Origin of the sequence: Streptomyces ambofaciens ATCC 23877 (assembly GCF_001267885.1) — a bacterium.
In the GTDB taxonomy this organism is placed as follows: domain Bacteria; phylum Actinomycetota; class Actinomycetes; order Streptomycetales; family Streptomycetaceae; genus Streptomyces; species Streptomyces ambofaciens.
Genome location: NZ_CP012382.1, coordinates 2,152,845 through 2,268,187 on the forward strand (window position 1 = coordinate 2,152,845; position 115,343 = coordinate 2,268,187).

The following is a 115,343-nucleotide window of genomic DNA, read 5'->3' on the forward strand; positions in this document are numbered from 1 at the left end:
CAGCGCGACGCGTGCGCTCCGCGGGACAGCTCGGCCCACACCTCGCTCACGCGGGCTCTCAGCTCGTCCAGCGGTACGTCGTTGTCGATGACCACGTCCGCGATCTCCCGGCGCTGCTCGCGCGTCGCCTGGGCGGCCATGCGCGCACGTGCGTCCTGCTCGGTCATGCCCCGCAGCCGGACCAGGCGGTCGAGCTGGGTGGCCGGGTCGGCGTCGACGACGACCACGACGTCGTACAGCGGTGCCAGGCCGTTCTCCGTGAGCAGGGGGACGTCGTGGACGACGACGGCGTCTTCGGCAGCCGCCTCTTCCAGGGCGCGTGAGCGTTCACCGACCAGGGGGTGCACGATCGAGTTCAGCGCGGCCAGCTTCTCCGGGTCGGCGAAGACGATCGAGCCGAGCTTCGGCCGGTCCAGGCTGCCGTCCTCGGTGAGCACGCCCTCGCCGAACGCCTCCACGACCGCGGCCAGCCCCGGGGTCCCCGGCGCCACGACCTCGCGCGCGATCCGGTCCGCGTCGATCAGTACGGCGCCGTGTTCGACGAGCAGCCGTGACACCTCGCTCTTGCCGGCGCCGATCCCGCCGGTCAGGCCCACCTTCAGCATGAGCGGAAGCTTAGGGCCTGCCGTCGGCCGCCGTTCCGACAGGGCGGCCGGTGCGGTACCGGCCCGGCGTCAGCCGTCGCCCTGGCCGGCCCGGCGTCAGCCGTCGCCCTCCCGCTCCGCCAGGAAGCGTTCGAACTCGCGGCCGATCTCGTCCGCCGACGGGATGTCGACGGGCTCGGCGAGCATGTTGCCCCGGGTCTCGGCGCCCGCGACGGCGTCGTACTGGTGCTCCAGGCCCTGGACGAGCGCGGTGAGTTCCTCGTCGCCCTCCTGGACCTGACGGTCGATCTCCGTCTGCGTGCGGTGCGCCTCCGTCCGCAGGGAGTGCGCGATGCCCGGCAGGACCAGTCCCGTCGCCGCCGTGATGGCCTCCAGGACGGTCAGGGCGGCGTCCGGATAGGGCGAGCGGGCGATGTAGTGCGGGACGTGCGCGGCGACTCCCAGGACCTCGTGGCCCGCCTGCATCAGCCGGTACTCCACGAGCGCCTCGGCGCTGCCCGGGACCTGGGCCTCCTCGAACGGGCTGGGGTGGCCCGGCACGAGGTCGGTGCGGTTGCCGTGCGGGGTGATGCCGACGGGGCGGGTGTGCGGCACGCCCATCGGGATGCCGTGGAAGTTGACCGAGAGGCGGACGCCGAGACGCTCGACGATCTGCCCGACGGCGGCGGCGAAGCGCTCCCATTCGACGTCCGGCTCGGGGCCCGACAGCAGCAGGAAGGGCGCACCGGTCGCGTCCTGCACGACCCGCACCTCGATGGCGGGCTCCTCGTAGTCCGTCCAGGTGTCCCGCTTGAAGGTCAGCAGCGGGCGACGCGCCCGGTAGTCCACGAGCCGGTCGTGGTCGAAGCGGGCGACGAGCTGGTGGGGCAGCGAGTCGAGCACCTGGTCGACGATCTGGTCGCCGGTCTCGCCCGCGTCGATGTATCCGTCGAAGTGGTAGAGCATGACCAGTCCGGCCGACTCCTGGGCGAGTGCCATGTCGACGACGGCCAAGCCCTTCGGCTCCCATGCGTACAAACCCTGCGGATCAAGCACAGTGTCCGCTCCCCTCCTCGTGTCCGTACGTCACAACGTCCGCACGTGGGCGGACATTCCCGGTAGGCGCGGTGCCGTGATCTTGGCGACGGCAGGGGGCGTTCGGGTACGGCGGCAGGGGCGTCGCCACACGGGCGCCTCCACGCGGGTGTCGCGGCACGGGTGTCGCGGCACGGCCGAGGGGCCGCACCTCGAAAGGTGCGACCCCTCGGTCGACTACTGGGCCTCAGTGGCCCGCGATCAGCTCTGGCCGCCGGCCAGCTTCTCGCGCAGCGCGGCCAGCGCCTCGTCCGACGCCAGGGCGCCGGAGTTGTCGCCGCCCTCGGAGGAGTACGAGCCGCCGCCGCCACCACCGCTGGAGGCGGCCGGAGCCGCACCCGCGGTGTCGACACCCTCGGCAGCGGCCTTCTCGTCCGCCTCGCGGGACTTGATGACCTGCGCCTGGTGCTGCTCGAAGCGCTGCTGCGCCTCGGCGTACTGGGTCTCCCACGCCTCGCGCTGGGTCTCGTAGCCCTCGAGCCAGTCGTTGGTCTCGGGGTCGAAGCCCTCGGGGTAGATGTAGTTGCCCTGGTCGTCGTAGGACGCGGCCATGCCGTACAGGGTCGGGTCGAACTCGACCGCCGACGGGTCGGCACCGAAGGACTCGTTGGCCTGCTTCAGCGAGAGGCTGATGCGACGGCGCTCGAGGTCGATGTCGATGACCTTGACGAAGATCTCGTCGTTGACCTGGACGACCTGCTCCGGGATCTCCACGTGGCGCTCGGCCAGCTCGGAGATGTGGACCAGACCCTCGATGCCCTCGTCCACGCGGACGAACGCACCGAACGGCACCAGCTTCGTGACCTTGCCGGGCACGACCTGGCCGATCTGGTGGGTGCGGGCGAACTGCTGCCACGGGTCTTCCTGGGTCGCCTTCAGCGACAGGGAGACGCGCTCGCGGTCCATGTCCACGTCGAGAACCTCGACGGTGACCTCCTGGCCGACCTCGACAACCTCGGACGGGTGGTCGATGTGCTTCCAGGACAGCTCGGAGACGTGGACCAGACCGTCGACGCCACCCAGGTCCACGAAGGCACCGAAGTTGACGATCGAGGAGACGACGCCGGAACGGACCTGACCCTTCTGGAGGGTGGTGAGGAACGTCTGGCGGACCTCGGACTGGGTCTGCTCCAGCCAGGCACGGCGGGACAGGACCACGTTGTTGCGGTTCTTGTCCAGCTCGATGATCTTGGCCTCGAGCTCCTTGCCCACGTAGGGCTGGAGGTCGCGCACGCGGCGCATCTCGACCAAGGAGGCCGGGAGGAAGCCACGGAGGCCGATGTCGAGGATGAGACCACCCTTGACGACCTCGATGACGGTACCGGTGACGATCCCGTCCTCTTCCTTGATCTTCTCGATGGTGCCCCAGGCCCGCTCGTACTGGGCGCGCTTCTTCGAGAGGATCAGGCGGCCTTCCTTGTCCTCCTTCTGGAGAACAAGGGCCTCGATCTCGTCACCCACGGCGACGACCTCGTTGGGGTCGACGTCGTGCTTGATCGAGAGCTCGCGGCTCGGGATCACACCTTCGGTCTTGTAACCGATGTCGAGCAGGACCTCGTCCCGGTCGACCTTCACGATGACGCCGTCGACGATGTCGCCGTCGTTGAAGTACTTGATCGTCTCGTCGATCGCGGCGAGGAAGGCTTCCTCGTTACCGATGTCGTTGACCGCTACCTGCGGGGTGGTTGCGGTGGTCTCGGTGCTGCTCGTCATGTGGGAAAGGGCTCCGGTACGGACATTGAAGTCGTAGGTACTGCTTACGCCGGGAGCCCGTTTCGCTCTGCAGAAGCCGGACAGCCAAGGAAGCGTCACCGAAACCAGGGGTGACACCTCGAGAACCGAGGGGACATACAACAGATGCGAGCGCGACCTGCTACGTCTGAGGTGCGCAGGCCCGCAGCGCAACTTGTAGCATACGGGGGCAGCCGGGCAGGGTCAATGCGCGAAGCCGCACACCCGGGGCGGATCACCGCATACCCGGCACAAAAGCTGCCCCCGGAGGCCACCTGGGCCCCTTGACGTCCCTTGCGTGACAAGCGGGGCGGGCGGCACGGAAGAGCCCGCAGACTAGTACGAGGGAGCCGGTCATCCAAGAGCCCGTAACGTCCGAGGCCGAAACGGCGGAGCCCGAGGCCACCCGGCGTGCCGCCGGTGTCACGGAGAGCGCCCGCGCCAACCGTGGGTGGTGGGACCGTAATGCGGACGAGTACCAGATCGATCACGGCACCTTCCTCGGCGACGACCGCTTCGTGTGGTGTCCCGAGGGACTGGACGAGGTGGAGGCCGAGCTCCTCGGTCCGGCTGAGGAGCTGAAGGGCAAGGACGTCCTGGAGATCGGCGCCGGCGCCGCCCAGTGCTCACGCTGGCTGACCGCGCAGGGTGCCCGGCCCGTGGCCCTGGACCTCTCCCACCGCCAGCTCCAGCACGCGCTGCGCATCGGCTCGTCCTTCCCCCTGGTCTGTGCCGACGCGGCCGTGCTGCCCTTCGCGGACGGCTCGTTCGACCTCGCGTGCTCGGCGTACGGGGCGCTGCCCTTCGTCGCCGATCCGCGGCTGGTGCTCCGGGAGGTGCACCGGGTGCTGCGCCCCGGGGGTCGCTTCGTCTTCTCGGTCACGCACCCGCTGCGCTGGGCGTTCCCGGACGAACCCGGTCCCGAGGGGCTGTCGGTGTCCGCCTCCTACTTCGACCGCACGCCGTACGTCGAGCAGGACGACGAGGGCCGCGCGGTGTACGTCGAGCACCACAGGACGCTCGGTGACCGCGTCCGGGACGTCGTGACGTCGGGATTCCGGCTGGTGGACCTGGTCGAGCCGGAGTGGCCGGAGTGGAACACCTCCGAGTGGGGCGGCTGGTCGCCGCTGCGCGGGCATCTGATCCCCGGGACGGCCGTCTTCGTGTGCGAGCGCGACTGAGTCCACGTCGGCTGCACGCGCGGGCGCGCGCTGCGTGCGCCTGAGCACCACTCTCCCCACGCGCGCGGGGAGTGGTCTCGCCGCCGTACGACACTGGGGGCGTGATCCGTTACGACGCCCTGGACGCTCTGCCCGTGCGCGAGGCCCTGCCCGCGCTGCACGACGCCCTGGAGGGGCACGGCACCGCGGTGCTGGTCGCGCCGCCCGGTACCGGCAAGACCACGTCGGTGCCGCTCGCGCTGGCCGGCCTGCTGGGCGAGGGTCTCGCGCGGCGCGTGGTCGTGGCCGAGCCGCGGCGGATCGCGGCGCGGGCGGCGGCCCGGCGGATGGCGTGGCTGCTGGGCGAGAAGCCGGGCGCGAGCGTCGGGTACAGCGTGCGCGGTGAGCGGGTCGTCGGGCGGCACACACGCGTGGAGGTCGTGACGACCGGTGTCCTGTTGCAGCGGCTGCAACGCGACCAGGAGCTGGCGGGCGTCGACGTCGTGATGCTCGACGAGTGCCACGAGCGGCATCTGGACGCGGACACGACGGCCGCGTTCCTGTGGGACGTGCGGCAGACGCTGCGCCCCGAGCTGCGTCTGGTGGCCGCTTCGGCGACGACCGACGCGGCGGGCTGGGCCCGGCTGCTGGGCGGCGCGCCTGTTGTCGAGGCGGAGGGCGTGTCCCATCCCGTGGAGGTGGTGTGGGCACCGCCGACGCGTCCGGTACGGCCGCCGCACGGGATGCGGGTGGACCCGGCGCTGCTCGCTCACGTGGCGTCGGTGACGCGGCGGGCCCTGGCCGAGCGGGACGGGGACGTGCTGTGCTTCCTGCCCGGCGTCGGGGAGATCTCCCGTGTGGCCGGGCAGCTGGGGGGTCTCGGTGACGTCGAGGTGCTCCAGGTGCACGGGCGGGCGCCGGCGACGGTGCAGGACGCGGTCCTGGTGCCCGGGACACGGCGTCGCGTGGTGCTGGCGACCTCGGTGGCCGAGTCGTCGCTGACGGTCCCGGGTGTGCGGGTGGTCGTGGACGCGGGGCTGGCGCGGGAGCCGCGGGTGGATCACGGGCGCGGGCTGAGTGCCCTGACGACGGTGCGCGCCTCCCGCGCGGCGGCGCGGCAGCGGGCCGGCCGGGCCGGGCGTGAGGCGCCGGGTGCGGTGTACCGCTGCTGGGCGGAGGCGGAGGACGCCCGTCTGCCGCGGTTCCCGGCGCCGGAGATCAAGGTGGCCGACCTGACGGCGTTCGCGCTCCAGGCGGCCTGCTGGGGCGACCCGGACGCCTCCGGGCTGGCGCTGCTCGATCCGCCGCCGGCCGGGGCGATGGCTGCGGCGCGGGAGGTGCTCGCGGCGGTCGGCGCGGTGGACTCGGCGGGGCGGGCCACCGAGCGCGGTGCACGGCTGGTCCGGCTGGGGCTGCATCCCCGGCTGGGGCGGGCGCTGCTCGACGCGGAGGGCCTGGGGGCGGTCGGCGACGGGACGTCCGACGCCGCGGCCGAGGTCGTCGCGCTGCTCAGCGAGGAGCCACCGCGGGAGTACGGGGACGACCTCGCGGCCGCCCTGCGGGCCGCGCGGCGCGGGAACGACGCCTACGGGGCACGGTGGCAGGCCGAGGTGCGACGGCTGCGGGCCGCCGTGCGGGGACCGGGGAAGGGCGCCGCCGCGCAGGGGCCCGGGAGAGACGCCGCCGCGCGGGGGCCCGGAAGGGTGGTCGCCGTGGAGGAGGCCGGGAGAGACACAGCCCCGGAGAGGCCCGGCAGGGGCGCCGGCGTGGAGGGAGCCGGGCGGCGGGGCTCTGGTGGCGCCGGCGACGGGTCGGTCGGGGTGGTGGCCGCGTTGGCCTTTCCCGAGCGGGTGGCGAGGAAGGACGGCGCCTCGTACCTGATGGTCTCCGGGACCCGGGCCGAGCTGCCGGAGACGTCGGCGTTGCGCGGGGCACCGTGGATCGCCGTCGCCGTGGCCGATCGGCCCGTGGGAAGGGGGCACGCGCGCGTGCTGCTCGGGGCGGCCGTCGACGAGGCGGCGGCCCGGCTCGCGGCGGGCGCGCTGCTGGAGGAACGGGACGAGGTGCACTGGGGTGACGGCGACGTCGTCGCCCGGCGTGTCGAACAGCTGGGAGCCGTGGAACTCACCGTGCGGCCCCTCACCGACGCCGACCCCGGTCTCGTACGGGACGCGCTGCTGGAGGGGCTGCGGCAGGAGGGGCTCGGGTTGCTGCGCTGGTCGGCCGAGGCGGACGTTCTGCGCAAGCGGCTCGCCTTTCTGCGGCGGCGGCTCGGCGCACCCTGGCCGGACGTCTCCGACGAGGCGCTGCACGCGCGCGTGGACGAGTGGCTGGAGCCCGAGCTGGGCCGGGCCCGACGGCGGGCCGACCTGGCCCGCATCGACGCGGGGCAGGCGCTGGCACGGTTGCTGCCCTGGGCCTCCGGGGAGGCGGCACGGCTGGACGAACTGGCCCCCGAGCGGATCCTCGTCCCCAGTGGGTCCCGGGTCCGGATCGACTACACGGATCCCGGGCAGCCGGTCCTGGCGGTGAAGTTGCAGGAGATGTTCGGACTCCAGCGCTCCCCGGAGGTCGCCGGGGTGCCGCTGCTCGTGCACCTCCTCTCCCCCGCCGGCCGCCCGGCCGCGGTCACCGCCGACCTGGCCTCGTTCTGGAAGGACGGATACAAGGGCGTACGGGCGGAGCTGCGCGGCCGTTACCCGAAGCATCCGTGGCCCGAGGACCCCGCCACGGCCGAGCCGACGCGGCACACGAAGGCCCGGCTCGGAAAGTGAGGTCCGGCTCGCGAAGTGACGGGGAGCGAAGGGCGAGGGGCGTCCCACCGCCGTGACGGTGGGGCGCCCCTCGGTCGTTCCGGCAGCAGCCGTGTCTACGCGGCCGGCTCGGTCGACGGCTCGGTGGACGGGCTGGGCGAGGCGTCGGGCGAGTCGGTGGACGGGTCCGGCGACGGCTCCGGCTGGGCCTCGGCCACCTTCAGCTGGACGTTGAGCGTGGCGCCGCCCGCGGTGGTGAGGCGGAGCACGAACGTGCCGGTGGTGTCGTCCGCGTACAGCTTCGGCAGCGTCAGCAGGCCCTTGGCGTCGGTCTTCAGGCCGGTCAGGGTGCGGACGGTCTTGCCGTCGGCGTCCTTGAAGTACGGGCCCTTGTCGCTCTCGACCGGGTCGAGCACCGACTTGATGAGGGTGGCGGTGACGGCGACCTTGTCCGCGGCGGCGCCCTTGTGCGTGGCCTTCACCTCGACCCGGTCCGCGAACTCGCCGCCCGGCGTGCACGTCAGGGCGGTGGCGCCGGTGCGGGCGATCGCGTCGGCGACGCGCTCGGTGACGGTGGCCCGGTAGTCGAGGCCGGCGACGGTCCGGCCGATGACGGTGGCACGGACGGTGAACCCGCCGGTCTTCTCCCCCGCCACCAGCGCGGGCGCGACGGCCACGCCGGAGGCGTTGGTGGTGACGGCGGCGACCTTGTCGCCGCCGGTGAAGGCGGCGTCGGTGTCGCCGATGACGGTGAAGCGGATACGCACCTTGCCGACGGACTGGCCGGCCTTGGTCTCGGCACGGGTGCTGATCTTCTGGGTGAAGGTGTCGCCCGCGATCGCGGTCAGCCCCGTGGTACCGGCGTTCTCCAGGTGGTGCACCGTGTCCGTGGGGGTCTCGGTCGTGGGCGGAGTCGCCGGATCGGTCGGGGGCTTCGGGCTCGGAGAGCCCGTGCCGGGGTCGGAGGGCTTGGGGGGTGCGGGGGGCGTCGGCTTCCCCGGGCCGGGCGTCGATGTGCCGGGAGCCGTGGGGCCGGTGGTCGCGCCCGTGGCACCCGTGGCGCCCGTCGCGCCCGTCGCGCCGGGAGACGGGCTGGGGCCGGTCAGACCGGTGCCGTCGTCGCTGCGGCCCACGGGCAGGGTGCCGGTGCCGTCGGGGATCTCGTGGGTGCCCTTGCGGTAGTGCTCCAGCCAGGACAGGACCGTGTGGAGGTAGTCCTGCGAGTTGTTGTAGCTGAGGATCGCCCGGTTGAGGTCGGCCTGGACGGACAGGTCCCAGCCGTTGCGGCACAGATAGTGGCCGGCGGAGAGCGCGGCGTCGTAGATGTTGTTGGGGTCGTCCTTGCCGTCGGCGTTGCCGTCGCGGCCCGCCCACGCCCACGTGGAGGGGATGAACTGCATGGGGCCGACGGCGTTGTCGTACCTGCTGTTCCCGTCGTAGACGCCGTTGTCGGTGTCCTTGATGAGCGCGAAGCCGTTGCCGTCGAGCTGCGGGCCGATGATCCGGCCGAGGGTGTTGCCCTGCGCGTCGACCCTGCCGCCGCGTGCCTGCCCCGACTCCACCTTGCCGATGGCGGCCAGCAGTTGCCACGGCAGGTTGCAGCCCGGTTTGGTCCGGCGCAGCTCCGACTCGGCCTTCTTGTAGGCGTCGAGCACGGTGGCGGGAATGCCCGCTTCGGCCGGGCCCCGGGAGGCGGGGGTGCCGATGGTCGGCGCGGGGCTCGGGCTGTTGAGCGGCGGAAGGTCCGTGTAGTACGGCGAGTTGCCGGTGGCGCTCTCCTCGGAGGGCGCGTCGGACGTCGGCATGTTGTCGGCCGTGGTCTGTCTGCCGTGGGCGTCGGCCGTCACGTCGGGGGCCTGGGACGCGGACAGGGCCGCGACCACGACCGCCGCCACGGTGGTGGTGACCGCCGCCTTGCGGAGCCTCCTGTCGAAATGCGCCGCCATAGAGTGAACCCCTCCCGTGGACGCCCTCGCGTCCCTCTCCGTCGGTCTTCGGCTGTCGCGCCGGCCCGTCCTGCCCACCCTGCTGTGACGATCGGTACGCGCCGATGGTTGCACCGCAACCATCCCCGCGCGGTGTCCGTCTGTTCGACCAGTACGGTGCCGCAGGCGACCCTACGACAACTTGCTTTGCACGGGCACCCATTCGTGCCCGATATTCACCAGTTGGCCATATGAGGAGTTCTGTTGCCGTTCACCCTCAGTCATGCGGCCGCCGTGCTGCCCGCGATGAGGAGCGACGGGACCGGCCGGGGGCCGCTGGTGCCCGCCGTACTCGTGGCAGGGTCATTTTCACCCGACATCACCTATTACGCGGCCAGTTTCCTGTCCGGGGCGATGGAGTTCGGGGACGTCACGCACTCCTTCCCGGGCGTCCTCGTCGTCGACGTGGTCATCGCCTGGGTGCTGGTGGGGGTGTGGCTGCTGCTCCGCGAACCGCTGGTGGCCTTGTTGCCGCGGGCCCGGCAGGGCCGTGCCGCCGCCCTGCTGCGCTGCGGGACGCCACGCGCGCGCGTGGACACCTCGCTCGTCGTGCGGTGGTACGTGTCGGCCGTGCTGGGGGCGCTGACGCACGTGGTGTGGGACGCGTTCACGCACCTCGACCGCTGGGGGATGCGGGTGTTCCCGGTCCTCGGGCGGGAGATCGCGGGCTCGCCGCTCTACTGGTACCTCCAGTACGGCGGTTCCGCCGTGGCCGCGGTCGTCCTCGCCGTGTTCCTGGCGCGGGCGCTGCGCCGGGCGCCCCGGGCCGAGCCGCTGGGCGTTCCGGTCCTCTCCGTACGGGACCGGTGGTGGGCCGGAGCGGTGCTCGGCGGTTGCGCCGTGGTCGGGGCGGTGCAGCGGGCGGCACGCTGGTGGGCCTACTGGGGAGACGTGGCGAAACCCTGGGAGCTGATCCCGACGCTGTGCTTCGGCGCGGGTGCGGGGCTCGCCCCCGGGCTGTTGCTGTACGCCGTGGGGGTCAGGGCGTGGCGTCCGGCCCCGGTTCCCGGAAGCCCAGGAGGCGCCGGTACGGAGCCGGACCGCCGGGTCGCGCGCTGAGGGTGTCGGTGCTCGCGACGAACACGGTGAAGCTGTGTGCGGGCCGTGTCCGCGGCATCAGCGTGAGCGCGAGCGCCAGGTAGCCGCGGGCCAGGTCGACCCACAGGTGCCGGGCGAGGGCGCCGGGCGGGGGCGTGGGGGCCGCGGTCCGGTCGTCCCGGTCGACGCGGCGGGTGAGCCTGCGGCGGAGGTCCGTCGCGGTACGGCGCAGGGCCGTGGCGAGGGTGGTGGGGGTGCGGCCGGTGCTTGCGCCCGGCGCGAAGACCGGGACCGGCAGGAAGAGCACGCGGGCGGGTCGGTCGGTGCTTGCCCGTGCCGGTGTCGTCCGGTGGTGGAGCATGCGTATACCCATGCCCGCATCCTCACGGGAGACGGGGACGGAGGGCGCTTTCGCGAGGGCCACCTGAGTGACGGCCCCCGCGGAGCGGGAGGGGGCGCGTCGGCGGGGGTGTGCGCTCGGGACGGGCGGGTACGGACGTCCGACCAGGCCGGTCCCGGCCGGTGGACCGCACAGCAAGGACACGGGCCCCCGCCCCTGCGTCATGCGCCACGGGCCGGCCCAGCGCTCGACACCGCCTCGTACACCGGCCGGCGACGACCGGCGACGACGCCCGAACGTCGGCGATGCCTCGATGGCACGTCGGCACTCCCGGGCGCGAGGAGCCCGGAGTGCGAGCGAGGCAGATGCGGTCCCGGGCGGGGTGGGACGGGACCGGAGCTCCGGCCGAGCGCGAGCCGTCTTGAGCCCAGTGCGGGGCCGGGTCCGAGAGCGGATCGACCCCGGACGCGGGCGCGGCCGACCCGATCGCCCGGGCCGACCGACCCCACGCAGCACCGGCTGCCGCCACACACAGGCGAGCCCGCCCCCCGCCGACCGCCGACCGCCGACCGCCGACCGCCGACCGCCGACCGCCGACCGCCGACCGCCGGAGGCTAGTGCGCTGCCGACTCCCAATCCGGGCCCGAGCCCACCGAGACGCCCAGGGGGACCCTGAGCCGCACCGCGTTCGCCATCTCGCGGCGGACGAGCTCCTCCGCCGCCGCGCGCTCGCCGGGAGCGATCTCCAGGACGATTTCGTCGTGGACCTGGAGCAGCATGCGCGAGGCGAGACCGGCCTCGCGCAGCGCCTTGTCCACGTTGAGCATGGCGATCTTGACGATGTCGGCCGCCGTGCCCTGGATCGGGGCGTTCAGGGCCATGCGCTCGGCCGCCTCGCGGCGCTGACGGTTGTCGCTGTTGAGGTCGGGCAGGTAGCGGCGGCGGCCGAAGAGCGTCGCCGTGTACCCCGTCGCCCGCGCCTCGTCGACGACCCGGCGCAGATAGTCCCGTACGCCGCCGAACCGCTCGAAGTAGGCGTCCATCAGGCCGCGGGCCTCGGCCGCCTCGATGTTCAGCTGCTGGGAGAGGCCGAAGGCCGACAGACCGTACGCCAGGCCGTAGGACATGGCCTTGATCTTGCGGCGCATCTCCGCGTCCACCGCGGACTGCTCGACCGAGAAGACCTGCGCGGCGGCGGTGGTGTGCAGGTCCTCGCCGGAGGTGAACGCCTCGGTCAGGCCCTCGTCCTCGGAGAGGTGGGCCATCACGCGCAGTTCGATCTGGCTGTAGTCCGCCGTCATCAGGGACTCGAAGCCCTCACCGACGACGAACCCGCGCCGGATCGCGCGGCCCTCGTCGGTACGGACCGGGATGTTCTGCAGGTTCGGGTCCGTGGACGAGAGGCGACCCGTGGCGGCGACCGTCTGGTTGAACGTGGTGTGGATGCGGCCGTCGGTGGCGATCGTCTTGATCAGGCCCTCCACCGTGACGCGCAGCTTGGCCTGCTCCCGGTGGCGGAGCATGATCACCGGCAGTTCGTTGTCGGTCTGGGCCGCCAGCCAGGCCAGGGCGTCGGCGTCCGTGGTGTAGCCGGTCTTGGTCTTCTTGGTCTTCGGCAGGTTCAGCTCGCCGAAGAGGACCTCCTGAAGCTGCTTGGGCGAGCCCAGGTTGAACTCACGGCCGGCCGCCGCGTGCGCCTCCTTCACCGCCTGCTGTACGGCGCCCGCGAACATCTGCTCCATCGCCTGCAGGTGCTCCCGGTCTGCCGCGATGCCGTGCCGCTCCATGCGGGCCAGCAGCGCGGACGTGGGCAGCTCCATGTCGCGCAGCAGGTCTGCCGCGCCGACGTCCGCCAGGCGCCCTTCGAAGGCTTCTCCCAGGTCCAGGATCGCGCGGGCCTGCACCATCAGCGCCTCGGCCTCGGCACCGTCGTCCGCGCCGAAGGCCAGCTGGCCGTCGGCCGCAGCGGCGGGCGCCAGCTCGCGGTGCAGGTACTCCAGGGACAGCGCGTCCAGGTCGAAGGAGCGCCGGCCCGGCTTGACCAGGTAGGCCGCGAGCGCGGTGTCCATGCCGACGCCGGCGACGGTCCAGCCGTGCTCGGCGAAGACGCGCATGGCGCCCTTGGCGTTGTGGAAGACCTTCGGCCGGCCCGCGTCGGACAGCCAGGCCGTGAACGCCGTCTCGTCGGCCTCGTCCAGCTCGGCCGGGTCGAACCAGGCGGCCGGTCCGCCGGACGCGGCGAGCGCGACCTCGGCGACCGAGCCGGTGCCCAGCGCCCAGGTGTCGACCGTGGCGACGCCGAGGGTCCCCGTGCCGTGCTCGGCGAGCCAGCCGGCCAGCTCGCCCGTGCCCAGCACCGTGCCGTCCAGCTCCACGCCGTCGGCCACGACCGGAGCGGCCTCGGCCTCCTCGGCGCCCGGGTCGACGGCGTAGAGCCGCTCGCGCAGCGACGGGTTCCGGATCTCCAGGGTGTCCAGGATCATCGCGACGCCCTTGCGGTCGTACGCCGTGCGCTCCAGGTCGGTGACCGTCTTCGGCAGCTCGACCCGGCGCTCCAGCTCGGTGAGCCGGCGGTTGAGCTTGACCGACTCCAGGTGGTCGCGCAGGTTCTGCCCGGCCTTGCCCTTGACCTCGTCGACGCGCTCGACCAGGTCGGCGAAGGACCCGAACTGGTTGATCCACTTCGCGGCCGTCTTCTCGCCCACGCCGGGGATGCCCGGCAGGTTGTCGGACGGGTCGCCGCGCAGCGCCGCGAAGTCGGGGTACTGGGCGGGGGTCAGTCCGTACTTCTCGAAGACCTTCTCCGGTGTGAAGCGGGTCAGCTCGGAGACGCCCTTGGTCGGGTAGAGGACCGTGGTGTGGTCACTGACCAGCTGGAAGGAGTCCCGGTCGCCGGTGACGATCAGCACGTCGAAGCCCTCGGCCTCGGCCTGGGTGGCGAGCGTGGCGATGACGTCGTCGGCCTCGAAGCCCTCGACGGCGAAGCGCTGCACGTGCATGGCGTCGAGCAGCTCGCCGATCAGCTCGACCTGGCCCCTGAACTCGTCCGGGGTCTTGGAGCGGTTCGCCTTGTACTCGGTGAACTCCTCCGACCGCCAGGTCTTGCGGGAGACGTCGAACGCCACCGCGAAGTGCGTGGGAGCCTCGTCACGCAGCGTGTTGGCCAGCATCGACGCGAAGCCGTAGATCGCGTTGGTCGGCTGGCCCGTCGCGGTCGTGAAGTTCTCCGCGGGCAGCGCGAAGAACGCGCGGTACGCCAGTGAGTGCCCGTCCATGAGCATCAGGCGCGGACGGCCGCCGGAGGTGTTGTCGGTCTTCTTCGCTGCTGTCTCTGCCACGTCCCCGATCCTGCCACGGACCACTGACACTCGGCCCCGCGCTCGCCGGTGGCCGGCACGAGGCGCACCGCGCCGTGGGGGCAGGCGGTGTCCCGCGCCGTGACGGGGCCGACGGCGGCGGTCGCACGGCGCGTGGAGGTGCGGGCCGGGCGCGCGGTTCCCGTGCCCCGTCAGGGCCGCCGCTCCGGCCCGGCGGCCCGGAACACGCCTCCTTGCGCGCCGCGAGCACCCCTTCCGGCACGGGTCCGCCCGGCCCGCGTCGTTGTCGGCGGGCCGTGCGAGGATCGGAGACGTACCTCACACGTGTACGCGAAGGAGCGCGCGATGGCCACCAAGCCGCCCAAGGGTGATCCGGTTCAGGACGCGCCGCGGATCACGGAGCCGCAGCACACGGCGGCGGGCATCCCGGCCATCGGCCACACCCTGCGCGTCGCACAGCGGCAGATGGGCGTGAAGCGGACCGCGCTGACGCTGCTGAGCGTCAACCAGAAGGACGGCTTCGACTGCCCGGGCTGCGCCTGGCCGGAGCCGGACCACCGGCACAAGGCGGAGTTCTGCGAGAACGGCGCCAAGGCCGTGGCCGAGGAGGCCACGCTGCGCCGGGTCACCCCGGAGTTCTTCGCCGCGCACTCCGTCGCCGACCTCTCCACCCGCAGCGGCTACTGGCTGGGGCAGCAGGGACGGCTCACCCACCCGGTGTACCTGCCGGAGGGCGGCACGCACTACGAACCGGTCACCTGGGAGCGGGCCTTCGGCATCGTGGCGGAGGAGATCGCCGCGCTGGACTCGCCCGACGAGGCCGTCTTCTACACCTCCGGCCGCACCAGCAACGAGGCGGCGTTCCTCTATCAGCTCTTCGCGCGGGAGCTCGGCACCAACAACCTGCCGGACTGCTCCAACATGTGCCACGAGTCGTCCGGCTCGGCCCTGTCCGAGACCATCGGCATCGGCAAGGGCAGCGTCCTGCTGGAGGACCTGTACAAGGCGGATCTGATCATCGTGGCCGGTCAGAACCCGGGCACCAACCACCCTCGTATGCTCTCCGCCCTGGAGCAGGCCAAGGCGAACGGCGCGAGGATCATCAGCGTCAATCCGCTGCCCGAGGCCGGCCTGGAGCGCTTCAAGAACCCCCAGACCGCCAAGGGGCTCACCGCGGGCGCCGCGCTCACCGACCTGTTCCTGCAGATCCGCCTCGGCGGCGACCAGGCCCTGTTCCGGCTCCTCAACAGGCTGATCCTCGACACCGAGGGCGCCGTCGACGAGGCGTTCGTCGGGGAACACACGCACGGCTTCGAGCAGTTCGCCGAGGCCGCCCGCGCCGCCGACTGGGACGAGACGCTCGCCGCGACCGGCCTCACGCGCGCGGAGATCGAGGAAGCGCTGCGCATGGTGCTCGCCTCCCAGCGCACCATCGTGTGCTGGGCGATGGGCCTGACCCAGCACAAGCACTCCGTGCCGACCATCCGCGAGGTCGTCAACTTCCTCCTCCTGCGCGGCAACATCGGCCGCCCGGGCGCGGGCGTCTGCCCGGTGCGCGGCCACTCCAACGTGCAGGGCGACCGCACCATGGGCATCTTCGAACGCCCGGCGCCCGCGTTCCTGGACGCCCTGGAGAAGGAGTTCGGTTTCGCCCCGCCGCGCGCGCACGGCTACGACGTCGTTCGGGCCATCCGCGCACTGCGCGACGGCGAGGCGAAGGTCTTCTTCGCCATGGGCGGCAACTTCGTCTCCGCCTCCCCCGACACGGAGGTCACCGAGGCTGCCATGCGGCGCGCCCGGCTCACCGTGCACGTGTCGACGAAGCTGAACCGCTCGCACGCCATAACGGGTGCGCGCGCCCTGATCCTGCCGACCCTCGGCCGCACCGAACGCGACCTCCAGGGCGGCGGCGAGCAGTTCGTCACCGTCGAGGACTCCATGGGCATGGTGCACGCCTCCCGCGGCCGGCTGGAGCCCGCGAGCGCGCACCTGCTGTCCGAGCCGGCGATCGTGTGCCGGCTGGCCCGCCGCGTGCTGGGCGAGCGCAGCCGCACGCCCTGGGAGGAGTTCGAGAAGGACTACGCGACGATCCGGGACCGCATCGGGCGGGTGATCCCCGGCTTCGAGGACTTCAACACGCGCGTGGCCCGCCCCGGGGGCTTCGCCCTCCCCCACGCCCCGCGCGACGAGCGCCGCTTCCCGACGGCCACCGGCAAGGCCAACTTCACGGCCGCACCGGTCGAGTACCCCGAGCTGCCCGAGGGGCGGCTCCTGCTCCAGACACTGCGCTCGCACGACCAGTACAACACCACGATCTACGGCCTGGACGACCGCTACCGGGGCATCAGGAACGGCCGCCGGGTCGTCCTGGTCAACCCGCAGGACGCCGGCCTGCTGAAGCTCCGGGACGGCGCGTACGTCGACCTCGTCAGCGAGTGGAGGGACGGGGTGGAGCGGCGGGCCCCCGGCTTCCGTGTCGTGCACTACCCGACGGCACGGGGCTGCGCGGCGGCGTACTACCCGGAGACCAACGTCCTGGTGCCGCTGGACGCCACCGCGGACACCAGCAACACCCCGGCCAGCAAGTCCCTGGTCGTCCGTCTGGAACAATCGGCGACCGACTGAGCGTTTGCTCAGTCGAGCCGGCGGCCCGAGCGGCCGGGCGGCGGACCGAACAGACGGAGCGACGAAACGGAGCCGGCCCATGGGCGAGCAGCAGCAGGTGCAGTTCCCGCAGGAGGTCATCGACGAGTACGCCGCGCTCGGCGTCGACCTGCCCGCCCTCTTCTCGGCCGGGCACCTCGGGACGCGCATGGGCGTCCAGATCCTGGAGGCGTCGGCGGACCGGGTCGTCGGCACCATGCCGGTGGAGGGCAACACCCAGCCGTACGGGCTGCTGCACGGCGGCGCTTCGGCGGTGCTGGCCGAGACCCTCGGCTCGGTCGGCTCGATGCTGCACGGCGGCAGTTCCAAGATCGCCGTCGGCGTCGACCTGAACTGCACCCACCACCGCGGGGCCCGCTCCGGCCTGGTCACCGGAGTGGCCACGCCGGTGCACCGGGGCCGGTCGACGGCGACGTACGAGATCGTGATCAGCGACGAGCAGGACCGGCGCGTGTGCACCGCCCGCCTGACGTGCCTGCTCCGGGACCTGAAGCCGGGCGACGGCGAGCGGGCCGGCACGGCGGGCTGAGCGGGCCGCGTCCCGGCCACGGCATTGCTCTCGTCCGCTCGGCGCCCTAACTTCGGGGCATGGGACGGGGAGAGGCCCCCTGGCCGGGGGTGGCGGCCCGGCGGTTCCGGTGCTCGCCCGGACTGCTCGCGCTCGCCTTCACGCTGACACTGCCGACCGCCGGGGCGACCGGATGTGCCGGCTCCAGCCCCGGAGAACCGTCTTCCGGCACGACCCGGACGACCGCGTCGGCATCGACTTCGGCATCGCCCGCCGCATCGGCTTCCGCATCGGCACAACCCACCCTGTCCGGCGCGGAGTTGTGCACGAACGCCGTCCGCTACTGGGCGCGCGAGATGCTGGCCGGTGGCACGCCCTACGGCGACTACCAGTCGATGGGGCTGTCCAACCGGCAGTACGACATCCTGCGGGAGGTGGTGGACGCCGCGCGGGCCACGAAACGCGCCCAAGGTCAGCGAGCGGCCGATGAGTTGATCGACCGCCGGGCGAGCGAGGACTGCGCCGATCACTACCGCGACGGCGGCCCGACCGACGGGCCGTGGCGGTGAGCGGCACCGGCCCCGTCGAGGCGGGCGAAGGCACCAGCGACCGCACCGCCCCGGCAGCCCGCCGGCCGTCCCGGCGGCATGCACCACCAGCCCCTCATCACGACCGCTCGGCCCGTCACCGCGACCTCTTCGCCCGCCGGCGCCGCGCGGTCCTCGCGACCGCCGCGGCCGTCGCGGCCCTGGCGGGGGGCGCCTGTCTGTACGCCACCCGCCCGCAGCCGCCGCCCCCTCCCCCGCCGCCGCATCCCTCCCAGGCGGTCGACCTCGACTACCTGGACGCGGTGCCCGGCCCGGGCGAGGCCTTCCGTTTCGCGGTACGGCTGAGCGTGCGGTCCGGCCCGCCCGTCACCGTGACGCGGCTCGACCAGCCCTACGACGGCATCGCGATGACGTCGTCACCGGTCGCGCCTTTCCAGACAAAGGCGCATTCCGCCCGCAAGATCATCGTCACGCTGCGGGTGACGGAATGCGCAAAAGCACCGCGGAACCTGGCACTCCCTTTTCTCCATGTAACGCTGCGTAATACGCGCGCAATACACGACCACAGTTTCATCCTGGGGACGCGCTATGCGCGGGACCTCTCCCACGCCCTGCAAGTCGCCTGCAGCAACGAATCCGGGTAATCACCAAAACGCCCCAGACGCCTGAACAGTGGCGGCCGGTCCTGCGGGTTCTCAGCATGCGGACAGGGCGAATCGGCCTGAATTCCGCCCTTCTTCCCAGCCGACACCGCTCTGCATTACCCCGTGTCATAACAAGAGCGTCACAGCATGAGTCAGACCCTCCTCCACGTTCCCCACACACGCTTAGAGTCACGGCCAGTCACCGCGCCATCCGATTGTCACTTCGGCCCAGCGCTCGACTCGGCCGCCTCCACGGGGAAGCGGCTGTGCCAGGGAAAGGACTGATCGTGCGTCAACGTTCGCTCATCGCCATCACCGCCGCTCTGGCGGCGGGAGCACTCACCCTCACCGCCTGCGGCTCGCGCGACGACGACGGCGGCTCGGACTCCGGCAACGGCGACGGCGGTGGCACCACCGTCGTCATCGGCGTCGACGCCCCGCTGACCGGCGACCTGTCCGCGCTGGGCCTCGGCATCAAGAACTCGGTTGACCTCGCCGCCAAGACGGCCAACAAGGACAACTACGTCGACGGCATCAAGTTCGAGATCGAAGCCCTCGACGACCAGGGTCAGCCCTCCGTCGGCCAGCAGAACGCCACCAAGCTCACCGCCAACGACGACGTGCTCGGCGTGGTCGGCCCGCTGAACTCCTCGGTCGGCGAAGCCATGCAGATCATCTTCGACCGGGCCAAGCTGGTCGAGGTCTCCCCGGCCAACACGAACCCCGCCCTCACTCAGGGCGTGAAGTGGCAGACCGAGAAGGTCCGGCCCTACAAGTCGTACTTCCGCACCGCGACCACGGACGCCATCCAGGGCCCGTTCGCCGCGCAGTACGTCTTCAACGACTCGAAGAAGAAGAAGGTCTTCGTCATCGACGACAAGAAGACCTACGGCGCCGGTCTGGCCGCCACCTTCACCGAGGAGTTCAAGAAGCTCGGCGGCCAGGTCGTCGGCACCGAGCACATCAACCCGGACACCAAGGACTTCAACGCGGTCGCCACCAAGGTCAAGACCTCGGGCGCCGACGTCGTCTACTACGGCGGCGAGTACCCGCAGGCCGGCCCGCTCAGCAAGCAGATCAAGGCCGCCGGAGCCAAGATCCCGGTGGTCGGCGGTGACGGCATCTACAGCGCCGACTTCATCAAGCTCGCCGGCGCCAGCGGCACCGGTGACCTCGCGACCTCCGTCGGCGCACCGGTCGAGGAACTCCCCTCCGCCAAGGAGTTCGTCGCCAACTACAAGGCCGGGGGTTACAAGGAGGCCTACGAGGCCTACGGCGGCTACTCCTACGACTCCGCCTGGGCGATCATCGAGGCCGTCAAGAAGGTCGTCGAGGACAACGACGGCAAGCTTCCCGACGACGCCCGCGCCAAGGTCGTGGACGCCATGCAGAACGTCTCCTTCGACGGTGTGACCGGCAAGGTCTCCTTCGACAAGTTCGGTGACGCCACCAACAAGCAGCTCACCGTGTACGCCGTCGAGAACGGTGCCTGGAAGTCGGTGAAGTCCGGCACCTACACCGGCTGACCCACCGCACGCACCACTGATCACGTGATCACGAGCCGCGCGGGGCGCTGTTCCACAGGCGCCCCGCGCGGACTCGCATCCGGCCACATCCGTCGATAGTTCCGAAAGTCTCGGAGGACATGCGGTGAACGAACTGCCGCAGCAGCTGGTCAACGGCCTGCTACTGGGATCCATGTACGGGCTGGTCGCCATTGGCTACACAATGGTCTACGGCATTGTCCAGCTCATCAACTTCGCCCACGGCGAGATATTCATGACCGGCGCCTTCGGCGCGCTCACGGTCTACCTCTACGTCCTGCCCGACGGCACCTCCATGCTGATCGCCCTTCCGCTCATGCTCATCGGCGCCATGGTGGTCTCCGTCACCGTGGCGGTCGGGGCGGAACGGTTCGCCTACCGCCCCCTGCGCGGAGCCCCTCGCCTCGCACCCCTCATCACCGCCATCGGCCTCTCCCTCGCCCTCCAGCAGGCGGTGTGGGCCTGGTACCCCGGCGCCAAATCGAAGATCAGCTTCCCGCAGATCGACGGCGGCCCGTTCCATATCGGCAGCGTCACCATCCAGACCGGCGACATCTTCCTGCTCATCGCCGCCCCGGTCAGCATGGCCATCCTCGCCTTCTTCGTGATGCGCACCCGCACCGGCCGCGGCATGCAGGCGACCGCGCAGGACCCGGACACCGCCAAGCTGATGGGTGTCAACACCGACCGCATCATCGTGGTCGCCTTCGCCCTCGGCGCGCTCTTCGCCGCCGTCGGCGCCGTCGCCAACGGTCTGAAGTACGGCGACATCGACTTCAGGATGGGCTTCATCCTCGGCCTCAAGGCCTTCACCGCGGCGGTCCTCGGCGGCATCGGCAACATCTACGGCGCCATGATCGGTGGTGTCGTCCTCGGCGTCGCCGAGACCCTGGCCACCGCCTTCATCGCCGACGTGCCGGGGCTGGAGAAGCTCGGCAGCCAGTCCTGGGCCGACGTCTGGGCCTTCATCCTCCTCATCCTCGTACTCCTGTTCAGGCCACAGGGCCTGCTCGGCGAACGCGTTGCGGACAGGGCGTGACACCGATGACCACACAGACCACAGCTCCGAAGGCCGCCGGCGCCTCCGCCGCGACCGCCACCCCCGGCCTCATCGGCATACCCCCGCACATCGGACGGGCCCTCGCCACCGGGGGCGGCGCCCTCACCGTCGTCTCCACGTTCCTCGCATGGACCTGGACCTCCGAGTTCCCCGGCGACCTCACCGTCTACGGCTACCCGGGCGGCCTTCAGGTCCTGGTCCTGATCGCCGGCGCCCTCACCACCCTCTTCGGCCTCGCCTCCTACGGCGTCAAGGGCCTGGGCTGGCTGGTGCCCGCCGGAGCGGACGCGGCGCTCAAGTTCGCCGCCCTCGCGGCCTTCGCGACCACCTGGTACACGATCATCGCGATCAGCGCCCAGCTCGGCGGCCTGGTCAACCTGGAGCCCGGCGGATACGTCGCGGCGGGCGCCACCCTGCTCGCCCTCCTCGGCTCCCTCGCCCTCCCCTTCGAGCGCCCCGCACCGGACCCGTTCGACCCCGACGACACCGGCTGGGAGCAGTTCAAGCACACCACCTCCCACAACTGGCAGACCGTCAGGGCGGCCTTCGCCCCCGGCACCCCGCGCCCCGTCCGGGCCCTGCCCTCCTACGTCGAGATCCTGATCATCGTCGCGATGCTCGCGATCGCCCTGCTCGTCTTCACCTACGGCATCGGCACCGAGTACGACGAACTCTTCGTGGGCTTCCTGATCACCGCCGGCCTCGGCTTCGCCGCCCTCCACAAGGCCGGCCTGATCGCCCACGCCACCGAGATCACCTCCCGGCACCAGAACATCACCGTCTGCGGCGCCTTCATCGCGGCGGCCTGCTTCCCCTTCACCCAGTCCGACGACCAGTACGCCACCCTCGGCGTCTACATCCTCATCTTCGCCACGGTCGCCCTCGGTCTGAACATCGTCGTCGGCCTCGCGGGACTGCTCGACCTCGGCTACGTCGCCTTCCTCGGCGTCGGCGCCTACGCCGCCGCCCTGGTCTCCGGCTCCCCGAGCTCGCCCTTCGACGTCCACTTCCCCTTCTGGGCCGCGGTCATCGTCGGCGCCCTCGCGTCCCTCGTCTTCGGCGTGCTGATCGGCGCCCCCACCCTGCGGCTGCGCGGCGACTACCTCGCCATCGTGACCCTCGGCTTCGGCGAGATCTTCCGCATCACCGCCAACAACCTCGACGGCACCTCCGGACCGGACCTCACCAACGGCTCCAACGGCGTCTCCTCCATCCCCGACCTCAAGATCCTCGGCCTGGACCTCGGCGTACAGCACGACATCGGCGGCTTCACCATCGGCCGGTTCGCCAACTACTTCTTCCTGATGCTCATCATCACCGCGGTCGTCGTCCTCGTCTTCCGGCGCAGCGGCGACTCCCGCATCGGCCGGGCCTGGGTCGCCATCCGCGAGGACGAGACCGCCGCCCTCGCCATGGGCATCAACGGCTTCCGGGTCAAGCTCATCGCCTTCGCCGTCGGCGCCACCCTCGCCGGCCTCGCGGGCACGGTGCAGGCGCACGTCACCTACACCGTCACCCCCGAGCAGTACCTCTTCGCCGGCACCACGCCCCCCAACTCCGCCTTCCTGCTCGCGGCGGTCGTCCTCGGCGGCATGGGCACCATCGCAGGCCCGCTCATCGGCGCCTCCCTGCTCTTCCTGATCCCCAACAAGCTCCAGTTCCTCGGCGACTACCAGCTCTTCGCCTTCGGACTCGCGCTCGTCCTGCTCATGCGCTTCCGTCCCGAAGGCCTCATCGCCAACAGGCGCCGCAAGCTGGAATTCCACGAAGAGGCCGAAGCTCCGACCACCCTGAGCAAGACAGGGGCCTGACCACATGACCACCGACACCACCACCAAGGACACCACCCCGGGCGCCCCCGCCCCCGGCACCACGGTCCTCGACGCGCGCGGCGTCACCATGCGCTTCGGCGGCCTGACCGCCGTCAACGGCGTCGACCTCACCGTCAACAGCGGCGAGATCGTCGGTCTCATCGGCCCCAACGGCGCCGGCAAGACCACCTTCTTCAACTGCCTGACCGGCCTCTACATCCCGACCGAGGGCGAAGTCCGCTACAAGGGCACCGTCCTGCCGGCCAAGTCCTTCAAGGTCACGGCCGCAGGCATCGCCCGCACCTTCCAGAACATCCGCCTGTTCGCCAACATGACGGTCCTGGAGAACGTCCTCGTCGGCCGCCACACCCGCACCAAGGAGGGCTTCTGGTCGGCCGTCCTGCGCGGTCCCGGCTTCCACAAGGCCGAGGCCACCTCCCGCGAACGCGCCATGGAACTCCTGGAGTTCGTGGGCCTGGACGCCAAGGCCGACCACCTCGCACGCAACCTCCCCTACGGCGAGCAGCGCAAACTGGAGATCGCCCGCGCCCTGGCCAGCGAGCCCGGCCTGCTCCTGCTGGACGAGCCGACGGCCGGCATGAACCCGCAGGAGACGCGGGCCACCGAGGAACTCGTCTTCGCCATCCGCGACAAGGGCATCGCCGTTCTCGTCATCGAGCACGACATGCGCTTCATCTTCAACCTCTGCGACCGCGTCGCCGTCCTCGTGCAGGGCCAGAAACTCGTCGAGGGCGACAGCGCCACCGTGCAGGGCGACGAGCGGGTGGTCGCCGCCTACCTCGGCGAGCCCCTCGAGAACGACCCCGGCGCGGCGGAGGCCGCCGAGGTCGAGGCCGCGGAGGCCGCCCAGGCCGACACCACCAAGGACACCGCGGCCGGCAAGGAGAACGACCGATGACCGCACTGCTCGAGGTCGAGGACCTCCGCGTCGCCTACGGCAAGATCGAGGCCGTCAAGGGCATCTCGTTCAAGGTCGACGCCGGAGAGGTGGTCACCCTCATCGGCACCAACGGCGCCGGCAAGACCACCACGCTGCGCACCCTGTCGGGGCTCCTCAAGCCGGTCGGCGGGCAGATCAAGTTCGGCGGCAAGTCCCTCAAGAAGGTCCCCGCCCACCAGATCGTCTCCCTGGGGCTCGCCCACTCCCCCGAGGGGCGGCACATCTTCCCCCGCATGACGATCGAGGACAACCTCCGCCTCGGCGCCTTCCTGCGCAGCGACAAGCCGGGCATCGAGAAGGACATCCAGCGCGCCTACGACCTCTTCCCGATCCTCGGCGAGCGGCGGAAGCAGGCCGCGGGCACCCTGTCCGGCGGTGAGCAGCAGATGCTCGCCATGGGCCGCGCCCTGATGTCCCAGCCCAAGCTGCTCATGCTGGACGAGCCCTCCATGGGCCTCTCGCCGATCATGATGCAGAAGATCATGGCGACGATCGCCGAGCTCAAGTCCCAGGGCACGACGATCCTGCTCGTCGAGCAGAACGCCCAGGCGGCCCTGTCGCTGGCCGACCACGGCCACGTCATGGAGGTCGGCAACATCGTCCTGTCCGGCAGCGGCCAGGACCTCCTCCACGACGAGTCGGTCCGCAAGGCCTACCTCGGCGAGGACTGAGCCGAGGACGGTACGACGAGGCCCGCGCCCCCCTCGGGGACGCGGGCCTCGGTCACGTCGTGCTCAGCCCTTGGACGCCTTCTTCTCCTCGGCGTCCTGGATGACCGCCTCGGCCACCTGCTGCATCGACATCCGCCGGTCCATCGAGGTCTTCTGGATCCACCGGAACGCGGCCGGCTCGGTCAGCCCGTACTCCGTCTGGAGCACCGACTTGGCCCGGTCGACCAGCTTGCGGGTCTCCAGCCGCTGGCTGAGGTCGGCGACCTCCTTCTCCAGTTCCTTCAGCTCCGTGAACCGCGAGACGGCCATCTCGATCGCCGGGACGACGTCGCTCTTGCTGAACGGCTTGACCAGGTACGCCATGGCCCCCGCGTCCCGGGCCCGCTCCACCAGGTCGCGCTGCGAGAACGCGGTCAGCATCAGCACCGGCGCGATGCTCTCCTCGGCGATCTTCTCGGCCGCGGAGATGCCGTCGAGCTTGGGCATCTTCACGTCCAGGATGACCAGGTCGGGCCGGTGCTCACGGGCCAGCTCCACGGCCTGCTCCCCGTCACCGGCCTCGCCGACGACGGAGTACCCCTCCTCCTCCAGCATCTCTTTGAGATCGAGCCGGATGAGCGCCTCGTCCTCGGCGATGACGACTCGGGTCGTCAGCGGAGGCACGTGCGACTTGTCGTCGTCGTTCACGTCGGCGGGCTGGGGCGACTCGGGGGCGGTCACGTGGGCTCCTCGTTCGGGGCAGGGTGCAGCTGCCATGAGCCTACCTAGCTGCGGTAAGGTAGACGCGCGGCGGGTCGGGGTAAACCTTCGATTCTGCGAGCCCCGGTAGCCCAATTGGCAGCAGGCAATGGATTCAAAACCCATACAGTGTCGGTTCGAGTCCGACCCGGGGCACTTTTCCTTGTTTCCCAAGGTTGCCACCCATAAGTGGATGTCCACGTTCTCGTGAACATCCACTTTTTGCTGTGTGCCGCCGCGTCCACCACCACACGCTGGACCTCATGTACGACACCAGCGCGCGCGAGCGCGCATTGTCACTGGTGGCGCAGGGACGGAGCCTGAACTCCGTCAGCAAGGAGACCGGTATGTCCCGAGCCGCCATCCGCTCGTGGCGGACGCGGATCGAGCCTCTGCCACGCATCCGGCGAACTCCCTGCTCCCTGTGCGGCCCCACGGCCGAACCGCCTGAGGACGAGGCGGCCTACGCCTACTTGCTCGGTCTCTATCTCGGCGACGGATACATCAGCCCCGGCAAGAAGTCGGGCTACTTCCTCAGGATCGCCTGCGCCGACGCGTGGCCCGGCCTCGTCGAGGCCTGCGCCGCCGCTGTGGAAGCCGTCAATCCCAGTGGCAAGTCGTCCCGAGTACAAGCCGTCGGATACACGTCCGTGGTCGCCTACAGCGGACACTGGCCCTGTCTCGTTCCCCAGCACGGCCCCGGCAGGAAGCACGACCGGCGGATCGCCCTCGCTCCCTGGCAGCAGTCGATCGTCGACACCTGCCCCTGGGAGTTCATCCGCGGCCTGATCCACTCCGATGGCTGCCGCATCACCAACTGGACGACCCGACTCGTCGGCGGCGTGCGCAAGCGCTACGAATATCCGCGGTACTTCTTCACCAACAAGTCGGACGACATCAGGAAGCTCTTCACGGACGCGCTCGAGAAAGTCGGCATCGAGTGGACGCACTGCACGCGCCACGGCACCCCGTACAACATCTCCGTGGCCCGCGGAGCCTCCGTGGCCCTCATGGACGCCCACGTGGGCCCGAAGTACTGACCTACCGACCACCGCACTACTCGGGGCTGTCGTCCTCCCCGATGTGGTGGACCCGGACCAGGTTGGTCGAGCCCGACACCCCCGGCGGGGAGCCGGCCGTGATGACCACGACGTCGCCCTTCTCGCAGCGGCCGTAGCGGGTGAGCAGTTCGTCCACCTGGTCGACCATCGCGTCCGTGGAGTCCACGTGCGGGCCGATGAAGGTCTCGACCCCCCAGGTGAGGCTCAGCTGCGAGCGCGTCGCCGGCTCGGGTGTGAAGGCGAGCAGCGGGATGGGTGAGCGGTAGCGGGAGAGGCGGCGGACGGTGTCGCCGGACTGGGTGAAGGCGACCAGGAACTTGGCGCCGAGGAAGTCGCCGATCTCCGCCGCCGCGCGGGCCACCGCGCCGCCCTGGGTGCGGGGCTTGTTGCGGTCGGTCAGCGGGGGCAGGCCCTTGGCGAGGATGTCCTCCTCCGCCGCCTCGACGATCCGGGCCATCGTGCGGACCGTGTCGATCGGGTGTCTGCCGACGCTGGTCTCGCCGGAGAGCATCACCGCGTCGGTGCCGTCGATGACGGCGTTGGCGACGTCGGAGGCCTCGGCGCGGGTCGGGCGGGCGTTGTCGATCATCGAGTCGAGCATCTGGGTGGCGACGATGACGGGTTTGGCGTTGCGCTTGGCGAGCTTGATGGCGCGCTTCTGGACGATGGGCACCTGCTCCAGGGGCATTTCGACGCCCAGGTCGCCGCGGGCGACCATGATGCCGTCGAAGGCGGCGACGATGTCCTCGATGTTCTCCACGGCCTGCGGCTTCTCGACCTTGGCGATGACGGGGAGGCGGCGGCCCTCCTCGTCCATGATGCGGTGGACGTCGAGGACGTCGCGTCCGCTGCGGACGAAGGAGAGGGCGATGACGTCGAAGCCGCTGCGCAGGGCCCAGCGGAGGTCGTCCTCGTCCTTCTTGGAGAGGGCGGGGACGGAGACGGCGACGCCGGGCAGGTTGAGGCCTTTGTGGTCGGAGACCATGCCGCCCTCGATGACCGTGGTGCGGATCTCGGGTCCATCGACGTCGGTGACCTCCAGGCAGACCTTGCCGTCGTCGACGAGGACGCGTTCGCCGGGGGTCACGTCGGTGGCGAGGCCGGCGTAGGTGGTGCCGCAGCGGTGGCGGTCGCCTTCGGTGCCTTCTTCGACGGTGATGGTGAAGGTGTCGCCGCGTTCAAGGAGTACGGGTCCTCCGGTGAAGGCGCCGAGCCGGATCTTCGGGCCTTGAAGGTCGGCGAGGGTGCCGACGCTGCGGCCGGTCTCGTCGGACGCCTTGCGGACACGGTGGTATCGCTCTTCGTGTTCGGCGTGGGTGCCGTGGCTGAAATTGAAGCGGGCGATGTCCATTCCGGCGTCGACCAGGTCTTTGATCTGGTCGTACGAATCGGTGGCGGGCCCAAGGGTACAGACGATCTTTGCTCGGCGCATGGGTCGAGCCTATGACTTACCGGCCGGTAGCGAATTGGCCGCGCGTGACCAGCCAACCACGGTTGGGTGAAGGGTTATTGACAAGTGTTGAATTGTGCGCCGGGACGCTCTGATGAGCATTCCGGGCGGTTCTTATTTCTCCTTTCGGGCATGTGAGCGATCGCCTGTTGACAGGTGCCGTGATCAGGAAGGAATCTACGCGCGTTGTGTCTACGCGCGTTGTTCGATGACGCTTCGCCGCCTAGGAGAGCCAGCCATGCCGTTGAACCGCCGGAAGTTCCTGAGCAGGTCCGCCGTGACGGGAGCGGGGGTGGCACTGGCGGGTGCGGCGGCTCCGGCGGCCGGGGCGGCCCCGGCGCGCGGGGGCCGCGGGAAGCCCAAGCGGTACGCGCTGACCGTGCTGGGCACCACCGACCTGCACGGACACGTCTTCAACTGGGACTACTTCAAGGACGCCGAGTACACGGACGCGGCGGGCAACGCCCAGGGGCTGGCGCGCGTCTCCACCCTGGTGGACCAGGTCCGGGAGGAGAAGGGCCGCCGCAACACGCTGCTGCTGGACGCGGGCGACACCATCCAGGGCACCCCGCTGACGTACTACTACGCGAAGGTGGACCCGATCACCGCGGAGGGTGGTCCGGTGCACCCGATGGCGCAGGCGATGAACGCGATCGGGTACGACGCGGTGGCGCTCGGCAACCACGAGTTCAACTACGGCATCGAGACGCTGCGCACGTTCGAGGAGCAGTGCGACTTCCCGCTGCTGGGCGCGAACGCGGTCGACGCGAAGACGCTGAAGCCGGCCTTCCCGCCGTACTTCATGAAGACGTTCCGGGTGAAGGGGGCGCCGCCGGTGAAGGTGGCGGTGCTGGGGCTGACCAACCCGGGTATCGCGATCTGGGACAAGGCGTACGTGCAGGGGAAGCTGGCCTTTCCGGGGCTGGTGGAGCAGGCGGCCAAGTGGGTGCCGAAGCTGCGCTCGATGGGTGCGGACGTCGTGGTCGTGTCGGCGCACTCCGGGTCGTCGGGGACGTCCTCCTACGGTGACCAGCTGCCGTACGTGGAGAACGCGGCGGCCGACGTGGCCCGGCAGGTGCCCGGTGTCGACGCGATCCTCGTCGGACACGCGCACGTGGAGATCCCGGAGCTGAGGGTCGTCAACGAGCGGACCGGGAAGACGGTCGTCCTGTCGGAGCCGCTGTGCTACGCCGAGCGGCTCACCCTGTTCGACTTCGAGCTGGTCTTCGAGCGCGGCCGGTGGCAGGTCGAGTCGGTCCGGGCGTCGTTGCGCGACTCGAACACGGTCGAGGACGATCCCCGGATCACCGCGCTGCTCCGGGACGAGCACGCGAAGGTCGTCGCGTACGTCAACCAGGTGGTCGGCACCGCGACGGAGACGCTGACGACGTTCGAGGCGCGGTACCGGGACGCCCCGATCATCGACCTGATCACGAAGGTGCAGGAGGACGTGGTCAGGGCGGCGCTGGCCGGTACGGAGTACGCGTCGCTGCCCGTTCTCGCGCAGGCGTCGCCGTTCTCGCGGACCTCGGAGATCCCTGCGGGGAACGTGACGATCCGGGACCTGTCGAGCCTGTACGTGTACGACAACACCCTGGTCGCGAAGCTGATGACGGGTGCTCAGCTGCGGGCGTACCTCGAGTACTCGGCGGAGTACTACGTACGGACGGCGTCCGGCGCGCCGGTGGACACCGGCAAGCTGACCAACGCGAACGGCCGCCCGGACTACAACTACGACTACGTGTCGGGGCTGACGTACGAGATCGACGTCGCGCAGGCGCCCGGTTCGCGTATCAGGAACCTGGCTTACGGGGGTGCGCCGCTGGACGACGCGCAGCAGTTCGTGCTGGCGGTGAACAACTACCGGGCCAACGGTGGTGGTGCCTTCCCTCATGTGGCGGCGGCCAGGGAGCTGTGGTCGGAGTCGACGGAGATCCGTACGCGGATCGCCGAGTGGGTGACGGCGAAGGGCGTGCTGGATCCGAAGGACTTCGCGTCCGTGGACTGGTCGTTGACGCGGGACGGCGTGCCGGTGTTCTGAGGCCGGTGCGTGCGGGGCGGCCTCAGATTCCCTCGACCAGCGGGGTCAGTGTCCGGTGGTCGCGTGCGGAGGGGATCTGGGGGTGTCCCCGTTCCAGGCCGAAGGTGGTGAAGGCGGTGCGGGCGGGGAGCGGGTACGGCTCCTGCCCGGTGAGGTCGTTGAGGATGGTCGCGCTGCGCCAGGCGGCGAGGCCGAGGTCGGGTGCGCCGACGCCGTGGGTGTGGGTCTCGGCGTTCTGGACGTAGACCCGGCCGGTGACGGAGGGGTCGAGGACGAGGCGGAAGCGTTCGTCGACGCGGGGGCGTTCGTGGCTGTCGCGGCGCATGTAGGGGTCGAGACCGGCGAGGACGCGGCCGAGGGGGCGTTCCCGGTAGCCGGTGGCGAGGACGACGGCGTCGGTGGTGAGGCGGGAGCGGGTCTTCTGCTCGGCGTGTTCGAGGTGCAGTTCGACCTGGGTGGTGGCGATGCGGCCGGCGGTGCGGACGTGGACGCCGGGGGTGAGGACGGTGTCGGGCCAGCCGCCGTCGAGGGTGCGGCGGTAGAGCTCGTCGTGGATGGCGGCGGTGGTGTCGGCGTCGATGCCCTTGTGCAGTTGCCACTGTCCGGCGACGAGGCGGTCGCGGACCGGTTCGGCGAGGGCGTGGAAGTAGCGGGTGTAGTCGGGGGTGAAGTGCTCCAGGCCGAGTTTGGAGTACTCCATCGGGGCGAAGGCCTCGCTGCGGCCGAGCCAGTGCAGCTGTTCGCGGCCGGCGGGGCGGTGGCGGAGCAGGTCGAGGAAGATCTCGGCGCCGGACTGGCCGGTGCCGATGACGGTGACGTGTCCGGCGGCGAGGAGCGCGTCGCGGTGGCCGAGGTAGTCGGCGGCGTGGAGGACGGGGACGCCGGGGGCGTCGACGAGGGGTTTGAGCGGGTCGGGGACGTAGGGCTCGGTGCCGACGCCGAGGACGACGTTGCGGGTGTGGGTCCGGCCGAGGGCCTCGGCCTCTCCGTCGGCGTCGAGCTGGGTGTAGTCGACTTCGAAGAGGTCGCGTTCGGGGTTCCAGCGGACGGCGTCGACCTGGTGGTGGAAGCGGAGGGAGGGGAGGCCTTCGGCGACCCAGCGGCAGTAGGCGTCGTACTCGGCGCGCTGGATGTGGAAGCGTTCGGCGAAGTAGAAGGGGAAGAGGCGGTCGCGGGCCCTGAGGTGGTTGAGGAAGGTCCAGGCGCTGGCCGGGTCGGCGAGGGTGACCAGGTCGGCGAGGAAGGGCACCTGGACGCGTGCGCCGTCGATGAGCAGGCCGGGGTGCCAGTGGAAGGCGGGGCGCTGGTCGTAGAAGACGGCCTGGAGGCCGGCGAGGGGGTCGGCGAGGGCGGCGAGGGAGAGGTTGAAGGGGCCGATGCCGATGCCGACGAGGTCGCGGGGGGCGTCGGGCGTGGGGCTGGGGGTGGCGTTCACCGGGGGGTGGGTCCTTCCAGGGCTGTTTCCACGAGGGTCAGGAGGGCGGCCAGGTCGTCGGGCCGGGTGTGGGGGTTGAGGAGGGTCGCCTTGAGCCAGAGCCGGCCGTCGGTGCGGGCGCGGCCGAGGACGGCGGCGCCGGTGGTGAGGAGGGTGCGGCGGACGGCGGCGACGGCGTCGTCGGTGGCGTGCGCGGGCCGGAAGAGGACCGTGCTGATGGTGGGCGGGGCGTGCAGTTCGAACCCGGGGTGGTCGTGGACGTGGGTGGCGAACTCCTCGGCGAGTGCGCAGACGGTGTCGACGAGGGTGCCGAGCCCGCTGCGGCCGAGGGTCTTGAGGGTGACGGCGATCTTGAGGATGTCGGGGCGCCGGCTGGTGCGGGGTGAGCGGCCGAGGAGGTCGGGGAGGCCGGCGTCCGTGTCGTCGTCCGGGTTGAGGTACTCGGCGCGGTGGTGGAGGGCGTGGAGGTCGCCTGGGTCCTTGACGGTGAGGAGGCCGGCGGCGATCGGCTGCCAGCCGAGTTTGTGCAGGTCGAGGGTGACGGTGTGGGCGGCTTCCAGTCCGGCGAGTCGGGGCCGGTGCCGGTCGCTGAAGAGGAGGCCCGCTCCGTAGGCGGCGTCGACGTGCAGGCGGGCGCCGTGGGCGGCGCAGCGGCCGGCGATCTCGGGCAGGGGGTCGATGAGGCCGGCGTCGGTGGTGCCGGCGGTGGCGACGACGAGGTGGGGGCCGGGGATGCGGGTGAGTGCCTCGTCGAGGGAGGCGGGGTCGAGGGTGCCGGCGGGGGCGGGGACGGTCACGGGTTCGGGCAGTCCCAGCAGCCAGGCGGCGCGGGGCACCGAGTGGTGGACGCCCGCGCCGTGGACCAGCCGCACGTTCGCGCCCTGTGCTTCGCGGGCGAGGAGGACGGCGAGTTGGTTGGACTCGGTGCCGCCGGTGGTGACGAGGGCGTCGGCGGCGCCGGTCTCGCGGGCCAGGGTGCGGGTGACGAGGGCTTCCAGCGCGGAGGCGGCCGGTGCCTGGTCCCAGGAGTCGAGGGAGGGGTTGAGGACGCTCGCGGCGAGGTCGGCGGCGGCGGCGACGGCGAGGGGCGCGCCGTGCAGGTGGGCGGCGCACAGGGGGTGGGCGGGGTCGGCGGCGCCCTCGGCGAGTGCGGTGACCAGGGCGCGGAGGGCCTCGGGGTCGCCCCGTTCGGGCAGGATGTCGCCGGCCGCCTCGGATACGCGGGCGGCGACGGCTCGGGGGCCGCCCGCGGGGAGCGGGCCGCGGCGTTCCGCGGCGCCGGTGCGCAGTGCGTCGAGCACGGTGTCGAGGAGGGGCCGCAGGGTGTCGGGGCCGTGCGGGCCCGAGGCGAGGGGCGGCATGCCCATGGGCTGTCCTCCGGGCGTGAGGGGAGTTCCAGCCTGCACGGGGTGGCGGGGGTACGCCCGGACAGCCCAACGATCGCAACCCGAAAGGGGTATGGGTGCGGCCGGTCGCCCCGGGGTGGGGGCCGGCCGCGTTCCGGCTCAGTGGGTCCGGGCCTCCCGTACCCGCAGGGCGCGGGCGAGGTCGTCGAGTTGGTCGGCGAGCTTGCGGCGCAGTGCGGGGATCGGTTCGGCGTCGTCGAGGCATGCCCGGCCGAGGCGCAGGTTGTCGGGGTCGACGGCGTGGACGGGGAAGGCCCAGCGGCCGGCGGCCTCGGCGATGGCGGGGCCGCGGCGGGCGGCGACGGCGACCGCCTCGGCGTAGTAGCGCGGTACGAAGTCCTGGACGAGTTCGGCCTGTTCGGGTTGCCAGAAGCCCTGGGCGGTGGCGGTGAAGAGGTAGTTGGAGAGGTCGTCGGAGGCGAACATGGCCTCCCAGGCCCGGTTCTTCGCTTCCGGGTCGGGCAGCGCGGCGCGGCAGCGGGCGGCGCCTTCCCGGCCGGTGGCGCTCGGGTCGCGTTCGAGTTCGGCGGCGATGGCGGTCTCGTCGGTGGCGCCGAGGACGGCGAGCCGGGTGAGGATGCGCCAGCGCAGCTCGGGGTCGAGTTCGGGGCCGCCGGGGACGGTGCCGTCGGCGAGCCAGGCGGCGAGGGTGTGGGGGTGGGCGGCGGTGGCGATGCGGTGGCGTACGGCGATGAGGCGCAGCCCGGGGTGGTCGCCGTCCTCGGTGCGGCGGATGAGGTCGCGGCACAGGTCGGTGAGGGTGGCCAGGGCGGCGGGCCGCTGCTCGGGGCCGACGTAGCGGTCGGCGACCTGGGCGGAGGCGAAGGCGAGGACGCCGTCGACGAGGGCGAGGTCGGTCTCGTGGGGGAGGTGGGCGCGGGCGATGTCCAGGTAGGCGTCGGTGGTGAGTTCGCCGTCGCGGACGGCGTCCCGCAGGGCGTTCCAGATGACGGCCCGGGTGAGCGGGTCGGGGAGGCCGGACAGCCGGGCGTGCAGGGTCCGGAAGGAGTCGGCGTCGAAGCGGATCTTGGCGTAGCTCAGGTCGCCGTCGTTGAGGACGACCAGGGCGGGGAGCTTGCCGATGGGCCGCGGTTCGCCCTGGGGGGCGTCGAGGTCGAGGCGTTCGCGCAGGGTGAGCCGGCCTTCGTCGGTGAGGTCCTGGTCGTAGAGGCCGACGGCGATGCGGTGGGGCCGGGTGCCGTGGTGGTCGACCGTGAGGGCGCGGCTGCCGTTCTCGCCGGTGATGCGCGGGGTGAGGGTGTCGACGCCGGTGGTGCGCAGCCAGGCGTCGGCCCAGGCGTGGACGTCGCGGTCGGTGGCGGCGGCGAGGGAGTCGATGAAGTCGGCAAGGGTGGCGTTGGCGAACTTGTGCCGGTCGAAGTGGATGTTGATGCCGGCCAGGAAGTCCTTCTCGCCGAGCCAGGTGACGAGTTGCCGCAGGGCGGAGGCGCCCTTGGCGTAGGAGATGCCGTCGAAGTTGAGGAGGGCGGAGGCGGTGTCCTCGACGTTCTCGGGGGCGACGGGGTGGGTGGTGGGGCGCTGGTCGGCGTCGTAGCCCCAGGGTTTGCGGGTGACGCCGAAGTCGGTCCAGGTGTCGGTGAAGCGGGTGGCCTCGGCGGTGGTCTGGTAGCCCATGTACTCGGCGAAGGACTCGTTGAGCCAGATGTCGTCCCACCACCTGAGGGTGACGAGGTCGCCGAACCACATGTGGGCCATCTCGTGGGCGATGACCATGGCGCGGGTCTGCCGCTCGGTGTCGGTGACGGCGGAGCGGAAGACGAACTCGTCGCGGAAGGTGACCAGGCCGGGGTTCTCCATGGCGCCGGCGTTGAACTCGGGGACGAACGCCTGGTCGTAGGAGTCGAAGGGGTAGGGCTCGGTGAACTTCTCGTGGTAGCGGTCGAAGCAGCCGCGGGTGACCTCGAAGAGCTCGTCGGCGTCGGCGTCCAGGTGGCGGGCGAGGGAGCGGCGGCAGTGGAGGCCGAAGGGCAGGCCGCGGTGCTCGATGCGTACGGAGTGCCAGGGGCCGGCGGCGACGGCCACGAGGTAGGTGGAGATGAGGGGGGTCGCGGCGGCCTTCCAGCGGCCGTCCCCGGTGTGTTCGGTGATGCCGTTGGCGAGGACGGTCCAGCCCGCGGGTGCCGTGACGGTCAGGTCGAAGACGGCTTTGAGGTCGGGCTGGTCGAAGGCGGCGAAGACGCGCTGGACGTCGTCCATGAACAGCTGCGTGTAGACGTAGGTCTCGCCGTCGCTGGGGTCGGTGAAGCGGTGCATGCCCTCGCCGGTGCGGGAGTAGTGCATGGCCGCGTCGACGCGCAGTTCGTGCTCGCCCGGAGTGAGGTTCTTCAGCGCGAGCCGGTTCTCGGTCAGGGCGGCCGGGTCGAGGGGGTGTCCGTCCAGGGTGACGGTGCGCAGCTGGGCGGGCTTGACCTCGACGAAGGTGTCCGTGGTGCCCGTCTCGCCGCGGACGGTGAAACGGATGGTGGTGCGGGAGTCGAAGGTCTCGTCCCCACGGGTCAGATCGAGGTCGATCGTGTAGTGGTGGACGTCGAGGAGCCGGGCACGGGTCTGCGCTTCGTCGCGCGTCAGTACGGACATGACGCCATGCTGCCTGATGGGGTCGGCAGGGCACAGAGGCGGATCGCTACGCGGAGTATGTCCGGTCCGTTCCGACCCGGCGCGCTCCCCGGCGTGCGCCCCCTGGTGGGGGCGCCGGGGCCGCGGGGTTCAGGCGGAGGCGGGGGTCGTGCCGTTGCCGTTGTCCTCCGCGATGCGCTCGTGGTGGTGGATCACCTCGGCGATGATGAAGTTCAGGAACTTCTCGGCGAACGCCGGGTCCAGTTTGGCGCTTTCGGCGAGGGCGCGCAGCCGGGCGATCTGCTTGGCCTCGCGGGCCGGGTCGGCGGGCGGGAGCTGGTGCCGGGCCTTGAGGTGGCCGACCTGCTGGGTGCACTTGAAGCGCTCGGCGAGCATGTGGACGACGGCCGCGTCGATGTTGTCGATGCTGTCCCGCAGCCGGGCCAGCTCCTCGCGGACGGCGGGGTCGACGGCACCGGTACCGGTGTTGCTGGTGGTCATGGGCGCCCACCCTACGTGCGGACGCGGGGCGGTCGCAGACCGTCTCAGGCGCCGAGAACCCGGCCGGTGCGGTCGGGGGCCGTGCCGACGCGCTTGTGGAAGTAGACGTCCTCGTGGCCGCCGGGCACGCCCTCGATGCGGCCCCGTTCGCGGTAGCCGAGCCTCGGGTAGAAGCCGGGCGCCTGGAAGGTGTAGGTGGACACGATCACGTCGGTGCAGCCGCGCCGGGCGGCCTCCTCCTCGGCCGCGCGCATCAGCCGGCTCCCCCAGCCGGCCTGCCGCTGGTCCTCGCGCACCCACAGCATGTCCACGGAGGCGAGGGTGCCCCAGGTCCGGGCGGTGAGTCCGCCGACGAGGGCGCCCTCGTCGTCGGTGACGCGCACGGTGAGGGGCCGGGTCCGGGCGCCCTGGGCGGCGGCGGTGTTGTAGGCGGTCAGTTCGGCGTCGAGCCGCTGTTCCAGGTCGTCGTCCGCGCCGCCCACGTGCAGGGCGGCGGTGGTGGCGGTGTGCTGTTCGCTGGTCACGGTCCCGGATTGTGCCGCAGGGCGGGGGGTGGGGCGACGGCTTTTGCCCGGGGCGGCACGGCGGCCGGTGCGGCGCTTCCCGTCCGGCCGGCGGGGCGGTCCTCGTACAGTGGGGAGGAGGGTTCAGGCGTCGTGGGGGTTCAGGCGTGGCGAACGGCGGACCGGTCGAGCACGGTTATCCGCATCTGGAGACGGTGCGGGCCGCCGTCACAGCGTTGTACCGGCGGTTGTCGTGCGACACCGTCCGGACGTTCTCGGCCAGCGTGGCCCCGGCCGAGGTGGCGTTCTGCGACACCGACGACCTGTATCTGGGGGCGCAGCGGGTGGCTCGCGAGCTGGTGCGTCACTACCGGCTGCCCGATGCCCGGATGATCGTCTCCTTCCGGGAGATGACGCACGCGGCGAGCGTGGAGCTCGCGGCGGGGCCCGAGTACTTCATCGAGCTGAACGACCGCTTCCGCACCCATCGCCGGGACATCGGGGCGGCGCTCGCGCACGAGGTGATGCACGTGTATCTGCACCGCCTCGACCTGGCCTTCCCCGGCACCCGGGACAACGAGATCCTCACCGACACGGCGGCGGCGTACCTGGGCGCCGGCTGGCTGCTGCTGGACGCCTACCGGGAGGACGCGGCGTCCTCGCAGAAGCTCGGGTACCTGACGCCGGAGGAGTTCGGCTACGTGCTGGCCAAGCGGGCGCTGGTCTTCGGGGAGGACCCGTCGGTGTGGTTCACCAGTCCGCAGGCCTACACGGCGTACGTCAAGGGCATGGCCCGGGCCCGCCGGGACGGGCAGCAGCCGCCGTTGACCGCGGCCGGCTGGGCGGGGCGCCGCCGCTATGCCCGGGACCGCCGCCATGCCCAGGACCCGCACGCCGTTCCCCTTCCGGAGGAGGGGCCGTACTCGTTCACGGCGGGCGGGCGCGATCCGCTGCGGGTGTCGTTCCCCTGCCCGACGTGTCATCAGCGGATCAGGGTGCCGGTGCGGGGGCGGGTGCGGGCGCGGTGCGGGCTGTGCCGGACCGTACTGGAATGCGACACCTAGAACACGTGGGCGATGCTTCAATGCCCGCATGACAGAGACGATCAACGAGCCCTGGGGGCTCAGTGTGTTCGGTGCGGGCAGTGTGCGGGTCGAGCCGCAGCTGGTGCGGGTGAAGCTGGCGGTGGACGTGCTGGAGCCGTCGCCGGACCGGGCCTTCGAGGGGGCGGGCACGGCCGTGACGCGGGTGCGCGAGGTGCTGCGCCGGCACGGGGTGCCGGACACCGCGGTCTCGGGCTCCCGGCTCAGGCTCAGCTCGGAGTACAACGGGTACGGCGCTGAGCGGACGTTCCTCGGCTACCGCTGCCAGGCCTCCTACGCGGTGGAGACCGAGGCACTGGACGGGCTCCAGCAGCTCATCGTGGACGCGGTGGACGCGGGCGCGCACCGGATCGACGACGTCGAGTTCGACGTGCACGACAAGCCGGCGATGCGCGACGAGGCCCGTCGCAGGGCGGTGGCCGCCGCCCGCCGCAAGGCCGAGGTGTACACGGAGGCGGCGGGGGTGCGGCTGGGCCCGGTGGTGCACATCCAGGACGTGGACGCCGAGTCGTTCCGTCAGTACCGGGGCCACGGGGGCGGGGGCGGCAGCTCGGCCGGTGACCTGGCGCCCGGGATGGTGGAGGTGTCGGCGGGTGTGGTGCTGGGCTTCTCCCTGACCCACTGACGCCGTCTCAGGCCGGCCGCACGATGCCCTGGGCGCGTGCGGCCGCGAGCCAGGTGGGGAACTCGCCCACCAGGTGGTCGTACAGCTCGGCGTCGGTCACCTTCCGCGGGTCGCGGCCCGCGTGGAAGAACCCGGCGTTGTCGACGACCCGCCGCTCCGGCACCGCCAGGTCGTCGAGTCTGCGCAGGTAGTCGAACTGGCGGCTGTCCGGGTCGCCGAAGCCGACGAACTGCCAGAACATCGGCAGCGGAGCCGCCTTGCACAGGTAGCGTTCGGCGGCGAGCTTGTTGACCGGTCCGCCGTCGGTCTGGAAGACGACCAGGGCGGGGTGGCGGGCGCCGCTGTCGAGGTAGTGGTCGATGACGGCGTCCATGGCCAGGTGGTAGCTGGTCTTCCCCATGTGTCCGAGGCCGGCCACGATCCGTTCGATGCGTCCCTGGTGGTCGGCGAGGTCGATCCGGGAGACGGCGTCGACGTCCGTGGAGAAGAAGACCACGGGCACCGTGCCGTCGTCGTCGAGGTGCGCGGACAGTCCGAGCACGCGGTCGGCGAGGGCCTGCACGCTGCCGTCCCGGTAGTACGGCTTCATGGAGCCGGAGTGGTCGACGACCAGGTAGACCGCCGCCCGGGTCTCCTCCAGCCCGTGCTTCGTCAGTGACACCCCGGCGGTCTTGTACAGGTCGACCAGCGCGGGCGCCGTCTCCCGCACCTTCGTGAGACTGATCGCGGCCATGCGGACTCCCCCGTCACCCGATGCGTACGGCACTCGGCTGCCGAGGCTACGGCACGGTGCACCCCGCCTCTCAGTTCGTCCACAGGCATTCGCTATTTTGTTCGCCGCCGTCCCCACCGGCTCACCGTCCGTCCCGTCCCGAGGAGCCGGCTGTGGATTCCGAGTCCACCGTCACCACCTGCTACCGCCATCCCGCGGTGGAGTGCCACGTCCGGTGCACCCGCTGCGAGCGACACATCTGCCCGGACTGCATGCGTGAGGCGCCCGTGGGCCACCAGTGCCCCGAGTGCGTGAAGGAGGGGGCGCGGTCGGCCCGGCAGGCCCGGACGCTCGTCGGCGGCCGGGTGTCGACGACGCCCGTGGTGACGTACGTGCTGTTCGCGCTGAACGTCCTCGCGTATCTGGCGGAGGCCGTGCGGCCGGAGCTCGTGGACCGCTTCTCCATGGTCGGTGCGCGGCTGGTCGATCCGGACGGGGGCCGCTACGTCTACCAGGGCGTGTACCTCGGGGACTTCCGCACCGAGGGGATCGTGGCCGGCGAGTGGGAGCGGATGCTCACCAGCGCCTTCCTCCACATCTCGCCCTTCGAGGGGACGTTCGGGATCCTGCACCTCACGATGAACATGGTCGTGCTGTGGCAGCTGGGCCGGGTCGTGGAGCTGATGCTGGGCCGGGTGCGCTTCGCCGTCCTGTACGTGCTGTCGGCGCTCGGCGGTTCCGTCCTGCAGCTGGTGTTCGCCGATCCGGGGCAGTCCGCGGTCGGCGCGTCGGGCGCGGTCTTCGGCCTGGGGGCGGCGTACTACGTCCTGCACCGCCGGGTGGGCGCCTCCATGGGCGCGGTCAACCGCTTCATGGCCTTCCTGCTGCTGTGGCTGGTGGTGTCGGCCGGGTTCACCTCCTGGCAGGGCCACCTCGGCGGCCTGCTGGCGGGCGGCGCGCTGGCCCTGGCGTACGCGTACGCGCCCCCGGGCGGGCGGCGGACGGCGGTGCAGGCCGGTGCGTGCGCGGGGCTGGTGGTGCTGCTGGCGGTGACGGCGGCGATCAAGGTGTCGGAGATGACAGGCGGAGGTATTCCCCTATGAAACGTGCCGGTGTGCTGCTCCTCGCGGCCGTCCCAGTGATCGCCACGGGGGTGTACTTCGTCATGCCGACGGACTCGGCGGACGCCCCGGTGACGCCGCCCGTGTCCACCACCCAGTCGTCCCGCGAGGACGCCAAGAGCCGGGCGGAGGAGGAGCGGGCGGCGGACGACGCGCTCATCGCCGAGCTGCCGCCGGGCCTCGCCGATCCCGCGAAGAAGGAGCTGGCGCAGCAGCTGGTGTCCAGCGCCGAGAACTCCACCACGAAGTGGCGCACGTCCTACGGCACCATCGAGGACCTCGGCGACGGGTGCGGCTACACGGCGGGCATCATCGGCTTCTGCACCGGCACGCACGACCTGCTCATGCTGGTCGAGCGCTACACGAAGACGCACCCGGACAACGGCCTGGCGGCCTATCTGCCGGCTCTGCGCCAGGTGGACGGCACCGACTCCCACGAGGGCCTGGACCCCGGCTTCACGGCCGCCTGGCAGGCGGAGGCGGAGCTCCCGGCGTTCCGCGAGGCGCAGGAGGAGGAGCGGGACCGGGTCTACTTCGAACCGGCGGTCCGCCTCGCCAAGCTGGACGGCCTCGGCACGCTCGGCCAGTTCGTCTACTTCGACGCGATGGTCTTCCACGGCCCCGACACGGACGCGGAGGGCTTCTACGGGCTGCGGGAGCAGACCCTGCGGAAGGCGAAGACGCCGGGCCAGGGGGGCGCCGAGAAGGCGTACCTGGAGGCCTTCCTGGACGTCCGCGGCCAGGCCATGCGGGCCAGGCGCCCGGGCATCGACACCTCCCGCGTCGACACGGCGCAGCGCCGGTTCCTGGAGGCGGGGAACCTGAAGCTGGACACGCCGCTGGTGTGGGAGATGTACGGGGACACCTACAAGCTGCCCTGAGCATGCGACGGCGCCTGCCCCTTTGTCCGGTCGGGGACAGGGCAGGCGCCATCAGTGTTCCGCACGCCTTTGTGCGGGACGTTCTTCGGTTGTTCCGTCCGTCAGACCGCGAGAGCGCGGTCCGTCGGGCGGATCGGGGCCGGCAGTTCGCTGGCCCCGGTCAGGAAGCTGTCGGCGCCGCGGGCGGCCGAGCGGCCCTCCGCGATCGCCCAGACGATGAGCGACTGGCCGCGGCCGGCGTCACCGGCGACGAACACACCCGGCACGTTGGTCTGGAAGTCGGCGTCCCGGGCGATGTTACCGCGTTCGTCGAGCTCCAGGCCGAACTGGTCCACCAGTCCGTTGTCCCGGTCGGTGCCGGTGAAGCCCATGGCGAGGGTGACCAGCTGGGCCGGGATCTTGCGCTCGGTGCCCGGCTTCGGGGTGAGCCTGCCCTCGATGAACTCGACCTCGCTCATGTGCAGCCACTGGACGTTGCCGTCCTCGTCGCCCTCGAAGTGGGTGGTGGAGACGGCGTAGACGCGCTCGCCGCCCTCCTCGTGGGCGCTGGTGACCTTGTAGAGCATCGGGAAGGTCGGCCACGGCTGGCGCACCGCGTCCCGCTCCTCGCCCGGCCGGGGCATGATCTCCAGCTGGGTGACGGAGGCCGCGCCCTGGCGGTGGGCGGTGCCCACGCAGTCGGCGCCGGTGTCGCCGCCGCCGATGACGACGACGTGCTTGCCCTCGGCCGAGATCGGGGGCGCCACGAAGTCGCCCTCCTGGACCTTGTTGGCCAGGGGCAGGTACTCCATGGCCTGGTGGATGCCGTTGAGCTCGCGGCCGGGGACCGGCAGGTCGCGGGCGGTGGTGGCACCGGCGGCGATGACCACGGCGTCGTAGCGCTTCTTCAGGTCGGTGGCCTTGAGGTCGCGGCCGATCTCGACGCCGGTGCGGAAGCGGGTGCCCTCCGCGCGCATCTGCTCTATGCGGCGGTTGATGTGCCGCTTCTCCATCTTGAACTCGGGGATGCCGTACCGCAGGAGGCCTCCGATGCGGTCCGCGCGCTCGTAGACGGCGACCGTGTGGCCGGCCCGGGTGAGCTGCTGGGCGGCGGCGAGACCGGCCGGGCCCGAGCCGATGACGGCGACGGTCTTGCCTGACAGGCGCTCGGGGATCTGCGGGGCGACGTCCCCGGTCTCCCACGCCTTGTCGATGATCGAGACCTCGACGTTCTTGATGGTGACGGCCGGCTGGTTGATGCCGAGCACACACGCCGACTCGCACGGAGCCGGGCACAGGCGGCCGGTGAACTCCGGGAAGTTGTTGGTGGCGTGCAGGCGCTCCTGCGCGGCCGACCAGTCCTCGCGGTAGGCGTAGTCGTTCCACTCGGGGATCAGGTTCCCGAGCGGACAGCCGTTGTGGCAGAACGGGATGCCGCAGTCCATGCAGCGGCTGGCCTGCTTGCTGATGATCGGCAGCAGGGAGCCGGGGACGTAGACCTCGTTCCAGTCCTTGACGCGCTCCTCGACGGGGCGGGTCTTGGCGACCTCGCGGCCGTGGTTCAGGAAGCCCTTGGGATCAGCCATTGGTCGCCGCCTCCATCATCTTCTCGGTGATCTCGGTCTCGGAGAGACCGGCTCGCTCGGCGGCGTCCTTGGCGGCGAGCACTGCCTTGTACGTGCTGGGAATGATCTTGCCGAAGCGCTCCACGGCGCTGGGCCAGTCGGCGAGCAGCTTCTCGGCGACGGTGGAGCCCGTCTCCTCCTGGTGCCGGCGCACCACGTCGTGCAGCCACTGCTTGTCTGCGTCGTCGAGCGCCTCGATCGCGCCGACGTTGCCGACGTTGACGTTGTCGCGGTCGAGGTCGATGACGTACGCGACGCCACCGGACATGCCGGCCGCGAAGTTGCGCCCGGTCTCGCCGAGGACGACCGCGTGACCGCCGGTCATGTACTCGCAGCCGTGGTCGCCGACGCCCTCGGAGACGACCAGCGCGCCGGAGTTGCGGACGCAGAAGCGCTCGCCGACCTTGCCGCGCAGGAACATCTCGCCGCCGGTGGCGCCGTAGCCGATGGTGTTGCCGGCGATGGTGGAGTACTCGGCGAGGTGGTCGGCGCCCCGGTCCGGGCGGACGACGATCCGGCCGCCGGAGAGGCCCTTGCCGACGTAGTCGTTGGCGTCGCCCTCCAGGCGCAGCGTGACGCCGCGCGGGACGAAGGCGCCGAAGGACTGGCCGGCCGAGCCGGTGAAGGTGATGTCGACGGTGTCGTCGGGCAGGCCCGCTCCGCCGAACTTCTTCGTGACCTCGTGGCCGAGCATGGTGCCGACCGTGCGGTTGATGTTGCGGATCGCGACCTGGGCGCGCACCGGCGCGGCGTCGGTGGCGCTGGAGGCGGACAGGGCGTCCGACGCGAGCTTGATCAGCTGGTTGTCGAGCGCCTTCTCCAGGCCGTGGTCCTGGACGACGGCCTGGTGGCGCACCGCGCCCTCGGGCAGCGCGGGCACGTGGAAGAGCGGCTCCAGGTCGAGGCCCTGCGCCTTCCAGTGGTCGATGGCGCGGGTGACGTCGAGGGTCTCGGCGTGGCCGACGGCCTCCTCGATGGAGCGGAAGCCCAGCTCGGCGAGGATCTCGCGGACCTCTTCGGCGATGAACCGGAAGAAGTTGACGATGTACTCGGCCTTGCCGGAGAAGCGGTCGCGCAGCACCGGGTTCTGGGTGGCGATGCCGACCGGGCAGGTGTCGAGGTGGCAGACGCGCATCATGACGCAGCCCGAGACGACGAGCGGCGCGGTCGCGAAACCGAACTCCTCGGCGCCGAGCAGGGCGGCGATGACGACGTCCCGGCCGGTCTTGAGCTGGCCGTCGGTCTGCACGACGATCCGGTCGCGCAGGCCGTTGAGCAGCAGGGTCTGCTGGGTCTCGGCGAGGCCGAGCTCCCAGGGGCCGCCCGCGTGCTTGAGCGAGGTGAGCGGGGAGGCGCCCGTGCCGCCGTCGTGGCCGGAGATGAGGACGACGTCCGCGTGCGCCTTGGAGACGCCCGCCGCGACCGTGCCGACGCCGACCTCGGAGACCAGCTTCACGTGGATGCGGGCCTGCGGGTTGGCGTTCTTGAGGTCGTGGATCAGCTGGGCCAGGTCCTCGATGGAGTAGATGTCGTGGTGCGGGGGCGGGGAGATCAGGCCGACGCCGGGGGTGGAGTGCCGGGTCTTGGCGACCCAGGGGTACACCTTGTGGCCGGGCAGCTGGCCGCCCTCGCCGGGCTTGGCGCCCTGCGCCATCTTGATCTGGATGTCGTCCGCGTTGACCAGGTACTCGGAGGTGACGCCGAAGCGTCCCGAGGCGACCTGCTTGATCGACGAGCGGCGCGCCGGGTCGTACAGGCGCTCCGGGTCCTCGCCGCCCTCACCGGTGTTGGACTTGCCGCCCAGCTGGTTCATGGCGATGGCGAGGGTCTCGTGCGCCTCCTGGGAGATGGAGCCGTACGACATGGCGCCGGTGGAGAAGCGCTTGACGATCTCGGAGACGGGCTCGACCTCGTCGACCGGGATCGGCTGCCGGTCGCTCTTGAAGCCGAACAGGCCCCGCAGCGTCATCAGCCGTTCGGACTGCTCGTTCACGCGCTCGGTGTACTTCTTGAAGATGTCGTACTTGCCGGAGCGCGTGGAGTGCTGGAGGCGGAAGACCGTCTCCGGGTCGAACAGGTGCGGCTCGCCCTCGCGGCGCCACTGGTACTCGCCGCCGATGTCGAGCGCGCGGTGCGCCGGCGCGATGCCGCTGGCCGGGTAGGCCTTGGCGTGCCGGGCGGCGACCTCCTTGGCGATCACGTCGATGCCGACGCCGCCGATCTTGGTGGTGGTGCCGTTGAAGTACGTCGCGACGAACTCCTCGTCGAGACCGACGGCCTCGAAGACCTGGGCGCCGCGGTAGGAGGCGACGGTGGAGATGCCCATCTTGGACATGACCTTGAGGACGCCCTTGCCGAGGGCGTAGATCAGGTTCCGGATGGCCTGCTCGGGCTCGCCGTCGACGGCCTGCAGGAAGGTGCCCGCGCGGACCAGGTCCTCCACGGACTCCATGGCCAGGTACGGGTTGACGGCCGCGGCGCCGTAGCCGATGAGCAGGGCGACGTGGTGGACCTCGCGGACGTCGCCGGCCTCGATCAGCAGGCCCACCTCGGTGCGCTGCTTGGTGCGGATGAGGTGGTGGTGCACGGCCGCGGTGAGCAGCAGCGACGGGATCGGGGCGTGCTCGGCGTCCGAGTGGCGGTCGGACAGGACGATCAGCCGGGCGCCGTTCTCGATGGCGGCGTCGGTCTCGGCGCAGATCTCCTCTATGCGCGCGGCGAGGGCGTCGCCGCCGCCGTGCACCCGGTAGAGACCGGAGAGGGTCGCGGCCTTGAAGCCGGGCATGTCGCCGTCGGCGTTGATGTGGATGAGCTTGGCCAGCTCGTCGTTGTCGATGACCGGGAACGGCAGCAGGACGCTGCGGCAGGAGGCGGCCGTCGGCTCCAGCAGGTTGCCCTGCGGGCCGAGCGAGGAGCGCAGGGAGGTGACCAGTTCCTCGCGGATCGCGTCCAGCGGCGGGTTGGTGACCTGGGCGAAGAGCTGCGTGAAGTAGTCGAAGAGCAGCCGCGGGCGGTCGGAGAGCGCCGCGATCGGCGAGTCCGTGCCCATGGAGCCGATCGGCTCGGCGCCGGCCTTGGCCATCGGCGCGAGGATGACGCGCAGCTCCTCCTCGGTGTACCCGAAGGTCTGCTGGCGGCGGGTGACCGAGGCGTGGGTGTGCACGATGTGCTCGCGCTCGGGCAGGTCGGACAGCTCGATCTCGCCGGCCTCGATCCACTCGGCGTACGGCTTCTCCGCCGCGAGCTGGGCCTTGATCTCGTCGTCCTCGATGATGCGGTGCTCGGCGGTGTCCACGAGGAACATGCGGCCGGGCTGCAGGCGCCCCTTGCGGACGACCTTGGCCGGGTCGATGTCCAGGACGCCGACCTCGGAGCCGAGGACGACGAGGCCCTCGTCGGTGACCCAGTAGCGGCCGGGGCGCAGACCGTTGCGGTCGAGCACGGCGCCGACCTGGGTGCCGTCGGTGAAGGTGACGCAGGCGGGGCCGTCCCAGGGCTCCATCATCGTGGAGTGGAACTGGTAGAAGGCGCGCCGGGCCGGGTCCATGGAGTCGTGGTTCTCCCACGCCTCCGGGATCATCATCAGCACCGAGTGCGGCAGCGAACGCCCGCCGAGGTGCAGCAGCTCCAGCACCTCGTCGAACGAGGCCGAGTCGGAGGCGTCCGGCGTGCAGACCGGGAAGATCCGCTCCAGGTCCGAGGACGAGCCGAACAGGTCCGAGGCGAGCTGGGACTCGCGGGCGCGCATCCAGTTGCGGTTGCCCTTGACCGTGTTGATCTCGCCGTTGTGCGCGACGAAGCGGTACGGGTGGGCGAGCGGCCAGCTCGGGAAGGTGTTCGTGGAGAACCGGGAGTGCACGAGCGCGATCGCGGAGGCGAAGCGGCGGTCGGACAGGTCCGGGAAGAACGGCTCCAGCTGGCCGGTGGTCAGCATGCCCTTGTAGACGATGGTCCGCGCGGACAGCGACGGGAAGTAGACGCCGACCTCGCGCTCGGCGCGCTTGCGCAGCGCGAAGGCGCGGCGGTCGAGGGCGATGCCCTGGGAGACGCCGTCCGTCACGAAGATCTGGCGGAAGACCGGCATGGTCGAACGCGCGGTGGCGCCCAGCATCTGCGGGGCGACCGGGACCTCGCGCCAGCCGAGGACGGTGAGGCCCTCCTCCGCCGCGATCGTCTCGATCCGCGCCACGGCGTCCTCGGTGCCGTCGACCGGCAGGAAGGCGATGCCGACGGCGTACGCCCCGGCCTCGGGCAGCTCGAATTCGGCCACCTCGCGGAAGAAGGCGTCCGGCACCTGGGAGAGGATGCCCGCGCCGTCGCCCGAGTCGGGCTCGGAGCCGGTGGCACCGCGGTGCTCCAGGTTGCGCAACACGGTGAGCGCCTGGTCCACCAGGGTGTGCGATGCCTCGCCGGTGAGAGTGGCGACGAAACCGACGCCGCAGGCGTCGTGCTCGTTGCGGGGGTCGTACATACCCTGCGCAGCAGGGCGAGCATCCATGAAGGACCAGTTCTGGCCATTCGCGGAATGCTGGGACGGCTGGCGCGGCGTACGCATCGGCTCTCCCGTCGTCGTCATCTGGCATGTGCAAGTGCCGAGGGACGACGTTGGCCCTCTGCGTGAGATCAAAATTTCGTGCAGGTTACATGATGGAGTGATTCTCGGGAAGCGGGATAATCCGTTCCAACATGCGGACAGCGAGGGTGGCGGCGGGGGTACCGCGACCGGCGGTGTGATCCAGGGGGACCGGGGCGGACAGATCGATGTCCGTCGGTCCGAGGGGGCGAAGAGAGCTCCGTCGCTCGCTTCGCGGGTGCGCGGCAGGCCTCATTGCTCACAGCGCTTACGGCTCATGCCCGGGGATCACGTACTCGAAACCAGCGAGTAACGGCTACTTATGCGGTCCTCCGCATAAGTTCGAGCCGGGCTATCCTACGGCCGTTCCGAAGAGACTGCCCAGGGCGTAGGTCACACCGGCCGCCGCGCCACCGAGGGCGAGCTGCCGCAGTCCGCTGTACCACCAGCTCCGTGCCGTCACCTTGGCGACGACCGCGCCGCACAGGAACAGCCCGACGAGCGCGAGCACGACCGCCGGCCACAGCGCGGTGGCGCCGAGCAGGAAGGGCAGCACGGGGAGCAGGGCGCCCAGCGCGAACGAGCCGAACGAGGACACGGCCGCGACCAGCGGCGAGGGCAGGTCGCCGGGGTCGATGCCCAGTTCCTCGCGGGCGTGTATCTCCAGCGCCTGCTCGGGGTCGCGGGACAGCTGCCGGGCCACCTCGCGCGCGAGCCGCGGCTCGACACCCCGCGCCTCGTAGAGCGCGGCCAGCTCGGCCTCCTCGTCCGCCGGGTGCTTCTTCAGCTCACGCCGCTCCACGTCCAGCTCGGCCTCGACGAGCTCGCGCTGCGAGGCGACGGAGGTGTACTCGCCGGCGGCCATGGAGAAGGCGCCGGCGGCCAGACCGGCCAGGCCGCTCAGCACGACGGTCTGCTGGCCGACCGCACCGCCCGCGACGCCGGTCATCAGGGCGAGGTTGGAGACCAGGCCGTCCATCGCGCCGAAGACGGCGGGGCGCAGCCAGCCGCCGTTCACGTCGCGGTGGGTGTGGTTGTCACGGTGCGCCTCGTGCAGCGGCGCCTCGGTTTCGATGATGGCCATGCGGGCCCCCCGGAAGGCTAGTTTGGATCAGTTCTACTTTTTTACAACACCAAAGCTACGCCGATCATTTCGTCCTCGCCAGCAAGGAAAGGCTGCGCTTACCTGCGGTTTTACCTTTTCCGCTCATCCGTGATCTTGAGCGCACAGATGTCGTCCGGGTGACGCTGGGGCCCGCGAGGCTGCGGGGCGGACCGCACCGGGGACACATCCGCAAAGGGAGAGGAGAGGCCGTGGCATCCACCGCCCGCATTCCCCCGGCCCCCGTGCCCGGGGACGCCGTCGGACTCCGCGATCGGGCCCGGGGCGCGCTGCTCGGTCTGGCCGTCGGCGACGCCCTCGGGGCGCCGGCCGAGAACATGAAGCCCTCCGAGATCCGCGCCCGCTGGGGCCGCATCACGGGGTACGTGGCCACGAAGCCGGCCGGCACCGACGACACCGAGTACGCGATCTTCTCCGGTCTGCTGCTGGCCCGGTACGGCTCCGCGCTCACCCCGGCCCATGTGGAGACGGCCTGGCACGAGTGGATCGCGGACCGGGAGGAGGGCCCGTTCCGGGGCGCCGGTTTCAGCGAACGCGGCACCCTGGAGAACCTGCGCCGGGGCCTGGCCGCGCCCATCTCCGCGCAGCACCGCCACGCCTGGAGCGACGGGCTGGCCATGCGGGCCGCCCCCTACGGCGTGTTCGCGGCGGGCCGTCCCGCCGAGGCGGCCCGGCTGGTGGCGATCGACGGTTCGGTCAGCCACGACGGTGAGGGCATCTACGGCGGCCAGGCGGTGGCGGCGGGTGTCGCCGCGGCGATGGCGGGGGCACCGCCCGTCGCCGTCGTGGCCTCCGCGCTGGCCGTCGTGCCGGACGACTCCTGGACGGCCCGGTGTCTGCGCCGCGCGATGACGGCGGCCCACCGCGGCGAACGCGCCGTGCGCTCCGCCGTGGTCATCGGCGGCTACCCGTGGACCGACCTGGCCCCCGAGGCGGTCGCGCTCGCCTTCGGCGCCTACGCGGCGGCCGACGGCGACTTCACGGACGCCGTGCTGACGGCCGTCAACATGGGCCGCGACGCGGACACGACGGCAGCGGTGGCAGGTGCCCTGGCCGGCGCGACCCGGGGCGTCGCCGCCATCCCGGCCGAGTGGGCGGCGGCCATCGGCCCGGCCCGCGGAAGCTGTCTGCCGGCGATGGCCGGGCACCATGTGCTGGACGTGGCCGACCTGCTGACGCGGGCCGCGGTGGAACGGCGCCGCGCCGCGGGGACCGAGGCTGCCGGCCGGGTCGAGAGTTCCCGGGTGGGCGGGGCCCTTCCCCCGGGCGACGGGCCCCGCCCGGGACCGGCCGACGCACCGGTGCCGACACCGACCGACATCCCGGTGCCGGCACCGACGCCGCTGCCCACACCGGCCTGGACCGACGACCCGACGCCGACACCGGCGTCCGCGCCGGCACCACCGCCGCCGCCGCCGCCGACGCCGACGCCGACCAGCAGGCGTGCGCCGTCACCGGCTCCCGGGCCCACCCCGCCCCCGGCCGAAGACGACGCGGTCGTGGGGGTGTGGCCGTGACCAGGTCACGCTCCGCCGGTGAGGAACCCGCCACCACGGCGTACGTCGCCCCGCCCGACGTACCGGAGGAGTCCGCGCCCGCCGGGAGCGGACAGCGCCCCGGACCGGAACCCCCTGGCCCCACCACCGCCACCGTCATCACCACCGGCACCGACACCACCACTGCCACCGTCATCACCACCGGTACCGGTGCCACTGCCACCACCGCCGCTCCCGCTCCCGCTCCCGCCGGCCCTTCCTCCGGAAGGGAGCCCGCCCCCGCCGGCGAGGGGCACCGCCCGAGGCCCGGGAGCACCGCCCCGCCCCGCCCGGCGACGCGGCGCGACCGTGTCGAGGGGCTGCTGCTGGGGCTCGCCGCGGGTGACGCCGCCGGCTGGCCCGCCGCCCGGCACCGGGCCGCCCGGATGCCGGAGTGGACGCGTCGCCTCACCCGCGAACTGGACACCTTCGCGGAGCAGAACGCGACCACCACCCTCCCCGTCCCCATCGCCCTGAACCAGCCCCCGGAGCCCCTGCGCCTCGGCCCGTCCGACGACGCCGAGTGGGCGGCGTTCGCGGCGGAGGCGGTACTGCGGGCCGGGGACGACACCGCGCTCGGGGACCTGAGCCGCGAACGCCGGATGCGGGCGGCGATCGACCTGACCTGGAACGCCGTGGCCAGCGAGGTGGCCGCGGCCACGGAACGCGCCCCGGAGGCCGAGTCGGCGGTGCTGCCGCTGCGGGCCCGCATCTCGGTACGGGCAGGGCTCGGCAACCTCGCCACCGGCCTGCGCCCGCCCGCCACCGGCCACGACAACCCGCACTACTTCGACGACGCCGCCTGCGTCCGGGCCTGTGTCCTCGCCGTCGCCCACCCCGGCGCCCCGCGTGCGGCCGCCGACCTCGCCGAGTTCGACGCCCGCTACACCCAGGACGGCGACGGCGTGCACGGCGCCCGGGCCATGGCGGCGGCCCTGGCGTGCGCCCTCGACGGCGCCGACGTGGGCACCTGCGTCACGGCCGCGCTCGCCGAACTCCCCGCGGAGACGGAGATCGGCCGCAACGCCCGCCAGGCGCTGGCCCTGGCCGCGGGCGCCGAGAGCACCTTCGCCCTCGTACCGCTGCTCGAGCACCAGATCGTCGACCACGTCTACAGCTACGGCATCGCCGCCGCCGAGACCGTCCCGGTCGCCCTCGCCCTGGCCACCGCCGCCCGGGGCCGCATCGCGGAGGCCGTACCGGCGGCGGCGTGTCTGTCCCGGGTCGCGGACTCCGCCCCGGCCCTGGCCGGCGCCCTCACCGGCGCGCTGAGCGGCGGCACGGCGATCCCCGCCTCCTGGCGCGACGCCTGCCGCACCCTCCCCGGCTGCGTGCTGCCCCGCCTCACCGGCACCGACCTGGTCGAGCTCGCCGGGCTCCTGCACGCGACGCAACCGCCCCGACCGGAAGGACGGCACACGGCATGAGGACACCCGGCCCCAGCACACGCGACACGGCGAACGGCGCCACGGCGACGACCCTGGAGGAGCGCGTCACCGGCTCCCTGGTCGGCGCGGCCGTCGGCGACGCGCTCGGCGGTCCCGTGGAGGGCTACTCCCCCGAGCAGATCCTCGAACGCCACGGCGGCCGCGTGCACGGCATCGTCGGCCCGTGGAACGGCGACGCCTGGCGCACCGCCCGCCCCATCGCCCCGTACCACAAGGGCGACGGCCACGTCACCGACGACACCTTGCTGACCCACGCACTGGTCCGGGTGTACGCCACGGTCCGCGACCACCTCGACGCCTACGCGGTCGCCGAGCACCTGGTCCCGGACCTGATGACGCGCCCGCGCTGGATCCCGGAACTGGAGGCCGAGGCGCTCCCGCTCCAGCGGATCTTCCTGGCGGAGAAGTGGCTGGCCGCCAGGATCCACTACGGCCACGTGGACCCGCGCGAGGCCGGCACCGGCAACATCGTCAACTGCGGTGCCGCCATGTACATGGCCCCGGTCGGCCTGGTCAACGCCGCCAACCCGGCGGGCGCCTACGCCGAGGCGCTGGACGTCGCGGGCGCGCACCAGTCGTCGTACGGCCGTGAGGCGGCCGGCGTCCTCGCGGCGGCGGTGGCCGCGGCGTGCACGCCCGGGGCGACGCCGGACTCGGTGGTGGCGGCCTGTCTGGACCTGGCGAAGGACGGCACCCGGGCGGCGATCGAGGCGGTCTGCGACGTGGCCGCGCGGCACACGGACTTCGAGTCGGCGCTCGCGCCGCTGCGGGAGGCGGTGGCCCCCTACGACACGGTGGGCCCCGACTACCGCGCGCCCTCGCTGGCCGCCCGCCGCCCGTCCCGCCTGCACGCGATCGAGGAACTGCCCGTGGCCCTGGGCATGCTGGTCGTCTCCGGCGGCGACTACCGGCACGCGGTCCTCGGCGCCGTCAACTACGGCCGTGACTGCGACTCCATCGCCACGATGGCGGGCGCGCTGGCCGGTGCGCTGGGCTCACCGGTCCCGGAGGACTGGGCGAAGGCCGTCGCGGAGGCGAGCCGCCTGGACCTGTGGCAGCCGGCGACGACACTCACCGCGGTGGCACGGGAGGTCTTCGAGCACGACGTGGCCCGGCGCCGGGCCCACGAGCGGGCGTTCGCGTCGTTCGAGGGCGCGAGATGCTCCGACTGACCTGGGTCCAGCCCGAGGACCTCGTCGGCCACGAGCTGCGCCAGGCGGCGCAGGACGGCCGCGACGCATCGGCGATCGCGGCCCGCTGGCGGGCGGCGGGCGGCTGCCCGGCCCCCACCCGGGCGGGTGCGTCCTCCCGGCCGGCCTCCCCCCGGCTCCGGCTGCTGGCCGAAGACCTGCTGGCGGAACTGGACGAGCTGGCCGACCCGTCGGCGGACGCGGAACCGACGGACCTGGACCGGATCAAGGCCCGGTGCCCCCAGTGGCCGGCGCCCCGCCCCTCGACCGTGTCCCGCGCCCGTCTGGAGGCGGCGTGGCTGGGCCGGGCGGCCGGCTGCCTCCTCGGCAAACCCGTCGAGAAGCTCCCCCTGACCGGCATCCGGTTGCTCGCCCGGGCCGCCGGGAACTGGCCTCCGGTCGACTACTTCACCGCCCGCGGCCTCCCCGAGGACCTCATGGCCGCCCACCCCTGGAACCGCCGCTCCGCGGCCACCTCCCTCGTCGAGAACATCGACGGCATGCCCGAGGACGACGACCTCAACTACCCGCTCCTCAACCTGCTGCTCCTGCAACGCCACGGCAGGAGCTTCACCACCGCCGACGCGGCCCGCGTCTGGCTCGACGAGCTCCCCGCCGGCCGCACCTTCACCGCCGAACGCGTCGCCTACCGCAATCTCCTCGGCGGCCTGGAACCCCCGCACACGGCCCGCCACCGCAATCCCTTCCGCGAGTGGATCGGCGCCCTGATCCGCGCCGACGTGCACGGCTGGACCAACCCCGGCGACCCGGGCGCCGCCGCCGAGCAGGCGCACCGCGACGCGACCCTCACCCACACCGCCAACGGCGTCTACGCGGCGATGTTCGCGGCGGCCGTCATCGCCACCGCCGCCACCGGCACGCACGACGTCCACGCCTGTCTCCGCGCCGGCCTCACCGTCGTACCGCCGGCCTCCCGCCTCGCCGAAGCCGTCGGCCACGCCGTCCACCTCGCCGGGACCGAGGCCGACTTCGACACGGTGGTGGACCGGCTCCACGCCCTCCACTCCCCCACCCACCACTGGGTCCACGCCGTTCCCAACACCGCCCTGCTCGCCGCCGCCCTCACCCACGCGGACGGCGACTTCACCGGTTCGGTCTCCCGTGCCGTGTCGGGCGGCTGGGACACCGACTCCAACGGCGCCACCGCCGGCAGTGTCGCCGGCCTCCTCGCCGGCTCCCCCGCCGCCCTGCCCGAGCACTGGACGGCCCCGCTCAAGAACCGCCTGGCCACCTCGGTCGGCGACTTCGACGGCACCGGCTTCGACGCCCTCGCCCATCTCACCCACAGGGAGGCCACCCGCCCATGACCGTGTCCCCGCCCGCCGGCACCCCCGCCCTCGCCCAGGCCCCGCTGAGCGGGTTGCGCGTCCTCGACCTCGCCACCCTCTTCGCGGGCCCGCTCGCGGCCACCATGCTCGGCGACTTCGGCGCCGAGGTGGTCAAGGTCGAGCACCCCGACCGGCCCGACCCCTCCCGGGGCCACGGCCCGTCCAAGGACGGCATCGGCCTGTGGTGGAAGGTGCTGGGCCGCAACAAGCGCACCATGACCCTGGACCTGTCGAAGCCCGCCGGCCGCACCACCCTGCTCCGTCTCGCCGCGACCGCGGACGTCGTCGTCGAGAACTTCCGCCCGGGCACGCTGGAGAGGTGGGACCTGGGCTGGGACGAGCTGTCCGCGGTCAATCCGCGGCTGGTCCTCACCCGGGTCACCGGCTTCGGCCAGTTCGGCCCCTACGCACGCCGGCCCGGCTTCGGCACGCTCGCCGAGGCCATGAGCGGTTTCGCCGCGATGACGGGTGAGCCGGACGCGCCCCCGACGCTGCCGCCGTTCGGGCTGGCCGACTCGATCGCCGCCCTGGCGACGGCGTACGCCGTGATGACCGCGCTCGCCGCACGCGAGCGCACCGGCGAGGGCCAGGTCGTCGACATGGCGATCATCGAGCCCATCCTGACCGTGCTGGGCCCGCAGCCCACCTGGTACGACCAGCTCGGCCACGTCCAGCCCCGCACCGGCAACCGCTCCCAGAACAACGCCCCGCGCAACACCTACCGCACCGCCGACGGCACCTGGGTCGCCGTCTCCACCTCGGCCCAGTCGGTCGCCGAGCGCGTGATGCGCCTGGTGGGCCGCCCGGAGCTGATCGACGAGCCCTGGTTCGGGTCGGGCGCCGAGCGGGCCCGGCACGCCGACGTGCTGGACGCGGCGGTCGGCGACTGGATCGCCCGGCACGACCGCGCCGACGTGCTCGCCGCCTTCGAGAAGGCCGAGGCCGCGGTCGCCCCGATCCAGGACGTGCGGGACGTGATGGCCGACCCGCAGTACCAGGCCCTGGACTCCGTCACCACCGTGCACGATCCCGAGCTGGGCCCGATGCGCATGCAGAACGTCCTCTTCCGTCTGTCCGCCACCCCGGGGGCGATCCGCTGGGCGGGCCGCCCGCACGGCGCCGACACCGAGGAGGTGCTGACCGAGCTCGGTCTGTCCCCGGCCGATGTGAAAGAGCTGCGTGAGGAGGGCATCGTATGACGGCACCCCCGCTGACCTGGCTGTACGCCCCCGGGGACCGGCCCCGTGTGGTCGCCAAGGCGCTGGCCGCCGGCGCCGACGTGGTCGTGGTCGACCTGGAGGACGCGGTCGCCCCCGACCGCAAGCGCTACGCCCGCGAGGCCACCGCCGAGCTGCTCGGCGAGCCCCAGCCGGTGCCCGTCCACGTCCGCGTCAACGCCCTGGACGGGCCGCTCGCCGCTGCGGACCTCGCGGCGCTCGCCCAGCTGCCGGGACTGTCCGGGCTGCGGCTGCCGAAGGTGACGTCGCCCGAGCAGATCACCGGCGTCGCGACGGCCACCGGCGGGCCACCCCTGTACGCCCTGCTGGAGACGGCCCTCGGCGTGGAACGGGCCTACCCGATCGCCGCCGCCCACCCGTCGCTGCGCGGCATCGCCCTCGGCGAGGCGGACCTCCGCGCCGACCTCGGCGTACGCGGCGACACGGGCCTGGACTGGTCACGCTCGCGGGTGGTCGTGGCCGCGCGTGCGGCGGGGCTGGCGCCGCCGTCGCAGACCGTGCATCCCGACACCCGGGACCTGGAGGGCCTGGCGGCGTCCTGCGCCCACGGCCGCGCCCTGGGTTTCCTCGGCCGGGCCGCGATCCACCCCCGTCAGCTGCCGATCATCGAGCGGGCGTACCTGCCCACCGACCGGGAGCTGGAGGAGGCGGAGACGATCGTGAAGGCGGCCACCGCGCAGCCGGGCGCGCTGGCGCTGCCGGACGGCCGGTTCGTCGACGCGGCCGTGGTGGCGACGGCCCAGCGCACCCTGTCGCTGGCCCGGCGCCCCGTCCTGTCCTGACACACGAACAGGGCGCCCGGATCACTCCGGGCGCCCTCGGCGACGTACGACGGCGGGCGGTCAGCCCTTGGCCGAGTCCGCCCCGTCCTTCACGTGCGTCGCGTCCTTCTCGGTCTCCACGGTGCCGTCCCCGGTGTCTCCGGAGCCTGCGGCGTCCGCGGCGCCGTCGGCATCGGTGTCCTTGGAGTCCGCGTCGGCGGCCTCGCCCGCGGCGCCGCCCGCGTCACCGTCGGCGGGCTCCGCACCCGGCTCGACGACGGCCTCCCGGCCCGGGCGCTTGCGCGCCGAGAGCACCATGTAGACCACCGCGAGCAGGAACACGAGGAGCGCGGTCCAGTTGTTCAGGCGCAGGCCCAGGATGTGGTGGGCGTCGTCGACGCGCATGTACTCGATCCAGAACCGGCCCGCGCAGTACGCGGCGACGTAGAGCGCGAACGCCCGCCCGTGGCCGAGCCTGAACCGGCGGTCGGCCCAGATGACGAGCAGCGCCACGCCGATGCACCACAGCGACTCGTACAGGAACGTCGGGTGGTAGGTGCCCGGCACCCGCCCGTCGGCCGACGAGGTGATCTCCACGGCCCACGGCAGGTCGGTCGCCTTGCCGTAGAGCTCCTGGTTGAACCAGTTGCCCCAGCGGCCGATGGCCTGCGCGAGGGCGATGCCGGGGGCTACGGCGTCGGCGTACGCGGGCAGCGGGATGCCCCGGCGCCGGGCACCGATCCAGGCGCCCAGCGCACCGAACGCGATCGCGCCCCAGATGCCGAGGCCGCCCTCCCAGATCTTGAAGGCGTCGACCCAGTCACGGCCCTCGCTGAAGTACAGCTGGTAGTCCGTGATCACGTGGTAGAGCCGGCCGCCGATCAGGCCGAAGGGGACGGCCCAGACCGCGATGTCGGCCACCGTTCCGGGCCGCCCGCCCCGGGCGATCCAGCGCCTGTTGCCGAGCCAGACGGCTACGAAGACGCCGATGATGATGCAGAACGCGTAGCCGCGCAGCGGGATGGGACCGAGGTGCAGCACCCCGCGCGACGGGCTGGGAATGAAGGCAAGTTCCATGGCAGGGTCGACGCTACCGTGTCGGACGGTGCCCGCGTCGGGCAGCCCGGCTACGGGTCCGTAACACCGTCCGCTACTTGTTGGCGTCCTGCACGAGTTGCTTCAGCTTGGCCGGTGTCATGGACCTGTCCTGGTAGATGTTCTTGCCGTCGAGCAGGACGGTCGGCGTGCCGCTGAAGCCGCCGGTGCGGAAGGCCTCGTTGGACTTCTCCACCCAGCTGTTGTGCTTGCCGCCCTCGACGCACTCCTGGAACGGGGTGGTGTCGAGGCCGTCGACCTTGCCCGCCAGGTCGATCAGCTTGTTCTCGTCGGCGAAGGCGTCGTCGGTCTCCGGCGGCTGGTTGGTGAACAGCACGTCGTGGTACGACGTGAACTTGCCGGCGTCCTGGGCGCAGGCCGCGGCGTTGGCCGCCTTGCGGGAGCCGGTGCCGCCCATGTTGCCGTCGATGATGGTCGCCAGGTGGTACTCGACCTTCAGCTGCCCGGCTTCGGTGAGCTCGTGGACGGTGTCGCGGTACGCCAGCTCGAAGGCCTTGCAGGCCGGGCAGCGGAAGTCCTCCCAGATGACGAGCGTCGACTTGGCGCTCTCCTCGCCGACCGGGATCGCGAGGCCGTCCTTGCCCTGCGCGCCCGAGGGCGCCACGATCGGGCCCGCGGACTCGCTGCCGTCGTCCTTGCCCGTGTTGGCGGCGACCACGCCGATCACCGCCGCGAGCCCCAGGACGCAGACCACGCTCGCACCGACGATCAGCGCGCGGCGGCGCTTCTCCTTGGACTTCTGCTTCTCGCGCTCGTCCGCCAGCTTCTCCCGGGCGGTGCGCTTTCCCTCTCGGTTCTTCTCGCTCACACCCCGCAGAACGAACCGGGGAGGCGCAGCGCGCCTCCCCGGTCCCAGGTCCACCCGTACGAGGGACCCGTATGACTTACCCGCCGTCACACCTGCCGGCGTACGCCCTTCGCCAGGTCGGCGGCGAGCGCGCGCACGCCCTCCAGGCCGGCCGCGTCGTCGGGGGCGTCCAGCATCAGCTTGACGAACGCCGAGCCGACGATCACTCCGTCGGCGAAGCCGGCCACCTCGGCGGCCTGCGCCGCGTTGGAGACGCCGAGCCCGACGCAGACGGGGAGGTCGGTGGTGGCGCGGGTGCGCCGGACCAGCTCCTCGGCCTGCGCGCCGACCGACGCGCGGGTGCCGGTGACGCCCATGAGGGAGGCGGCGTAGACGAAGCCGCTGCCGGCCGCGGTGATCTCGGCGAGCCGGGCGTCCTTGCTGCTGGGCGCGACCACGAAGACGGTGGCGAGTCCGTGCTTGTCGGCGTGCTCCCGCCACAGCGCCGACTCCTGGACCGGCAGGTCGGGCAGGATGCACCCGGCGCCGCCCGCCTCGGCGAGCTCCGCGGTGAAGCGCTCCACGCCGTAGCGGTCGATCGGGTTCCAGTACGTCATGACGAGGATCGGCTTGCCGGTGGCCGCGTGCGCCTCCCGGACCGTGCGCATCACGTCGGCGATGCGCACACCGCCGCGCAGGGCGATGTCGTCGGCGGTCTGGATGACCGGGCCGTCCAGGACCGGGTCGCTGTGCGGCAGGCCGACCTCGACGACGTCGGCGCCGCCGTCGAGTGCGGCCCTGATCGCCGCGATGCCGCCGTCCACCGTCGGGAACCCGGCGGGGAGGTAGGCGATGAGGGCGGAGCGGCCCTCGGCCTTCGCCGCGGCGAGCGTGTCGTCCAGCAGTCGTACGTTCCCGCTCACTTGGCGTCCCCCTCGATCTCGGCGGTGGTGCCGGCCTCGTCGGCGGCGACCTCGGCGTCGGTGTCGTACAGCCCGAAGTAGCGGGCGGCGGTGTCCATGTCCTTGTCGCCGCGGCCGGACAGGTTGACGACGAGCAGCCCGTCCTTGCCCAGCTCCCTGCCGACCTCGAGGGCGCCGGCCAGCGCGTGGGCGCTCTCGATGGCCGGGATGATGCCCTCGGTGCGCGACAGCAGGCGCAGCGCCTGCATGGCGGCGTCGTCCGTGACCGCGCGGTACTCGCCGCGGCCGGAGTCCTTGAGGTAGGCGTGCTCGGGTCCGATGCCGGGGTAGTCCAGACCGGCGGAGATGGAGTAGGGCTCGGTGATCTGGCCCTCGTCGTCCTGGAGGACGTAGGAGCGGGAGCCGTGCAGGATGCCGGGCTCGCCGGCGGACAGGGTGGCCGCGTGCTCGCCGGTCTCGATGCCGTGTCCGGCGGGCTCGCAGCCGATGAGGCGGACGTCCGCGTCGGGGATGAAGGCGTGGAAGAGGCCGATGGCGTTGGAGCCGCCGCCGACGCAGGCGACGGCCGCGTCGGGCAGGCGTCCGGCCTGCTCCAGGAGCTGGCGGCGGGCCTCGACGCCGATCACGCGGTGGAAGTCGCGCACCATCGCCGGGAAGGGGTGGGGGCCCGCGACGGTGCCGAACAGGTAGTGGGTGCGGTCGACGTTGGCGACCCAGTCGCGGAAGGCCTCGTTGATGGCGTCCTTGAGGGTGCGGCTGCCGGACTTCACGGCGATGACCTCGGCACCGAGCATGCGCATGCGGGCCACGTTGAGGGCCTGGCGCTGGGTGTCGATCTCGCCCATGTAGATCGTGCAGTCGAGGCCGAAGAGGGCGCAGGCCGTCGCCGTCGCCACGCCGTGCTGGCCGGCGCCGGTCTCCGCGATGACCCGGGTCTTGCCCATGCGCTTGGTGAGCAGGGCCTGGCCGAGCACGTTGTTGATCTTGTGCGAGCCGGTGTGGTTCAGGTCCTCGCGCTTGAGGAAGACACGGGCTCCGCCGGCGTGCTCGGCGAAACGGGGGACCTCCGTGAGCGCCGACGGACGGCCGGTGTAGTGGACCAGCAGGTCGTCGAGTTCGCGGGCGAACTCGGGGTCGTGCTTGGCCTTGTCGTACTCGACGGCGACCTCGTCGACGGCGGCGACGAGGGCCTCGGGGATGAACTTGCCCCCGAACGCGCCGAAGTAGCCCTCGGCGCTGGGGACCTGACCCGCCGGGTCGGGGATGAAGAAGTTACTGGGCATGCGGAAACCTCACGGTGAGTGTCGTTCGGACTGATCGCCGTGGGGGCGGGGTGTTCTCTGCCGGCCGCGGGCCGTGTGTGGCTGCTCGGGCGGTTCCCCGCGCCCCTAGAAGGAGGGGCGCTGCCATCGACGGCCGTTGACCTGCCCGGGCTCGTCCCCGATGACGTACCGCACCCGGCGTCCGTGCACCCGGCGGGCGGGCGCACGGCAGCCTCGGGGCCGGCAGCCGCGCGCGAGGCGGGCGTACGGGTCCCGGGAGGCCGGAGCGAGGAGGAGCGTCATCGGGGGTCAGCCTACCGGGGGGTCAGCCCCGGCCGTGCCGCAGTGCCGGGTGCTCGCCGGCCGCCACCAGGTCGGAGACCGCGGTCTTCGGGTCCCGGCCGGTGACCAGCGACTCGCCGACCAGGACGGCGTCGGCGCCCTCGTTGGCGTAGGCGATGAGGTCGTGCGGTCCGCGGACGCCGGACTCGGCGACCTTGACGATGTGCGCCGGGATCTCCGGGGCGACCCGCTCGAAGGTGCCGCGGTCGACCTCCAGCGTCTTCAGGTTGCGCGCGTTGACACCGACGATCTTGGCTCCGGCGTCCACCGCGCGCTCGACCTCGTCCTCGTCGTGCACCTCGACGAGCGGGGTGAGGCCGATGGACTCGGCGCGCTCGATCAGCGACTCCAGTGCCGGCTGGTCGAGGGCCGCGACGATCAGCAGCACGAGGTCGGCGCCGTACGCACGGGCCTCCCACAGCTGGTACGAGGTGACGATGAAGTCCTTGCGCAGCACGGGGATGTCCACCCGCGCGCGGACCGCCTCCAGGTCGGCGAGCGAGCCGCCGAAGCGCCGCTCCTCGGTGAGGACGGAGATGACGGCCGCGCCGCCCGCCTCGTAGTCCGCGGCGAGACCGGCCGGGTCGGCGATGGCCGCCAGCGCGCCCTTGGACGGGCTGGAGCGCTTGACCTCGCAGATCACCTTCACGCCGTCGCCGCGCAGGGCGGAGACGCCGTCCTTGGCGGGGCGGGCCTTGGCCGCGCGCTCCTTGAGCTCGTCGAGGCTGACGCGCGCCTGCCGCTCCGCGAGGTCGGCACGGACTCCGTCGATGATCTCGTCGAGCACACTCACGCGAGCGGCCCCCTTTCAGACGGCGAAACCTGTGGTCACTGTGATGGTATCCGGAGCGGGGCGCCGGTCCCGCATCCGGTGGACGCCGGTCCCATTACCTGGACGTCCGTCCCATGATCAAGGAACGAGCCAGCCACCGAACGGTAGGTTCCGGACAACCGTGAAGGCCAGCAGCAGAGCCCCGAGCGTCCACAGGTGGACCGGGCCGAGGTCGAGCCGCAGCGGGCGGCCGCGCACCACGCGGATCACCCAGACGGTCCACAGCACGGCGAACCCCAGATAGCCGAGGACGGCCGGCGCGTTGGCCTGCAGCGCGGTCGGCAGGTCCCCGTGGACGAACGCGTGGGCGCTGCGCAGGCCGCCGCAGCCGGGGCAGTAGACGCCCGTGAAGCGCAGCAGGGGGCAGACGGGGTAGTGGCCGGCCTCGTTGGGGTCCACGCTCCCCACGTAGGCGAAGGCTCCGGCGACGGCGGCGAGCACCCCGGCCGGGACGGCGAGGCGCGCCGCTGAGGGCGGGCGGGCGGCCACGGCGGCCGGCGGCGCGGCCCCTCGGGGCGGCACGGGCGCGTCCCGTGTCACGGTCGGGCCCTGCGTCGGTTTCCCGGTCTCGGCGTCCACGCTCCGCATTCTGCCTCCGACGGCCGGTACCCGCACGCGAGGGGCGGCCCCGGCACCCTCGTGCCGGTCCGCCCCTCGGGGAGTACCGCTGCGGCCGTGTCGTCAGCCCTTGGCGCCGGCCGGCTCGCGCTCGCCGGTGACCTGGTGCACGGGGTGGTTCTGCTTCGGCTGGCCGAGGCCCATCATGCGCATGATGCCGCCCACGACACCGCCGAGGAGCACGACCACCATGCCGGCCCAGAAGCCCACCGGCTGGGCCGCCACCATGAACACGCCCGCGACGCAGAAACCGATGAAGGCGATGATGACACCCGTCCAGGCGGCCGGGGTGTGACCGTGGCTGCTGCCCGACATTGCTTGCTCCTCGTTGCTGTGTGCCAAGTCTGAGCAGGACGCTCGTGCCCATTGTCCCGCACGGGCGCGCGCGCCGTGATCGGGGGTGCTCCTCACGCGCGCGCCGGACACCGCTCGTCCGGGGCGCTCGCACCGCTTCACGGGTGCCCGGGCGCGGGCGGGTGAACCGCGGGTCAGGCGCCGGTCGGGTCCTCGCCGCGGTCGAGGGCCTTCCACAGGTCCTCGGGCCGGTCCGGGTCCACGGTCTGCGGCGTGCGGCGCGGTCGCGGCGTGCCGTCCCGCTCGTAGCGGCCGGACATCGCGGGCCACCGGCGGCCGTAGCGCAGGGCGAGCAGTCCGGCCAGCAGGAGCAGGGCGCCGCCCACGGCCGCGACGTACGGCCAGGCCGTGTGGGAGAGGGCGTCCACGGTGGCCGAGGTGTCGCCGGCGGCCTTCGCGGCCTGGTCGTCCAGGGCGGAGCTGTCGGAGGCGCCGGCCAGGGCCGCGGCCATGGTGCCCGCGCCGCTCAGCGCGAGGACGGCGGCGACGGCGAACCGGCCGGCGCGGCGCACGGCGAAGACGGCGACGAGCGCGGCGAGGCCCACTATGGCGAGCGCCGCGGGTACGCCCGTGACGTCGCTGCCCTTGGCGGTCAGGGGGAACGCGCCGCCGGCCACCGTCGCGGTGCCCTCCGCCCACTCCTGCCGGGTGGCGAGCAGGGCGACGGCCGCGCCGAGCGCGCCGCACAGCAGGGCGGCGGCGAGGCTCCGGCGGCCGGCCCGGGAGGGGCCTGCGGCTGGGGTACGGGGGTGAGGAACGGCTGTCACGTACTCCACTATCACCCGAACCCCGGGCGAACCGTCACCCGGGGTTCGGATTGGCGGACGTGATAATCGCCCCACCGCCCCGACGGGTTGGCCCTCTTGCCCCGGGCGCCGCTCGGTCCTCGTGCGCCGGCGACCGCCCGGGACGCGGGCCTCAGCCGCCGCTCGGCCCGGCCGCCCCGGCCGCCGCCCGGGGGTGCCGGCCCAGCCGGTTGGCCGTGTGCACCGCTCGCAGCACCGCCGCCGCCTTGTTGCGGCACTCGGTGTCCTCGGCGACCGGGTCGGAGTCGGCGACCACGCCGGCGCCCGCCTGGACGTAGGCCGTGCCGTCGCGGAGCAGTGCCGTGCGGATGGCGATGGCGGTGTCGGAGTCGCCCGCGAAGTCGAGGTAGCCGACACAGCCGCCGTACAGGCCGCGGCGGGACGGTTCGAGTTCGTCGATGATCTGCAGGGCGCGCGGCTTGGGCGCCCCGGAGAGGGTGCCCGCCGGGAAGCACGCGGTGAGGACGTCGAAGGCGGTGCGGTCCGGGGCGACGCGTCCGGTGACCGTCGAGACGATGTGCATGACGTGCGAGTACCGCTCGACGGACATGAAGTCGACGACCTCCACCGAGCCGGGTTCGCAGACCCGCCCCAGGTCGTTGCGCCCGAGGTCGACGAGCATCAGGTGCTCGGCGCGCTCCTTGGGGTCGGCGAGCAGCTCGTCGGCGAGTGCCTGGTCCTCCTGCGGGGTGGCGCCCCGGGGGCGGGTCCCGGCGATGGGGTGGACCATGGCCCGCCCGTCCTCCACCTTGACCAGTGCCTCGGGGGACGACCCGACGACGTCGAAGCCCTCCAGGCGCAGCAGGTACATGTACGGGGACGGGTTGGTGGCCCGCAGCACCCGGTACACGTCCAGGGCGCTCGCCGTGCACGGCGTCTCGAAGCGCTGGGAGGGGACCACCTGGAAGGCCTCGCCCGCGCGGATGCGCTCCTTGATGTCCTCGACGGCGTCCTGGAAGTCGGGGCCGCCCCACAGCGCGGTGTACGCGGGCAGCTCGGACGGCGGCAGCGCGGCCGGGGGCTGGGCCACCGCGCGCGTGAGGTCGGCCTCCATGGCGTCCAGGCGGGCGATCGCGTCGGCGTAGGCCTCGTCGACGCCGGTCTCCAGGTCGTTGTGGTTGATCGCGTTGGCGATCAGGAGGACCGAGCCCTCCCAGTGGTCCATGACGGCGAGGTCGCTGGTGAGCAGCATGGTCAGCTCGGGGAGCCCCAGGTCGTCGCGGTCCCCCGGGCCGACCTTCTCCAGACGGCGCACGATGTCGTAGCCGAGGTAGCCGACCATGCCGCCGGTGAAGGGCGGCAGGCCCAGGTCGTGGGCGAGGTCACGGGGGGTGTGCAGGGCCTCGACGGTGGCGCGCAGGGCGGCGAGCGGGTCGCCGTCGGTGGGGACGCCGACGGGCGGGGTGCCCTGCCAGTGCGCCTGCCCGTCACGTTCGGTGAGGGTGGCGGCACTGCGGACGCCGATGAAGGAGTAGCGGGACCACTGGAACGCCGTCCGTCCGTTCTCCGCGCTCTCCAGCAGGAAGGTGCCGGGACGCTCGGCGGCGAGCTTGCGGTACAGCGCGACCGGGGTGTCGCCGTCGGCGAGGAGCTTGCGGCTGACCGGGATCACGCGGCGGTCGGCGGCCAGCTTGCGGAAGGTCTCGAGGTCCATGTCGTCCATGGCGGCAGACCCTACTGACCCGTGCCGGGCGTGTCGGCACCCGCGCCGCCGCCGTCGGCGCCGTCGGCACCGCCCTCGTCGCCGCCGAGGAGCACGTCGGCGTCGAAGCAGGTCCGGGCGCCGGTGTGGCAGGCGGCGCCGACCTGGTCGACCTTGACCAGGACGGTGTCGGCGTCACAGTCCAGGGCGACGGACTTCACCCACTGGAAGTGCCCGGAGGTGTCGCCCTTGACCCAGTACTCCCCACGACTGCGGGACCAGTAGGTGCAGCGACCCGTCGTCAGCGTGCGGTGCAGGGCCTCGTCGTCCATCCAGCCGAGCATCAGCACCTCTCCGGTGTCGTACTGCTGGGCGATGGCGGGCACGAGACCGTCGGCGCCGCGCTTGAGGCGCGCCGCGATCTCCGGGGCGAGCGGGCTGGGCGGTCGGGGGGAGCTGCTGGTCATGCGCCCATTGTGCCGCGCGGGACGGACACGCCCCGGCGCTGTCCATTGGGCGGACCCGGCCGGCGGCCGTAGGCTGACTCCATGTCGACTTTCGCCAAGCGTGAACGACTTCTGCTCGCCGACCTGTTGGAGACGGCGGGGCCCGAGGCCCCCACCCTCTGCGAGGGCTGGCGGACCCGTGACCTCGCCGCGCACGTGGTGGTGCGCGAGCGCCGGCCGGACGCCGCCGGGGGCACCCTGATCAAACAGCTGGCGTCCCGGCTGGACCGGGTGATGGAGGAGTACGGCGCGAAGCCGTACGAGGAGCTGCTGCAGCTGATCCGCACCGGACCGCCCCGGTTCTCGCCCTTCCAGCTCAAGCAGGTCGACGAGGCCGCGAACACGGTGGAGTTCTACGTCCACACCGAGGACGTCCGCCGTGCGCAGCCGGACTGGGCGCCCCGGGAGCTGGACCCGGTCTTCCAGGACGCCCTGTGGTCCCGGCTGGAGCGCACCGCCCGCCTGGTGGGCCGCGGCATCCCGACCGGCCTGGTGCTGCGCCGCCCGAACGGCCAGACGACGGTCGCGCACCGCGGCACGCCGGTGGTGACGGCGACGGGCGAGCCGTCCGAGCTGCTGCTGTTCGCGTACGGCAGGCAGGGCGCCGCGAAGGTGGAGCTGGAGGGCGAGCCGGACGCGATCGCCAAGCTGCACGAGACGAAACAGCTCGGGCTCTAGCCCCGGGCGCCGAGGAACCACGGACCGTGCCGTGCGCGGCGGCGGGACGCGGCGCGCCCCGAGACCCGACACCGCGCGTCCGCCGGTGCGCGGCGCGAGGGGGCGCGGACGCGTCCCGGGAGCCCGGCATCGCGAGGACGGCGGTGCGCGGCGCGAGGGGGCGCGGACGCGTCCCGGGAGCCCGGCATCGCGAGGACGGCGGTGCGCGGCGCGAGGGGGCGCGGACACGACCCGGGAGCCCGGCATCGCGAGGACGGCGGTGCGCGGCGTCAGGCGCTACGCCGGCAGCTCCGCCCGCCGCAGGTGGGGTGCGCAGAGGGCGACGAGCCCGCCGAGGCCGCAGACCACGGCGCTGACCGCGAAGACCGGGCCGGTGCCCCAGACGCCGATGGCGGCGGCCGACACCGGCATGCTCAGCGGCGCGATCCCCAGGCTGACGATCCCGGCGACCGCGGTGACCCGGCCCAGGTAGGCGGGCTCCGCCTGGGTCTGGAGCAGAGCACCGCAGACGGCGCCGCTGAGACCCGTGAGCAGCCCGACGAGCACGGCGATGCCGACGGCCCCGGCGAGGGCGGGCACGTGGGCCAGGGCGCCGATCGCGGCGGCGCCGGGGACGATGGCGCCGGCGACGACGAGACCGGCGTGCGGGACGCGCCCCCGGACGGTCAGCAGCAGGGCGGCGATCCCGGCGCCCGTCCCGAACCCCGCGAGCGTCCAGCCCATCCCGGAGGCGCCCCAGCCGCGTTCCTCCGCGAGCAGGGTCAGGCCCACGTTGAGCGGGCCGACGAAGCCGAGGTCTCCGAGGGCGATGGCCACCATCAGGGGCGCCAGGACCCGGTGCCGACGGATGTACCCGAGTCCGGCCCGCAGGTCCCGCCACGCGGTGCCGTCCCGGGCGGTCGTGCCCCCGTCGTTGGGCAGCTCGCGCATCCGCACGGAGACCAGCAGCGGGACCGACACGGCGATGAGCACCCCGGCCAGCGTGAAGGCGGCGGCCGAACCGCCGACGGCCACCCCGAGCCCGCCGAGCGGAGCGCCCACCACGGCGGCGAAACGCACGGCGAGCCCCCGCATGCCCTGGACGCGGGCGAGCTGGTCCTTGGCGGTGATGCGGGCGGGCAGCGCCCCGACGGCGGGCATGAACACGGCGTCGACGGTGCCGAAGACGACGGCGAGCAGGGCCAGCAGCCACAGGCCGGGATCGGCCGCGAAGAGCACCGCGGCGACCGCCAGCACGGTGACGCACCGGACGGCGTCGCTGCCGATGACGACCCTCCGCGGCCCGAACCGGTCGGCGACCACCCCGCCGCCGAGCATGAGCAGCGCCCGTGGCACCGCGCTCACGGCCGTGACGACCCCGGCCTCCGCGGGGCTGCCGTGCTGCACGGCGGCCCACGACAGTGCGAGGAAGAAGACGGTGTCGCCCACCATGGACGCGGTGTAGGCGGCCACCCAGCGCAGGACGTTGCCGTCGCGGTGGGCGGGTACCACGGACCCTTCGGGTACGGCGGAGCCGTCGGTTACGGCGGAGCCGTCGGGTATGACCGTGTCCGTCACGTACACGGCCCCCTCAGACGGCGCCGGGCCGACACGACGCCCGCCGGCCCGGGTCAGCGGACGAGGTGTCCCGCCTCACGCAGCGTCTCCTTCACCTGGCCGATCCGCAGATCGCCGAAGTGGAACACGGAGGCCGCGAGAACGGCGTCCGCGCCCGCCGCGACGGCCGGCGGGAAGTCGGTGAGGCGACCGGCGCCGCCGGAGGCGATCACCGGGACGGTCACGTGCTTGCGGACCGCCGCGATCATCTCCAGGTCGTAGCCGTCCTTCGTGCCGTCCGCGTCCATCGAGTTGAGCAGGATCTCCCCCGCGCCCAGCTCGGCCGCGCGGTGCGCCCACTCCACCGCGTCGATGCCGGTGCCGCGCCGGCCGCCGTGGGTGGTCACCTCGAAGGTTCCGGCCTCGGTGCGGCGGGCGTCGACCGACAGGACGAGGACCTGGCGGCCGAAGCGCTCGGCGATCTCGCGGATCAGGTCGGGGCGGGCGATGGCGGCCGTGTTCACGCCCACCTTGTCCGCGCCCGCCCGCAGCAGCTTGTCGACGTCGTCGGCGGTGCGCACGCCGCCGCCGACGGTCAGCGGGATGAACACCTGCTCGGCGGTGCGGCGCACCACGTCGTACGTCGTCTCGCGGTTGCCCGACGAGGCGGTGATGTCCAGGAACGTCAGCTCGTCGGCGCCCTCGGTGTCGTACACCTTGGCCATCTCGACGGGGTCGCCCGCGTCGCGCAGGTTCTGGAAGTTCACGCCCTTGACGACCCGGCCGTTGTCCACGTCCAGGCAGGGGATGACTCGGACCGCCAGGGTCATGAATCCACGGCTCCTCTGATGCCTCTCACTGTCCTCTGAATGCTTCGAGCTCCACCGACACCAGGACCCGCGAGTCCATGAAGCCCTGCACGACCAGCAGGGTCGTGACCGGGCGTACGGCGTCGAACAGCTCCTTGTGGGCGCGTCCCACCGCGTCGACGTCCCGGGAGTGTGCCAGATGCACACGGGTCCGGGTGACGGACTCGATGCCCAGCCCGAACTCGCCGATCGCCTCCAGCGCGGTGGTGAAGGCCACCTTGGTCTGTTCGTACGGGTCGCCGTCGCCGTACAGCACGTCGCCCTTGAAGGCGGTCGTGCCCGCCACGACGACATGATCACCCGCCGCCACGGCCCGTGCGAAACCGAAGGACTCTTCCCAGGGACTTCCGCTCTGCACGCGCCGTACGGCTTCCGATGTCATGACGACACAGCCTCCAAGGCCTCTTCCAGGGTGAACGCCTTCGCGTACAGGGCCTTCCCGACGATGGCCCCCTCGACACCGGCCGGGACGAGACCGGCGATCGCGCGGAGGTCGTCCAGGGACGACACGCCGCCGGATGCCACGACCGGGCGTTCGGTCGCCGCGCAGACGTTCTTCAGGAGCTCCAGGTTGGGGCCCTGGAGGGTGCCGTCCTTGGCGATGTCGGTGACGACGTACCGGGCGCAGCCCTCCTGGTCGAGGCGGGCCAGCGTCTCGTAGAGGTCGCCGCCGTCCCGGGTCCAGCCCCGGCCGCGGAGCGTGGTGCCGCGCACGTCCAGGCCCACCGCGATCTTGTCGCCGTAGCGGGCGATGACCTTGGCGACCCACTCGGGGGTCTCCAGGGCGGCCGTGCCGAGGTTCACGCGCCGGCAGCCGGTCGCGAGCGCGGCGGCGAGGGTGTCGTCGTCGCGGATGCCGCCGGACAGCTCGACCTTGATGTCCATGGCCTTCGCGACCTCGGCGATCAGCTCGCGGTTGTCCCCGGTGCCGAACGCGGCGTCCAGGTCGACCAGGTGCAGCCACTCGGCGCCGGAGCGCTGCCAGGCGAGGGCGGCCTCCAGCGGGGAGCCGTAGGAGGTCTCGGAGCCGGACTCGCCGTGCACGAGGCGGACGGCCTGGCCGTCGCGGACGTCGACGGCGGGGAGGAGTTCGAGCTTGCTCATCTCTACAGGGTCTCGATCCAGTTGGTGAGGAGCTGGGCTCCGGCGTCGCCGGACTTCTCGGGGTGGAACTGCGTGGCCCACAGCGCGCCGTTCTCGACGGCCGCCACGAAGGGCTTGCCGTGCGTGGACCAGGTGACCTTGGGCGCGGCGATCAGCGGGTTGTGCTCCTCCATCGACCAGTCGTGGACGGCGTAGGAGTGCACGAAGTAATAGCGGGCGTCGGCGTCCAGACCGGCGAACAGCCGGGAGTCCCCAGGCGCCTCGACCGTGTTCCAGCCCATGTGGGGCACCACGTCGGCCTGGAGGGGGCCGACCGTGCCGGGCCACTCGTCCAGGCCCTCGGCCTCGACGCCGTGCTCGATGCCCCGGGCGAACAGGATCTGCATGCCGACGCAGATGCCCATCACCGGGCGTCCGCCCGACAGGCGGCGGTCGACGACCCAGTCGCCCCGGGCGGCCTTGAGGCCGTCCATACAGGCGGCGAAGGCGCCGACGCCGGGGACCAGCAGCCCGTCGGCGTTCATGGCCTTGTCGTAGTCACCGGTGATCTCGACGTCGGCTCCCGCGCGCGCGAGGGCCCGCTCGGCGGAGCGGACGTTGCCGAAGCCGTAGTCGAAGACGACGACCCGCTTGGCGGCGGTCAATTCCACACCTCCAGCCTCAGGACGCCGGCGAACAGGCACATCGCGGCGCCGATGGAGAGCAGCACGATCAGGCCCTTGGGCATCTGCTGCTTGGCGAAGGAGTAGATGCCGCCGAGGAAGAAGAGGCCGACGACGATCAGTGCGGTGGAGGTACCGTTCATGGCTTAGAGCGCGCCCTTCGTGGAGGGAAGGATGCCGGCCGCGCGCGGGTCGCGCTCGGAGGCGTAGCGCAGGGCCCGGGCCAGCGCCTTGAACTGGCACTCCACGATGTGGTGCGCGTTGCGCCCGTACGGCACGTGCACGTGCAGGGCGATCTGGGCCTGGGCGACGAAGGACTCCAGGATGTGCCGGGTCATCGTCGTGTCGTACTCGCCGATCATCGGCGCCATCTTCTCGGGCTCGGTGTGCACGAGGTAGGGGCGGCCGGACAGGTCGACGGTGACCTGGGCGAGGGACTCGTCCAGCGGGACCGTGCAGTTGCCGAAGCGGTAGATGCCCACCTTGTCGCCGAGGGCCTGCTTGAAGGCGGCGCCCAGCGCGAGGGCGGTGTCCTCGATGGTGTGGTGGGAGTCGATGTGCAGGTCGCCCTCGGTCTTCACGGTCAGGTCGAACAGACCGTGCCGGCCGAGCTGGTCGAGCATGTGGTCGTAGAAGCCGACGCCGGTGGCGATGTCGGTCTTCCCGGTGCCGTCGAGGTCGATCTCGACGAGGACCGAGGTCTCCTTGGTGGTGCGCTCCACGCGCCCTACGCGGCTCATGCGCTCTGCTCCTTCTTCAGTTCACGGACCGCGTCGAGGAACGCGTCGTTCTCCTGGGGGGTGCCGGCGGTCACCCGCAGCCAGCCCGGTACGCCGTTGTCCCGGACCAGGACGCCCCGGTCGAGGATCTTCCGCCAGACCTCGTGGGAGTCGGCGAACCGTCCGAACTGGACGAAGTTGGCGTCGGACTCGGTCACCTCGTAGCCGGCCGCGCGCAGTTCGGCGACCAGCCGGTCCCGCTCGGCCTTCAGCTGCTCGACGTACTTGAGCAGCGTGCCGGTGTGCTCCAGGGCGGCCAGCGCGGTCGCCTGGGTGACGGCCGACAGGTGGTACGGCAGCCGTACGAGCTGGACGGCGTCGACGACGGCCGGGTGCGCGGCGAGGTAGCCGAGGCGCAGGCCGGCGGCGCCGAACGCCTTCGACATCGTGCGGGAGATCACGAGGTTCGGCCGTCCGTCCAGCAGCGGCAGCAGGGAGGCGCCGTGGCTGAACTCGATGTAGGCCTCGTCCACGACGACCATCGAGGGCTTCGCGGCCTGGGCCGCGTCGTGGAGCGCGAGGACCGTCTCGGCCGGGACCGCGGTGCCGGTGGGGTTGTTGGGGGTGGTGATGAAGACGACGTCCGGGCGGTGCTCGGCGATCGCCTTCTCGGCGGCGGGGACGTCGATCGTGAAGTCCTCGCGGCGCGGGCCGGAGATCCAGCCCGTGCCGGTGCCGCGGGCGATGAGGCCGTGCATCGAGTACGACGGCTCGAAGCCGATCGCGGTACGGCCGGGGCCGCCGAAGGTCTGCAGCAGCTGCTGGATGACCTCGTTGGAGCCGTTGGCCGCCCAGAGGTTCCGCACGTCCACGGCGTACCCGGAGGTCTCGGTCAGGTACGCGGCGAGCCTGGTGCGCAGCTCCACCGCGTCCCGGTCCGGGTAGCGGTTGAGGTCGCGGGCGGCCTCCCGGACCCGCTCGGTGATCCGCTCGACCAGCGCCTCGGGCAGCGGGTAGGGGTTCTCGTTGGTGTTCAGCCGGACGGGCACGTCGAGCTGGGGCGCGCCGTAGGGGGTCTTGCCGCGCAGCTCGTCCCGTACGGGGAGATCGTCGATTCCGAACGTCACTTGCTCTCCGGGACCTTCCAGTCGAACCGGGCCTTGATCGCCGCGCCGTGCGCGGGCAGGTCCTCCGCCTCCGCCAGCGTCACCACGTGGTGCGCGACCTCGGCCAGCGCGTCGCGCGTGTAGTCGACGATGTGGATGCCGCGCAGGAAGGACTGCACGGACAGGCCCGAGGAGTGGCAGGCGCAGCCGCCGGTGGGCAGGACGTGGTTGGACCCCGCCGCGTAGTCGCCGAGCGAGACGGGCGCCCAGGGGCCGACGAAGACCGCGCCGGCGTTCTTCACGCGGTCGGCGAGCGCCGCCGCGTCGGCCGTCTGGATCTCCAGGTGTTCGGCTCCGTAGGCGTCGACCACGCGCAGGCCCTCGTCGAGGCCGTCGACCAGGACGATGGCGGACTGGCGGCCGGCGAGGGCGGGGCGGATCCGGTCCTCGATGTGCTTGGTGGCCTCGACCTGCGGCTGGAGTTCCTTCTCGACCGCGTTCGCCAGCTCCTCGGAGTCGGTGACCAGGACGGCCGCCGCCAGCGGGTCGTGCTCGGCCTGGCTGATCAGGTCGGCGGCGACGTGCGCCGGGTCGGCCGTGGCGTCGGCGAGGACGGCGATCTCGGTCGGGCCGGCCTCCGCGTCGATGCCGATCCTGCCGGTGAAGTAGCGCTTGGCGGCGGCGACCCAGATGTTGCCGGGGCCGGTGACCATGTTGGCGGGCGGGCAGGACTCGGTGCCGTACGCGAACATGGCGACGGCGGTGGCGCCGCCCGCCGCGTACACCTCGTCGACGCCGAGGAGGGCGCACGCGGCGAGGATCGTCGGGTGCGGCAGGCCGCCGAACTCCGCCTGCGCCGGGGAGGCGAGGGCGATCGACTCGACGCCGGCCTCCTGCGCGGGCACGACGTTCATGATCACGGACGACGGGTAGACCGAGCGCCCGCCGGGGGCGTACAGGCCGACCCGCTCGACCGGCACCCACTTCTCGGTGACCGAGCCGCCGGGGACGACCTGCGTGGTGTGGGTGGAGCGGCGCTGTGCGCGGTGGACGAGCCGGGCGCGGCGGACGGACTCCTCCAGGGCGGCGCGCACGGCCGGGTCGAGCTCCTCCAGCGCGCGCGTGAGCGCGGCGGCCGGAACCCGTACCCGGTCCAGCCGGACACCGTCGAACTGCTCGGCGAAGTCGATCAGCGCCGCGTCGCCACGATGATGCACGGCCTCGCAGATCGGACGCACCTTCTCCAGGGCGGCCGAGACGTCGAAGTCGGCTCGGGGCAGCAGGTCGCGCAGGGCGGGACCCTCGGGGAGGGCGTCGCCGCGCAGATCGATTCGGGAGATCACGGAACCAATTCTCTCAGACCCGCGTCGGGGACCGTTCGCGCGTATCAATGGCTGATACAGAAAGCAACGGTCCCTCGCGCCCGGGGCGGAACTCGCGTCAGTTCGTGCTCACTTTGGGTGTTCGGAAGGTCACGGAGTGGGCATGAACAGTTGTACGAAGAGTAAGCGACCGGTGAGTAGCTGGGGAGGAGGTGAAGTGCCGTGACCGAAGGGGCGGACCACCGTGACGGAGAGCTGCCGGACGACCTCACCGCCGCCGAGGCCGGCATGTGGCAGGCGTTCCGCAACGGCAGCGTGTACGACCTGCGCAGCGGCGACGCGCTCGCCGACGATCCGCACGGCGGGCACCCGTGGGGGCCCGAGCGGACCGTGCGCGCCCGCATCATGTGCTGGCTCCTGCTCGACGGTCCGCCCGCGCTCGCCGGCCGGGTCTCCTCGCTGCAACTGGTGGGCGTGCGGATCAGCGACACGACGGACCTCGCGGGCGGCACGGTGGTGCCGTACGTCGAGCTGCGCGGCTGCCGCTTCGACCGGGAGCTCCTGCTGCCGGAGACCCGGTTCACGACCGTGCGCCTGGTGGACTGCCACGTGCCCCGGCTGGAGGCGGCCCGGCTGCAGACCGAGGGCGACCTGCACCTGCCGCGGTCCCGCTTCCCGGGCGGGATCCGCCTCACGGACGCGCAGATAGGCACCGACCTGCTGCTCAACCAGGCGATCGTGCACCGGGACCGCAGCGGGCGCGCCATAGCCGCGGACGGCCTGTCCGTCGGGCAGGACCTCCAGGCCGAGATGCTGGAGTCGTACGGCGAGGTGAGTCTGCGCAGCGCCCAGGTCGGCGTCTCGCTGAGCCTGCGCGGGGCCCGGCTCCTCAACCCGTACACGCGGCACGCGCTGAACGCCCCGCAGCTGACGGTGGAACGCACCCTGTACATGACCCCGGCGGGCCTCGGCAGTCCGCTGCTGAGGGGGACGACCCCGGCGCAGGGGACGCGGATCCAGCGCTTCGAGTGCGAGGGCGGGGTGCGGCTGGACGACGGACGGTTCGGCGACGCCGTCGACCTCGAGCACGCCCGGTTCACCTTCACGGACGACCAGGAGCTGTCGCTGCGCCGGGTGCAGACCCCCGAGCTGCGGTTCCTCGGCGAGCGGCCGTCGCGCGGCCGGGTGGTGCTGTCGGGGGCGCGGGTGGTCAACCTGATGGACCGCGCGGCCAGCTGGCCGGGCCCGGGCCGGCTGCACATGGGCGGGTTCGCCTACGAGAACCTGGTGCCGCGGGGACCGTTCCCCCTGGAGAAGCGGCTGCGGTGGGTGGGTGCGGCCACCGCCGAGTACAACCCGGAGCCGTACGAGCGCCTCGCCGCGGTCCTGAGAGCGAGCGGCGAGGACGAGGACGCCCGCGAGGTGCTGCTCGCCAAGCACCGCCGGCGCCGCGAGAGCCTGCCCATCGCCGCGAAGCTCGTGGGCTTCGCCCAGGACTGGACGGTCGCCTACGGCTACCGGCCGGGCCGGGCCGCGGTGTGGATGGCGGTGCTGTGGGCGGCGGGCTCGCTCGCCTTCGCTCGCGCCGACCCGCCACCGCTGAAGAGCGGGGAGCATCCGGACTGGAACCCGGCCCTCTTCGCCCTGGATCTGCTCCTGCCCGTCATCGACCTGGGCCAGGCCGGTTTCTGGCAGCTCCACGACGGCTGGCAGTGGCTGGCGACGGCCCTGATCCTCCTCGGCTGGGTCCTGGCGACGACGGTGGCAGCGGGCGCGACCCGCCTCCTCCGCCGGAACTGACCCCTCCCGCCCAAACGCCCGCGGGCGTTTGGGCGGGGCACCCCTCATGGCGACACGGGGTCACCACCGGGACGACGCACCTCCCGGCGGCGGGAAGGCGCGCCACCCGGGCGGCGCGCCTTCCCGCAGCGACACGCCTCGTCACCGGGGCGACGGATGCCTCCGCGGAGCGGCTCGCTCCGGGGCGGTCCTCATCACCGGGGCGACGGAGACCTCCGCGGAGCGGCCCGCTCCGGGGGCGGCGAGACCCGCGCGGCGCCACCGGACGCCGTCGGGACGGCGGCGGGCCCCGCGAGAGGTCCGCACCGGCAGCGGACCCCACGGGGACGGCACACGCGGCACGAGCGGCCGACGGCGCGGACGAACGGCCGAACGCCGCGACGGGCAGCCGAAAGCGGGCACGAGCGGCCGAAGGCGGGGACGAACGGCCGAACGCCGCGACGGGCGGCCGAAGGCGGGCACGAGCGGCCGAAGGCGGGGACGAGCGGCCGAAGGCGGGGACGAGCGGCCGAAGGCGGGCACGGGCGGCCGAAGGCGGGGACGAGCGGCCGAAGGCGGGCACGAGCGGCCGACGGCGGGCACGGGCGGCCGAAGGCGGGGACGAGGCGCACAACCATCGCGAAGAGCCGCACAACCATCACGAACCGTCGGCCGTCGTACAGGCCATGCTGCGCGCGTTCCTCCGGACGGCGGCCCGGGCCCGTTCCCGGGCATCACGGCTCGTCCCCGACGACGACGTGCTCCTCGACGCGCCCGACGACCGGCTGGCCCCCGCCCTGGTCGCGGCGGCCCACGGCGAGCACGCTCCGGTGGCGGCCCTCCTGGCCGGCACCCGCGCGCACGCCGAGTGGGAGCACCGCGACCGTTATGCGACCCGGCTCGCCGCCTTCGCCCGCTCACGGGCCGAGTGGCTCGAGGACTGGCGCGCCACCGCCCCGGACGACCCCGACGCCCGGCTGGTCGGCGCCCGGCTGACCGTGGACCGGTACGGGGACTCGCCCGACCGCACCGCGCTGCTGCGCGAGGTGACCCCCGCGGTCACCGCCGCCGCCCAGGCCGCGGGAGCCGACCCGGTGCCGTGGCGGACCGCGCTGGACGCGGCCCGCGGCGCCGGCGCCGGCCACGCCGAGTTCGAGCGGCTGTGGGCGCAGGCCGTCCGCCGCTCCCCGCACCACTACGGGTGCCACGTCGCCGCCCTGGAGTACCTCGCCGCCGCCTCGCCCGGCGCCCACCGCGAGTGTCTCGACTTCGCCGAGAGGGCGGCGCAGGACGCTCCCGAGGACGCGCTCGTACGGGCGCTGCCGCTGCGGGCGGCCTTCACCTGTCTGACGGCGAACGGTGAAGGCGGCGCGACCGGCGTGCACCGGTCCCGTCTCGACGCGGCGGCCGACCGCGCGATCGCCCTCTCCGCCGCCCATCCGGAGGCCGACCCCTGGCCGGCGGAGCTGCGGAACCTGCTGGCGTACGTCCTGGTGCGCCTCGAACGTCCCCGGGACGCGGCCGAGCAACTGCGTCTGACCGGCCCGTACGTCACGTCCTTCCCGTGGGACCGGGACACGGACGACCCGCTCGGCCGCTTCCTCCACGTGCGCGCCGACGTCCGAGCGCGGGTGGCCTCCGCACCCGGGAGGACAGGTTCAGGTCATCCACGAAGTGGGCACGGAGGTCACGTCCGCCCCGGCGACCATTAGGCTTCTGCGTCGTGACCACCGTCCGGCTTCCCCTCTTCCCCCTGAACTCGGTCCTGTTCCCGGGGCTGGTGCTCCCGCTCAACATCTTCGAGGAGCGCTATCGCGCCATGATGCGCGAGTTGCTGAAGACCCCCGAGGAGGAATCGCGCCGGTTCGCCGTCGTCGCGATCCGCGACGGCTCCGAGGTGGCCCAGAGCGCCCCCGGCCTTCCCGACCCCACGACCACGCTCGAGCGGGGGCCGGCGGCCGGCTTCGGGCCCGACCCGCTCAAGGCGTTCCACAAGGTGGGCTGCATCGCGGACGCGGCGACCATCCGCGAGAAGGCCGACGGCACCTTCGAGGTGCTGGCCACCGGCACCACCCGGGTGCGGTTGCTCTCGGTGGACGCCTCGGGCCCGTTCCTGACGGCCGAGCTGGAGCCGATGCCCGAGGAGCCCGGTGACGAGGCGGGGGCGCTGGCCGAAGGGGTCCTGCGCTCCTTCCGGCAGTACCAGAAGCGACTGGCGGGTGCCCGCGAGCGGTCGCTGGCGACCGGCGCCGACCTGCCGGACGAGCCGGGGGTGGTCTCCTACCTGGTCGCCGCCGCGATGATGCACGACACACCGACGAAGCAGCGTCTGCTCCAGGCCCCGGACACCGCCTCCCGCCTCCGGGACGAGCTGAAACTCCTTCGCGCGGAGACGGCCGTCATCCGTACGCTGCCGTCCCTGCCGGCGTCGGACCTGACGCGCGGCCCGACGAGTCTCAACTGAGGAACCGGCCCGGATGGCGAAGAAGTCGAAGAAGCAGCAGCAGGCCGGTGGCGGTACGCCCGCGACGGTGGCGCTCGCGGCGGCGGGGGTGACGTACACGGTCCACGCGTACGACCACGACCCCTCCCACCCGTCCTACGGCGAGGAGGCCGCCGAGGCGATGGGCGTCTCGCCGGAGCGGGTCTTCAAGACGCTCGTGGCGGACGTCGACGGCGCGCTGACGGTCGCGGTGGTACCGGTCGCGGGCCAGCTCGACCTGAAGGCGCTGGCGGCCGCGGTGGGCGGCAAGCGCGCGGCGATGGCCGACCCGGCGCTGGCCGAACGCACTACGGGCTATGTGCGCGGCGGCATCTCCCCGCTGGGCCAGCGCAAGAGGCTGCCGACGGTGCTGGACGCGTCGGCCTCGCAGCACGCGACGGTCTGCGTGTCGGCGGGCCGCCGCGGCCTGGAGGTCGAGCTCTCCCCCGACGACCTGGCCGAGCTGACGGACGCGGTCGTCGCCCCCGTCGGCCGGGCGTAGCTCCCCAGGGACGTACCTCCGTCGGCCGGGGTGGGCCGGGCCCTGGAACGGGAGCGGGGGCGCCCGTCGGCGCGGGCTCCCGCCAAGAGCGCCGGGCGTCCCCCGCGGACCCCTACGCGGACTTCTCCCCGTACGGCCCCGGCGGATACGGCTGAGGCGCCGGCCATGGGTCGGGCTCCGGGTCACGGGGCCCGAACAGGCCCGTCAACCCGAGGTGGACCACCAGGGCCGCCACCGACCACGCCAGCAGCGCCCCCTTGGCCCCCAGCTTCAGCGGCGCGGAGAACGTCACCCCCTTGCCCACCTCCCTGGCGTGGGCGATCACGTCCTGCGTGGGCCCCAGCCACACCCCGACCCGCCAGGCCAGCAGCGACCCGAGCAGCCCGCCGACGCCCAGCGCCACCACCAGGGGGACGCCTCCGCGCCGGCGCAGCAGGAAGACGACCACCGCGCTGAGCGCGCCGAACGCCAGGGCGAGCAGGGTGAAGGTGCCGTCGACGCCGACCGCCTGCTCGCTCTCGGACTCCTTGAGGTAGACCACCCAGCTGTCGCCGACCACGTCGCCGACGAGCGGCACGGTCGGTGCGAGCTTCCACCACAGCACACCCAGCAGCACGCCGGAGAGCGCCATCGCCACCACGGCCACGACGGCCTGCCGCACTTCGGTCAACATCCCGGGGCCGTCCTGTTCGCCGTGCCGGTCGTACGCGGCGCCCGACGCGGCGCCCACCGCGTGCGCTCCGACGGGCGGCGGCACCGGCCCGCCCTGGTACGACGAGCGTTCGTTCGGTGGTGGTGGCGGAGTCAGAGGTGCGGTCACCCCGCCATCGTGCCAAACCCGCCTGTGCGGCGCGTCACCGGACGGCGGCCCGGCGGTACGCCCAGGTGGCGACGGCCAGCGAGATCACGCCGACCACGGCGCAGACCGCGAGGTCACCGAGGACGAAGGCCCAGTCGGGCCGTTCCCCGAAGGTGCGCGCGAAGGCCTCCACGCCGTACGTCGAGGGCAGCAGGTCCCGGGCCAGGCGGACCACCTCGGGCATCCGTTCGGCGGGCAGCACGCCCAGCAGCAGGGCCGCCGACATGCCCAGCTGGCCGAGCAGGGTGGCGAACTCGGGCCGGGGCGCGAGCAGGCCCAGCGCCGCACCCAGTCCGGCGAGCGCGGCGCCCGCCAGCGGGATCACGGCCACGAGCACCCACAGGTGGGTCATCGGCAACCCGAACAGCACGCACCCGAACACCGCCGTCACCACGGTCCCCGGCACCGTGAAGGACGCGTACGCGCCCGCCGCGCCCAGCACCACGGCCGCCGGCGGCACCGGCAGCGTCGCGTAGTGGTCGAGTCCGCCGCTGGCACGGAGCTGGCCGAAGTACTGGGCGAGGAGGTTCAGCGCGACGAAGGCGACGACCAGCACCGCGGACCCGGCCACCACGGCCTGCGCCTCGCCGCCGCCGTCCACGACCCCGCGCATGAGGATCATGATGCCGATCGACTGGAAGGTGGCCACGAACAGCAGCGGGATGCGCGCGACCCGCGCCCGGGACAGCTGCGCCCGGTACACGGCCACCAGCGAGGGCCACAGCCGTGCCTTGGGACCGAGCTCGGCCGCGCCGTGGGCGCCCTGCTCCTCGGCGGCCAGGGCACCGCCCGGCAGGACATCGGCGGGTACGACAGTCACGTCGAGCTGCTCCCCTTCGTCGGGTCCTTCGAAGCTTCGCTGGGGGTCGTTCGAAGCGGTCGCCCTGTCGGGTACGGATGTGGCGGCCGGTGTGCTCACCGTTCGCGTGTTCACGCCCTCACCAGCCCCTGTCGCGCGGCGCCGCCCAGTGCCAGGTAGACGTCCTCCAGGCTGGGCGTGGCGAGGGTGAAGTCGTCCAGGGCGGCGAAGGCGGCGCCGCCGGTGACGGTGGCGACGACCGCGCGGGCCTCCTCGGGAGCGAGCCGCAGCGTCCAGCGGCGGCCCGACTCGGTGACCCGGTCGCGCAGTGCGGCGACCTCGGGCACGTGCAGCGGGGCCGTCTCGCGCCACACCAGGTCGACGCGGACCTCGCCGGCGACCTTCTCCTTGAGCCCGGAGGGCGTGTCGCAGGCGATCACGCGTCCCCGGTCGAGGACGGCGACCCGGTCCAGGACGGTCTCGGCCTCGATCACGTTGTGGGTGACCAGCAGGACGGTCGTGCCGTGCTCGGCGCGCCGCCGGTCGACGGCCGCCCACACCGCGCGCCGGGCCACCGGGTCCATGCCGGTGGTCGGCTCGTCCAGGACGAGCAGCGGGCGCTGCCCCACCAGCGCGGCGGCGAAGCAGGCCAGGCGGCGCTGACCGCCGGACAGCTTCTTGATCGGTCGTGCGGCGATCGGGGTCAGGCCCAGTTCGTCGAGGACGGCGTCCCGCTCGGCTCGCGCCTGCCGGGCCTCCAGACCGCGCAGCCGTCCGGTGGTCTCGGCGGCGAGGGACACGGTCAGCTCGTCCAGGGCGCTGGACTCCTGCCCGAGATAGGCGAGGATGCGCGCGGCCCGCTCCGGGTGGCGCACGATGTCGTGGCCGAGGATCTCCACGCTGCCGCGGTCGGGCCGCATCAGGCCGGTGAGCTGGCGTACGAGGGTGGACTTGCCGGCGCCGTTCGGCCCGAGGAGTCCGAAGATCTCACCGCGGCGGATACCGAGGGTCACGTCGTCGGTGGCCCGTACCTCGGGAGTGGCGGGTACGCCGCGCCTGCCGCGGACCGCCGGATAGGTCTTGGTCAGTCCGCGCACGGCGCACACGGCAGCGCCACCGGGTCGAAGTGCCTGTGCCGCGCGCGTACTCACAAGGGACGAGAGTACGGGGTCCGCCCCCGCGCCCCGCCCTCGGGTCCGCCCATAAGTGTCGATTCAGCCGGGGAGAGCCGGGGGTCTCACTCGGCCACGGGGGTGCGCTCGGTGGCCGTGCGGACGTCGATCTCCCGCCAGAAGCCGGCCCGGATCGCGTACCGGTCGTGCTCGTCGATCTGGTCGTCCTTGTGGGCGAGCAGGCCGAAGCGGGCCGCGTAGCGCAGCAGCTCCCCGTCGACGCGGTGCGGGATGCGGGGGTACATCCCGGAGAGTCTCTGCAGGTGGCCGTGGTCGCCGAGGCGCTCCAGCCAGCGGCGGGCGAAGACCTGTCCGACCTCGTAGGGGTCGCCGCCGACCGTGGTGATGTCCTCCTCGCGGTCGGCCCAGCGCTGCTCGGCCGTGGTCAGCTGGGCCAGCGTCGGCATCGACGCGGCCTCGGCGGGCTCGGCGGCGGGCCGGTCGACCCAGCCCTTGTCGGAGGACCAGCGCAGGGTGGCGGTGGGGGGGTGCGGGGCCGGGTGGGCGCCGGGGGCGCGCAGGGCGGCCAGGTCCTTCGGGGTCGGGACGCCCTTGGCGGGCGACACCCGCTCCTCACTGCCGTTGCGGGCGGCGGGGGCCGTCGTCGTGGGGTGTTCCGGCTCCTCGACGCGCCGCTCGGCGGCGGCGGAGAGGGCGGACTCGGGCAGCGGCGCGGAGAGGATCGCGGCGATCTCGGGGCGGGGCACGGGCGGCGGCGCGCAGATCCCGCCCAGGTCCTTGGCGCGTACGGCCTTGGTGATCCACACCCGGTCCAGGACGCGCCGCTCGTCGGCCTCGGCGACCAGGTCCTCGGACTGGTTGTAGTCGCCGTCGGCGGCCTGCACGGCCCACAGGTGTACGGCGACGCCGTGCTCCTTGGCGGCCATCATGCCCGGCAGCAGGTCGCCGTCGCCGGTCACCAGGACGACGTCGGAGCAGGCCCGGTTGCGGGCCAGCTCGGTCAGTTCGGCGTGCATCGCGGCGTCGACGCCCTTCTGCGCCCAGCGGCCGTCACTGCGCGTCAGGGCGCCCAGCCGGACGGTGACCCGGGGCATCACGCGCAGCCGGCGGTGCTCGGGCTGCGGGACGCGGTCGGGGGCGCCGTCGAACCAGTAGATGCGCAGCAGGGGCTGCCGCGTGTCGGACTCCGCGCGGTCGCGCAATCCCTGGATGAGGGCGGCGTGGTCGACGGTGATGCGCGAGCGTGAGGGCTCCCCGGCGAGGAGGCTCGCGGCGGCGCCCAGCAGATACCCGGCGTCCACCAGGACGATGCAGCGGTCCACGCGGTCCACCCTCTTTCCGGGAGGTTTGCTTCGGGCTTCCTTCGAGTCTGCCCGACCACACGGAGGTTAACGGCCGGAACTCGATCTTCGGCGTGGCGTTTCGGCACCCCGCACCCCGACGAGCCGCGTCACACACGGTAATTGCCCGATATGCGTTCTTTGTTGGCCTATGTCAACCTGAAGTCGGTCCTGGCCCCTAAAGATCCCCCTCAGGAGGTAGATCACCATGGCCAAGAACAAGAACAACCGTGATCGTAAGCAGCCCCAGACCGAGCGCGCCCCGCAGCGCGCCGAGGCGGCCGTACTGGACCGCGAGGAGCAGCACACCCCGCAGCTGACGACGTCCGGCGACGCGGCTTCCCGCAAGCGGCAGAAGCGCTTCGGCCACAACTGACATCCGCGGGACGGGCCGTTGCGGCCCTCGCGGAGACGAGGGGCGCACCCGGTTTCGGGTGCGCCCCTCGCTCGTTGCGTGCTCCGGGGCCCGCGGGCCCGCTCAGCCCGCCAGGCAGGACGGGCCGAGCAGCACCTTCAAGTCACCGAACAGGGCCGGGTCCGGCTTCACCCGGTGCCGGTCCAGGCGCAGCACCGTCGTCTTCGTCGGCCCCTGGAGCTTGATCCGCACCTCGCTGTCACCCCGGTGATGGGTGAGGATCTCGCCGAGGCGGCTGACCATCGGCGGGGTGACGCGGGTGGCCGGGATGGTGAGGACGACGGGCGCGTTGGTGCCCGCGTTGGACAGGTCGGGGATCATCAGCTCCATCGCGACCAGCCGCGGCACGTCCTCCCGCTTGTCCAGGCGCCCCTTGACGAACACCACGGCGTCCTCGACGAGTTGGGTGGAGACGAGCTGGTACGTCGCCGGGAAGAACATGCACTCGATGGAGCCCGCCAGGTCCTCGACGGTCGCGATGGCCCAGGCGTTGCCCTGCTTGGTCATCTTGCGCTGGAGGCCCGAGATGATGCCGCCGATGGTGACGACCGCGCCGTCGCCGAAGTCACCGCCGGTGAGCTGGGAGATACCGGCGTCGGCCTTGTCGGACAGCACGTGCTCCAGCCCGAAGAGCGGGTGGTCGGAGACGTAGAGGCCGAGCATCTCCCGCTCCTGGGCGAGCAGATAGGTCTTGTCCCACTCGTCCTCACCGAAGACGACGTCGAGTCCGAAGCCGGGTTCGTCGGTCTGCTCGTCGCCCATGCCCCCGAAGAGGTCGAACTGACCCTCGGCCTCCTTGCGCTTGACCGCGACCACGTTGTCGATCATCGGCTCGTACTGCGCGGTGAGGCCCTTGCGGGTGTGCCCCATCTCGTCGAAGGCGCCGGCCTTGATCAGCGACTCCGTCGTCCGCTTGTTGCAGACGACCGCCTCCACCTTGTCCAGGTAGTCGGGGAAGGAGAGGTACTTCCCCTTGGCCTTGCGGCACCTGATGATCGACTCGACGACGTTGGTGCCGACGTTGCGGACGGCGGAGAGGCCGAAGAGGATCACGTCGTCGCCCTGCGCGGCGAAGTTCGACATGGACTCGTTGACGTTGGGCGGCAGGACCTTGATGCCCATGCGCCGGCACTCGTTGAGGTAGACGGCCGACTTGTCCTTGTCGTCCTTGACCGAGGTGAGCAGGGCGGCCATGTACTCGGCCGGGTAGTTCGCCTTCAGGTATCCGGTCCAGTACGAGACCAGTCCGTACGCGGCCGAGTGCGCCTTGTTGAAGGCGTAGCCGGCGAAGGGGACCAGCACGTCCCACAGGGCCTGGATCGCCTCGTCGCTGTAGCCGTTCTTCCGGGCGCCGGCCTGGAAGAGCACGAAGTTCTTCGCCAGCTCGTCGGGCTTCTTCTTGCCCATCACACGGCGCAGGATGTCGGCCTCGCCGAGCGAGTAGCCCGCGATGATCTGGGCGGCCTTCTGGACCTGCTCCTGGTAGACGATCAGGCCGTAGGTGACCGACAGGACCTCCTGGAGGGGCTCCTCCAGCTCCTTGTGGATCGGCGTGATCTCCTGGAGGCCGTTCTTGCGCAGCGCGTAGTTGGTGTGCGAGTCCATGCCCATGGGGCCGGGACGGTAGAGCGCGGAGACGGCGGAGATGTCCTCGAAGTTGTCGGGCTTCATCAGCCGCAGCAGCGAGCGCATGGGGCCGCCGTCGAACTGGAAGACGCCGAGCGTGTCACCGCGCTGGAGCAGCTCGAAGGTCTTGGGGTCGTCCAGGGGCAGCGACAGCAGGTCGAGGTCGATCCCCTTGTTGGACTTCACCATCTTGACGGCGTCGTCCATGATCGTGAGGTTGCGCAGGCCGAGGAAGTCCATCTTCAGCAGGCCGAGCGACTCGCACTGCGGGTAGTCCCACTGCGTGATGGTCACGCCGTCCGTGTGCCGCACCCAGATCGGGGCGTGGTCGACGATCGGCTCGCTGGACATGATCACGCCGGCCGCGTGCACGCCCATCTGGCGGACCAGGCCCTCGACGCCCTTGGCGGTGTCGATGACCTTCTTGACGTCCGGCTCGTTCTCGTACATCGAGCGGATCTCGCCGGCCTCGCTGTACCGCGGGTGGGTCGGGTCCGTGATGCCGTTGAGGTCGATGCCCTTGCCGAGGACGTCGGCGGGCATGGCCTTGGTGAGGCGGTCTCCCATGGCGTACGGGTAGCCCAGCACACGTGCGGAGTCCTTGATGGCGTTCTTCGCCTTGATCTTGCCGTACGTGCCGATCATGGCGACCTTGTCGGCGCCGTACTTCTCCGTCACGTACCTGATCACCTCGACGCGCCTGCGCTCGTCGAAGTCGATGTCGACGTCGGGCATGGAGACGCGCTCGGGGTTGAGGAACCGCTCGAAGATCAGGCCGTGCGGGATCGGGTCGAGGTCGGTGATGCCCATCGCGTAGGCCACGATCGAACCGGCCGCCGAGCCTCGGCCGGGGCCCACCGCGATGCCCTGGTTCTTGGCCCACATGATGAAGTCGGCGACCACGAGGAAGTAGCCCGGGAACCCCATCTGGATGATGACGTCCATCTCGTACTCGGCCTGCTTCTGGCGGTCCTCGGGGACGCCGCCGGGGAAGCGGCGCTCCATGCCGCGGCGGACCTCCTCCTGGAACCAGGTGACCTCGGTGAAGCCCGCGGGGATGTCGAACTTCGGCATGAGGTCGCGCTTCTCGAACATGCCCGTGGTGTCGATCATCTCGGCGATCAGGCGCGTGTTGGCGCAGCCCTCCTGCCAGGCGTCGGAGGAGTCGATGGCGTACATCTCGTCCGTCGACTTCAGGTAGTAGCCGGTGCCGTCGAACCGGAAGCGGTCCGGGTCGGAGAGGTTCTTGCCGGTCTGGATGCACAGCAGCGCGTCGTGGGCGGTCGCCTCGTGCGCGTAGGTGTAGTGCGAGTCGTTGGTGACCAGCGGCGGGATGCCGAGCTTCCGGCCGATCTCCAGCAGGCCGTCGCGGACCCGGTGCTCGATCTCGATGCCGTGGTCCATCAGCTCCAGGAAGTAGCGGTCCTTGCCGAAGATGTCCTGGTAGTCGGCGGCGGCCTTCAGCGCCTCGTCGAAGTGGCCGAGGCGCAGCCGGGTCTGCACCTCGCCCGAGGGGCAGCCGGTGGAGGCGACGATGCCCTCGGACCACTGGGAGATGGTCTCCTTGTCCATCCGGGGCCACTTCTGGAGCCAGCCCTCGGCGTACGCGTCGGAGGAGAGCTTGAAGAGGTTGTGCAGGCCCGTCCGGTTCGTCGCCCACATCGTCTTGTGGGTGTAACCGCCCGAACCGGAGACGTCGTCCCGCTTCTGGTGCGGCTGGCCCCACTGGATCTTGCGCTTGTTGCGGCGCGACTCGGGGGCGACGTACGCCTCGATGCCGATGATCGGGGTGACTCCGGCCTTCTTCGCGGAGTGGAAGAAGTCGTACGCCCCGTGCAGGTTGCCGTGGTCGGACATGGCGATGTGCGTCATGCCCATCTCGTTGCAGGCGTCGAACATGTCCTTCAGCCGCGCGGCACCGTCCAGCAGCGAGTACTGGGTGTGGACGTGCAGGTGCGTGAACGGCGGCTTGGACACGTTCGGCCTCCTGAGGGAAACGAGGGGTGACGGAACGGCGGCGGGCTGCGGTCGGTCCGGGGGTCAGCGTCGAAGTCTATGCCTCGCCACTGACACTCCGAGGCGTTCCCCGCGTACCTTCGGGGGCGGGTCCGCGTGTCGGGGCGGGCTCCGGGCGCGGGCACTCCCGCACCCCCCCGGGGCACGGGCACTCCCCCACCCCCCGGAACGTTGGTCCGGGGTGGAGGACCCGCTCCACTCGTCACGCACCGTCCGCACCAGGAGGCACCAGGCATGTCGGTTCCGCAGCTCAACGAGGAGCGCGGCGAGGAGATCCTCGCCGTCTTCGACACCGCCTTCGGTCACCTGCTGGCCGCGGACCCCGCGGCGTTCCGTGTGAAGTTCCGGAAGATGGCGGCCTCGGCCTTCGCGTTCTACCGCGGCACCGCGAGCCTCTTTTACCACGATTTGACCGTCGACCAGGAGTTCGGGTCGACGAGCGGCGGCCCGTACCTGGACGAGCGGACCTCCCGGGTGTGGATCCACGGCGATCTGCACGCGGAGAACTTCGGCACGTACATGGACTCCACCGGCCGGCTGATCTTCAACGTCAACGACTTCGACGAGGCCTACGTCGGGCCCTTCACCTGGGACCTCAAGCGCTTCGCCGCCTCCGTCGCGCTGATCGGGTACGCGAAGGCGCTCAGCGACGAGCAGATCACCGAGCTGGTGCGGGTGTACGCGGGCGCGTACCGTGAGCGCATCCACGCCCTGGCCACCGGCGCCAAGAGCGACGAGGTGCCGCCGTTCACCCTGGACACCGCCGACGGGCCGCTCCTGGGCGCCCTGCGCGTCGCGCGCTCCCTGACCCGGTTCGGGCTGCTGGAGTCGATGACCGAGATCCGTGACTTCGAGCGCCGCTTCGCCTCGGGCGGCGGCGCCGTCGAGCTGGACGCGGCCACCCGCTACAAGGTGCTCGCGGCCTTCGACGGCTACCTGGAGACGCTCCCGGAGTCGTCCCTGACCCGTCCCGACTCCTACCGCGTGAAGGACGTCGTGGGCCGCCGGGGCATCGGCATCGGATCGGCCGGCCTGCCCTCGTACAACATCCTGCTGGAGGGCAACAGCGACGCCCTGGAGAACGACGTCGTGATCTACATCAAGCAGGCCCAGACCCCGGCCGCCGCCCGGCACATCACCGACCAGGCGATCCGGGACTACTTCCAGCACGAGGGCCACCGCACGGTGATCTCCCAGCGCGCCCTCCAGGCGCACGCCGACCCGTGGCTGGGGTGGACCGAGCTGGACGGCGCGGGCCAGCTGGTCGCCGAGGTCTCGCCGTACGCCGTCGACCTCGACTGGGGCGACATCGACGACCCGGAGGAGATCGGCGAGGTCGTCGCCGACCTGGGCCGGGCCACGGCCACCATGCACGCGGCGGCGGACGACCAGTCCGGCGAGTCCCTGGTGCCGTTCTCCACCGAGCGGGCCATCGACGCGGCGATCGCGGCCGACGAGGAGGGCTTCGCCCCGCTCCTGGTCGACTTCGCCCACCGGTACGGCGCACGCGCGCGTGCCGACCACCAGACCTTCGTCGACCTCTTCCGCAACGGCCGGATTCCGGGTCTGTAACCGTCGGCTCTCGCACAGGAACCCTTTAGGAGCCCCTTACCGGGGCCCGTGACAGACTCTTCTCTCGCTATGGACATATCCGGAACCCCGCTCAGAGCCGTGCGCGCGGCGCTGTTCACGGCACTCGTCGTGACGCTCAGCACCGCGTCGCACGTGCTGCTGTCCGGGGTTCCGCTGCCGCTGCCCGCGGTGGCCGCGGTCGCCGCCGTCGTGTTCCTGATCGCCTACGCCCTGGCCGGGCGGCGCGAGCGCGGCTTCGGGCGGATCGCCGCCCTGCTGATCCCGCTGGAGCTGGCCGCCGACACGCTCTTCACCACCGGCCAGCACGTCTGCTACGGCCGGGCGGGCGGCCCGGTCGCGGGCCCGCTGCGCTCCGTCGGCTTCGACGTGCTGTGCGGCGACGGGACCGGCGTGCACGCGGGCGTGACCGCTCCGCTGAGCCGGGTGACCGGTGCCGAGACCGACCGGCTGGCGAGCGTGCTCGCCGACGCCGGTCCGGCGAGCGCCTGGCTGCTGCTCGGCGCGCACGTCGGTGTCGGGCTGCTGGCGGCGGCCTGGCTGCGGCGCGGCGAGCGGGCACTGGCCCAGCTGCTGAGCGCGGTGGCGGCGACCACCTTCCGGCCGCTGCTGCTGGCCGTGGCGGTCGTGAACGTACGCCGGGCGCCCGCGGCGCGCCGCACGACGCCCCCGGCCCGCCGCACCGTCGACGCCCGCGAGCGGATCCTCACGCACTCTCTGGGACGGCGCGGACCGCCCCGCCCGGTCGCCCTCGTGTGACCCGGCCGAGCGCCCGGCACGCCCGCGAGCACGCCGCACACGCGAAACACGCGGCACAGAACGAGCGTGAGGCCCAGCCCGAGCCCGCGCGCGGCCCGAGCCTGAGACAGGTCCGCGAGCGCGCGCACGGCCCGACCACGAGGCGGTTCCGCGAGCGCGCGCCGCGCCGCCGAGCGTGTGCCGCGTCACCGAGCACCAGCAGTCCCCGTCAGCACTCCGCACACCCCGTGTGCGCGTCCCCGGAGAGATCATCACCATGAGCAAGCGGAACAGTCAGTCGGCGAAGTCGGCGGCCCGTGAGCGCCTGCGCCAGGAGCGCGAGCGCCAGGCCAAGCGCGACAAGGCCAAGCGGCAGGTCATCGTGGCCTGCTCCATCGTCGGCGTGCTGGCGATAGCCGGCGGCATCAGCTACGCCGTCGTCCAGAGCAACAAGCCCTCGGGCTGGGACAAGGCCGCCGAGGCCAAGGTGGTGGCCCCGGCCAACACCTCCGGCAAGAACGGCACCACGGTCACCCTCGGCGACGCCAAGGGCGACGACGTCGTCCACCTCTACGAGGACCCGCGCTGCCCGGGCTGCGCCTCCTTCGAGCAGTCCATCGGCGAGACCGTCAACAAGGGCATGGAGGACGGCACCTACAAGCTCTCCTTCACGATCGGCACCTTCCTCGACGGGAACCTCGGCGGCGAGGGTTCGAAGAACGCGCTGAGCGCGCTCGGTGCCGCGCTGAACGTCAGCCCGGACGCGTTCATCGACTACAAGACCGCGCTGTACTCGTCCGAGTACCACCCGGAGGAGTCCACCGACGAGTTCGCCAAGGACGACTACCTGATCAAGGTGGCGAACACGGTCGACGCCCTGAAGGACAACAAGAAGTTCCAGGACGCCGTGAAGAAGGGCACCTACGACGCCTGGGCGATGAAGATGGGTGACTCCTTCCAGAAGGCCGAGGGCGTCGAGTCGACCCCGACGGTCAAGATCAACGACAAGGTGATCGAGACGCCGAGCACCGACGCCGAGTGGCAGAAGGCGCTCAAGGACGCGGGCGTCACCAAGTAACGAAGAACGGCGAACGGGCGGGCGAACTTTGACGCGTTCGCCCGCCCGTTCGCTTACCGATCAGTAATCTGATCGTCCGTGACCAGTCGACACAGATCATCCGAGAGCACCCTCCCTGCGTCCGCCGAGCACGCGGGCCCCCGCACCCCGAGCCGCCGTACGGTCGTCAAGGCCGCGGCGGCCGGCGCCGTCCTGGCCGCCCCGCTCGCCGCCGCGCTGCCCGCCGGTGCCGCCGGTGCCGCCCCCGCCTTCCTGCACGGCGTCGCCTCCGGCGATCCGCTGCCCGACGGTGTGCTGCTGTGGACCCGGGTGACCCCGACCCCCGAGTCCATACCGGGTTCGGGAGTCGGCCCGGACACGGAGGTGAACTGGGTCGTCGCCCGGGACAAGGCGTTCACCGACGTCGTCGCCAAGGGATCCGTCACCGCGACGGCGGCCTCCGACCACACCGTCAAGGCCGACGTCCGGGGCCTCGCCCCCGCCACGGACTACTGGTTCCGCTTCTCCGCCGGCCCCACCGACTCCCCCGCGGCCCGCACCCGCACCGCCCCCGCGGCCGACGCGGCCGTCCCGGGCCTGCGCTTCGGCGTGGTGTCCTGCGCCAACTGGGAGGCCGGCCACTTCTCCCCGTACCGCCACCTCGCGGCCCGCGGCGACCTGGACGCCTGGCTGCACCTGGGCGACTATCTCTACGAGTACGGCACCGGCGAGTACGGCACCCGCGACACCGTCGTACGGCCGCACGCGCCCGCCCACGAGATCCTCACGCTCGCCGACTACCGCGTCCGGCACGGCCTCTACAAGACCGACCCCGACCTCCAGGCGCTGCACGCCGCCGCGCCGGTCGTGGCGATCTGGGACGACCACGAGATCGCCAACGACACCTGGTCGGGCGGTGCGGGGAACCACACCGAGGGCGCCGAGGGCACCTGGGCGGCGCGCCAGGCCGCCGCCAAGCAGGCCTACTTCGAGTGGATGCCGGTCCGCACCGCGATCGCCGGGACCACCTACCGCAGGCTGCGCTTCGGCAAGCTCGCCGACCTCTCGCTGCTGGACCTGCGCTCCTTCCGCTCGCAGCAGGTGGCGCTCGGCGACGGCGAGGTCGACGACCCGGACCGCACCCTCACCGGCCGCGCCCAGCTGGACTGGCTCAAGGCGGGGCTCAGCTCCTCCGACACCACGTGGCGGCTGGTCGGCAACTCGGTGATGATCTCCCCGTTCGCCGTCGGCTCGATCCCCGCCGAGCTGCTGAAGCCGCTCGCCGAGCTGCTCGGTCTGCCCGGGGAGGGGCTCGCCCTCAACACGGACCAGTGGGACGGGTACACCGACGACCGCCGCGAACTGCTGGCCCACCTGCGCGCGAACGCCGTCCGCAACACCGTGTTCCTGACCGGCGACATCCACATGGCGTGGGCCAACGACGTGCCGCACCACGCCGCCACGTACCCGCTGTCCGCCTCGGCCGCCACGGAGTTCGTCGTCACGTCGGTGACCTCCGACAACCTCGACGACATCGTGAAGGTCCCCGAGGGCACGGTCTCGGCGATCGCGGCGCCGGTCATCCGGGCCGCGAACCGGCACGTCCACTGGGTCGACACCGACCGGCACGGCTACGGCGTGCTGGACGTCACGCCGGACCGGACGCAGATGGACTACTACGTCGTCTCCGACCGCACCGACCCGGACGCCACGTCGGCCTGGGCCCGTTCGTACCGCACGCGCAGCGGCACCCAGCGGGTCGAGCGCGTCTACGCGCCCGTCTGAGCGGCGTCCGCCTCCTGGAGCGAGTCGAGGAAGCCGAGCGCCACCCGCCAGGTGGCCTCGGCGGCCTCCTCGTCGTAGTCCGGCAGCTCCGGGTCGGTGTAGAGGTGGCCGGCCCCGGCGTACCTGTGCACCTCCACGTCGGCGCCGATCCGGCCCATCTGGAGGTACCAGGCGCTGAGCCAGTCGTCCGTCTCGAAGGCGTCCGGCTCGGCGACGTGCAGCTGGACCGGCAGGTCGTCGACCGCGGCGTTGGGCGCGATGTCCGACGTGCCGTGCAGGAGGAGCAGCCCGCGCGCCCGGTGGTCGCCGAGGGCGAGGGTCTGGGCGATGGAGGCGCCGAGCGAGAAGCCCGCGTACACCAGCCCCCGCTCGGAGTAGGGCGCGGCGGCCAGCACGGCCCGCTTCAGCAGTTCCTCCCGGCCGATCCCCTCCTGGTGGGCCATGCCCTCCTCGACCGTGTCGAAGGTCCGGCCCTCGAAGAGATCCGGGGTCCACACCTGGTGCCCGGCGTCGCGCAGCCGGTCGGCGGCCTGTCCGACCGCGGGCCTCGGACCGAGGGTCGAGTGAAAGAGCACGATGTTCATGAGGCCATGGTGCCAGCCGCGTGGGGCAACGCGGTGACCGGCGGTTCCCGGGCCGGGACGCAAGTCACAGGTTCACGGAGCACCGGGTGCGGTTACGTTCGAGGGCATGGAGACCGTACTCCGCCCACTGGTCGTGGTCGGCGGTTCCGTCCTGCTGACGCTGGTCATCGGATGGGCCACCGACCTGTTGCTGCGCAAGGCCGACGGACGGCACCCCGAGACCCCGCTGTGGGGGCTGCTGCGCCGCGCCCGCATCCCGTACCAGGTCATGCTCTGCGCGGCCCTGCTGAGAGGCTCGTACGTCGAGGCGCAGGTGTTCCCGGACCACCGGTCGGCCGTCGGCCGGCTGCTGACCCTGCTCCTGATCGGCTCCGTGGCCTGGCTGGTGGTCCGGATCGCCGCGGCCGTCGTCGAGACCTCGTACTCCCGCTACGCCCACACGCACGCCGAGCGCGCCCCGGCCCGGGTGCGGCGGGTGCGCACCCAGGTGTCGCTGATCATGCGGGTGGTCTCGGCGGTGGTCGGCGTGGTCGCCGTGTCGTCGATGCTGCTGACGTTCCCCGCGATGCGGGCGGCGGGCGCCTCGCTGCTGGCCTCCGCCGGTGTCCTCGGCATCGTGGCCGGCATCGCCGCGCAGTCCACGCTGAGCAACATGTTCGCCGGGTTCCAGATCGCCTTCGGCGACATGGTGCGCATGGGCGACACGGTCGTGGTGGACGGCGAGTGGGGCACCGTCGAGGAGATCACCCTCACCTTCCTGACCGTGCGCACCTGGGACGAGCGCCGGATCACCATGCCGGTGTCGTACTTCACGTCCAAGCCGTTCGAGAACTGGTCGCGCGGCACCCCGCAGATGACCGGGACCGTCTTCTGGCACCTCGACCACACGGCGCCGCTGGAGGCGATGCGGGAGCGGCTGCGCGACCTCCTGCGCGAGTGCCCGGCCTGGGACGGCCGCGACTACAACCTGACCGTCACGGACACCACCGCGAACACCATGCAGGTGCGGGCCCTGGTGACGGCGAAGGACGCGGACGACATCTGGACGGTACGGGTCACGGTCCGGGAGGGGATGATCCGCTGGCTCGCCGATGAGCACCCGTACGCCCTGCCCCGGGTCAACACCGCGGACGCGGCGCTGCGCCCCTCCCGCGACGGTGTCCACCGCCCCCGGCGCTCCCCCGACGGGAGCGCGCGGCGTTTCCCGGAACAGCCGACGAAGAGCCTGTGACCGCCCGCCGCCGCGCGGGCGGCCCGGCTCACCGCAGGCTGCGCACGTCCAGGTGGCGCAGGACCCGGTCGACGATCTCCGGGTCCGCGCCGGCCTCGCTGCGTGCCGCCAGCACCTCGTGGCGGGCGGCGCTCAGCATCTCGCCCTGGATGCGGCGGACGCGCTTGATCCGCCTGGCCCGCTGCTCCTGCGCCTCCCGCCGCTCCTCGTCGCCGAGGTCCGGGCTGATGCGCATGCCGATGTCGTAGGCGCGGCGCAGCATCTGCTCGGACAGCTCGTCCGGCAGCTCCTCGACCGACTCGATCTCCTTCAGCCGCTGCTTCGCCGCCCTGGCCGCGCGCACGGCCAGCTCCTTCTCGTAGGCCTTCTCGCGTTCGGTGTCCGCCCGTACGCCGAGCCTGCCCACCAGCCAGGGCAGCGTGAGGCCCTGGAGCAGCAGCGTGACCATGATCACTCCGAAGGCGATGAACACGATCTCGTCCCGCTGGGGGAAGGCCGCCCCGTCGTCCGTCGTCAGCGGGATCGCCAGCGCCAGCGCGACGGAGGCGACGCCCCGCATCCCCGCCCACCACATGACGACGGTCTCGCGCCAGCTCGTCGGGATGTCCTCGTCGTGGTCCCGCCGGGCGTGCAGCCGCTGGGTCAGCCAGGTCGCCGGCAGCAGCCACAGCAGCCGGACCACGATGACCACGGCGCTGATCGCCCCCGCCCAGCCGAGCAGCTCCGTCCACCGGCCGGAGGCCGTGCGGATGGCGTTGTGCAGCTCCAGGCCGATCAGCCCGAAGGCGACACCGGTCACGAGCGTGTCGACGACGTCCCAGACGGTGTGCCCGGCGAGCCGGCTCATCACGTCGTCGGCGTCGGAGGCGTACTCGGCGAGGAACATCGCGGTCGTGAGCACCGCGAGCACCCCGGAACCGTGCAGTTCGTCGGCCAGGACGTAACTGACGAACGGCACGAGCAGGGTCAGCCCGATCTGCAGCGTCGGGTCGCCCAGCGCGGTCAGGAGCTTGTTGGAGCCCCAGCCCAGCGCCAGCCCCACGGCGACCGCGACGACCGCGGAGAGCACCAGGTCGAACCCCGCCTCCCAGGGCGAGAAGGTGCCGCTGACCGCCGCGGCGATGGCTACGTGGTACAGCACGATGGCCGTGACGTCGTTGAAGAGCCCTTCGCCCTCCAGGATGGAGACCAGGCGGCGCGGCAGCCCCAGCTGCCCGGCGACGGCGGTGGCCGCGACCGGGTCGGGCGGTGCCACCAGCGCGCCCAGCGCGAAGGCCGCGGCGATCGGCAGCCCCGGCACGATCGCGTGGGCCACCGTGGCCACGCAGGCCGTGGTGACGAAGACCAGCGCGACCGCCAGCAGGAAGATCGGACGCTTGTTGGCCGCGAACTGACGCCAGGACGTGCGCCGTACCGCCGCGTACAGCAGGGGTGGCAGCAGTACGGGCAGGATGAGTTCGGGCGGGATGTCGACGTTGGGCACGAAGTCCAGCAGGGCCAGGACGATGCCGAGGAGGGTCATCAGCACCGGCGCCGGCAGCCGCAGCCGGTCCCCGAGCGGAACGCTCACCAGGGCCCCGAGCAGCAGGACGAACAACAGGGCCAACTGGTCCACGCTCAGCGCTCCGGTGGGGTCTCGGCGTCACACGGCGGACCGCAAGCCTGCCACGTCAGCGGCCCCACCGGCCCGTTCGGCCCGCGCCTACAGGGCGCGCCGCATCGCGCGGTGGGGTATCCCCGCGTCGGGGAACTCCGGTCCGTACGCCTTGTACCCCAGCCGCTCGTAGAAACCCAGGGCGTGGGTCTGCGCGTGCAGGTCGACCGCGTCGAGCCCCCGCGCGCGGGCCGCCTCCTCGACGGCCCGCACCAGCGCGGCCCCGACGCCCAGTCCGCGGGCGTCCCGGGTCACGGCGAGCCGCCCGAGGGAGCCGACGGCCGGATCGCCGTCGCCGTTCTTCGCCGCGGCGGCCGCCCCGTGCAGCAGCCGGCCGGTGCCCAGCGGCACGCCGTCCTCCCGGACCGCCAGGACGTGCACGGCGTCGGCGTCGTAGGCGTCGTACTCGATGTCCTCGGGGACCTTCTGCTCGGCGACGAAGACGTCCTTGCGCACCGCGAAGCACGCCTGCCGGTCACCGGGGCCGTCGGCGACCCGCACCTCGTACGACGGCGTCCCGGAGGGCGCGGCGCTCATCCGTAGGTCTCCTCGCGGACCAGGTCCAGGGCCTGCTGGAGGTCGTCGGGGTAGTCGCTGGCGTACTCGGCCCACTGTCCGTCGCCGGGGTGCTCGAAGCCGAGCCGCACGGCGTGCAGCCACTGCCGGGTGAGGCGCAGCCGCTTGGCGAGCGTCGGGTCGGCGCCGTAGGTGAGGTCGCCGACGCAGGGGTGCCGGTGGGCGGCCATGTGGACCCGGATCTGGTGGGTGCGGCCGGTCTCCAGCTTCACGTCGAGCAGGGAGGCCGCGCGGAAGGCCTCGATGAGGTCGTAGTGCGTGACGGAGGCCTTGCCCTCGGCGGTGACGGCCCACTTGTAGTCGTGCTGGGGGTGGCGGCCGATGGGGGCGTCGATGGTGCCGCTGGTCGGGTCGGGGTGGCCCTGCACGAGCGTGTGGTAGCGCTTGTCGACCGTGCGCTCCTTGAACTGGCGCTTGAGCGAGGTGTAGGCGCGCTCCGACTTGGCCACCACCATCAGACCGGACGTGCCCACGTCCAGGCGGTGCACGATCCCCTGCCGCTCGGCGGCGCCGGAGGTGGAGATGCGGTACCCGGCGGCGGCCAGTCCGCCGATGACCGTGGGGCCGGTCCAGCCGGGCGAGGGGTGGGCCGCGACGCCGACCGGCTTGACGATCACGACGACGTCCTCGTCGTCGTGCACGATCTCCATGCCCTCGACGGGCTCGGCGACCACCCGCACCGGCGCGGGCGCCTGCGGCATCTCGACCTCGAGCCAGGCGCCGCCGTGGACGCGTTCGGACTTGCCGACCACCGATCCGTCGACCTGCACCTTGCCCGCCGCGGCGAGCTCCGCGGCCTTGGTACGGGAGAAGCCGAACATGCGGGAGATGGCGGCGTCGACGCGCTCACCCTCCAGGCCGTCGGGCACGGGCAGGGTACGGATCTCGGGAATCGTGCTCACCCGTCGAGTATGCCGGACGGGTGAGGTGGCCGGTCACGCACACCGGTACGCGGTCACGTGAGTGATCCTCTAGAGGAGCCCCTGGGCCTCCGCCCAGGCGGCGAACCCCCCGGTGCCGAACGGGATGCGGTAGCGGCTTTCCAGCAGGTCGTCCGCCAGCGCCGAGACGAGCGGGACGGTCAGCAGCCCGGCGCGGATGGCTTCGCACAGGAGGCCGAGGGTCCGGCGCACCACGACAGGACGGCCGCGTATCGCTTCCGTGGCGACACGGTCGTCGATCACCGCGATCGCCCCGGGGGTGGTCTCGGCGAGCGCGAGCACACCGCATTCGCCGGCGTTGCGGCCGTCCGGGCCGACCAGCCGCTTGGCGTAATGGGAGAACGCCGATAACTGGGCCTCGGTGTCCAGCGGCACCACCTCGATCCACGGCGTCTCATCGAGTACCGACCGCAGGTGGGGGTGGTGCGGAATCCCTTGGCGGACCTCCTCGCGCACGATGTCCGGTATGCACACGCGGTGCTCCTTGAGCACCGTCTTCAGGACGCCGAGCCACTGGGCCTTGGCGAAGTGGCTGAGCGGACCGGTGTCCAGCACGTAGGCCGGCGGCTCGTCGGTCACGACGTGACGGTCCAGATCTCGGAGCCCGGCACGGGCGGCAGCTCGGGCAGCGAGGCGCTGTCGAAGGTGCCGAGCAGGAGCCCCAGCGCCCTTCCCTCGGTCACGGCCTCTCTTCGGTACAGCGCCAGGACGGCCTGCTCGTACGCCCTGGGCAGGGAGGCCGGGGCCAGCTCGTCGCTGACCACGAGGTCCTTCTCCACGATGTCGGCCCGCCGGGTCTGCACCTGCCGGATGTCCTCGGCCCTGGAGTGTTCGACCAGGCGGAGCTCCTTGAGGCGACGTGCCAAGGTCGCCATGTCCACCCGGTAGTGGCTGGCGGCGCGGACCGCGGCGTCCCGCCAGCTCTCGTCGGGTGCGTTCGTCCAGCGCGCCCAACGGGTGCGCAGATCGCTCTCCGGCAACAGCAGGGCACGGGCGAACCGGTCGAGCCGGGCCTCGAGACCGTCGGCCTCCGACGAGGCGATCCGCCAGTCCAGGGCGTACTCGTCGGCGATGAGGTAGTGGCCCAGTTCGTGCGCGGCGGCAAGGCGGCGTCGGCCCACCATCCGGCTGCCGTTGACGAGCGTCACGCCGCCCCGCTCCAGGAGCACGGTGCCGGCGTCCGCGCCCTCCCCGAGGTCGAGGGAGAAGATCAGGAGACCGAGGGCCGCGGCCAGACCCGCGATGTTGTGGGCCGGGTCGGCGGGCCCCAGCCCGAGCAGGCGGCGCGCGGTGTCCGCCATCTCCTCGGCCTCGGCGGCGGTGGTGGGATGCGGCAGCGGCTCGGGCTGCCCGGAGATCAGCCCGGGGATGCAGGAGACGACGAACTCGGTTTCGCGGACCAGTTCGTCGAGCCGCAGGTCGATGGCCTGCGTGGCGACATCGGGGTGCGCCCTGCGGTAGGAGACGAGAGCGGGCGGAGCGTCGTCGACGAACCACTCCACCCGCCGCTTGAGTTCCCGCGCGATGGCCACCAGCTCCAGCGCGGACAGGCGGCGTTTCTCGGTCTCGATCTTGGCGAGCGCACTGCGTTCCAGGCCGACGGCCACCGCCAGCTGTTCCTGGGTGACCCCCTGCTCAGCCCGCGCTTCTGCGACCCGCCGCCCGATACCCATGTGTGCGAATTTAGCACAACGGAGATCGGCACGGCGGGAACATCCGGGCGGCGGCTCAGTCCTTGTGGACGGTCCCGTCCGGGTCCAGTCCGCGGAAGGAGAGGATCACGATCAGGATGCCGCCGCAGACGATCGCCGAGTCGGCGAGGTTGAACACGGCGAAGTGCTTGGGCGCGATGAAGTCCACGACCGCGCCCTCGAAGACGCCCGGTGCCCGGAAGATCCGGTCGGTGAGGTTGCCGAGGGCACCGCCGAGCAGCATGCCGAGCGCGATGGCCCACGGCAGGCTGTAGAGCTTGCGCGCCAGGCGGGCGATCACGACGATCACGGCCGCCGCGATCACCGTGAAGATCACGGTGAAGGCCTCGCCGAAACCGAAGGCCGCGCCCGCGTTGCGGATCGCCACGAACCGCAGCCAGTCCCCGACGATCTCGATGGGCTCCTGGTGCTCCAGCTTGGCGACCACGATCATCTTGCTGGTCAGGTCGAGTGCGTACGCCAACGCGGCGACCGCGAAGAGCACGGCGATCCGCCGCCTGCCGCGGGGACGCTCCGGGGACCGCTCCTGCTCGGCGTCGGCCCGCTCCTGGCCGTCCCCCGCCGCGTCCGGGATGTCCGGCGTACCGATGATGCGCTCCGCCTCTGCCACGTGAGTCCCTCAGCCCTAGGTACCTGACTGAGGACGAGGGTACGGCACGCCTTCCGTCCCGGCGGCCGATCAGTACCGGCGCTCCTGCTTCTGCTTGCACTCGACGCACAGGGTGGCCCTCGGGAACGCCTGCATGCGCGCCTTGCCGATGGGGTTGCCGCAGTTCTCGCACAGGCCGTAGGTGCCCGTGTCCAGGCGCTCCAGGGCGCGCTCGGTCTGGGTGAGCACCTCCCGCGCGGTGGCCGCCAGCGCCAGCTCGTGCTCGCGCGTGATGTTCTTGCTGCCGGTGTCCGCCTCGTCGTCGCCCGCGCCGTCCCCGGAGTCGCGCATCATGCCCTGCAGGGACCGCTCCGAGGAGTCGATCTCGGTGCGCAGCCGCTCGGCCTCGGACTGCAGCCCTCCGCGCGCCTCCTCGACCTCTTCGGGGGTCCAGGGTTCCTCGCCGGGCCGTACCGCGAGGTCGCCGGGGTCCGCAGCGGCGCCGCGGGCCTTGGGGACGGCGGTCTTGGCCGCCGTGGCCGTGCCAGGGGTCTTCTTCGCAACCACCGTCGTGGCTCCCGTCTGCTCCGCGGTCTGCGCCGCGCCCACTTCCTTGGCCGTGCTCTTCTTCGCCGTGCTCTTCTTCGCCGTGCTCTTCTTCGCCGGGGCCTGCTCGGCCCCGGCCCGTTTCACCGCCGCCTTCCGGGCCGCGGTCCTCTTGGCCGGCGCCTGCCCGGCGGTGCCGCTCTGCTCCGCGGTACCGCTCCGCGCCGCGGTGCCGCTCCGCGCGCCACCCGTGGCCGCGGCGTCCTTCTTCGCGGCCCCCTTCCCGGCGGCCGCCTTCCCGGCCGCGGTCCTCTTGGCGGCGGACTTCTTCGCAGCAGCCGCCTCCGACTGCTGTACGGCGGTCTTCTTCGCCACCATGGCCGCGGCCCCTTCACATATTGTGATCTTGCTCGCGAATCGTGCTGGGACGATAAATCGACTCGAGTCCCGCGGCAACGGGGCACGCCGCCCGATTCGCCCGCCCAGCGCCGCGCCGCGCACCGAGCATGCATGCGTTGTGCCCAGCTCCCCGCCCGGTAATCCGCCGGATCCGGGCCCGGCCGGGCGGCCCCGCGGCCGGAGACCGAGCGGCGGCATTCGGGTCACCGCGAGCCCCTCGGAGCGCACGCGGGCCCGTGCCGCCCGGCGCCGAAAACCGGTCGGCCGCTGTCCGCGCGGCGCCGTACACTGGGCGGAGCGAAAAGCGTGGATGGGGACGAGTAGCGGCGTACGCAGCCCAGAGCGACCCGGGGACGGTGTGAGCCCGGGGGCGAGCGCGACGTGAAGATCACCCCGGAGCCGCCGGAAGAAAGCCCAGCACCGCCAGGGCGAGTAGACCCGGCCTCGCGCCCCAACGAGGGGGCTCACCGGCGCACAGGACGCACCGGGAGCCAAGGAGGGTGGTACCGCGGGAGCGCAGCTCTCGTCCCTCCGACGGAAGGCAGCACGTCCGCCGGAGGAAGCTCGTTGAATACGCAGCCGCAGTACCGCCAGGTGCCCGCCCAGGTCGACCTGCCCGCGCTCGAACACGCGGTGCTCGACTTCTGGCGTGAGCAGAAGATCTTCGCCAAGAGCCTGGAGCAGTCCGAGGGCCGCCCCGAGTGGGTGTTCTACGAGGGCCCGCCCACCGCCAACGGCATGCCGGGCGCCCACCACATCGAGGCGCGCGTCTTCAAGGACGTCTTCCCCCGCTTCCGCACCATGCGCGGCTACCACGTGGGCCGCAAGGCCGGCTGGGACTGCCACGGCCTGCCGGTGGAGCTGGCGGTGGAGAAGGAGCTCGGCTTCTCGGGCAAGCAGGACATCGAGGCGTACGGCATCGCCGAGTTCAACGCCAAGTGCCGCGAGTCGGTGACCCGCCACACCGACGCCTTCGAAGCGCTCACGACGCGCATGGGCTACTGGGCCGACCTCCAGGACCCGTACCGCACGATGGACCCGGAGTACATCGAGTCCGTCTGGTGGTCCCTGAAGGAGATCTTCGGCAAGGGCCTGCTGGTCCAGGACCACCGCGTCGCCCCCTGGTGCCCCCGCTGCGGCACCGGCCTGTCCGACCACGAGCTGGCGCAGGGCTACGAGACGGTCGTCGACCCGTCCGTCTACGTGCGCTTCCCGCTGACCTCCGGCCCGCTGGCCGGCGAGGCCGCGCTGCTGATCTGGACGACCACGCCCTGGACCCTGGTGTCCAACACGGCGGTCGCCGCGCACCCCGACGTCACCTACGTCGTCGCGACGAACGGCGAGGAGAAGCTCGTCGTCGCCGAGCCTCTGGTGGCGAAGGCCCTCGGCGAGGGCTGGGAGGCCACCGGCGAGTCCTTCACGGGTGCGGACATGGAGCGCTGGACGTACCAGCGCCCGTTCGAGCTGGTGGAGTTCCCGAGCGTCGGCGAGGGGACCGACGGACACGGCCCCGCGCCGGCCCACTTCGTCGTCAACGCCGACTACGTCACCACCGAGGACGGCACGGGCCTCGTCCACCAGTCCCCCGCCTTCGGTGAGGACGACCTCAGGGTCTGCCGGTCCTACGGCCTGCCCGTCGTGAACCCGGTCCGCCCGGACGGCACCTTCGAGGAGGACGTCCCGCTGGTCGGCGGCGTCTTCTTCAAGAAGGCCGACGAGAAGCTCACCGAGGACCTGGACGCCCGGGGGCTGCTCTTCCGGCACATCCCCTACGAGCACAGCTACCCGCACTGCTGGCGCTGCCACACCGCGCTGCTGTACTACGCGCAGCCGTCCTGGTACATCCGCACCACCGCGATCAAGGACCGTCTCCTCCAGGAGAACGAGGGGACCAACTGGTTCCCGGACTCGGTCAAGCACGGCCGGTACGGCGACTGGCTGAACAACAACATCGACTGGGCGCTCTCCCGCAACCGCTACTGGGGCACCCCGCTGCCCATCTGGCGCTGCGAGGACGACCACCTCACGGTCGCCGGCTCCCGCGCGGAACTCACCGAGCTGTCCGGCACCGACCAGTCGGCCCTGGACCCGCACCGCCCGTACATCGACGACGTCACCTTCGCCTGCCCCCAGGAGGGATGCGGCAAGACCGCCACGCGCGTGCCGGAGGTCATCGACGCCTGGTACGACTCGGGTTCGATGCCGTTCGCGCAGTGGGGCTACCCGCACAAGAACAAGGAGCTGTTCGAGAGCCGGTACCCGGCGCAGTTCATCTGCGAGGCCATCGACCAGACCCGCGGCTGGTTCTACACGCTGATGGCGGTCGGCACGCTGGTCTTCGACAAGTCGTCGTACGAGAACGTCGTCTGCCTCGGCCACATCCTCGCCGAGGACGGCCGCAAGATGTCCAAGCACCTGGGCAACACCCTGGACCCCATCCCGCTGATGGACCGGCACGGCGCGGACGCGGTCCGCTGGTTCATGGCGGCCGGCGGCTCCCCGTGGGCGGCCCGCCGGGTCGGTCACGGCACCATCCAGGAGGTCGTCCGCAAGACGCTCCTCACCTACTGGAACACGGTCGCCTTCCAGGCCCTGTACGCCCGCACCTCGGGCTGGGCGCCGAGCGGGGCCGACCCGGCCCCGGCCGACCGCCCGGTCCTGGACCGCTGGCTGCTCTCCGAGCTGCACGCGCTCACCGACCAGGTCACCCAGGCGCTGGACGCGTACGACACCCAGCGCGCCGGCAAGCTGCTGTCCGCCTTCGTCGACGACCTGTCCAACTGGTACGTCCGCCGCTCCCGCCGCCGCTTCTGGCAGGGCGACAAGGCGGCACTGCGCACGCTGCACGAGATCATCGAGACGGTCACGAAGCTCATGGCCCCGCTGACCCCGTTCATCACCGAGCGGGTCTGGCAGGACCTGGTCGTGCCGGTCACTCCGGGCGCTCCGGAGTCGGTGCACCTGTCCTCGTGGCCGGAGGCGGACCTGTCGGCGATCGACCCGGAGCTGTCCCGGCAGATGGTCCTGGTCCGCCGGCTGGTGGAGCTGGGCCGCGCCACGCGCGCGGAGTCGGGCGTCAAGACGCGTCAGCCGCTCAGCCGCGCGCTGATCGCGGTGGCGGGCTTCGACGCGCTCACCCCCGAGCTGCACTCGCAGATCACGGAGGAACTCAACGTCGAGTCGCTGGCGTCGCTCAGCGAGGTCGGCGGTTCGCTGGTCGACACGACCGCGAAGGCCAACTTCCGTGCGCTGGGCAAGCGCTTCGGCAAGCGCGTCCAGGACGTGGCGAAGGCCGTCGCGCACGCGGACGCCGCGGCGCTCTCCCTCGCCCTGCGCGAGGGCACGGCCTCGGTGGAGGTCGACGGCGAGACGATCGCCCTCGCCCCCGACGAGGTGATCATCACGGAGACGCCCCGCGAGGGCTGGTCGGTCGCCTCGGACTCCGGCGCGACCGTGGCGCTGGACCTGGAGATCACGGAGGAGCTCCGCCGCGCGGGCCTCGCCCGTGACGCGATCCGCCTGATCCAGGAGGCCCGCAAGAACAGCGGCCTCGACGTCGCCGACCGCATCTCCCTGCGCTGGACGGCCTCGGACCCGGCGACGGTGGCCGCCCTGTCCGGCCACTCGTCCCTGATCGCGGACGAGGTCCTGGCCACGGACTTCGCCGAGGGCGAGGCGGACGACACGTACGGGGAGCCGTTCACGGACGAGGGCCTGTCCCTGACGTTCCGCCTGCGCAAGCAGTAGCCGAAGGAAGGCAACGAGGGGCCCACATCCCGCCCGGGGGTGTGGGCCCCTCGCCGCAGCTGCGGGCAGCCGTCCCGCTCGGGCGGCACGGGGGGCACGGGGGACACGGGCCGGCACGGGCCGGCACGGGCGGGCGCTGGGGGGCGCCCCCTCTGGGGGGAGGCACCCCGCAACGCCGGGCCGCGACACCCACCCCCGGCCCACGCCCACCCCGCGCACGACAAAAGGGCGGGCCCCGGGTTCAGAAACCCGGGGCCCGCCCTGAACGCCGCCGAAGGCAACGCCGTACTACCTACCGGACGTCGGTCCGGAACACCTCAGTTGTCGTCCTCGTCGATCAGGAACCCGCGCATCGGCGAGGGTGCCTGCCCCATCGGCGACGGGCCCTGCGGACGCACCGGCGCCATCGGCTGGGTCATCGCCGGCGACATCTGCTGCTGACCGCCGTAGGACGGCCCGGACTGACCCGGCCCGCTGCCCATCGACTGGTTGCCGCCGTAGGACGGGGCGCTCGCGCCGGCCGGAGCCATCGAGGGCGCCGGGGACGGCGGCAGAGAGGCCGTGGCGGGCGTACGCGGCGGGGCCAGCGAGTCGTCCGCCTGGGTCTCCAGCTGACGCAGCTGCGACTCCAGGTACGACTTCAGCCGCGTCCGGTACTCGCGCTCGAAGCCGCGCAGGTCCTCGACCTTGCGCTCCAGCGTGGCGCGGGCGGACTCCAGGGAGCCCATCGCGACGCGGTGCTTCTCCTGCGCGTCCCGCTCCAGGGCGTCGGCCTTGGCACGCGCGTCCCGCTCCAGACCCTCGGCACGCGAACGGGCCTCGCCGACGATCTTGTTGGCCTCGGAACGGGCCTCCGCGATCGCCTGGTCGGCGGTCTGCTGGGCCAGCGACAGGACACGGGCGGCGCTGTCGCCGCCGGGGCCGCCCTGACCGGGCATGCCGGGACCGCCAGGACCCTGCGGACCGCCCATGGGGCCGCCCATCGGGCCGGGGCCCATCTGGCCCTGCATCGGACCGGGGCCGCCCTGGCCCATCGGTCCCGGACCCTGGCCCATCGGGCCGGGACCCTGCGGACCACCCTGACCACCGGGGCCGGCGGGCAGCTGCGGGGCACCGCTCGGCAGCTGGGGCGGGCCACCCATGGGGCCACCCATCTGCTGCTGCGGCGGGCCCGATATGCCGGCGGGCACCGGAGCGCCGGGACCTCGCATGCCCTGCTGCGGCATCCCCTGCTGCGGGTGCTGCTGCTGATGCTGCTGTTGCTGCTGATCCTGCGGCGGTTCCGGGGGCTTGCGCATGTTCTGCTGGTTCTGCGCAGCCGCGCGCGTCGCCGCGGCCAGCTTGGCGCGCAGGTCCTCGTTCTCGCGGAGCAGCCGGGTCAGTTCGGCTTCGACCTCGTCGAGGAAGGCATCGACCTCGTCCTCGTCATAGCCTTCTCGGAGGCGGACGGTCGTGAACTGCTTGTTCCGCACGTCCTCGGGGGTCAACGGCATCTCTTCACCTCAACGTTGTCGTCGGCATTCGGCAAGCCCGTATCTCTCTCATCGATCACAGCCGGCTCACGATCGAGATCAGGATGTAGACGATGATCATCAGTACGAAGAAGGACAGGTCGAGCGCCACGCCCCCGAGACGCAGCGGCGGAATGAACCGCCGCAGAAGCTTCAACGGTGGATCGGTGACAGTGTAGGTGGCCTCCAGAACGACCACCATCGCCTTGCCGGGTTGCCACGAGCGGGCGAACTGGAAGACGTAGTCCATGACCAACCGGAAGATGAGCACGATGAGGAAGCACATCAGCGCGATGTAGACGACATCCAGGACCACGCTCATGACCTGTGCTTCCCTCTCCCCTGAACCATCTCTCGGACCCGGTTCTCGGATCCGTGTTCTTGCTCTGTACCGGTGGTGCGTCTCAGCTCTGGTTGAAGAACCCGCCCTCTGCGATGCGGGCCTTGTCCTCCGCCGTGACATCGACGTTAGCAGGAGACAGCAGGAACACCTTCTGCGTCACCCGCTCGATACTGCCGTGAAGACCAAACACCAAACCGGCCGCAAAGTCGACAAGTCGCTTCGCATCTGTGTCATCCATCTCAGTGAGATTCATGATCACCGGTGTGCCCTCACGGAAGTGTTCCCCGATGGTACGGGCCTCGTTGTAGGTCCGGGGGTGAAGTGTGGTGATCCGGTAGGGCTCTCGTTCGGACACGACCTTGGGCATGATGACCGGTGCGCTCTTTTCCAGGCTTGCGCGTTCTTGTGTGATGGATGCCACGGGCGCGATCCGCGCCGGGCGGCTCGATTCCGCCGCGAGCGAAGTGGAGCGGGGCACCGGCTCGCGCTGCGCGGGCGGTTGTACGACTCGTACCTCTTCGTCCCTTTGGGGCTGATGTGAACCATGGGGCTGGTGCACCGGTTCGTGCCGCCGGTGATCCCGTTCGGGCTCCGGGTCCAGCTCGGGTTCGAAGTCGTCGTCGGGGTCGAACCCCCGGCCGTCGTACCCATCGTCCTCCACGAGGCCGAGGTAGACCGCCATCTTGCGCATCGCGCCGGCCATGCTCTGAGTCCTCCGCTCTGTGGTGGATCGGCTGACGACTGCCAAGTGCCTGCGATCCACGAGGTCGTTGCTTCCGCCTTTCGGCGGTAATGACCATATTTTCTGCTGTGGTCCGACTTCTTGGCGACGTTACCCGAGCCTGGGGCGGACTCCGAGTACCGCGGTGCCGACGCGTACATGTGTCGCTCCGGCGGCCACGGCCTGCTCGAGGTCCGCGCTCATTCCTGCGGAGACCATGTTCGCAGCCGGATGGGTCCGGCGCACGCAGGTCGACAAATCCATGAGGCGCTCGAACGCCGCCTGTTGGCGCCCCGCGTACTCGCCGGTGAGGGGAGCGACGGTCATCAGCCCGTCGAGCCGCAGCCCTTCCGCCCCGGCGACCAGGTCGGCCAACTCCTCGATCCCCCCGGGGCCGACGCCACCGCGCTCGCCGCGACCGCTCTCCCCCGCGTCGAGCGCGACCTGGAGGAGGCAGCCCACCTCGCGTCCGGTGCGTACGGCCTCCCTCGACAGGGCCGTGACCAGCTTGGGGCGGTCGACGGACTGCACGACGTCCGCGTAACCGGCCACGGAGCGCACCTTGTTGGTCTGCAACTGGCCGACGAAATGCCACGAAAGCGGCAGATCCGAGCATGCCGCGGCCTTGGGGGCCGCGTCCTGGTCGCGGTTCTCGGCGACATGGCGCACGCCGAGGCCGGAGAGGATCCGCACATCGTCCGCCGGGTAGGTCTTGGTGACCACGATCAGGGTCACCTCGTCGCGCCGGCGGCCCGCCGCCGCACAGGCGGCGGCGATGCGCTCTTCCACTTTCGCCAGGTTCGCGGCGAGTTCCTGCTTACGGTCCGTCATGCCCCATCAGTCCAGCCAGACATAGCTCGCGAGCCGCCCGGTGGTGCGGTCGCGTCGGTACGAGAAGTGGTCCTTCGACTCCCGGGTGCACACCGGCGACCGCTCCCGGTCGAGCACCCCGAGGCGCTCGAGCTGCGCGTGCACTCCGGCGGCCACGTCGACCGCGGGCGTACCCCAGCTGGTCTCGGCGTGCGCCGCCGGCTCGACGGCGGTCACCTCGGCGCGCATCTCCTCGGGCACCTCGTAGCACCGGCCGCACACGGCGGGTCCGGTGCGGGCGACGACGCGGGCGGGGTCGGCGCCGAGATCCGCCATGGCCCGTACGGCGGCGGGGACGACCCCCGCGACCAGGCCGGGCCGGCCCGCGTGGGCCGCGGCGGCGACACCGGCGACGGGGTCGGCCAGCAGGACGGGCACGCAGTCGGCGGTGAGGACGGCGAGGGCGAGACCGCGTTCGGCGGTGACGACCGCGTCGACCCGCGGGACCGGGCGGTCCCCCCAGGGTCCGTCGACCACAGCGACGTCGGCGCCGTGCACCTGGTTCATCCAGACCACCCGGGCCGGGTCGACGCCCAGCGACTTGGCCGCCAGCTCCCGGTTGGCCGTCACGGCGCCGGGGTCGTCGCCGACCGCGCCGCCGAGGTTGAGCTCCTCGTACGGAACGGCGCTCACTCCGCCCCACCGGTCGGTGAAGCCGAAGTGCGCGCCGTTCACGGTGTCGCGCTGTCCTATCACTTCAGGAAGTCCGGCACGTCCAGTTCCTCGGCCGCGCTGTCCGAGTAGGTCCGGGACGGCGGGACCGGCGGCGGGGCGACCGGCGGCAGGTCGCTCACCGGCTCCGGCGCCGGGGCCGGCTCCGGCTCCTCCTTCGGCTTGACGCTGCCGAGCGAACCGAAGGACGGGCGGCTCTCGGTCTGCCGCGCCGGGGCGGGCTCCTCGCGCTTGGCCGAGGTGGACCCGAGGACGTTGTCCCGCTGCTTGGACGGCGGCTGGCCCCCGTCGAAGCCGGCCGCGATCACGGTGACCCGGACCTCGTCGCCGAGGGCGTCGTCGATGACCGCGCCGAAGATGATGTTGGCCTCGGGGTGGGCGGCCTCGCTGACCAGCTGGGCGGCCTCGTTGATCTCGAACAGGCCGAGGTCCGAGCCGCCGGAGATGGAGAGCAGCACGCCCCGGGCGCCGTCGATGGACGCCTCCAGCAGCGGCGAGGAGATCGCCATCTCCGCCGCGGCCACCGCGCGGTCGTCGCCGCGGGCCGAGCCGATTCCCATGAGGGCGGAACCGGCCTCGGACATGACCGACTTCACGTCGGCGAAGTCCAGGTTGATCAGGCCCGGGGTGGTGATGAGGTCGGTGATGCCCTGCACACCGGACAGCAGCACCTGGTCGGCGGACTTGAACGCGTCCAGCACGCTGACCTGGCGGTCCGAGATGGACAGCAGCCGGTCGTTGGGGATGACGATGAGGGTGTCGACCTCTTCGCGGAGTTCCGCGATTCCGTCCTCGGCCTGGTTGGCCCGGCGCCGTCCCTCGAAGGTGAACGGGCGGGTGACCACGCCGATGGTGAGGGCGCCCAGCGAGCGGGCGATGTTGGCCACGACGGGCGCGCCGCCGGTGCCGGTGCCGCCGCCTTCGCCGGCTGTCACGAAGACCATGTCGGCCCCCTTGAGGACCTCCTCGATCTCCTCGCGGTGGTCCTCGGCGGCCTTGCGGCCGACGGCCGGGTTGGCTCCGGCGCCGAGTCCGCGGGTGAGTTCACGGCCGACGTCGAGCTTGACGTCGGCGTCGCTCATCAACAGAGCTTGCGCGTCGGTGTTGATGGCGATGAACTCGACGCCCTTGAGACCGACCTCGATCATCCGGTTGATGGCATTGACACCACCGCCGCCGACACCGATGACTTTGATGACTGCGAGGTAGTTCTGCGGTGCTGCCACGTCGAAGGCCTCTCGCCTCGAGTTACGTGTCGTCGGATCGCCGAAGCACTGCTGCCCCGCGACCGACGACTGATGCCGATTGGGACGGTCCGTAGCGCCGACCCGAACCCTAACGCTGAAGTTCAGGGTTACCAGTGTGTCTGTTCCTTGGAGTCTTCTGAACAGGACACTAAGTCGACAAGTGGCGCACGTTCAACGAACACGCCGAACCTCCCGTTTTTCTTTTCACCCTATGTGATCAGCCGTAGCGCTGCCCAACCAGGGTGCTGGCCTGCGTGTATACCCGTCAACTCCCTGATGACGCGGGGGCGGTGGGAACACTCACGTCGAAGTGCCGCGCCCCGGGCGTCGCTTTCATCAGCGCGGCGAGCGCACCGGCCTTGCGCGCCCCCTGTTCCCCGCTCCCCCAGGCGACGGTCCGGCCGCCGCTCAGTTCGACCGAGATGTCGTCGTAGGAACGAACCTTGACGACCCGTGCGTCCCGGGCGACCGCGCCCGGCAGGCGGCCGGCCACCCGCACCGCCTCCACCACCAGGCGGCCCTCGTCGAAGCGGCGCAGACTGGCCGCGGCGGAGCCCGACCGGGCGGGCTTCAATTCCAGCCCGGGCACGCCTTTCGGGGCCCGGGAGACCGTGGCGAACCGGACACCTTCCTCGTCCACTTCCACGAACTTCCGGCCCTTTTCGACAATCAGGACCGGAGTACGCTCCCTCACTTTCAGCCCGATCCCGTGCGGCCAGGAGCGCTCGACCTCGACCTCGTCGATGCGCGGCAGTTCACGGCGCAACCGGGCCTCGATCGCCTCGGTGTCGACGGAGACCAGCGGGTCCCCGACGGGCACCTCGGCGGCCTCGCGCACCTGCGCGGACGTCAGCACACGGGTTCCGGTGACCGACACGCTCCGTACGCGCGTCCAGTTCGAACCGTAGAGCAGCCAGACCGTCCCGCCCGCGAGGAGCACGAGCGCGACGGCCAGAATGATGATCGTACGAAGACGGGGCGGGCCGAACCGCCGCGCACCGGGCGGGCCGGACGACTCCTGCTGGCGTTCCCCGCGCTCGGCGGTGGTCGGTCCGGCCACGCTCCCCTGCCTTCCGTCAGTCTCTAGCGGTGCGCGCGGGCGGCGATCGCCTCGTACACCATGCCGACGAGGAGGTCGTCGGCGTCCCGGCGGCCGAACTCCGCCGCGGCGCGGGACATCTCGTACAGCCGGTGCGGGTCGGCCAGCACGGGCAGGACGTTGTGCTGAAGCCACTCGGGCGTCAGTTCCGCGTCGTCGACCAGCAGTCCACCGCCGGCCTTGACCACCGGCTGGGCGTTCAGCCGCTGTTCACCGTTGCCGATGGGCAGCGGAACGTAGGCGGCCGGAAGTCCGACGGCGGAGAGTTCGGCGACGGTCATCGCGCCCGCGCGGCAGAGCATCATGTCGGCCGCGGCGTACGCGAGGTCCATCCGGTCCAGGTAACTTACCGGGATGTACGGGGGCATTCCCGGCATCTGGTGGACCTGCGGCAGTTCGTTCTTGGGGCCGACCGCGTGCAGGATCTGGATCCCGGCCTGCTGGAGCCAGGGTGCGACCTGCTGGACGACCTCGTTGAGACGGCGGGCGCCCTGCGAGCCACCGGTGACCAGCAGCGTGGGCAGGTTGGGGTCGAGCCCGAACGCCGCGCGGGCCTCGGGACGGGCGGCGGCCCGGTCCAGGGTGGCGATGGAGCGGCGCAACGGGATCCCGATGTAGCGGGCGTTGCGCAGCTTGCTGTCCGGGGTGGAGACCGCGACCTGCGCCGCGTAGCGCGAGCCGATCTTGTTGGCCAGGCCCGGGCGGGCGTTGGCCTCGTGGACGACGATCGGCACGCCGAGCCGTTTGGCCGCGAGGTAGCCGGGCAGGGCGACGTAGCCGCCGAAGCCGACCACGGCGTCCGCCTTGGTGCGCTCCAGGATCTGCTCGGTCGCCTTGATGGTGCCGCGCAGCCGGCCCGGGACGGTGATCAGCTCGGGGGTGGGCTTGCGTGGCAGCGGTACGGCCGGGATCAGCGCCAGTTCGTACCCGCGCTCGGGTACGAGGCGGGTCTCGAGGCCGCGTTCCGTGCCCAGGGCCGTGATCCCCACGGTCGGATCCTGCCTGCGCAGGGCGTCCGCGAGGGCGAGCGCGGGCTCGATGTGGCCCGCGGTTCCTCCGCCGGCGAGTACGACATGCACCGAAATTCACCGCTCTCCGGACGAGCGCGCCGCCGAGGCACGCCGTCGCATCGTGTTCCAACTCCGTGGGCTCCGCTTGGACCCGGTGCCCCCGGCTCCCCGCTTTCTACCAAAGCGAGGTTGCCGCAGCGCGAGCGCCGCCCGCGCACCGGGCTCGTCACGCGCGAAGGCGATCAGCAGACCGATGGCGAACATGGTCGGCAGCAGGGCGGAACCCCCGTAGGAGAACAGCGGGAGCGGGACACCGGCGATCGGCAGCAGCCCGAGGACCGCACCGATGTTGATCACGGCCTGGGCCGTGATCCAGGTGGTCACGCCTCCCGCGGCATACCTCACGAAGGGGTCCTCCGTGCGTCCGGCCACGCGGATACCCGCATAGCCTAGAGCCGCGAAGAGGGCGAGCACCGACAGCGTTCCCGCCAGACCCAGTTCCTCACCGGTGACGGCGAAGATGAAGTCCGTGTGGGCCTCCGGGAGTTGGCCCCATTTCTCCACGCTGGCACCCAGTCCGGAACCGAACAGTCCGCCCGAGGCGAGGGCGTAGATGCCGTGCACGGCCTGCCAGCAGGCGTCGCCCGGCCCGGGGTCGGTGGCACCGAGGCAGTTCAGCCGGGCCATGCGGTTGGGGCTGGTCTTGATGAGGATGAAACCCAGCAGCACGGCGATCGACAGCACGCCCGCGAACAGCCGGGTGGGCGCGCCCGCCAGCCACAACAGGCCGAACAGGATGGCGGTCAGGATGATCGCCGTGCCCATGTCGCCACCGATCATGATCAGCCCGAGCAGCATGAAGGCGGCCGGCACCAGCGGCACCAGCATGTGCTTCCACTGCGTCAGCAACCTCCTGTCCTGCTTGCGGGCCAGGAGGTCCGCGCCCCACAGGACCAGTGCCAGCTTCCCGAACTCACTGGGCTGGATCTGGAAGGAGCCGCCCAGCGAGATCCAGTTCTGGTTGCCGTTGACCGCCACTCCTATCCCCGGCACCTGCACCAGGATCATCAGGAAGACGGCGCCGGCGAGGATCGGGTAGGCGAGCGCACGGTGCAGCTTCACCGGCATCCGCATGGCGGCCACCAGCAGCCCGGCGCCGATCAGGGCGGCCAGGAACTGCTTGCGGAAGAAGTACGACCCCGGCAGCGACAGCTGGAGCGCGGTGATCTGGGAGGCCGAGTAGACCATCACCAGGCCGAGCACGGTGATCAGCGCGCTGCCGCCGGAGATCAGGTAGTACGCGGTCAGCGGCCGGTCCCAGGCGCGGCGCAGGCGGTGGTAGAGGCGGAGCACGGGGTTCTCGTGCACCGGCCCGGGCGCGGCGGGTCGTTTGACGGCCCGCTGCACGGGCGGACGCCCGGTACGGCTCTGGGGGCTACCGGGCATCGTGGCCTCCGCTGTACGTCGGCATGGACCGTCCCACGCGTCCCTCCCGAGGTCTCCCGGCGCAGGAGGCGGCCGGGTCAGGCGCCGAGTTCGCGAACGGCCTCCGCGAACGCGTCACCACGCTTGTTGTAGTTGGTGAACATGTCCATGGAGGCACAGGCCGGGGCCAGCAGCACCGTGTCGCCGGGCCGGGCGAGTCGCTGGGCCTCCTGGACGGCCTGGAGCATCGCCCCAGTGTCGGTCCGGTCGAGGTCGACCACGGGTACCTGGGGGGCGTGTCGCGCCAGGGCTTCGCGGATCAGGGCGCGGTCCGCGCCGATGAGCACGGCTCCGCGCAGGCGCTTCGCCGCCCCCGCGACCAGTTCGTCGAAGGTCGCGCCCTTGGCCAGCCCGCCGGCGATCCAGACGATCGACTCGTACGCCGCCAAGGAGGCCTCGGTGGCGTGGGTGTTGGTCGCCTTGGAGTCGTCCACGTACGCCACCCCGTCGACGTCGGCGACGTGCGCGATGCGGTGGGCGTCCGGTGTGAAGGCGCGCAGCCCGTCGCGCACGGCGGCGGCGGAGACGCCGAAGGCCCGGGCGAGACCCGCCGCGGCGAGGGCGTTGGCGATGTTGTGCGGGGCCGGCGGGTTCACGTCGGAGATCTCGGCGAGCTCCTGGGCGTTCTTCTGCCGGTCCTCGACGAAGGCCCGGTCGACCAGGATGCCCTCCACGACGCCGAGTTGGCCGGGTGCCGGAGTGCCGAGGGTGAAGCCGACGGCGCGGCAGCCCTCCTCGACGTCGGCCTCGCGGACCAGGTTCTCGGTCGCCTTGTCGGCCACGTTGTACACGCAGGCGACGCGATTGCCCTCGTAGATACGGCCCTTGTCGGCGGCGTAGGCCTCCATGGAGCCGTGCCAGTCGAGGTGGTCGGGGGCGAGGTTGAGCACCGCCGCCGAGTGGGCGCGCAGGGACGACGCCCAGTGGAGCTGGTAGCTGGACAGCTCCACCGCGAGGACGTCGTACTCCTCGTCGCCGGTGACCGCGTCCAGCAGCGAGACGCCGATGTTGCCGACGGCGGCGGTGCGCAGGCCCGCGGCCCCGAGGATCGACGCGAGCATCTGGACGGTGGTGGTCTTGCCGTTGGTGCCGGTGACCGCCAGCCAGGGCGCCGCCGGCCTGCCGTCCAGGCCGCGCAGGCGCCAGGCCAGTTCGACGTCGCCCCAGACGGGGACGCCGGCCTCGCGGGCCGCCGTGAACAGCGGCTTGTCCGGCTTCCAGCCCGGCGCGGTGACGATCAGCTCGGTGCCCTCGGGCAGGCCCGCGGCGGAGCCTGCGCCCAGGCGCACGGTGACGCCGAGCTTCTCCAGGTCCGCCGCCTGCACCCGCGCGCGCTCGTCGTCGCCGTCGTTGACGACCGTGACGTGGGCGCCGAGGCCGTGCAGCACCCTGGCCGCCGGGACGCCGGAGACGCCCAGGCCGGCGACGGTGACGTGCTTGCCCCGGAATTCGGAAGGCACCGAGGAGGAGGTCACTTGTCCGCTGCCCATCCCGCGTAGAAGAGGCCCAGTCCGACGATCACGCAGATGCCCTGGATGATCCAGAAGCGGACCACCACAAGGACCTCGGACCAGCCCTTGAGTTCGAAGTGGTGCTGGAGTGGCGCCATCCGGAAGACGCGTTTGCCGGTGAGGCGGAAGGAGCCGACCTGGATGACCACCGACATGGTGATCAGGACGAACAGGCCGCCGAGGATGGCCATCAGCAGCTCGGTGCGCGAGCAGATCGCCAGGCCCGCCAGCACACCGCCGAGGGCGAGCGAACCGGTGTCACCCATGAAGATCTTGGCCGGTGAGGTGTTCCACCAGAGGAAGCCGAGGCAGGCGCCCATCAGCGCGGAGGAGACCACCGCGAGGTCGAGGGGGTCCCTCACCTCGTAGCAGGCGCCCGGGTTGGTCAGGGTCAGCGCGTTGGCGCAGGACTCCTGGAACTGCCAGACGCCGATGAAGGTGTAGGCACCGAAGACCAGGACGGAGGCGCCGGTGGCCAGACCGTCCAGGCCGTCGGTCAGGTTCACGCCGTTCGACATCGCGAGGATCATGAACAGCGCCCAGATGACGAACAGCACCGGGCCGATGGACCAGCCGAAGTCGGTGATGAACGACAGCTTCGTGGAGGCCGGGGTGTTGCCGCGGTTGTCGGCGAACTGGAGCGAGAGCACCGCGAATCCGATGCCGACGATCAGCTGGCCGGCCATCTTCGCCTTGGCCCGGAGCCCCAGCGAACGCCTCTTGACGATCTTGATGTAGTCGTCGAGGAAGCCGACCAGGCCCATGCCCACCATCAGGCCGAGCACCAGCAGGCCCGAGAAGGTCGGCGCCGCGTCCGCCTCGGGATCCAGATAGCTGGTGATCACCTTGGCCAGGAAGTAGGCGGCGACCGTGGCGAAGATGAAGGCGATACCGCCCATCGTCGGCGTACCGCGCTTGCTGGCGTGCTCGCGCGGGCCGTCGTCGCGGATGTACTGGCCGTAGCCCTTGCGGGCCAGCAGCTTGATCAGCAGCGGGGTGCCGACCAGCGTCAGGAAGAGGCCAATGACTCCCGCGAACAGGATCTGCTTCATCATCGGGCGGCGACCTCACCCTCGGCGCCGGTCTCCAGCAGCGCCGTGGCGACGCGCTCCAGACCCACCGAACGGGACGCCTTCACGAGTACGACGTCTCCCGGGCGCAACTCGCTGCGCAACAGGTCGACCGCCGCCTGTGCGTCGGACACGTGCACCGACTCCTCACCCCACGAACCCTCGTTATATGCGCCCAGTTGCAGCCATTGGGCTTCCCTGCCCCCGACCGCGACGAGCTTGCTGACGTTGAGCCGGACGGCGAGCCGTCCGACCGCGTCGTGCTCGGCGAGCGCCTCGTCCCCGAGCTCGGCCATCTTGCCGAGCACCGCCCACGTACGGCCCCCCTTCGCCTGTGCGGCTTTGCCCATGGCGACCAGCGCACGCAGCGCGGCCTTCATCGACTCGGGGTTCGCGTTGTAGGCGTCGTTGACGACCGTCACGCCGTCCGGGCGCTCGGTGACCTCCATCCGCCAGCGGGAGAGGGAGCCCGCCTCGGAGAGCGCGGTGGCGATCTCGTCTGCGGACATGCCCAACTCGTGGGCGACGGCGGCCGCGGCGAGCGCGTTCGACACGTGGTGCTCACCGTACAGGCGCATGGTCACATCGCTTGCACCGGAGGGTGTGTGAAGCCTGAACGAGGGCTGTCCGCTGTCCGTGAGTCGCACGTTCTCACCGCGAACGTCCGCTTCGTCGGACTCTCCGAAAAGGATCACCTTCGCCTTCGTTCGGGAGGCCATGGCCCGTACGAGCGGGTCGTCCGCGTTGAGGATCGCGGCACCGCCCTCCTCGGCCGGCGGCAGCGCCTCGACGAGTTCGCCCTTGGCCTGGGCGATCTGCTCCCGGCCGCCGAACTCGCCGATGTGCGCGGAGCCGACGTTGAGGACGAGGCCGACCTTCGGCGGGGTGAGTTCGGTGAGGTAGCGGATGTGGCCGATGCCGCGGGCGCCCATCTCCAGGACGAGGAACCTCGTCTCGTCGGTGGCGGTGAGCGCGGTGAGCGGCAGCCCGACCTCGTTGTTCATGGAGCCCGGCGTGAACACCGTGGGCGCCTTGCGGCGCAGCACCTGGGCGATGAGGTCCTTGGTGCTGGTCTTGCCGGCGGACCCGGTGAGGGCCACGAGGGTGGTGCCGAGGCGCCGTACGACATGC

General features: G+C 72.1%; 98 protein-coding genes and 1 tRNA gene (2 of these 99 cut by a window edge). 37 read left to right on the forward strand and 62 right to left on the reverse strand.

Features of this window, described 5'->3' with window-relative positions; all coding sequences use genetic code 11:
* The 3 genes from coaE to rpsA all read right to left on the reverse strand — a co-directional run.
* Positions 1-605, reverse strand: partial view of a dephospho-CoA kinase gene (gene coaE / locus SAM23877_RS09740; protein WP_053129085.1) — the 5' portion only. Its footprint begins 1 nt before the window's first position; the window shows 605 of its 606 coding nt (coding positions 1-605); the start codon lies at positions 603-605; only part of the stop codon is in view: it crosses the left edge, with 2 bases visible at positions 1-2.
* 96 nt (positions 606-701) lie between these two features.
* Positions 702-1,640, reverse strand: a complete 939-nt coding sequence (locus tag SAM23877_RS09745) for a PAC2 family protein (protein ID WP_053129088.1) — start codon at positions 1,638-1,640, stop codon at positions 702-704.
* Positions 1,641-1,880: 240 nt separating this feature from the next.
* Entirely contained in the window at positions 1,881-3,392 is a 1,512-nt protein-coding gene (gene rpsA, locus SAM23877_RS09750; protein WP_053129091.1) for a 30S ribosomal protein S1, read from the reverse strand.
* 374 nt (positions 3,393-3,766) lie between these two features.
* Between rpsA and SAM23877_RS09755 the strand changes: the two genes are divergently transcribed.
* Together SAM23877_RS09755 and SAM23877_RS09760 are read left to right on the forward strand one after the other, a co-directional pair.
* Positions 3,767-4,591, forward strand: coding sequence for a class I SAM-dependent methyltransferase (locus SAM23877_RS09755; RefSeq protein WP_053129094.1), 825 nt, complete (start codon positions 3,767-3,769; stop codon positions 4,589-4,591).
* A gap of 101 nt (positions 4,592-4,692) precedes the next feature.
* Positions 4,693-7,344 carry an ATP-dependent RNA helicase gene (locus SAM23877_RS09760; protein WP_053129097.1) on the forward strand — a complete coding sequence of 884 codons (2,652 nt, stop codon included), beginning with the start codon at positions 4,693-4,695 and terminating at the stop codon, positions 7,342-7,344.
* A 95-nt stretch (positions 7,345-7,439) separates the two neighbouring features.
* Here the strand turns inward: SAM23877_RS09760 and SAM23877_RS09765 are convergent, their stop codons facing one another.
* A complete protein-coding gene (locus SAM23877_RS09765; RefSeq protein ID WP_053129100.1) occupies positions 7,440-9,269 on the reverse strand; it encodes a lytic transglycosylase domain-containing protein in 1,830 nt (609 codons plus the stop codon).
* Between the two features lie 243 nt (positions 9,270-9,512).
* On the opposite strand from SAM23877_RS09765, the gene SAM23877_RS09770 reads away from it, so the two are divergent.
* A complete protein-coding gene (locus SAM23877_RS09770) occupies positions 9,513-10,367 on the forward strand; it encodes a DUF4184 family protein (protein ID WP_053129103.1) in 855 nt (284 codons plus the stop codon).
* On the opposite strand, the gene SAM23877_RS09775 is transcribed toward SAM23877_RS09770, so the two are convergent.
* Positions 10,288-10,719 carry a hypothetical protein gene (locus SAM23877_RS09775; protein ID WP_174532207.1) on the reverse strand — a complete coding sequence of 144 codons (432 nt, stop codon included), beginning with the start codon at positions 10,717-10,719 and terminating at the stop codon, positions 10,288-10,290. The two genes, SAM23877_RS09770 and SAM23877_RS09775, sit on opposite strands and share 80 nt — an antisense overlap.
* A 581-nt stretch (positions 10,720-11,300) precedes the next feature.
* A complete protein-coding gene (gene polA / locus SAM23877_RS09780) occupies positions 11,301-14,024 on the reverse strand; it encodes a DNA polymerase I (RefSeq protein WP_053129108.1) in 2,724 nt (907 codons plus the stop codon).
* A 324-nt stretch (positions 14,025-14,348) separates the two neighbouring features.
* On the opposite strand from polA, the gene SAM23877_RS09785 reads away from it, so the two are divergent.
* From SAM23877_RS09785 to SAM23877_RS09825, 9 genes are all read left to right on the forward strand, one after another.
* Positions 14,349-16,628 carry an FdhF/YdeP family oxidoreductase gene (locus SAM23877_RS09785; RefSeq protein WP_053129111.1) on the forward strand — a complete coding sequence of 760 codons (2,280 nt, stop codon included), beginning with the start codon at positions 14,349-14,351 and terminating at the stop codon, positions 16,626-16,628.
* Positions 16,629-16,707: 79 nt separating this feature from the next.
* Positions 16,708-17,196 carry a PaaI family thioesterase gene (locus tag SAM23877_RS09790; RefSeq protein WP_053129114.1) on the forward strand — a complete coding sequence of 163 codons (489 nt, stop codon included), beginning with the start codon at positions 16,708-16,710 and terminating at the stop codon, positions 17,194-17,196.
* A 59-nt stretch (positions 17,197-17,255) separates the two neighbouring features.
* Positions 17,256-17,744, forward strand: coding sequence for a hypothetical protein (locus SAM23877_RS09795; protein ID WP_244902926.1), 489 nt, complete (start codon positions 17,256-17,258; stop codon positions 17,742-17,744).
* A complete protein-coding gene (locus SAM23877_RS09800; protein ID WP_053142330.1) occupies positions 17,741-18,367 on the forward strand; it encodes a hypothetical protein in 627 nt (208 codons plus the stop codon). The genes SAM23877_RS09795 and SAM23877_RS09800 overlap by 4 nt, the downstream gene beginning before the upstream one ends.
* 287 nt (positions 18,368-18,654) lie before the next feature.
* A complete protein-coding gene (locus SAM23877_RS09805; protein ID WP_053129117.1) occupies positions 18,655-19,893 on the forward strand; it encodes a branched-chain amino acid ABC transporter substrate-binding protein in 1,239 nt (412 codons plus the stop codon).
* 124 nt (positions 19,894-20,017) lie between these two features.
* Positions 20,018-20,950, forward strand: coding sequence for a branched-chain amino acid ABC transporter permease (locus tag SAM23877_RS09810; RefSeq protein ID WP_053129120.1), 933 nt, complete (start codon positions 20,018-20,020; stop codon positions 20,948-20,950).
* A 5-nt stretch (positions 20,951-20,955) separates the two neighbouring features.
* A complete protein-coding gene (locus SAM23877_RS09815) occupies positions 20,956-22,782 on the forward strand; it encodes a branched-chain amino acid ABC transporter permease (RefSeq protein WP_053129123.1) in 1,827 nt (608 codons plus the stop codon).
* A gap of 4 nt (positions 22,783-22,786) precedes the next feature.
* The gene (locus SAM23877_RS09820; RefSeq protein WP_053129126.1) at positions 22,787-23,701 is read left to right on the forward strand and encodes an ABC transporter ATP-binding protein; all 915 of its coding nucleotides are present in this window, start codon (positions 22,787-22,789) and stop codon (positions 23,699-23,701) included.
* Positions 23,698-24,414, forward strand: coding sequence for an ABC transporter ATP-binding protein (locus tag SAM23877_RS09825; RefSeq protein WP_053129130.1), 717 nt, complete (start codon positions 23,698-23,700; stop codon positions 24,412-24,414). The genes SAM23877_RS09820 and SAM23877_RS09825 overlap by 4 nt, the downstream gene beginning before the upstream one ends.
* Positions 24,415-24,477: 63 nt before the next feature.
* Here SAM23877_RS09825 and SAM23877_RS09830 read toward each other — a convergent pair whose 3' ends face one another.
* Entirely contained in the window at positions 24,478-25,134 is a 657-nt protein-coding gene (locus SAM23877_RS09830; protein WP_053129133.1) for an ANTAR domain-containing response regulator, read from the reverse strand.
* Between the two features lie 99 nt (positions 25,135-25,233).
* Between SAM23877_RS09830 and SAM23877_RS09835 the strand changes: the two genes are divergently transcribed.
* Positions 25,234-25,308: transfer RNA gene (locus tag SAM23877_RS09835), tRNA-Leu, on the forward strand.
* 107 nt (positions 25,309-25,415) lie between these two features.
* A complete protein-coding gene (locus SAM23877_RS09840; RefSeq protein WP_053142331.1) occupies positions 25,416-26,192 on the forward strand; it encodes a helix-turn-helix domain-containing protein in 777 nt (258 codons plus the stop codon).
* A 16-nt stretch (positions 26,193-26,208) separates the two neighbouring features.
* On the opposite strand, the gene pyk is transcribed toward SAM23877_RS09840, so the two are convergent.
* Complete coding sequence (pyk, locus tag SAM23877_RS09845; RefSeq protein WP_053129136.1) at positions 26,209-27,645, reverse strand: pyruvate kinase; 1,437 nt, start codon at positions 27,643-27,645, stop codon at positions 26,209-26,211.
* Positions 27,646-27,901: 256 nt separating this feature from the next.
* Here pyk and SAM23877_RS09850 point away from each other — a divergent pair, with 256 nt between their 5' ends.
* The gene (locus tag SAM23877_RS09850) at positions 27,902-29,704 is read left to right on the forward strand and encodes a bifunctional metallophosphatase/5'-nucleotidase (RefSeq protein WP_053129139.1); all 1,803 of its coding nucleotides are present in this window, start codon (positions 27,902-27,904) and stop codon (positions 29,702-29,704) included.
* A gap of 22 nt (positions 29,705-29,726) precedes the next feature.
* Here SAM23877_RS09850 and SAM23877_RS09855 read toward each other — a convergent pair whose 3' ends face one another.
* The 5 genes from SAM23877_RS09855 to SAM23877_RS09875 form a co-directional block, all read right to left on the reverse strand.
* Entirely contained in the window at positions 29,727-31,139 is a 1,413-nt protein-coding gene (locus SAM23877_RS09855; protein WP_053129142.1) for a lysine N(6)-hydroxylase/L-ornithine N(5)-oxygenase family protein, read from the reverse strand.
* Positions 31,136-32,506, reverse strand: a complete 1,371-nt coding sequence (locus tag SAM23877_RS09860) for a pyridoxal phosphate-dependent decarboxylase family protein (protein ID WP_053129143.1) — start codon at positions 32,504-32,506, stop codon at positions 31,136-31,138. The genes SAM23877_RS09855 and SAM23877_RS09860 overlap by 4 nt, the downstream gene beginning before the upstream one ends.
* Positions 32,507-32,644: 138 nt before the next feature.
* The gene (gene pepN / locus SAM23877_RS09865) at positions 32,645-35,143 is read right to left on the reverse strand and encodes an aminopeptidase N (protein ID WP_053129147.1); all 2,499 of its coding nucleotides are present in this window, start codon (positions 35,141-35,143) and stop codon (positions 32,645-32,647) included.
* A gap of 129 nt (positions 35,144-35,272) precedes the next feature.
* Entirely contained in the window at positions 35,273-35,623 is a 351-nt protein-coding gene (locus SAM23877_RS09870; RefSeq protein ID WP_053129150.1) for a chorismate mutase, read from the reverse strand.
* 44 nt (positions 35,624-35,667) lie between these two features.
* A complete protein-coding gene (locus tag SAM23877_RS09875; RefSeq protein WP_053129165.1) occupies positions 35,668-36,147 on the reverse strand; it encodes a GNAT family N-acetyltransferase in 480 nt (159 codons plus the stop codon).
* Between the two features lie 146 nt (positions 36,148-36,293).
* On the opposite strand from SAM23877_RS09875, the gene SAM23877_RS09880 reads away from it, so the two are divergent.
* Positions 36,294-37,190 carry a hypothetical protein gene (locus tag SAM23877_RS09880; protein WP_053129168.1) on the forward strand — a complete coding sequence of 299 codons (897 nt, stop codon included), beginning with the start codon at positions 36,294-36,296 and terminating at the stop codon, positions 37,188-37,190.
* A gap of 28 nt (positions 37,191-37,218) precedes the next feature.
* Entirely contained in the window at positions 37,219-37,854 is a 636-nt protein-coding gene (locus tag SAM23877_RS09885; protein WP_053129171.1) for an SIMPL domain-containing protein, read from the forward strand.
* Between the two features lie 7 nt (positions 37,855-37,861).
* Here the strand turns inward: SAM23877_RS09885 and SAM23877_RS09890 are convergent, their stop codons facing one another.
* Positions 37,862-38,587 carry a vWA domain-containing protein gene (locus SAM23877_RS09890; protein ID WP_053129174.1) on the reverse strand — a complete coding sequence of 242 codons (726 nt, stop codon included), beginning with the start codon at positions 38,585-38,587 and terminating at the stop codon, positions 37,862-37,864.
* A gap of 152 nt (positions 38,588-38,739) precedes the next feature.
* Here SAM23877_RS09890 and SAM23877_RS09895 point away from each other — a divergent pair, with 152 nt between their 5' ends.
* Positions 38,740-39,669 (forward strand): rhomboid family intramembrane serine protease, encoded by a 930-nt coding sequence (locus SAM23877_RS09895; protein WP_053129177.1) that lies wholly within the window; start codon positions 38,740-38,742, stop codon positions 39,667-39,669.
* Positions 39,666-40,568 carry a chitosanase gene (locus SAM23877_RS09900; protein ID WP_053129180.1) on the forward strand — a complete coding sequence of 301 codons (903 nt, stop codon included), beginning with the start codon at positions 39,666-39,668 and terminating at the stop codon, positions 40,566-40,568. The genes SAM23877_RS09895 and SAM23877_RS09900 overlap by 4 nt, the downstream gene beginning before the upstream one ends.
* A 101-nt stretch (positions 40,569-40,669) precedes the next feature.
* On the opposite strand, the gene SAM23877_RS09905 is transcribed toward SAM23877_RS09900, so the two are convergent.
* The 3 genes from SAM23877_RS09905 to SAM23877_RS09915 form a co-directional block, all read right to left on the reverse strand.
* Positions 40,670-42,133 (reverse strand): glutamate synthase subunit beta, encoded by a 1,464-nt coding sequence (locus SAM23877_RS09905; RefSeq protein WP_053129193.1) that lies wholly within the window; start codon positions 42,131-42,133, stop codon positions 40,670-40,672.
* On the reverse strand, positions 42,126-46,670 hold the full coding sequence (gltB, locus tag SAM23877_RS09910; protein WP_079030115.1) for a glutamate synthase large subunit: 4,545 nt from the start codon (positions 46,668-46,670) through the stop codon (positions 42,126-42,128). Before gltB ends, SAM23877_RS09905 begins: the two co-directional genes overlap by 8 nt.
* Before the next feature lie 427 nt (positions 46,671-47,097).
* The gene (locus SAM23877_RS09915; protein WP_053129199.1) at positions 47,098-47,829 is read right to left on the reverse strand and encodes a VIT1/CCC1 transporter family protein; all 732 of its coding nucleotides are present in this window, start codon (positions 47,827-47,829) and stop codon (positions 47,098-47,100) included.
* 230 nt (positions 47,830-48,059) lie between these two features.
* Between SAM23877_RS09915 and SAM23877_RS09920 the strand changes: the two genes are divergently transcribed.
* From SAM23877_RS09920 to SAM23877_RS09945, 6 genes are all read left to right on the forward strand, one after another.
* Positions 48,060-49,385 (forward strand): ADP-ribosylglycohydrolase family protein, encoded by a 1,326-nt coding sequence (locus tag SAM23877_RS09920; RefSeq protein ID WP_244902927.1) that lies wholly within the window; start codon positions 48,060-48,062, stop codon positions 49,383-49,385.
* A 173-nt stretch (positions 49,386-49,558) separates the two neighbouring features.
* Positions 49,559-50,830, forward strand: a complete 1,272-nt coding sequence (locus SAM23877_RS09925; RefSeq protein ID WP_425314784.1) for an ADP-ribosylglycohydrolase family protein — start codon at positions 49,559-49,561, stop codon at positions 50,828-50,830.
* Positions 50,827-52,023: an ADP-ribosylglycohydrolase family protein gene (locus SAM23877_RS09930; RefSeq protein WP_053129202.1), complete on the forward strand. Its 1,197-nt coding sequence runs from the start codon at positions 50,827-50,829 to the stop codon at positions 52,021-52,023. Before SAM23877_RS09925 ends, SAM23877_RS09930 begins: the two co-directional genes overlap by 4 nt.
* On the forward strand, positions 52,011-53,369 hold the full coding sequence (locus SAM23877_RS09935) for an ADP-ribosylglycohydrolase family protein (RefSeq protein ID WP_053129204.1): 1,359 nt from the start codon (positions 52,011-52,013) through the stop codon (positions 53,367-53,369). The genes SAM23877_RS09930 and SAM23877_RS09935 overlap by 13 nt, the downstream gene beginning before the upstream one ends.
* Positions 53,366-54,589 carry a CaiB/BaiF CoA transferase family protein gene (locus SAM23877_RS09940; protein WP_053129207.1) on the forward strand — a complete coding sequence of 408 codons (1,224 nt, stop codon included), beginning with the start codon at positions 53,366-53,368 and terminating at the stop codon, positions 54,587-54,589. Before SAM23877_RS09935 ends, SAM23877_RS09940 begins: the two co-directional genes overlap by 4 nt.
* Positions 54,586-55,410: an HpcH/HpaI aldolase/citrate lyase family protein gene (locus tag SAM23877_RS09945; protein WP_053129210.1), complete on the forward strand. Its 825-nt coding sequence runs from the start codon at positions 54,586-54,588 to the stop codon at positions 55,408-55,410. The genes SAM23877_RS09940 and SAM23877_RS09945 overlap by 4 nt, the downstream gene beginning before the upstream one ends.
* Positions 55,411-55,470: 60 nt before the next feature.
* Here the strand turns inward: SAM23877_RS09945 and lgt are convergent, their stop codons facing one another.
* From lgt to hisI, 11 genes are all read right to left on the reverse strand, one after another.
* The gene (gene lgt / locus SAM23877_RS09950; RefSeq protein ID WP_053129222.1) at positions 55,471-56,466 is read right to left on the reverse strand and encodes a prolipoprotein diacylglyceryl transferase; all 996 of its coding nucleotides are present in this window, start codon (positions 56,464-56,466) and stop codon (positions 55,471-55,473) included.
* A 73-nt stretch (positions 56,467-56,539) separates the two neighbouring features.
* The gene (locus tag SAM23877_RS09955; RefSeq protein WP_053129225.1) at positions 56,540-57,313 is read right to left on the reverse strand and encodes a DsbA family protein; all 774 of its coding nucleotides are present in this window, start codon (positions 57,311-57,313) and stop codon (positions 56,540-56,542) included.
* An 86-nt stretch (positions 57,314-57,399) separates the two neighbouring features.
* Positions 57,400-58,215: a tryptophan synthase subunit alpha gene (gene trpA, locus SAM23877_RS09960; protein WP_053129228.1), complete on the reverse strand. Its 816-nt coding sequence runs from the start codon at positions 58,213-58,215 to the stop codon at positions 57,400-57,402.
* On the reverse strand, positions 58,212-59,498 hold the full coding sequence (gene trpB, locus SAM23877_RS09965) for a tryptophan synthase subunit beta (protein WP_053129231.1): 1,287 nt from the start codon (positions 59,496-59,498) through the stop codon (positions 58,212-58,214). The genes trpA and trpB overlap by 4 nt, the downstream gene beginning before the upstream one ends.
* 105 nt (positions 59,499-59,603) lie before the next feature.
* On the reverse strand, positions 59,604-59,780 hold the full coding sequence (gene trpM, locus SAM23877_RS40180) for a tryptophan biosynthesis modulator TrpM (protein ID WP_107291857.1): 177 nt from the start codon (positions 59,778-59,780) through the stop codon (positions 59,604-59,606).
* 22 nt (positions 59,781-59,802) lie between these two features.
* Positions 59,803-60,612, reverse strand: a complete 810-nt coding sequence (trpC, locus tag SAM23877_RS09970) for an indole-3-glycerol phosphate synthase TrpC (RefSeq protein ID WP_053129234.1) — start codon at positions 60,610-60,612, stop codon at positions 59,803-59,805.
* Positions 60,613-60,729: 117 nt separating this feature from the next.
* A complete protein-coding gene (locus SAM23877_RS09975) occupies positions 60,730-61,239 on the reverse strand; it encodes a DUF2752 domain-containing protein (protein WP_079030117.1) in 510 nt (169 codons plus the stop codon).
* A 93-nt stretch (positions 61,240-61,332) separates the two neighbouring features.
* Positions 61,333-61,584, reverse strand: a complete 252-nt coding sequence (locus SAM23877_RS09980; RefSeq protein ID WP_053129237.1) for an HGxxPAAW family protein — start codon at positions 61,582-61,584, stop codon at positions 61,333-61,335.
* A 173-nt stretch (positions 61,585-61,757) separates the two neighbouring features.
* On the reverse strand, positions 61,758-62,399 hold the full coding sequence (locus SAM23877_RS09985; RefSeq protein ID WP_053129240.1) for a TIGR02234 family membrane protein: 642 nt from the start codon (positions 62,397-62,399) through the stop codon (positions 61,758-61,760).
* A 142-nt stretch (positions 62,400-62,541) separates the two neighbouring features.
* Positions 62,542-64,083 carry an anthranilate synthase component I gene (locus SAM23877_RS09990; protein ID WP_053142337.1) on the reverse strand — a complete coding sequence of 514 codons (1,542 nt, stop codon included), beginning with the start codon at positions 64,081-64,083 and terminating at the stop codon, positions 62,542-62,544.
* A 20-nt stretch (positions 64,084-64,103) separates the two neighbouring features.
* A complete protein-coding gene (gene hisI, locus SAM23877_RS09995) occupies positions 64,104-64,538 on the reverse strand; it encodes a phosphoribosyl-AMP cyclohydrolase (RefSeq protein ID WP_053129243.1) in 435 nt (144 codons plus the stop codon).
* An 81-nt stretch (positions 64,539-64,619) separates the two neighbouring features.
* Here hisI and SAM23877_RS10000 point away from each other — a divergent pair, with 81 nt between their 5' ends.
* Entirely contained in the window at positions 64,620-65,255 is a 636-nt protein-coding gene (locus tag SAM23877_RS10000; protein ID WP_053129246.1) for a TIGR03085 family metal-binding protein, read from the forward strand.
* Between the two features lie 276 nt (positions 65,256-65,531).
* On the opposite strand, the gene SAM23877_RS10005 is transcribed toward SAM23877_RS10000, so the two are convergent.
* From SAM23877_RS10005 to hisD, 9 genes are all read right to left on the reverse strand, one after another.
* Complete coding sequence (locus tag SAM23877_RS10005) at positions 65,532-66,797, reverse strand: MFS transporter (RefSeq protein WP_053142339.1); 1,266 nt, start codon at positions 66,795-66,797, stop codon at positions 65,532-65,534.
* 68 nt (positions 66,798-66,865) lie between these two features.
* Positions 66,866-67,621, reverse strand: a complete 756-nt coding sequence (hisF, locus tag SAM23877_RS10010; protein ID WP_053129248.1) for an imidazole glycerol phosphate synthase subunit HisF — start codon at positions 67,619-67,621, stop codon at positions 66,866-66,868.
* A 25-nt stretch (positions 67,622-67,646) separates the two neighbouring features.
* On the reverse strand, positions 67,647-68,042 hold the full coding sequence (locus SAM23877_RS10015; protein WP_053129250.1) for a RidA family protein: 396 nt from the start codon (positions 68,040-68,042) through the stop codon (positions 67,647-67,649).
* Entirely contained in the window at positions 68,039-68,764 is a 726-nt protein-coding gene (gene priA / locus SAM23877_RS10020) for a bifunctional 1-(5-phosphoribosyl)-5-((5-phosphoribosylamino)methylideneamino)imidazole-4-carboxamide isomerase/phosphoribosylanthranilate isomerase PriA (RefSeq protein WP_053129254.1), read from the reverse strand. The genes SAM23877_RS10015 and priA overlap by 4 nt, the downstream gene beginning before the upstream one ends.
* A 2-nt stretch (positions 68,765-68,766) precedes the next feature.
* Positions 68,767-69,414 carry an imidazole glycerol phosphate synthase subunit HisH gene (gene hisH, locus SAM23877_RS10025; RefSeq protein ID WP_053129257.1) on the reverse strand — a complete coding sequence of 216 codons (648 nt, stop codon included), beginning with the start codon at positions 69,412-69,414 and terminating at the stop codon, positions 68,767-68,769.
* Positions 69,405-69,569 carry a hypothetical protein gene (locus tag SAM23877_RS40185; protein WP_031031034.1) on the reverse strand — a complete coding sequence of 55 codons (165 nt, stop codon included), beginning with the start codon at positions 69,567-69,569 and terminating at the stop codon, positions 69,405-69,407. Before SAM23877_RS40185 ends, hisH begins: the two co-directional genes overlap by 10 nt.
* A 3-nt stretch (positions 69,570-69,572) precedes the next feature.
* Positions 69,573-70,166, reverse strand: a complete 594-nt coding sequence (gene hisB, locus SAM23877_RS10035) for an imidazoleglycerol-phosphate dehydratase HisB (protein WP_053129260.1) — start codon at positions 70,164-70,166, stop codon at positions 69,573-69,575.
* Positions 70,163-71,272: a histidinol-phosphate transaminase gene (locus SAM23877_RS10040; RefSeq protein ID WP_053129262.1), complete on the reverse strand. Its 1,110-nt coding sequence runs from the start codon at positions 71,270-71,272 to the stop codon at positions 70,163-70,165. Before SAM23877_RS10040 ends, hisB begins: the two co-directional genes overlap by 4 nt.
* Entirely contained in the window at positions 71,269-72,594 is a 1,326-nt protein-coding gene (hisD, locus tag SAM23877_RS10045; RefSeq protein WP_053129266.1) for a histidinol dehydrogenase, read from the reverse strand. Before hisD ends, SAM23877_RS10040 begins: the two co-directional genes overlap by 4 nt.
* Before the next feature lie 201 nt (positions 72,595-72,795).
* Between hisD and SAM23877_RS10050 the strand changes: the two genes are divergently transcribed.
* The 4 genes from SAM23877_RS10050 (at position 72,796) to ybaK (ending at position 77,336) form a co-directional block, all read left to right on the forward strand.
* On the forward strand, positions 72,796-74,373 hold the full coding sequence (locus SAM23877_RS10050; RefSeq protein ID WP_053129268.1) for a hypothetical protein: 1,578 nt from the start codon (positions 72,796-72,798) through the stop codon (positions 74,371-74,373).
* Positions 74,374-75,038: 665 nt separating this feature from the next.
* Entirely contained in the window at positions 75,039-76,064 is a 1,026-nt protein-coding gene (locus SAM23877_RS10055) for a hypothetical protein (protein WP_053129271.1), read from the forward strand.
* 11 nt (positions 76,065-76,075) lie between these two features.
* Positions 76,076-76,816, forward strand: a complete 741-nt coding sequence (locus SAM23877_RS10060) for an LON peptidase substrate-binding domain-containing protein (protein WP_053129274.1) — start codon at positions 76,076-76,078, stop codon at positions 76,814-76,816.
* A gap of 13 nt (positions 76,817-76,829) precedes the next feature.
* Complete coding sequence (ybaK, locus tag SAM23877_RS10065) at positions 76,830-77,336, forward strand: Cys-tRNA(Pro) deacylase (protein WP_053129277.1); 507 nt, start codon at positions 76,830-76,832, stop codon at positions 77,334-77,336.
* 112 nt (positions 77,337-77,448) lie between these two features.
* Here ybaK and SAM23877_RS10070 read toward each other — a convergent pair whose 3' ends face one another.
* The 4 genes from SAM23877_RS10070 to SAM23877_RS10085 all read right to left on the reverse strand — a co-directional run bounded on the left by SAM23877_RS10070 (position 77,449) and on the right by SAM23877_RS10085 (position 81,449).
* Complete coding sequence (locus tag SAM23877_RS10070; RefSeq protein WP_053129279.1) at positions 77,449-78,156, reverse strand: hypothetical protein; 708 nt, start codon at positions 78,154-78,156, stop codon at positions 77,449-77,451.
* A gap of 34 nt (positions 78,157-78,190) precedes the next feature.
* Complete coding sequence (locus tag SAM23877_RS10075) at positions 78,191-79,015, reverse strand: ABC transporter permease (RefSeq protein ID WP_053129281.1); 825 nt, start codon at positions 79,013-79,015, stop codon at positions 78,191-78,193.
* A gap of 110 nt (positions 79,016-79,125) precedes the next feature.
* A complete protein-coding gene (locus tag SAM23877_RS10080; RefSeq protein ID WP_053129283.1) occupies positions 79,126-80,100 on the reverse strand; it encodes an ABC transporter ATP-binding protein in 975 nt (324 codons plus the stop codon).
* Positions 80,101-80,231: 131 nt separating this feature from the next.
* Positions 80,232-81,449, reverse strand: a complete 1,218-nt coding sequence (locus SAM23877_RS10085) for an NYN domain-containing protein (RefSeq protein WP_053142341.1) — start codon at positions 81,447-81,449, stop codon at positions 80,232-80,234.
* A 226-nt stretch (positions 81,450-81,675) separates the two neighbouring features.
* Between SAM23877_RS10085 and SAM23877_RS40190 the strand changes: the two genes are divergently transcribed.
* Positions 81,676-81,843, forward strand: a complete 168-nt coding sequence (locus tag SAM23877_RS40190) for a hypothetical protein (protein WP_079030119.1) — start codon at positions 81,676-81,678, stop codon at positions 81,841-81,843.
* 102 nt (positions 81,844-81,945) lie between these two features.
* Here SAM23877_RS40190 and dnaE read toward each other — a convergent pair whose 3' ends face one another.
* Positions 81,946-85,485 (reverse strand): DNA polymerase III subunit alpha, encoded by a 3,540-nt coding sequence (gene dnaE, locus SAM23877_RS10090; protein WP_053129286.1) that lies wholly within the window; start codon positions 85,483-85,485, stop codon positions 81,946-81,948.
* A gap of 273 nt (positions 85,486-85,758) precedes the next feature.
* On the opposite strand from dnaE, the gene SAM23877_RS10095 reads away from it, so the two are divergent.
* The 4 genes from SAM23877_RS10095 (at position 85,759) to SAM23877_RS10110 (ending at position 90,694) form a co-directional block, all read left to right on the forward strand.
* Positions 85,759-87,096 (forward strand): DUF2252 domain-containing protein, encoded by a 1,338-nt coding sequence (locus tag SAM23877_RS10095; RefSeq protein ID WP_053129289.1) that lies wholly within the window; start codon positions 85,759-85,761, stop codon positions 87,094-87,096.
* Positions 87,097-87,165: 69 nt separating this feature from the next.
* The gene (locus SAM23877_RS10100; RefSeq protein WP_053129292.1) at positions 87,166-87,873 is read left to right on the forward strand and encodes a hypothetical protein; all 708 of its coding nucleotides are present in this window, start codon (positions 87,166-87,168) and stop codon (positions 87,871-87,873) included.
* 256 nt (positions 87,874-88,129) lie between these two features.
* Entirely contained in the window at positions 88,130-88,930 is an 801-nt protein-coding gene (locus tag SAM23877_RS10105; RefSeq protein WP_053129296.1) for a DsbA family protein, read from the forward strand.
* A 78-nt stretch (positions 88,931-89,008) separates the two neighbouring features.
* Positions 89,009-90,694 carry an alkaline phosphatase D family protein gene (locus SAM23877_RS10110; RefSeq protein ID WP_053129299.1) on the forward strand — a complete coding sequence of 562 codons (1,686 nt, stop codon included), beginning with the start codon at positions 89,009-89,011 and terminating at the stop codon, positions 90,692-90,694.
* Here the strand turns inward: SAM23877_RS10110 and SAM23877_RS10115 are convergent.
* Positions 90,679-91,278 (reverse strand): dienelactone hydrolase family protein, encoded by a 600-nt coding sequence (locus tag SAM23877_RS10115; RefSeq protein ID WP_053129301.1) that lies wholly within the window; start codon positions 91,276-91,278, stop codon positions 90,679-90,681. The two genes, SAM23877_RS10110 and SAM23877_RS10115, sit on opposite strands and share 16 nt — an antisense overlap.
* 106 nt (positions 91,279-91,384) lie before the next feature.
* Here SAM23877_RS10115 and SAM23877_RS10120 point away from each other — a divergent pair, with 106 nt between their 5' ends.
* A complete protein-coding gene (locus SAM23877_RS10120) occupies positions 91,385-92,509 on the forward strand; it encodes a mechanosensitive ion channel family protein (protein WP_053129304.1) in 1,125 nt (374 codons plus the stop codon).
* A 28-nt stretch (positions 92,510-92,537) separates the two neighbouring features.
* On the opposite strand, the gene SAM23877_RS10125 is transcribed toward SAM23877_RS10120, so the two are convergent.
* From SAM23877_RS10125 to SAM23877_RS10155, 7 genes are all read right to left on the reverse strand, one after another.
* Positions 92,538-94,124 (reverse strand): Na+/H+ antiporter, encoded by a 1,587-nt coding sequence (locus SAM23877_RS10125; RefSeq protein WP_053129316.1) that lies wholly within the window; start codon positions 94,122-94,124, stop codon positions 92,538-92,540.
* Positions 94,125-94,211: 87 nt separating this feature from the next.
* The gene (locus SAM23877_RS10130; protein ID WP_053129319.1) at positions 94,212-94,700 is read right to left on the reverse strand and encodes a GNAT family N-acetyltransferase; all 489 of its coding nucleotides are present in this window, start codon (positions 94,698-94,700) and stop codon (positions 94,212-94,214) included.
* Positions 94,697-95,641, reverse strand: coding sequence for an RluA family pseudouridine synthase (locus SAM23877_RS10135; RefSeq protein WP_053129322.1), 945 nt, complete (start codon positions 95,639-95,641; stop codon positions 94,697-94,699). The genes SAM23877_RS10130 and SAM23877_RS10135 overlap by 4 nt, the downstream gene beginning before the upstream one ends.
* A gap of 69 nt (positions 95,642-95,710) precedes the next feature.
* Positions 95,711-96,259: a PIN domain-containing protein gene (locus SAM23877_RS38955; protein ID WP_053129325.1), complete on the reverse strand. Its 549-nt coding sequence runs from the start codon at positions 96,257-96,259 to the stop codon at positions 95,711-95,713.
* Entirely contained in the window at positions 96,256-97,353 is a 1,098-nt protein-coding gene (locus tag SAM23877_RS10145; RefSeq protein ID WP_053129327.1) for a helix-turn-helix domain-containing protein, read from the reverse strand. Before SAM23877_RS10145 ends, SAM23877_RS38955 begins: the two co-directional genes overlap by 4 nt.
* 55 nt (positions 97,354-97,408) lie before the next feature.
* Complete coding sequence (lspA, locus tag SAM23877_RS10150; protein ID WP_053129329.1) at positions 97,409-98,002, reverse strand: signal peptidase II; 594 nt, start codon at positions 98,000-98,002, stop codon at positions 97,409-97,411.
* 69 nt (positions 98,003-98,071) lie between these two features.
* Positions 98,072-98,905 (reverse strand): TraR/DksA family transcriptional regulator, encoded by an 834-nt coding sequence (locus SAM23877_RS10155; RefSeq protein WP_053129332.1) that lies wholly within the window; start codon positions 98,903-98,905, stop codon positions 98,072-98,074.
* A gap of 588 nt (positions 98,906-99,493) precedes the next feature.
* Here SAM23877_RS10155 and ileS point away from each other — a divergent pair.
* On the forward strand, positions 99,494-102,673 hold the full coding sequence (ileS, locus tag SAM23877_RS10160) for an isoleucine--tRNA ligase (RefSeq protein ID WP_053129335.1): 3,180 nt from the start codon (positions 99,494-99,496) through the stop codon (positions 102,671-102,673).
* Between the two features lie 317 nt (positions 102,674-102,990).
* Here ileS and divIVA read toward each other — a convergent pair whose 3' ends face one another.
* From divIVA to SAM23877_RS10220, 12 genes are all read right to left on the reverse strand, one after another.
* The gene (gene divIVA, locus SAM23877_RS10165; protein WP_053129338.1) at positions 102,991-104,166 is read right to left on the reverse strand and encodes an apical growth/hyphal branching protein DivIVA; all 1,176 of its coding nucleotides are present in this window, start codon (positions 104,164-104,166) and stop codon (positions 102,991-102,993) included.
* A gap of 55 nt (positions 104,167-104,221) precedes the next feature.
* Entirely contained in the window at positions 104,222-104,506 is a 285-nt protein-coding gene (locus SAM23877_RS10170; protein WP_007448661.1) for a YggT family protein, read from the reverse strand.
* A gap of 82 nt (positions 104,507-104,588) precedes the next feature.
* Positions 104,589-105,230, reverse strand: a complete 642-nt coding sequence (locus tag SAM23877_RS10175; RefSeq protein ID WP_053129341.1) for a cell division protein SepF — start codon at positions 105,228-105,230, stop codon at positions 104,589-104,591.
* A 129-nt stretch (positions 105,231-105,359) separates the two neighbouring features.
* On the reverse strand, positions 105,360-106,079 hold the full coding sequence (locus tag SAM23877_RS10180) for a YggS family pyridoxal phosphate-dependent enzyme (protein WP_053129345.1): 720 nt from the start codon (positions 106,077-106,079) through the stop codon (positions 105,360-105,362).
* Between the two features lie 6 nt (positions 106,080-106,085).
* Positions 106,086-106,814 carry a peptidoglycan editing factor PgeF gene (pgeF, locus tag SAM23877_RS10185; RefSeq protein WP_053129347.1) on the reverse strand — a complete coding sequence of 243 codons (729 nt, stop codon included), beginning with the start codon at positions 106,812-106,814 and terminating at the stop codon, positions 106,086-106,088.
* Positions 106,811-108,016, reverse strand: a complete 1,206-nt coding sequence (ftsZ, locus tag SAM23877_RS10190) for a cell division protein FtsZ (protein ID WP_053129350.1) — start codon at positions 108,014-108,016, stop codon at positions 106,811-106,813. Before ftsZ ends, pgeF begins: the two co-directional genes overlap by 4 nt.
* 286 nt (positions 108,017-108,302) lie before the next feature.
* A complete protein-coding gene (ftsQ, locus tag SAM23877_RS10195; RefSeq protein ID WP_053129363.1) occupies positions 108,303-109,097 on the reverse strand; it encodes a cell division protein FtsQ in 795 nt (264 codons plus the stop codon).
* Between the two features lie 23 nt (positions 109,098-109,120).
* Entirely contained in the window at positions 109,121-110,215 is a 1,095-nt protein-coding gene (murG, locus tag SAM23877_RS10200; RefSeq protein WP_053129366.1) for an undecaprenyldiphospho-muramoylpentapeptide beta-N-acetylglucosaminyltransferase, read from the reverse strand.
* Between the two features lie 6 nt (positions 110,216-110,221).
* On the reverse strand, positions 110,222-111,592 hold the full coding sequence (ftsW, locus tag SAM23877_RS10205; RefSeq protein WP_053129378.1) for a putative lipid II flippase FtsW: 1,371 nt from the start codon (positions 111,590-111,592) through the stop codon (positions 110,222-110,224).
* Positions 111,593-111,669: 77 nt separating this feature from the next.
* Positions 111,670-113,091 carry a UDP-N-acetylmuramoyl-L-alanine--D-glutamate ligase gene (gene murD, locus SAM23877_RS10210; protein ID WP_079030674.1) on the reverse strand — a complete coding sequence of 474 codons (1,422 nt, stop codon included), beginning with the start codon at positions 113,089-113,091 and terminating at the stop codon, positions 111,670-111,672.
* A gap of 11 nt (positions 113,092-113,102) precedes the next feature.
* Positions 113,103-114,194: a phospho-N-acetylmuramoyl-pentapeptide-transferase gene (mraY, locus tag SAM23877_RS10215; RefSeq protein WP_053129383.1), complete on the reverse strand. Its 1,092-nt coding sequence runs from the start codon at positions 114,192-114,194 to the stop codon at positions 113,103-113,105.
* On the reverse strand, positions 114,194-115,343 hold the 3' portion of the coding sequence (locus tag SAM23877_RS10220; protein ID WP_053129386.1) for a UDP-N-acetylmuramoyl-tripeptide--D-alanyl-D-alanine ligase. It continues 281 nt past the right edge of the window; only the last 1,150 of its 1,431 coding nucleotides appear in the window; its start codon lies beyond the right edge, outside the window — the gene reads right to left on this strand; the stop codon is at positions 114,194-114,196. The genes mraY and SAM23877_RS10220 overlap by 1 nt, the downstream gene beginning before the upstream one ends.

Excerpts from the sequence above, each read along its gene's own strand:
- rpsA (WP_053129091.1), bottom strand. The coding sequence starts at position 3,392 with ATGACGAGCAGCACCGAGACCACCGCAACCACCCCGCAGGTAGCGGTC.
- SAM23877_RS09765 (WP_053129100.1), bottom strand. The coding sequence starts at position 9,269 with ATGGCGGCGCATTTCGACAGGAGGCTCCGCAAGGCGGCGGTCACCACC.
- SAM23877_RS09775 (WP_174532207.1), bottom strand. The coding sequence starts at position 10,719 with ATGGGTATACGCATGCTCCACCACCGGACGACACCGGCACGGGCAAGC.
- SAM23877_RS09785 (WP_053129111.1), top strand. The coding sequence starts at position 14,349 with ATGGCCACCAAGCCGCCCAAGGGTGATCCGGTTCAGGACGCGCCGCGG.
- SAM23877_RS09790 (WP_053129114.1), top strand. The coding sequence starts at position 16,708 with ATGGGCGAGCAGCAGCAGGTGCAGTTCCCGCAGGAGGTCATCGACGAG.
- SAM23877_RS09795 (WP_244902926.1), top strand. The coding sequence starts at position 17,256 with ATGGGACGGGGAGAGGCCCCCTGGCCGGGGGTGGCGGCCCGGCGGTTC.
- SAM23877_RS09815 (WP_053129123.1), top strand. The coding sequence starts at position 20,956 with ATGACCACACAGACCACAGCTCCGAAGGCCGCCGGCGCCTCCGCCGCG.
- SAM23877_RS09820 (WP_053129126.1), top strand. The coding sequence starts at position 22,787 with ATGACCACCGACACCACCACCAAGGACACCACCCCGGGCGCCCCCGCC.
- SAM23877_RS09825 (WP_053129130.1), top strand. The coding sequence starts at position 23,698 with ATGACCGCACTGCTCGAGGTCGAGGACCTCCGCGTCGCCTACGGCAAG.
- SAM23877_RS09840 (WP_053142331.1), top strand. The coding sequence starts at position 25,416 with ATGTACGACACCAGCGCGCGCGAGCGCGCATTGTCACTGGTGGCGCAG.
- pyk (WP_053129136.1), bottom strand. The coding sequence starts at position 27,645 with ATGCGCCGAGCAAAGATCGTCTGTACCCTTGGGCCCGCCACCGATTCG.
- SAM23877_RS09850 (WP_053129139.1), top strand. The coding sequence starts at position 27,902 with ATGCCGTTGAACCGCCGGAAGTTCCTGAGCAGGTCCGCCGTGACGGGA.
- SAM23877_RS09860 (WP_053129143.1), bottom strand. The coding sequence starts at position 32,506 with ATGGGCATGCCGCCCCTCGCCTCGGGCCCGCACGGCCCCGACACCCTG.
- pepN (WP_053129147.1), bottom strand. The coding sequence starts at position 35,143 with ATGTCCGTACTGACGCGCGACGAAGCGCAGACCCGTGCCCGGCTCCTC.
- SAM23877_RS09870 (WP_053129150.1), bottom strand. The coding sequence starts at position 35,623 with ATGACCACCAGCAACACCGGTACCGGTGCCGTCGACCCCGCCGTCCGC.
- SAM23877_RS09885 (WP_053129171.1), top strand. The coding sequence starts at position 37,219 with ATGACAGAGACGATCAACGAGCCCTGGGGGCTCAGTGTGTTCGGTGCG.
- SAM23877_RS09890 (WP_053129174.1), bottom strand. The coding sequence starts at position 38,587 with ATGGCCGCGATCAGTCTCACGAAGGTGCGGGAGACGGCGCCCGCGCTG.
- SAM23877_RS09900 (WP_053129180.1), top strand. The coding sequence starts at position 39,666 with ATGAAACGTGCCGGTGTGCTGCTCCTCGCGGCCGTCCCAGTGATCGCC.
- SAM23877_RS09905 (WP_053129193.1), bottom strand. The coding sequence starts at position 42,133 with ATGGCTGATCCCAAGGGCTTCCTGAACCACGGCCGCGAGGTCGCCAAG.
- gltB (WP_079030115.1), bottom strand. The coding sequence starts at position 46,670 with ATGGATGCTCGCCCTGCTGCGCAGGGTATGTACGACCCCCGCAACGAG.
- SAM23877_RS09915 (WP_053129199.1), bottom strand. The coding sequence starts at position 47,829 with ATGGCCATCATCGAAACCGAGGCGCCGCTGCACGAGGCGCACCGTGAC.
- SAM23877_RS09930 (WP_053129202.1), top strand. The coding sequence starts at position 50,827 with ATGAGGACACCCGGCCCCAGCACACGCGACACGGCGAACGGCGCCACG.
- SAM23877_RS09935 (WP_053129204.1), top strand. The coding sequence starts at position 52,011 with ATGCTCCGACTGACCTGGGTCCAGCCCGAGGACCTCGTCGGCCACGAG.
- SAM23877_RS09940 (WP_053129207.1), top strand. The coding sequence starts at position 53,366 with ATGACCGTGTCCCCGCCCGCCGGCACCCCCGCCCTCGCCCAGGCCCCG.
- SAM23877_RS09945 (WP_053129210.1), top strand. The coding sequence starts at position 54,586 with ATGACGGCACCCCCGCTGACCTGGCTGTACGCCCCCGGGGACCGGCCC.
- lgt (WP_053129222.1), bottom strand. The coding sequence starts at position 56,466 with ATGGAACTTGCCTTCATTCCCAGCCCGTCGCGCGGGGTGCTGCACCTC.
- trpB (WP_053129231.1), bottom strand. The coding sequence starts at position 59,498 with ATGCCCAGTAACTTCTTCATCCCCGACCCGGCGGGTCAGGTCCCCAGC.
- trpM (WP_107291857.1), bottom strand. The coding sequence starts at position 59,780 with ATGACGCTCCTCCTCGCTCCGGCCTCCCGGGACCCGTACGCCCGCCTC.
- SAM23877_RS09975 (WP_079030117.1), bottom strand. The coding sequence starts at position 61,239 with ATGCGGAGCGTGGACGCCGAGACCGGGAAACCGACGCAGGGCCCGACC.
- SAM23877_RS09980 (WP_053129237.1), bottom strand. The coding sequence starts at position 61,584 with ATGTCGGGCAGCAGCCACGGTCACACCCCGGCCGCCTGGACGGGTGTC.
- SAM23877_RS09990 (WP_053142337.1), bottom strand. The coding sequence starts at position 64,083 with ATGGACCTCGAGACCTTCCGCAAGCTGGCCGCCGACCGCCGCGTGATC.
- hisI (WP_053129243.1), bottom strand. The coding sequence starts at position 64,538 with ATGACCAGCAGCTCCCCCCGACCGCCCAGCCCGCTCGCCCCGGAGATC.
- SAM23877_RS10000 (WP_053129246.1), top strand. The coding sequence starts at position 64,620 with ATGTCGACTTTCGCCAAGCGTGAACGACTTCTGCTCGCCGACCTGTTG.
- hisF (WP_053129248.1), bottom strand. The coding sequence starts at position 67,621 with ATGACCCTGGCGGTCCGAGTCATCCCCTGCCTGGACGTGGACAACGGC.
- SAM23877_RS10015 (WP_053129250.1), bottom strand. The coding sequence starts at position 68,042 with ATGACATCGGAAGCCGTACGGCGCGTGCAGAGCGGAAGTCCCTGGGAA.
- priA (WP_053129254.1), bottom strand. The coding sequence starts at position 68,764 with ATGAGCAAGCTCGAACTCCTCCCCGCCGTCGACGTCCGCGACGGCCAG.
- SAM23877_RS40185 (WP_031031034.1), bottom strand. The coding sequence starts at position 69,569 with ATGAACGGTACCTCCACCGCACTGATCGTCGTCGGCCTCTTCTTCCTC.
- hisB (WP_053129260.1), bottom strand. The coding sequence starts at position 70,166 with ATGAGCCGCGTAGGGCGCGTGGAGCGCACCACCAAGGAGACCTCGGTC.
- SAM23877_RS10055 (WP_053129271.1), top strand. The coding sequence starts at position 75,039 with ATGCTGCGCGCGTTCCTCCGGACGGCGGCCCGGGCCCGTTCCCGGGCA.
- ybaK (WP_053129277.1), top strand. The coding sequence starts at position 76,830 with ATGGCGAAGAAGTCGAAGAAGCAGCAGCAGGCCGGTGGCGGTACGCCC.
- SAM23877_RS40190 (WP_079030119.1), top strand. The coding sequence starts at position 81,676 with ATGGCCAAGAACAAGAACAACCGTGATCGTAAGCAGCCCCAGACCGAG.
- SAM23877_RS10095 (WP_053129289.1), top strand. The coding sequence starts at position 85,759 with ATGTCGGTTCCGCAGCTCAACGAGGAGCGCGGCGAGGAGATCCTCGCC.
- SAM23877_RS10100 (WP_053129292.1), top strand. The coding sequence starts at position 87,166 with ATGGACATATCCGGAACCCCGCTCAGAGCCGTGCGCGCGGCGCTGTTC.
- SAM23877_RS10105 (WP_053129296.1), top strand. The coding sequence starts at position 88,130 with ATGAGCAAGCGGAACAGTCAGTCGGCGAAGTCGGCGGCCCGTGAGCGC.
- SAM23877_RS10115 (WP_053129301.1), bottom strand. The coding sequence starts at position 91,278 with ATGAACATCGTGCTCTTTCACTCGACCCTCGGTCCGAGGCCCGCGGTC.
- SAM23877_RS10120 (WP_053129304.1), top strand. The coding sequence starts at position 91,385 with ATGGAGACCGTACTCCGCCCACTGGTCGTGGTCGGCGGTTCCGTCCTG.
- SAM23877_RS10130 (WP_053129319.1), bottom strand. The coding sequence starts at position 94,700 with ATGAGCGCCGCGCCCTCCGGGACGCCGTCGTACGAGGTGCGGGTCGCC.
- SAM23877_RS10145 (WP_053129327.1), bottom strand. The coding sequence starts at position 97,353 with ATGGGTATCGGGCGGCGGGTCGCAGAAGCGCGGGCTGAGCAGGGGGTC.
- SAM23877_RS10155 (WP_053129332.1), bottom strand. The coding sequence starts at position 98,905 with ATGGTGGCGAAGAAGACCGCCGTACAGCAGTCGGAGGCGGCTGCTGCG.
- divIVA (WP_053129338.1), bottom strand. The coding sequence starts at position 104,166 with ATGCCGTTGACCCCCGAGGACGTGCGGAACAAGCAGTTCACGACCGTC.
- SAM23877_RS10170 (WP_007448661.1), bottom strand. The coding sequence starts at position 104,506 with ATGAGCGTGGTCCTGGATGTCGTCTACATCGCGCTGATGTGCTTCCTC.
- SAM23877_RS10175 (WP_053129341.1), bottom strand. The coding sequence starts at position 105,230 with ATGGCCGGCGCGATGCGCAAGATGGCGGTCTACCTCGGCCTCGTGGAG.
- SAM23877_RS10180 (WP_053129345.1), bottom strand. The coding sequence starts at position 106,079 with ATGACGGACCGTAAGCAGGAACTCGCCGCGAACCTGGCGAAAGTGGAA.
- ftsW (WP_053129378.1), bottom strand. The coding sequence starts at position 111,592 with ATGCCCGGTAGCCCCCAGAGCCGTACCGGGCGTCCGCCCGTGCAGCGG.
- mraY (WP_053129383.1), bottom strand. The coding sequence starts at position 114,194 with ATGAAGCAGATCCTGTTCGCGGGAGTCATTGGCCTCTTCCTGACGCTG.